The sequence below is a fragment of the Clostridium sp. AF32-12BH genome (assembly GCF_003477935.1).
In the GTDB taxonomy this organism is placed as follows: Bacteria; Bacillota; Clostridia; order Lachnospirales; family Lachnospiraceae; genus Brotaphodocola.
Map to the genome: position 1 here is coordinate 173014 of NZ_QUEH01000004.1, position 115343 is coordinate 288356.

Here is a 115343-nt window from a genome sequence, read left to right on the forward strand (position 1 = left end):
CTGATCGGCGACATTCCGATCTACGTTTCCATGGACAGTGCCGATGCCTGGGCGCATCCGGAACTGTTCCAACTAGATAGCGAAAATGTGCCGGTGGCTGTGGCAGGCTGCCCGCCGGATGGTTTTTCAGCCGATGGACAGCTCTGGGGAAATCCACTTTATCGCTGGGAGTATCATCGGGAGACGGGGTATCAGTGGTGGATCTCCAGACTGGCGCACTGCTTCCGGTTGTATGATGTAGTACGAATCGATCACTTCCGTGGCTTTGATGAATATTATTCGATTCCTTACGGAGAAACTTCTGCGATCCATGGTCACTGGGAAAAGGGACCGGGTATCGATCTCTTCCGTAAGGTGGAGCAGGCACTTGGCTGGAAACAAGTCATTGCGGAGGATCTGGGTTATGTGACTGATTCCGTGCGCAGACTGGTGCAGGAGAGCGGTTTTCCGGGCATGAAGGTGCTGGAGTTTGCATTTGATTCCCGGGATTCCGGCTGCGCCAATGACTATCTGCCGCACAACTATCCGGAAAATTCCGTGGCCTATACCGGAACCCATGACAATGAGACGCTTGCCGGATGGTGGAAGAGCATCACTTCGGCTGAGCAGAAGATGGCGCGGGATTATCTCTGCGACCAGTACACGCCGCAGTCGAAGCTTGGAAAATCGTTCATCAGTCTGATCCTGAGAAGCCGTGCGGCACTCTGCGTGATCCCGATCCAAGACTATATGGGACTCGACAACCGCAGCCGCATCAATAAGCCGTCCACCGTGGGAACGAACTGGAGATGGCGCCTTGGGGAAAATGACCTGACGGAAGACCTAAAGGACGAGATCCGGGGTATGACGCTGCGTTACGGAAGGATGAACTGGGGTTGAAAAAGAACCCAAAAGCCTGTATAATTAGGAACAGTGCAGCCAGAAGACATTTTTATTTGCCAATGCGTAAACAAAAATTTTGAACTGCTGCAGTTCAGGCCGCGATCAGGCGGCTGAAAAATAGAAAGACAGGCGGATCCGTATGGCTGAATATCCGTGAACAGGAACGAATATACAGTATGGCCGCGGACAGGAGAGTAGCGAAATGAGTGAAGCAAAGGACAGACTGCTTGCGCAGATGAAAGATGCAGAGGGAGCCGTTTATGCACTGATATCCGGATTTACCAAAGAACCTTATGTAGAATGTGACAAAGAGACTTACGACGACAAGGTGTTTGTTTACCTGTCAGAGGATGCAGCCAAAGCGAGAGCCGAAGAATTGAAGGCAGACAAAATTGCAGTGGGGGTTGCGAAGATCCTTGCAAATCATATGCTGTTATTCTTTACGAACCTTTATACCATGGGGGTAAATGCCCTGGAAATCTATTATGATGATCAGAAAGAACTGCTCCAGATCGATGAATTTGCAAAGCGCAGGGAGAATCCGCAGCTGGAAGAAGGCAAGAAGTGGATCGAGAATCCGCAGCTTCATCTGACGGCTCTGTATTTTGCACAGGAGATCCGCAGACCGAAAGAGCTTCAGGATCCGAAACGTATGGCACAGCTCCAGGAAGAAATGGCTGCAGATTTCATGAAGAGCGAATTCATTTTTGCACTGCAGCAGGATGGCAAGGGCACCCCGCTTGTGAAGCTGAATACCGGGGACAAATACCAGCTGGTATTTACCGATGCAGTAGAGTTCAGCCGCTTTAACCGCAACAATGCGTTCAAGCCGGTGATCGTCGGCGCTGCCCAGCTTCCGAAGGTATTAGACAAAGAGGCAAAGGGCGTTGTCTTAAATATTATGGGTGTTAACCTTCCGCTTGCAGTGAATCGTCCGGTTCCGGCTCCGGTTGATCCGGCGGCTGCAGCACAGGCAGCTTCGGACCAGGCAATCGCACAGGCAGCTTCCGCAGCGCTTCAGAGACAGGCCGCAGAGAAGAAGAACAATTAACAACTTGTTAAGATTTGTGAAAATTGGAAAAAAGCATAGCGGTTTCTGGAAAAATCTGCTATGCTTCCTTTATAAGAGAAAGGGAGTAGCTGACAGGCTGCCAGCCATGGCAGATGTTTGCAGAACCGTCAGTACGGTTTCGAAGATACGAAACCCGGTTTGTGACTAAGCAGCGAGACTTTCACCGTATAACCAGAACAGGTGCGGTGGGAGCCTCGTTTTTTATATGATAGGAAATTGCGTCCTATCATATAAAAATGCTCCGCGAGGAAGCGCACTCGGCGCAAAGGTAGATGGTTGCTGAAGCAACCGCGCCTCGGCGCGAGAATGTGCCAAGGCACATTCTTTTTTGTTTTCTATTTACAGACCCCACCGGCCGGCAAAAGAGGAGGAACGACTATGAAAATGATCATGGAATTGTTATTGCTTGCAGGTGGATTTTTTATGCTCGTGAGGGGAGCGGACTGGTTTGTGGATGGAAGCTCGGGAATTGCAGACCGTTTCGGGGTACCGCAGCTGGTGATCGGTCTGACGATCGTTGCCATGGGAACCAGCGCGCCGGAAGCGGCGGTCAGCATTACGGCAGCGCTGAAGGGGAATGCGGAGATCACCATTGGAAATATTGTGGGGAGTAATATTTTAAATATTCTGATCATTTTGGGTATTACAGCCACGATCACGACGTTAGCTGTGGCAAGATCAACGGTACGGATTGAAATCCCGTATATGATCTTCATCACGGTGGTGCTGCTTTTGGCTGGCATGAGCGGCAATGTTGTAGGACGTGGGGAAGGAGCCATGCTGTGGGTTTTGTTCCTCATCTATCTGGGTTACCTGTTGTACATGGCCATGAATGGAAGGGAAGAGGCGGTAAAAGAGCAGGAAATGGTGCCGCTTTGGCGGATGTTTCTGGGTGCGCTTATTGGACTTTTTCTGATTGTGGCAGGAAGCGACGTAACGGTGAATGCGGCTACGGAAATTGCAAAACTGATGGGAATGAGTGAGCGCTTTATCGGTCTTACCATTGTTGCACTCGGCACGTCCCTGCCGGAACTGTTTACTTCGGTGTCCGCTGCATTAAAAGGAAAAGCCGATATTGCCATCGGAAACATTGTGGGAAGCAATATTTTTAATATTTTGTTTGTAGTTGGAACGGCAGCGCTCATTACACCGGTAAGTTTTCAGCCGAATTTCCGGATGGATACCGTGGTTGCAATCGGAGCGGCTGTGCTGCTTTTTCTTGGAACGTTCCGGAAACAGAAACTCGGCAGAGGCATTGGCATTTTGATGCTTCTGTGCTACACTGCATATTTTGCGTGGTTAATTTTGTAAATTCAAATAAAATGTAAGAAAACCGTCAGGTGCATTTGCTTGACGGTTTTTCAGACGGCTTCTATAATGGGACATATATCTGTCGGGGCAGTACGTTCCTGCAAGGAAGGGCGCCTGGTGTACGCTGTGCAGCCGGGAAACTGTTTCGGGTGTGTGTTGACTCGTTTAGGAGGATGATTATGAAAATAAGCTGGAAAAGAAATGCAAAGAGTGCTGTGTTTGCGATTGGGGCCGCTCTTTTATGGCCTGTCAGTGCCTATGCAAATGAAACAACCTTTGTATCTGGGACCTCGGTCAACGGTCTGGGCATCAGCAATATGACTGTAGAGCAGGCGACGCAGCGTGTTGCGGATTTTTACGCCAGTGATTATAAACTTACGATCAGGGAAAAAGGCGGAAAGACGGAAGTGATCACGGGACCGGAAATTGGCTTTTCGGTTGGACTGCCGGAAGGATATCTGCAGCAGATCCTGGATGAACAGAATGCATCCGGACGGATTTCCGGACCAGACGCAGACAATAAGCACCGCACTGAGATGACAGGAAGCTTTGACCAGGCAGCGCTTGATGCAAAGATTGGAAGCTTAAATGCCATCAGCGGCAGCAGCATTGTTACAACGGCAGATGCATACGTATCCGGATATCAGGAGGGTCAGCCTTTTACCATCGTCCCGGAAGTACGTGGCAACAACGTGGACCGCGAAAAGACAGCGCAGCTCATCCGCGATGCCGCAGCAAAGGGCGAGACTGAGGTGGACCTGGAAGCAGCAGGCTGCTACTATACACCTTCTGTCACCAAGGATGATGAAGCATTAAAGACGCTCTGTGACACCATGAACCAGTGCCGGGAGATGACGGTCACCTATACCTTTGGAGAGCAGAGCGAAACACTGGATTCCGCCTCAATCTGTTCCTGGATCACGGGAAGTGCAGAGGGGCAGATCCAGCTTGATATGGAAAAAGTCCGTGCGTATGTGAAGACCCTGGCAGATAAATACGATACTGCCGGGACTGCACGGACCTTCCACACCGCGACGGGAAGAGATGTCAGCGTGAGCGGATCTTTTGGATGGAAGATCGATCAGGCAGCAGAAGCAGATGCGCTTGCCGCAGTCATCCGCACGGCCCAGTCCCAGAGCCGGGAGCCGGTCTATGCGTCTCGTGCAGTGGACCGCAGTGCGGCAGAATGGGGAACGACTTATGTGGAGGCCGATCTGACTGCCCAGCATGTCTACATGGTAAAAGAGGGGGCGGTTGTCTGGGATGCACCCTGTGTCACGGGAAATGTCTCCAAGAATTACACAACACCTCCGGGACTTTACAGCCTGACGTATAAGCAGCGGGATCGTGTACTGCGCGGACAAAAGCAGGCGGACGGCAAATATGAATATGAAACACCGGTATCTTACTGGATGCCGTTTAACGGAGGCATTGGCTTCCATGACGCGAACTGGCGCAGTAAATTCGGCGGGACTATTTACCAGACAAGCGGAAGCCATGGATGCGTGAACCTGCCGCCGGAAAAGGCAGCGGCGCTTTATGATCTGGTTTATACGGGAATTCCGGTCATCTGCTACAATTAAATGGCATTGTAAGATCACATGGTGTGAAAACGACCGGTATCATGGGGCAAATATCGCTGCACCCGACAGGATTATCATTATTATATAGAAAGATTAGAATTTGATTTATGGAAACAGAGAATCAGCAGGCGGGCTACGGCCGCAGCCGCGGAAAGTGGAACAGAAAGAAGCAAAAGGAAAGACTGGCTCAGAAGGAAAGCCGGAAACCGGAGAATTTGTCAAAGCAGCAGAGCGCTCTGGGAGGGCCGCAAGGACAGAACCCGGAACAAAAAAACAATGGAAAAACCGTTGCCGTTATAGCGGGTACGGCGATTCTGGCTGTGGTGATTGTAGCCGGAGCCGTTTATGCAGTTTTAGGACAAAAATATAAGCGGGTTTATTTTCCAAATACGACGATCAATGGTCTGGATGTCTCCGGTCTTACTCCGGAGGAAACCAAAGACCGCATCACGGCAGAAACCAGCGGTTATACCCTGACATTACAGGAACGCGGAGAAAAAAACGAGGTCATAAACGGAAGTGATATCGGGTTTCATCCGGAATTCGATGGAACCCTAGAGCAGATCTTGGAAGACCAGAGTGTTCTGGCATGGGGATTTCATATCGGAAGATATGTGGATTACACCATCGATACCATGGCGGTGTTTGATGAAACAAAACTTTTTGAAGTGGTATCCGGACTTGCGTGTCTAAGTCCGGAACAGGTTGTTGAGCCGCAAAATGCCTACATATCGGATTATATCTCTGGAACCGGATATGAGATTGTACCGGAAGAGGAGGGGGCAAGTCCAGATATGGAGCTGCTCTCATCTGCTGTGCATGAGGCGATTCTGAATTTCCAGGAAACACTTTCGCTGGAGGATGCGGGCGTCTATAAAAAACCGCAGATTACGGCGGAAGATGAGGCATTGAATGCGGAGCTTGCAGCCTGGAACAAGTATGTGCAGACCAGCATAACGTACCGGTTTGGCAGCAAGAGCGAGATCTTGGACGGGGAAAAGATCCACACCTGGCTCGTGAGCGATGGACAGGGTGGTGTTTCCCTGGATGAGACAAAGATCGCTGAGTATGTGTCCTGGCTGGCACAGAATTATAATACTGCGTATAAACCGAAAACCTTTCAGACTTCTTACGGTCAGAGTGTGACCATAAGCAAGAGTGTATACGGCTGGAAGATCAATCAGAGCGAGGAAACAGCTGCATTAAAGCAGCTCCTTCTTTCCTGTGAGAGTCAGGAGCGGGAACCAGTTTACAGCCAGACGGCGGCATCCCACGACGGAAACGATTACGGAACAACCTACGCGGAAATCAATCTGACGGCGCAGCATATGTTTTTCTATAAGGAAGGAAAGCTGGTCGTACAGTCTGATTTCGTGTCGGGAAATGAATCCCGTGGATGGAGTACCCCGGCGGGCGTATATCCGCTGACCTATAAGCAGAGAAATGCCACATTAAAAGGGGAAAACTATTCCACTCCGGTATCTTACTGGATGCCGTTCAATGGTGGGATCGGTATGCACGATGCCTACTGGCGTTCCAGCTTCGGAGGAAAAATCTACAAGACAAACGGCTCCCATGGCTGTATCAACCTGCCTCCGGCAGTGGCCAAGACGGTTTATGAAAATATTTCAGCTGGGATGCCGGTGATCTGTTATCACTTAGACGGAACCGGCGATGGAAAGACCAGTACGGCAGCACAGAACGGAACGGAAGGAAGTACCCAGCCGACTACGGCAGCCCAGACTCCGGCAGAAACGAAGCCGCAGCAGACAGAAGGTGGGAAGGCGGCAGAGACAAAACCACAGTCACAAAGTGGAGGAAATGGCCAGTCGTCACCGCATGAGAGCAGCACCCAGCCGACGAGCGCTGCACAGACCCAGCCGGGTACGGCATCGCAGCCACAGTCAACATCTGCAGCAGCCCAGCCGACGACAGCCGCGCAGGCACAGCCGGGAGGAGCCGCGCCGCCGACCACGGCTGCACCGCAGCAGCAGCCGTCAAACAATGCAGCTGGCTCCGGTGGAGCCCAGGCATATCCGGGGCAGAACGGCGCGTCCCAGAACACTCCATCCGGAAATTCCCAGTCCGGACCTGGGAGCAGTTCTGGTGGAACACAGCGTACGCCGGGGGCGTCGGGAAATACTCCGGCAGGACCTGGAAGCACACCGGGGACTGGTACGGGAGCATCTCCGTCTCCGGCACAGATTCCGGGGCCTGGTGGACAGTAACGGAAGTTTTATTGTGACGGAATTATCATGGAAAAAGAAAGCAATTGACAAAGCCACAGGCGGGTTGTATGATAAAAAAAGCAAAAAAATCATAAGATACGCAAAAAAGAAAGCAAAGAAGCCTTCAAACAAGGGATTTCTTTGCTTTCTTGATGCACGAGGAGGAAACATTATGAAAAAAAGTGCAAAAAAATTAATGGCAGCTGCTATGGCAGCCCTGATGGCAGCATCCATGACTGCATGCGGCGGCAGCAAGACCGAGACCACTGCAGCAGCAGACACCGCAGCAGCTGAGAGCAAGGCAGATGCAGCAGAGACCACCGCAGCTGGTGAGACCGAGGCAGCAAAAGACGGCGAGAAAAAAGTATTAAAGGTAGCGATGGAGTGTGCTTACGCACCATACAACTGGACCCAGCCGGATGATTCCAACGGTGCCGTTCCGATCGCAGACAGCAACGAGTACGCTTACGGTTACGATGTCATGATGGCAAAGAAGATCTGTGAAGAATTAGGCTATGATCTTCAGATCGTCCGTCTTGACTGGGATTCCCTGATCCCGGCGATCCAGTCCGGTCAGGTTGACTGTGTGATCGCAGGTCAGTCCATCACTGAGGAGCGTCTGCAGGCCGTTGACTTCTCAGAGCCGTACTACTATGCAACGATCGTTACCCTGGTAAAACAGGATGGCAAGTACGCAAATGCAACCAGCGTGGCAGACTTAGCTGGCGCAACCTGTACTTCCCAGCAGAGCACGATCTGGTATCAGAACTGCCTGCCGCAGATCCCGGACGCCAACATCCTGGCTGCAACCGCAAGTGCACCGGATATGCTTATGTCCTTAAATGCAGACAAGTGTGACCTGGTTGTAACCGACCAGCCGACTGGTAAAGGCGCTTTGGTTGCTTATCCGAACTTCAAGATGCTTGAGTTTGGCGGCGGCGACAACGACTTCCAGGTAAGCGATGAGGATATCAACATCGGTATCTCCATGAAGAAGGGCAACACCGAGTTAAAAGAAGCCATCGACAGCGTCCTCACCAAGATGACCAAAGACGATTTCTCTGCCATGATGGACGAGGCAATTTCCGTTCAGCCGTTAGCTAACTAGGATTGCGCTTCAAATAAAGCGAATCTGGAGAACGAAGTTATATCATTCCTGCAATGATGCAGGGCTGCAGACGCGTCATTTGGCGCGTCTGTGTAGTTACAGTTATTGAATATTCAGAGGAGAAAGTATTATGCCAACAGACTTTTTCGGCCGTGTAATGGTCGTATTCCAGAGATACGGAATGTCTATGCTGCAGGGTGCAGGAGTCAGCATCCGCATTGCGCTGGTGGGTACCCTGGTGGGCTGCATCATTGGTTTCGCAGTGGGTATTGTGCAGACCATTCCGGTTGAAGCAAAAGACAACCCGGTAAAAAAGGTAGTTTTGTGGATCATTAAGCTGATCATGAATGCCTACGTGGAATTCTTCCGCGGAACCCCGATGATGGCGCAGGCCATGTTTATCTATTATGGTATGCTTCCGCTTTTAGGCTTAAACTTAAGCATGTGGCAGGCAGCCTACTTTATCCTGTCCATCAACACCGGTGCGTACATGGCTGAGACCGTCCGCGGCGGTATCCTTTCCATTGACCCGGGCCAGACTGAGGGCGCAAAGGCCATCGGCATGACCCATGTACAGACCATGCTGTATGTCATTCTGCCGCAGGCACTCAGAAACATCATGCCGCAGATCGGCAACAACCTGATCATCAACATCAAGGACAGCTGCGTGCTTTCCGTCATCGGTGTGGCAGAGCTTCTGTACAAGACGAAATCTGCTGCAGGTGCGCTGTACATGAACTTTGAGACCTACACCATCACCATGATCGTGTACTTTATCATGACCTTTACCTGCTCCCGCATCCTGCGGTGGCTGGAGAACCGCATGGACGGTTCCGACAACTACGATCTGGCAACCACGGATACCCTGGCACACACCAGCGGCATGTACCGTTATGAAGAGAAAAAGAAGGAGGAAGACTAACGATGGCAGAGAATCATGTATTGGAAATTCGTCATTTGAGCAAATCCTTCGGCAAGCATGTAGTCCTGCGTGACATTGACTTTACCGTAGACACTGGCGATGTAACCTGTATCATCGGGGCATCCGGTTCCGGTAAATCCACGCTGCTTCGCTGCATCAACATGCTGGAGACTCCGACCACCGGAGAAATCCTCTATCATGAGAAGGACATCACCGACAAGGGTGTGAATGTTCCGGCATACCGCTCCAAGGTAGGCATGGTCTTCCAGAGCTTTAACCTGTTTAACAACCTGACCGTTCTGGAAAACTGCATGATCGGTCAGACCAAGGTGTTAAAGCGTTCGAAGGAAGACGCAAAGGCCATGGCCATGAAATACCTGGAAAAGGTAGGCATGGCACCATACATCAACGCAAAGCCGAAGCAGATTTCCGGCGGACAGAAGCAGCGTGTGGCAATCGCCCGCGCTCTGGCAATGGAGCCGGAGGTGCTGTTGTTCGATGAACCGACGTCCGCACTCGACCCACAGATGGTAGGCGAGGTACTGGCGGTTATGCGTACCCTCGCAAAGGAAGGTATCACCATGATCATCGTAACTCATGAGATGGCCTTCGCACGTGATGTCTCCAACCATGTGGTATTCATGGCGGACGGAGTCATCGAAGAGGAAGGAAAGCCGGCAGATATCTTCGGCAATCCGCAGAAGGCAAAGACACAGGAGTTCTTGAGCCGGTTTATTCAGGGGTAGGAATTTTAGAATAAAACAAGTAAGGTCCGGAAATAAAAGAGACCGTTTTCCTATATTTTCACATATCGTTGTTTGCTTGCTTTCACAACACGTGTTCGCCTGCATCGGATTTCATCCGCTGCATTCGGACGCGTGTGTTCAAGAGGCAAACAACCTGATATGTTGAAAATACCGGAAAACGGTCTCTTTCATTTCCTACTTCTTGTCTCTGTCGCAGCAGGTGTGGTTAGCTACTACATATGCAAATGGCTGGATAGAGATAAATAGGGTAGCAACAGCATAAACGGAATAGTTCACCGCGACGAACAAGAAAAACCCAGAGGGGTCTAATCCTCTGGGTTTTTCGCTTGCCTTATGGAATCTTCTCACTTTCCTTAGCTGTCTACAGCATATTCTATTTTTCTTAAATTGTCAATATGTAATCAAAATCCTGTGAACAGTAACAAATCATCTGTTTTTATAAGAATAACTTCCACAGTGCGATTAGAACGGATGCCACAGCAACGATCCGCTTTAAGAGCTTCTGATTGATGCGGGCGGCGTTGCGGCTTCCGAAAAAGACACCGATGCCATGTGCAATCAGAAGGATTGGAAGCAGCATCCACATTTCTTTATTGCCTGCGGCGTGCATCAGGTAACCGGAGGCAGCTACCAGGGCAATGGCGATCGAGTCAAAGAGTGCCACGCCGACTGCGGTATGCACTGGAAAGCCGATGACAGTTAACAGCGGCATAACCAGAACCGGGCCGCCTGCGCCGGAGGCGGCACAGATTGCGCCGGTCACGATGCCAAGCAGCACGTAGAGCAGATTTTTTTTGAGGTCGGCTTTTGCTAAGCGGCGGCTTTTATCACCGGCTGGCGGATCTTTCCGGAGAAGAATGGAGATTCCGGAGAAGAGTACGACCAGATACAAGAGCACTTTTATGGTGGATTCCGGGATCAGAAGGTTGATCTTCACCCCAAAGATCGCACCGATCAGACTTCCAAGGGAAAGCACCAGGGCCGGGCGGATTTCCAGATTCCCTGCGCGGTAAAAGTTTATGGAGCCGATGATGCCGGATACCAGAAACGCAGAAAAGCTCAAAGCCAGGGCCTCAGAAGAGGGCATGTTTAAAAATCCAGTGTAAAACATGGGAAGCAGGAATCCGGCAATGCCGGTCAGACCCACGCAGGCACCGACAACGATGTTTAACAGGATCATCAGAAACAGGGAAGTCATGATCATAGTGAAATTACCTTTCTTTTAAATATCGCTCTGCGTCATCCAGAATCCGTTCCTCATCCAGTGTCAGAACCTCGCGGTTTTTCATCAGGAGCTGTCCGTCTACAGCCATATCGCAGACATCGGCCGCTGTTACACATTCTAGCAGAGTATTGACCAGATTTCCAGTCGGATAGAGGTGTGGCTGACGAAGGTTGATCGTGATAAAGTCAGCTTTCTTTCCGACTGCGATCACACCGCTGTCTTCCTGCATCAGGCGATAGCCGTCTTTTGTGGCCATGGAGAGAATCTGCTTTGCAGGCATAATGGACGGATTGCCCTGGGCGACACCATGTTTTGCGTTCATAACCGAGCGGAAAATTTTCATCTCATTCCAGAGACTCAGGCCGCCGTGTGCGGCACCGTCGGTGCCGAGGCCAACGCAGATTCCCTGCTCCAGAAGAGCCGGTGTATCCGGGACACCTTTGCCGCAGTTGCTGAACGGACAGTGGCAGACTTTGACATCCCGGTCGCTAAGCAGTGCCTTTTCGTGTTCAGAAAGCATCAGGCTGTGCGCGCCGATAAAACGATCATTTAAGACACCGAGTGAATCCAGATACTCGTATGGGCGCATCTGGACGCGCTGCAAAAAGAAATTGACTTCTCCGGCATATTCGTTCATATGGGCCTGTAAAAGAGCCTGGCGTTCATTCGCATGCTCCGAAGTCTGTTGGATCAGCGGTTCGGAACAGGAGATTAAGGAGCGCAGGGCATAGGCGGGCTTCAGCCGTGGGTCATCTTTGCAGAATTCATAGAAATCATCGGCCAGGCGTACCGCCTCCTCCGCTGTAGTGGCGATAGAAGCGGGAAGTCCTTTCTCATCCATGGTAGACAGGGAAAGGACACCGCGCAGACCGGATGCACGATAGACCTTTACGGCTTCTTTCATATAGTAACTTCCGGCGTCAATGAACGCTGTGGTGCCAGAGCGGATCATCTCCAGGGCGGCAAGCTCAGCGCTTAAGCGCATGGTTTCCGGAGTCAGGGTACTTTCAAAGGGAAGCATGATGCGGGTCCAGATCATGGGGAGCTCATCCAGTACGCGTCCCTTTAAAAGCTGCTGACCGGTGTGCATGTGGCAGTCGGCCAGGCCGGGCATGAGAAGCTTGCCGCGGCCGTTTAGAAGGTTCGCGGGGGTGTCGGAGACCGCCAGGTTTTGAGAACTGCTTGCCTGTCTGGAGCTGGCGGGGCTGTAACCGGCCTGGCCAGAGCCGTTTTCGTTGGTTGCCAGACTTGCAGCAGCACAGGCTGCGCTTTCTGAGAAATCTTTCTCTGCCGGTGCAATGCCGGAAAACCGTCCGTCTGTGACATCCACATTCTGGTCTTTTAAAATGGTTCCGTCCTCTAAAAGAACGGACACATGGGTAATACGCAAATCAGCCATAGACAATGCCTCCTAGATTGCTCCGGTTACAGTCAGTCCGATCTGGGCGATGATCGCGGAGAACACAAAGGTACCAGTCATAACAAAGATACCGATCAGGATCATCTTCCAGCCCTGCTTTATGAAGGTATGGATCTGGTCGCTGATGGAAATACCGGCATAAGCGCCAACCATGGTCAGCGGTGCAGTGAAGTTGATCTTTCCGGCAGAAGCAATGACAAACTCGCGGCACGGCGAGATCGGGGATGCGGCAAGCAGTCCCAGAATTGAAACATAAGCAACGATCGGAAGCTTCAGCGGAACGACTTTGCTGACTGCGACACCAACGATTGCGATGACCAGCAGGACACAGATGCCCGGAAGGGAATCGGTAAAGGCTACATGGAAGCCAACAAAGTTTGCCAGGCCAATGCCAAGGCCGGACAGCAGAAATAAAAATGCCCATTCAATATATCTCATGATCGAATTATCCTCCGTAAAAGAAATTTTCCTTACTGTTTCTTGTGACCCAGGTGACCAAGCACCGGTTCCAGGCGGTCATACAGCCAGTTGCACAGCGGGATGCCGATAAAGATCGCCATGTAGATGCCGTCGATACCGGAAATGGTCTCACTGGCGCTTGCAAGAGCGGAAATCTGGTCAGCCATAGCCGGGTAGATCTCGGTCAGGACAGCGGTGGCGCTTGCCATCATGATACCGGCTCCGACACCGGAGGACATGCCAAGTGCGTAAGGATGGAAAATACCAAGGGATGCGATAATGGAAACCATGAAGCCAAAATAGATGGTACCGATCATGCCGCCAACCACGTAGATGGAAAGGCTGCCGCGGGTTTCCGGTGAATCTGGTCCATACAGATCGGTAATGAGAGCCAGGTTGGTTTCACGGTTAATGGAATGGGTAGCGCCGATCGCTTCACGCTTTAAGCCGAGCATGAGAGCCAGAGGCATTGCTAAAAAGATGGTGCCCAGGTTGCCGAACTCCTGTAAGAGAAGGGCCGGACCTGCAGAAATAACAGTTTCAATACTTGCTCCGGCATTGATGCCAAGCTTTGCGATAAAGGGACAGATAGCGACGATAACCAGCTTTGATGCAGCTTTGACTTCCTTGGATTTGATGATCTTAGCGACCTGCGGGCCGGAAAGGATACCAAGGATCAGGGAATAAAAGATCGGGAAAAGAATAAAAGTGCCGAGACCGAAAGGGATTTTGATCTGGCCGATCTTATCTGCAATGGCGATAAAGAGAAACGCCAGCAGGTAGATCTTGTACTCCGCCTGAATGCGGGCCTTGAGGGAAGGATACATGTACTTGTCCATGGGGATACTCCTTTTTGTAAGTATTGTGTTACCGTGCACGTGTGTGCGAACGGTAACCGGTTTGCAGCTGTGTGAAGAAAACAGCTGTTTTTGTTTCGACAGGAGCATTCTATCGTAAGATGCTTTTTCAAAAAAGGACAAATGGGACTTTTCATGGAAGAAATTTCAAATTATAATAAAAAATACAATTGCAGGGTTCGTGTGAATGGCAGGGCGTGCAAAAACATAGGGACGGGAGCGGAGAGTATGACACTGGAAGAACTGAGAAAAGAAGTACCAGAGCTGGAAAACTATTTGAAATACATGCCAAAAGAACTGGAACACCGTTACTGGATCAAAACCTACGCGCCGGGCGTGATCATCCATCAGAAGGACTATGAGCTGGAATATTTCGGAATTATCGCAAAAGGGGAACACCGGGTCATCAACGAATTCCAGAATGGCAATGTATTCATGATCGAGAAAAACGAGCCGATCGATTTTGTGGGTGAAGTAACGATCCTGGCCGGAATGCCGAAAACCTCCGTGACGATCGAAACTCTGACAGAGACCACCGTCTTCTACATCAGCCGGAAGGACTTTGAAGACTGGATTGCGAAAGATATCCATTTTTTGCGCCTGGTGGCACACAAGATTGCCTACAAACTCTACCGTTCTTCGTACAACCGGGGAGCACGCCTCTTTTATCCGCCCCAGTTTATCTTACTGGACTATGTCCTGCGTGCCGCAGCCATGGAGCAGATTGAGAAAAAAGGTCACATTGTCATCAGGAAGACCCGTCAGCAGCTGTATGAAGAGTGCGGAATCACCGTGAAAACCTTAAACCGCACGATCAAAAAGCTGGAAGAGGACCGCGTCATTTCTGTGGAAAAAGGGAAAATTACCATGAATCTGGAGGAGTATAAGAGAGCCAGGGAGATGGTACATCATTATATCAGCTATTAGAGAAAATTTTCTTTCCTACGCGGCAACATTTTAGATTCTTCATCTGTATATTAGGCAGAACGGCAAAAACAGCCTGAAAAATACCAGAAAGAAGGATATGAATGATGATGAGAAAAGAGCAGAAAAACAGATATGGTCTGATACTGGCAGCAATGATTGCAGCAGCTTCTATGACAGCTTGTGAAGGACAGAACTGGTTTCTGTGGTTGTGTAGTTTATATCTCCTGCATGTAGAAACAGTGACGATGCTTATTTCCGTGCCAGCTTCCCAGATGCGTTATCCACGATCCAGACAAGCACAATGAGTCCCAGGAGAATGGCGCCTGCCCGGCTCCAGTTGTATTTGTTCATGGCGAAGATCAGCGGCGCACCGATCCCGCCTGCGCCGACCAGACCCAGCACAGAGGCTTCCCGGATGTTCACATCAAACCGGTAGAGGATCGCGGAAGCAAATACCGGAGCAATCTGCGGAAGAATGGCATGACGGATTGCTGCAAGCGGTGTGCTTCCCATGGCAAGGAGTGCACGGTATGGACCGAGGTCCAGTGCGTCCAGACATTCCGTGAAGCGTTTGGTAAGTAAACCGATGCTGCACATGGCCAGAGTCAGGACTCCGGTGAAAGCGCCAGGACCGGATACGCGGATAAAAATCAAACCATAGATCAGAAATGGAATCGATCGGATGGCGATCACCAAAACCTGAAAGAACGCGCTTACCGGCACGGTTGCAAAGCGCCGTGTGCCGAAAAATGCGAGCGGCGCTGCAATCAGTGCGCCAATCCCGGTTCCGACAATGGAAATACAGACGGTCTCGATCAAAAGATAGAAGAGACCGTCTTTTTTTGTGGAAAAAAAGAAACTCCAGTCAGGATGAAGGAAACCGGACAGCATATGCTGCAGACTTCCGGGACTGGTGTGGGAAAAATCCGGTGGGTTCTGGGTGAGCAGACAGCAGACAAACAGCACAACGAGCGCAAGCGAAAACAGGCGGAGCAGGTGTTTTCGATGCAGCCCGGACGAGGTCTGCAGCAGGAATTCTCTGCGGATCAGGCCGGAGAGCGCGCGGCTAATGGCTTCGATCACACATACAGCGAGAAAAAGCAGCAGAAGAATGGCTCCGACCTTATGAAATTCTCGCCAGGAAATCTTTTCATTTAAGATCAGACCAATGCCTCCGGCGCCTACATAGCCGAGAATGGAACTGTGCCGCACGTTGGTTTCCAGAAGATACAGGGCATTGGTTAAGTAAGAAGGGAGAATTTCCGGCAGTACTGTGTGAAAAAATGCCGGAAATGCGCTGCATCCCATGGAGCGGAGTGCCAGGTAAGCGCTTAAGTTGGTGCTGTCTGCGTCCTCGTAAGTGAGTTTTGTCATAATGGCAAAGGTGTAGAGCGTGATCGCAGCGGTTCCGGCAAAGGTCCCGAGTCCAAATAAAAAGGTGGCAATCAGTGCCAGTACAAGTGCCGGGAAAGAACGCAGAACCTGGATCACAAAGCGGGTGAAACGGCGGAACAATGCCGGGAAACGCAAGGATACAGCACCGGCCGGAGCTGCAAACAGTGCCAGAACGGATCCGAGAATCGTGCCGGTCACAGACATCTGCAGCGTGTAAAAAAGCGGGACAACAATGTTCGGAAGATAGGAAAGGTCCGGACGGATCATATCGGCAGCCAGATCAGCCAAGTGACTCCGGCGTGCAAAAAAATAAGCCGGATCGCAGCCGGTGAAGGCTGCGGCGGCAAAAAAGACAAAAAGAAAGAGAGACCAGCCCAGAATACGGAAGATGGTTTTTCTTTTGTAATGAAGATTTAGTGTCATGGGTGCTCTCCTCTGAAACGGTTTGTTCTCATGGTTCACGTGGACGTGTCTGGTAACGGTTCGTTTCCCTTTCTATATAGTTTGGCTGTATTTTTCAGTGTTGCATACCGGGAAAACGTCGGCAGGAAATTGCTGATTCTTTCATGTCTCGTTTTTACAGGAATGTTATTCTTGTTCCTGATAGATTTGCTGCAGCATCTCTTTGTCCAGCGCATCGGGCCGGCCGTCGAAAGCAACAGTCCCGTCTTTCAGGCCGATGATGCGACCTGAAAACTCCAGGGAAAATTCCAGGTTGTGGCTGTTCATCAAAACGGTGACACCCTCTGTCTGCTGGATTTCCTTTAAAAGTTCCAGGATCTGTCTGCCGGTGACCGGATCGAGGGAAGCGGCAGGTTCATCGGCAAGAAGTAGCAGCGGGTGGCGCATCAGCGCACGGGCAATGGCAACCCGCTGTTTCTGTCCGCCGGACAGGTTTTTTACAGGTTCTTCTGCTTTTTCTTCAAGACCGACCCGCTTTAAAAGCGAGAGCGCTTCGTTCTGTTGCTCTCTGGAATAAAGTCCGATCACTGCAGAAAGAAGGTTCATGTCAGGAAGACAGGCGGTAAGGACATTCGCCAGACAGGTGGAGTTTTCTACAAGACAGAAATCCTGATAGATGGTGCCAATGGAGCGCCGGATCTGCTTTTGCTCCCGCTTAGTTATGGTGGAAACATCGTTTCCGTCGAACAAAAGAGTTCCGGATGTTACCGTATCCATCCCGTTTAAAATGCGGAAAAGCGTGGTTTTTCCGGCGCCGGAAGCGCCAATGACAGAGACAAATTCACCCTGGAAAACTGTAAAAGTTACATTGTTCAGGGCCGTGGTCCCGTTTGGAAATTGTTTTTCTAAGTGTTTGAGTGCGATTTCCATAAAATACCTGCCTGTGGTTTCGTGCGAAATTATTTTGGGGCAAATGCAAAAATCCGCAGGCAGGGCAGCTGCCTGTGCCGTGCGGACTTTGCATATCGTGAAACATTTAGTTTAAGGATTTCAAGAGGTCCTGTGCAGCGCGTTCGCCGTCGTAGTTTGCATCGTCGCCCCATTCATAACCAACCTGGCTGAATACGCTGATGATGTCCTTGCCTTCGTCGGTGTTTGCAATTTCGATGAAGGAGTCGCCAAGTGCCTTGCGGAAATCTTCATCCTGCATCAGGTCAGAGTTTTTGCTGTAGGCGATCATATCGTTGTAGATGCCCTCGGTAACACCGATCACGCCGGTCTGGTTCACCATGTCATCGGTGCCGCCGAATTTTTCTTTCCAGTCTGCTGCGTATTTGGTACGGATGTGTCCATAGGAAACCATGATATCAGCCTGGCCGGAAGCGAGACGTGACAGGGAGGTGGTGTAGGAGTCAGACTGAACGGCATTGTCAAGATCGGCAATGGTCTTGCCGTAACGCTCCTGCAGCCAAAGTGCCGGATAAATGTAACCGGATGCGGAGGTCGGTCCCATAACAGCCCAGGTTGCGCTGTTTAAATCGTCCCAGGTCAGTTCCTCGCCGTTGTTTACTTTTGCAAGCAGCTCCTGACCTTTTTCGCTTGGTCCGGCCAGAAGAATGGATCGGTAATAGGTGCTCATTTTATCGGTATTTTCCTCAATCGTGCCGTCATTCCAGTCCTTCGGATCTTCGGAATCCTTGTTGATGGCGTAGCGCAGTGCGGTCAGAAGTACATCGCAGTCATCGGAGAACAGCACATAGTTGCCGCCGGAGATGAAACCGATATCGGCACTTCCTGCACTCAATGCTTCGCCGACCGCAGTGTAGCTGGTACCGACAGTCATGTCAATGTTAGCAACATCGTAGCCTTTGGTCAGAAGCGTTTCTTTTAACAGATTCTCCAGCGGCTCGGTGGCAGTGGTGATGGTATCTGCATCGGCATAAGGAGAAAAGGCAATTTTTAAAGAATCTACTGCCTTCGGTTCTGTGGCAGATTCTGTCTCAGAGGAAGCTTCGGCAGAAGAATCGGAAGAAGTTTCAGCAGAGGAATCTGCGGAAGCTGCTGCTTCAGAAGCAGCCGGTGCATCCGTCTTGGAAGAACAACCGGTGATAAGACCCAGGCAGAGCGCCAGGGAAAGAGCTGGTACAACAAATTTTCTCATAATACTACCTCCATGGCCCGTTTCGGGCAGAATAAATTTTCGTGTAGCTGCCGTGAAAAATGTGGTTGCTGTTTGCAGCAGTTACGGGATTCTGCTGAAAGGGTTCGAAAAGGTACAAAAAAAGCATGCCGCAGCATGCCTGAACATGACTTTCAGACAGAATGCTGACAGCCTGTATCTGGGCAGAGTACAAGCTGGGGGACGGTCGATCCTTTCTGGGATCCTCTCAGCCCGGAACACGGACTCCCTCGCAATCTGGTTTTCGTCATCGCAGTAATTTTTCTGATCGTAGTGTCAGGGCGCTCCCCCTCACACTGCATTCCGTTAACCGATTAGGATTGTACCACAGGAAAATGGAAATGGCAAGACAAGGAAAAACAGCCAGAAGAAAAACATATGCTGCGAGTGGCTGCAATAGGATTCCTTCTGACTGTTTTTTGGATTTCAGAAAATTTTATTTACATTAGCAGATTACTGTTCTGGATAATCTTTGCCAAACCAGGTAGCAATGATTCCATACGGTGTTTTTGGAGTAACCAGAGAAACAATCACCATGATGACAGTAGATAAGAAAGTAGCCATCAGGCATGGGTTAAATCCAAGAGAAATCGGAATGATACCAGAGTTGATCAGCAGGTAAAGTGCAATACCACTGATGATTCCTGCGAGTGCACCGTATTCATTTGCCGGCTTCCAGAAGAGTCCAAGAAGAACTGTATGGAAGAACGCAACGGTCATGCCGCCGGTTGCGTAGGTGATCAGGGAAGCAAGCAGTTCCGGTGGATCACATGCAAAGATGAAAATAACAAGGGAAATAACAACGATACCAATGGTGTTCAGTTTTTTGATAGTTTCCGGTTTTACAGATGGATTGATCAGGTTCTTATACAGGTCACTGATCAGGGTTCCGGCCAGAGATACAACCATACCGCCGACAGAAGACTGAACAGCACCGCAGACACCTGCAAGTACCAGACCGGCTGCCCACGGAGGCATAACGGTTACAGCAAGAGTCGGGATACCAAGATCCGGAGTTGCAAGGCTTCCTTCCGGGAATAAGTATTTAACTGTGAAACACAGACCATTCAGACCAATCAGCCAGATTGCTACGACAATGGTACCAATCTTAATTGCGCGATGCAGTGTGTTGGTATCTTTGTAGGTCAGGGTAGTCATGGTAACATGCGGCATGGTAAAGGTTGTAATTCCCCATAAGAATGCGAAGGAAATTACGGTTTTGATACTGGTAGGAACAAACCAATCCGGGTTGGTATCGAGTAGTGCGTGGATGGTTCCGGTATAACTTAAGCCGGTGCTGGTAATGCCCATAAAGAACAGGACGATAACAGAGATTGTCATGACAATACCCTGGATTACGATAGCAGATGCGACACCTTTAATACCGCCGGTGATTGCTGCAATGATTACCAGGACGGTAAAGATTGCAAGACCGATACGATAGTCCTGACCAGTCAGAATCTGGAAGATACGTCCACCGCCAGTAATGGTAGATACGGCAAAAGCTCCAAGGAAAAATAAAACAACGAGACCACAGAGCGCACCGACAAGTTTGTTTTTATTGTAGCGATTCATCAGTAATTCCACGAAAGTCTGAGAGTTTGTACGGCGTGCAACAATACCGACACGCTTGCCGATCAGTCCGAGTACCATGAAGTTGGTACACATGGACCAGAAACAGCAGACCATCCAGATAGCGCCAAAAGTGTAAGTATAACCGGGAACGCCCATGAAAACACCGGCACCGGCAACACCAGCGGATACCATCATCGCAGTCATCAGCACACCGCCGTTACGACCACCAGTATAGAATTTGCTGATATAGTCGCCTTTGCCTTCGTTCATAGCTTTTCTGGTGTATAAACTATACCCTAACAGCAGGATGGTATAAAGAGCAAAAACGAAAATAATGACCATACGAGTTGAACTTGATATCTCCATACTTCTTTCCCCCTATTTTTTCTGACGTGGTTTTAAGCTGCCCCGCGGAGTAACCTCCATATCCCGGTATACAAATGTAACAACCAGGAGTACTGCAATAACCATTCCAATCAGGATACAGATTTCCAGGAATATCCAGAGCGGAAATCCAAGAACATAGGTATAATTTGCAGGGTCAGTATCTCCAACCAGATACAGATTACCAATCATGAGTACCATAAAACCAAGATAAGTTCCAAGCGTTACCCAGAATTCTTTTCTGGTTTGTGTAAAACGCTCGTCTGGCTCAATATCTGAGAAATTGTAATCTCTGCTGTTGGGATCAATCCCTGCTTTTTTCTTATCCTCCATACGAAATCCCCCTCATATGTAAATATAGGTGCAAATTATGTTATGGCTTACATTTTGCTGATATTTTACTTAAGATCCACTGTGCTGTTTAATTCATGAGCCATTTCCTGCCAGTGTTCCATTCTGCGTTTGAGTTCTGCCTTACTTTCTTCATCTTCCCGGAATGCAATGGCAGTCCACGGCATTTCATCGAGTGCTTGAACAACCTCATCGATTTTCTGGAAAGGAATGGAAATCATACGCAGACCGGCCGGATAAGCTTTTCTTCTCTTTAATCCATGGTAAAAACCGGTTGTGATGTGGTTCACTTTTCCTGAAATGACTGGATAAGCATACATCCAGGAACAGCTGATTACCGGAGTGGATTTGGATTCCCAGAAATCACCGGAAATATAGCTGGTAGCACGCATGATGATGTCAGCTTTTTCCACATCTGCGATGCACATAATCAGATCCGGATCAAAATTACAGTCTTTTACAGGAGAAAAGACCACATAATTAACGGTACCGCGAATGATTCGAGGCATTTCCTGATACAGTTTCCGGCATCCGGAAGCTGTGCGGTACATTTCGAAATCCTGACCAGCCTGACCACTGGCAGTAACTGGTGGCGGATCGATCATGCCGAGTGCAAGCTTTCCGTAGCAGGCATCGTTCTCTTTTGAAATATAGAATGTTTTTCCTTTTTGCGCTTCTCGTACATACTCGCAGAATGCAAAATGATCTTTTGACTGCTCAATTCCTTCTGGACGGACTGCCATATACTTTAAAGCAATGGGTTCATAGTCCAATTCAAGTTTAGCGAATAATTCTTTTGCTTTTGCACTTAACATAAAAATCCTCCTTTTGTAAATAATGAATTTTCTTATTGATAATATTTTAGCAATATAATAAACAAAATGATATGGGCTGTTTGCGTGATTTTCTAAGAGCTATTGTTGAAAAAAAGAAAAAAGAGTAGAAAAATGAAAGAAAAAGAAGTAAAAAGGAAGAAAAAGATGAAAAAAGAGAAGAAAAATACGTCTAATAATTAACAAAATATGAACGAATTGAACTAGAATACGCTTTCACAAAAATGGAGCAGCTTTCTGGAAAAGCTACTCCGTTTTTTGAAAAAGACAATGTTAAGCTTCATGAAACAGCTTGATTAGCTTTGTCGTATTATGGACATTGGTCTTTTTGTAAATGTTGCAGACATGTTTTTTGAGTGTAGAAAGGCTGATGAATGCCAGCTGGCAGATTTCCTCATTGCTTTTTCCGGAAACAATATAATGAAGAATTTCGGTTTCTCGTTTCGTAAGGTGAAAATGGTTGGAAAACGCAGTAAGTTGATCCTGAGACTTTTGATAGTCTGTGCAGGAATGCGGATCCGAAGCTAGCATAGCCATCTTTAAGGCGAGATGATTTTTTAAAGAGTCCATGATATAAAGATCACGCTGGCTGTAATCGCCCTCTTCTTTGGAACGCCAGAGTACGAAAGCTCCAAGCGCATTGTCGTTGTAAACCAGAGTAGTATAAAGGCCGTAATATAAGTTCTGTGGTTTTAGGACTTCACGATAGATCAGGGAATTCTCCCATTCGTCTGCAGTACTGATCTCGGAGTAGCGGAATACATTACTCCATGGTGCGGAAAAATAATCTGTCCATTTCGGATTATATTTGCGTTCCAGGTAGAAATCTTCATTCGTAGGCTCATTCAGGATATTCAGCCCTTTGGGACTTTTCAGGACGTTTTTTCCGCTTTCACGGACAGCCTGAAAGGAAATGCCTTTCGAGAAGTGAATAAGTCCTTTCAGATTAGAAAGAACGGTAGTGCTGAATTCATCGTAAGAATTGCATTGATTGATTCGATATATCATTTGAGAAATGAACACCCACTCGCAGTTAAGTAGTGACTGAAACATAACCCCACATCCCCCATCTCATTGTACAGTATTATATACAATTATAACACAATTCTCTGCTTTTGAAAATGCGTCTGGTTCGAGTTTTCCATATCTACGAATAAAACGTTATCAAGAAAATAAAAACAATGGAAATTAAGACATTTGTGTAATGAAAGCGTAAGGAAGTAGTAAGTGTGCCGTTCTTGCGCAAGGGGGCATGTTTTGTATAATGAAATTAGAAGAAAGTAATTGGAAATTGGAAAGGAGGCGGCACGATGAAGCAGACAAAACATATCTGGTGGACATTTTCCGTATGGGAAGCGGATGCGCTCCGGCAGTATCTGGAACAACTGGCGCTGGAAGGATGGTATCCGGAGAGCATTGGCGGGAGCGGCATGAAATGTTACTGTGCAGACCCGGAAAAACGTCGTTATGCCGCGGTTTTGGCACCGAAGACTTCTGTGCTTACCGGTGCAGATTCCTGGGATGCCGGAAAATTCCGGGAGCGCTGCGAAGCTGCCGGATGGAAGTTCCAGTGCAGCGGCATCAACTGGCAGATCTTTTATACCACGGATGAGACATTGGAACGAACCGAAGAGATGAGCGATGCAAATCAGTTTTTGATTCAGAAAACGCTGGCATTTGGCTGGTCGACCCGGATCTTATATCCGCTGATCGTAGTGCTGCAGGGGTGGTTATTGTATCAGGGTCTGCGATATCCCGCAGAAACGATGGCGGATCCTTGGAGCCTGTTTTCCGGTGCAGTGTGCCTGCTGTTGATCCTTTCTTATGGCATTCCCTATCTGCAGCTGATTCGCTGGGTAAGAAGCAGTGAACATGCGTTAAGAGAACGCGGAAAACTTCCGGTCATGGATCTGAAACGCAGGATGAAGTCCAAGAGGCGTATGGCAGCTCTGCTGTTTGGCATAATCCTCCTTTTCCTTATTCTGGCTTTTTCAACTTCAGTCCACTTGCTTGTGACGGTATTAACCTCCAGCCTGATTCTGTGCGGAAGTGCATGTTTGGTATTAAGCTGGATCCGGAAACATGGAAGCGGAGATCAGAGAGAAAACTGGATCGGATATCTGGTCGGAGTGACTGCGCTTTGCATGATCCTGGTCCCGCTGTCCGGAGCCCTGACCGGGCATTTGATCGGGGATGAAGAAGAAAATACAAACGTAAAGCAGACGGTATTTGCCAGCTGGCAGAGCAATACGGTTCAGGCAGACAAAGCCGGAAATCCGGTAGTTGTGAATGTTTATAAAAGCCGGATTCCGTGGATCATACAAAAGACCAGACAGAATTATCCCAAAAATCTGACAAAGTTCTGGGACTGCAGGGAACTGGAGGTGCCAGAGGTATTGAGCACGTTGCCGGATGGGGTGCAGGTTTCCTGGTATCGTTATTATATACGGAATGAGACAGAAAACGGGAATGCGGAAAACCAAAGTGCTGAGAATCAAAATGTCAAGAATCTAGCGGCAGAAAGCGAAGATGCAAGAAGTGCAGACACAAAAAGCGGAGAAGTCATAGCGGCAGATGAGCGGACTGCACAGGAATTACAGAAGGAACAGGACGCAATAAAGACTGAAGAAGCGGCTGCCGCAGAGAATTATATTGCGTTGGATGAAGTCATCCTGAGCGATAAGAACCGCCTGGTAATTTTGGATTATGGCGGTGGAACAGACTCGGCTGGAGTGGAAGAAGCAGTGCAGAGATTTCTGGAGACGACCTTGAAATAGAAACGTAAATAGAAACGTATTAATGTATGTCGTCACCGGCCGGCACACATAAAAAATCCATATTTTCTTTCGTACACTGTCCTGGTGTGATCCGTTTCCCGGTTTTGGGGCAGAAAAGGTCATGGTTTACTTCTAGCGTGATGACATCGCCTGCCTGAAAAGTTCCATCGGTACAGGATTTTGTAACAGAATAGAAAGCACCGGGAGTCAGGGAAAGCTGTTTTATTGTGTTACGCAGCAGCGTTCCTTTTTCAAAAAGCTCCTCCCATGACAGGAATTTGTCACTGTATTTTTCTGAATTTTTATGATTGGTTACAGATGGATCTCGTTTCATGGTCTCTTCCTTCTTCCTGGATTTATCCTACTTTATCATACTTTATACTACTTAGCAATATCGAATCCTCCAACATGCTATAGTCAAAAAAGCTTACAGAATCTGTAAACAATACAAAAGAAGAAGGAGGATAACGGAATGAGGCCGTTAAAGGGAAAAGTCAGTATCACACTGGATAGTGACGTTATTCAGATTATCAGAGATTACGCAGAGGAGGATAACCGGTCGTTTAGTCAGTATATCAATATGGTGTTGAAAGAATATATCAACAGGCAAGGCAGGACTGCATTAACAAAGTCTTGAGCTTGCCTGTTTTTATTATACAACGAAACTATGATATAGCAAGATGAAATAGAAATATTGCCCGATTATAAACAATAACAATTTGATTAACTTTAATAGGGTCGTGTGAGTTGCCTTTCGGCAACTCGCACGACCCTTGTCATATGTTAATATTGTTTATTTGATTTTATCCCCAAGGATTCGCGTCCAGTAGTCGCGTGTCTCAGCGACAACAACACCGCTGAGTGCCAGCAGTGCGATCAGGTTCGGCAGTGCCATCAGCGCATTGAAGATATCGGCGATGGTCCACACGGCTTCTACGGTCATAAACGGTCCGATAAAGATCGCGAGTATGTACAGGAACCGGTAAGCCATGACTGCTTTCTGGCTTCCGTTTGACAAATATTCCAGACAGCGTTCCCCGTAGTAGTTCCATCCGATGATGGTGGTAAATGCGAAGAAGATCAGGCACATCATCAGGAGAAATGCGGAAAACTGCGGCGGGATCGGAAGTCCCTGCTGGAATGCGCGGGTGGTTACGGCAACACCTTCCAGTCCGACGGTGTGGGAACCGGTCAGGACGATGCAAAGACCAGTCATGGTACACACGATAATGGTATCGATGAAGGTTCCGGTCATGGTAACCAGACCCTGACGGGCCGGTTCTTTGGTCTGTGCGGCAGCGGCAGCGATCGGAGCGCTTCCGAGTCCAGCTTCATTGGAAAAGATACCGCGGGCGATTCCCTTTTGCATGGCAACAAGAACTGCACCAAGTGCACCGCCAGCAGCTGCCCGGAGCCCGAATGCACTCTGGATGATCTCGGCAAATGCAGCCGGAATGCGGGAAGCATTCAGAACCAGAATAACGACGCAGGATGCAATGTAGAAGACTGCCATAAACGGTACTACAATAGAAGAAACACTTGCGATACGCTGAATACCGCCAAGCACGACCAGAGCCACGCAGATGGTTAAGAGGATGCCGGTTACGACAACAGCGATGCTGTAATCATGTCCGAAGAGGTTGATCACATGCACATTGTTTTTATCGAAAAAGTCTCCGGCAGCAGCGGTAATGCCGTTTACCTGGGTGAAAGTACCGATTCCGAGGAGACCGACACCGGCACCGAAGAATGCGAAAACCTTACCGAGCCAGCGCCAGTTTTTGCCCATTCCGTTTTCGATATAGTAGAATGGTCCGCCGAGTACATGACTGCTTTCATCAACAACACGGTATTTGATGGCGAGAACACCTTCGGAATATTTGGTTGCCATACCGAATAAGGCTGCGATCCACATCCAGAACAGGGCACCTGCGCCGCCTGCGACCAGGGCAGTTGCGACACCGACGATGTTGCCGGTACCGATGGTGGCGGACAGGGCGGTGCACAGGGCTGCAAAGCTGCTGACCTCACCGTGGCCTTCGCCTTCATTCTGGAACATGTACTTACAGGCCATGCCCAGCTTGTGGAACTGGATGCCGCGCAGGCGGATCGTTAAGAAGATTCCGGTTGTCAGAATCAGGACGATCAGGGGAACGCCCCACACAAAGCCATCCAGCCAGTTCAGAAACGCACTTACATTAGTTAACATAATACTCACTCTTTCTCCCATAGGGGTTTTGTTTGATAGAAGCTCTGGGGGAAGAAAACCGGAAGAAAACCAGTTTTTGGTAAACAAAAAAGGAAGTATTCCAACTGCGTGACTGCAGATGAAAAACTCCCTCTAAAGAGTGTGGAAAGACGGATGCATTGCTGCATCATGTGCTCTGTCCTTTTGCCTGAGAGATTGGCACGTTTCGTGCTGTACACCTTCGGCGCTCCATACATGAGACTCTCCAGAGTTTGCTTCTTGCAAAGAAGCATAGACGATTTGCTTTAGAAATGCAAGTGTATTTTCAAAAAACAGGAAAAGTCTTTGAAAAAATACAATTTTATAAAGTACTGCTTGCAGATACTTATAAGAAATGTGTATAATAGAGGTTCCAGGGCATTTAGGCCCTTACATGAAAGAGGAAAACATATGAACAACGAAAAAGATTTTTTGGGGACAGAGCCCATCGGAAAACTGCTGCGTTCTCTGGCGGTTCCGACCATTACGGCACAGTTGATTAACATGCTGTACAACATTGTAGACCGTATTTACATCGGTCACATTCCAGAATCCGGCGCACTGGCGCTGACCGGAGTCGGAGTCTGCATGCCGCTGATCATGATCGTTTCGGCATTTGCGGCATTGGTGGGAAGCGGAGGCGCTCCGCGTGCTTCCATCCACATGGGAAAGCAGGATTACGATCAGGCAGAGAAGATCCTTGGAAACTGTTTTACGCTGCAGGTGGTAATTTCCGCGATCCTGACCGCCATTCTGTTTTTGTTTAACCGGAAGCTACTTCTGGCTTTTGGTGCCAGCGAAAACACGATTGACTATGCAGTCAGTTACATGAATCTGTATTCCCTTGGAACGATTTTTGTGCAGCTGACACTCGGCATGAATATGTTTATCACGGCCCAGGGATTTGCAAAAACCGGGATGCTTTCCGTGCTCATCGGCGCGGTTACGAACATTGTTCTGGACCCGGTATTTATCTTTGGAATGCACATGGGAGTCCGCGGAGCCGCGCTCGCGACTGTCATTTCCCAGGCAGTTTCTACCATCTGGGTTCTGGCATTTCTGACCGGAAAAAAGACACGATTGAAGATCCGTTTCAGTACAATGGGGCTGAATCCATCCATCATTCTGCCATGTGTGGCTCTGGGTGCAGCGACCTTCGTTATGCAGTCCAGTGAGAGTGTGATCTCGGTCTGCTTCAACTCGTCTTTGTTAAAATACGGCGGCGATATTGCAGTAGGTGCCATGACGATCTTAACCAGTGCCATGCAGTTTGCGATGCTTCCGCTGCAGGGACTTGGTCAGGGTGCCCAGCCGATCATCAGCTACAATTACGGTGCACGGAATGCAGACCGTGTAAAGGGCGCATTTAAGCTTCTGTTAAAGGTAAGCCTGACCTATTCTGTCCTGATCTGGCTGTTTGTGGAGCTGGTTCCGCAGGCTTTTGCAGGGATGTTTACTGCGGATGCAGAGCTTCTTGCTTTTACGTCCCGCGCACTTCGTATTTATATGGGCTGCATCTTTATGTTTGGCATTCAGATCGCCTGCCAGATGACCTTTACCTCCATTGGTTTTGCTAAGGAATCCATCATTGTGGCAGTAACCAGAAAGTTTATTCTCTTACTTCCGCTGATCTACATTCTTCCGCATGTACTGGTAAGCGATCAGACTATGGCGGTTTATACAGCAGAACCAGTGGCAGATTTCCTGGCAGTATCGTTTACGATACTCTTATTCAGACGGCAGTTTAAGAAGGCTTTGAGCACGCTTGAACAGTAACAAGGTGGCATATTTCGTCAAAAACACAGCGGAATATGCCACCTTTGTGGTTCTGGAAAATATTGCGTGTTATAGTGTTTTCAACAGAAAATGGCATAGAGCCAGAGGGGATATTTACTTATGGATCTTGGAACATTTTATGAGAAACACAAGCAGTTTTACTATTGGTTTTTATATCGGAAATTGAAAAATACAGGGCTGCCATATCATGCGGAAGACATCATTCATGATGCAGTTGTAGCCATTATCGCGAATGAAAAACATCTGGAAATCTTTGAAAATCTGACAGAAAAACAGGCAAAACAATATTTTAAAACGTGTCTGGTCAACCGGCTGATCGATACCATACGGCAGGAAAAACGGAGGCAGGAACAGCTGGAAGAACTGGAAAAGACAGAAATGACAGTACTTAACCGGGAAATACATGTATGCCGAATGGAAACTGCGGTCATCGAAAAAATGGATCTGGAGAATTGTGCACCTGCTGTTTTATGTCTTTTTAACAGCCGGGAAATGGAACTGATCCGTCTTGTCTTTTTGCAGGAACTTCCCTATCGGGAAATAGCAAAAAGAGACCGTGTGAAGGAAAGTGCCATTGCCATGCGGGTCGTGAGACTTCGAAAAAAGATTCGGAAAATATGCCTGAAACAGCATGTTTTTGACGAATTTGTGGAAAAGAAAATGGAAATGCTGCGGATCTGTTCATAAGTTCAGGAAAGCAGCAGTTGCTGTATAGAAATTACAAAACTGAAAAATAATTCGATTAAAAAAATATTTTTCTGCCTTGTCAAGCGGAAAAACTTGTGATATTATGATGTCAATTTTCAGAGAAACATTTCTGAAAGAAAACCAAACAAATGGCAGTGAAGGAGACTCTTGCCAGCAGGACTTCGACAGGAAGAGGGCGTCACCGACTGAGAGCGCCGTCAGGTTGGACTCTGGCTCACAGGGAACACTCCGGAGCCGGTATTTCGAAAGACATAGACTGTTAAACGGTTCAAGTTGCCAGTCATGTGCGTAGGGGTATCCGTAGGACACACGTTACGTGTCTTAAAAGAGTGGAGCCGCTTTCGTTCAAAGGGGAAAGAAAGTCAGGTCTCAATGCGGGTGGTACCGCGGAACATAACAAAATCATAGTGTCCCGTCCCGGAATATGTAACAGTATTCCGCGACGGGATTTTTTGTGTTACATATCAGAAATTCACCAACGTGTATTTCCTGATAGTTTCCCCAAATTCCTTCCGGAATACAGAACCACCACATTCAGGTAAGGAGAGAACAGCATGGAATTTTTAACAGGTGTAAAGGAAAAGGAAACCATCGGAATCAGCGAAATCTTAAGCGGAGATTATGTCGGAAAGGTCGTAAAAATGAACGGTGCAGTCCACAACATCCGTGATATGGGTGAGTTTGCATTTGTCATTTTGCGCAAGGCAGAAGGTCTGGTGCAGTGTGTGTATGAGGAAGGAAAAACCGACTTCGATCTAAAAGAACTGAAGGAAGAATCCGCTGTGGAAGTGACCGGTGTGGTTGCTTTGGAAGAGCGTGCCCCACAGGGATTTGAACTCCGTCTTACCGGTATCCGGGTATTGTCCCAGCCGTCCGAGGTTATGCCGATCGCCATCAACAAATGGAAGATGAATACCTCCTTAGAGACACGTTTAAGTCTCCGTCCGGTATCCTTAAGAAATGTCCGCGAACGTGCAAAATTCAAAGTTCAGGAAGGTATTGTGCGCGGTTTCCGTGAGTTTTTGTCCAGTCAGGGATTCACCGAAGTGCATACCCCGAAGATCGTATCCCGCGGTGCGGAAGGCGGCGCAAACGTCTTTAAATTAAACTATTTTAACAAAAAAGCAGAGCTTGGACAGAGCCCGCAGTTCTACAAACAGATGATGGTCGGCGTGTTTGACCGCGTATTTGAGGTGGCTCCGGTGTTCCGTGCCGAGAAGCACAACACCACCCGTCATTTAAACGAATACATCGGACTGGATTTTGAGATGGGTTACATCGACAGCTTTGAAGATGTCATGGCGATGGAGACCGGATTCTTAAAATACACCATGGAGTTGTTGAAAAAAGATTACAAAAAAGAGCTGGATATGCTTGGCGTAGACCTTCCATCCATCACTCAGATCCCTCAGGTACGTTTCGACGAGGCAAAGCAGCTGGTATCGGAAAAGTACAACCGGAAGATCCGCAACCCATTCGACTTAGAGCCAGAGGAGGAAGTGCTGATCGGCCGTTATTTCAAGGAAGAGTTCGACAGCGATTTCGTGTTTGTCACCCATTATCCATCGAAAAAACGTCCGTTTTACGCCATGGATGACCCGGCAGATGAGCGTTTCACCTTAAGCTTTGACCTGTTGTATAAGGGTCTGGAAATCACCACCGGAGGTCAGCGTATCCACGATTACCAGATGATCCTGGAGAAGATGGCAAAGCGCGGAATGGACCCGGAAGACATCAAGGATTACCTGATGATCTTCAAATATGGCATGCCGCCGCACGGTGGTCTTGGCATCGGCTTAGAGCGTCTGACCATGCGTTTGTTAGATGAGCAGAACGTGCGCGAAACCTCACTGTTCCCGCGTGACGTGACCAGACTGGAACCGTAATCAGTTTGGAAAAAGGAAGCGGTGAGACTGCGAAAACACTATGGAAATGGAAGTTTCTGTGACAGTGCCGGTGCAAACGAAAAATGCCATGGCAGTTGGAGGAACAGACAGAGTGCCGGAGCAACCTGGAAACCGGCAGGAAAGGATTGAAAATATGGCAAATATCATCAGCGATGAAACCATCGAATATGTAGGAATTCTGGCAAAACTGGAACTCTCGGACGAAGAAAAAGAGGCTGCAAAACAGGATATGGGCCGGATGTTAGACTATATCGACAAGTTAAACGAACTGGATACGACCGGAGTCGAGCCGATGTCCCATGTATTTCCGGTGACAAATGTGTTCCGGGAAGATGTGGTAACCAATGGAGATGAGCGGGATAAGATCCTGCTGAATGCGCCGGAGCAGAAGGATGGAGCATTTAAGGTTCCGAAGACGGTGGAATAAAGGGAGGAAACGACGTGAGTATCTTAGATTTAACAGCGGTAGAACTTGGAAAAAAGATCAAATCCGGCGAGATCACGGCAGTGGAAGCCACAAAGGCAGCCCTTGCGCAGATCAGGGCACTGGAGCCGGTATTAAATTGTTATGTGACCGTAGATGAGGAAGGTGCGTTAAAGCGTGCCGGAGAAGTGCAGAAGCAGATGGAAGACGGAACATTGACCGGCCCGCTTGCCGGTGTTCCGATTGCTATTAAGGATAATATGTGTACAGAGGGCCTGCTGACAACCTGCAGTTCCAAAATTCTGGATAACTTCAAGCCGACTTACACGGCCGAGGCAGTAAAAAACCTGGAGGCAGCAGGTGCTATCATTCTTGGTAAGACAAACATGGATGAGTTTGCCATGGGAAGCACCACCGAGACTTCTGCTTACGGCGAGACGAAAAACCCGTGGAACCCGGAACATGTGCCGGGCGGTTCCTCCGGTGGTTCCTGTGCGGCAGTGGCAGCAAATGAGTGCTTCTTCGCATTGGGCTCCGATACCGGTGGTTCCATCCGCCAGCCGAGTTCTTTCTGCGGTGTCACCGGCATCAAGCCAACCTACGGAACCGTTTCCCGTTATGGCCTGATTGCCTATGGTTCTTCCCTGGACCAGATCGGACCGGTCGCAAAGGATGTGACGGACTGTGCTACGATCCTGGAAGCAATTTCTTCCTATGATAAGAAGGACAGCACTTCCATGAAAAGAGAGGACTGCGATTTTACCTCTGCCCTGGTGGACGATGTAAAGGGCATGCGCATCGGCATCCCGCGTGATTACTTTGGCGAGGGCCTGGATCCGGAAGTGAAGGATGCCATCTTAAAGGCAGCAAAGGTTCTGGAAGAGAAGGGCGCTATTGTCGAAGAGTTTGACTTAAGCCTGGTAGAATACGCCATTCCGGCTTATTATGTCATCGCTTCCGCAGAGGCAAGTTCCAACTTATCCCGTTTCGATGGTGTAAAATACGGACACCGTGCAAAGGAATACGAGGGTCTTCACAACATGTACAAAAAGAGCCGTTCCGAGGGCTTTGGCCCGGAGGTAAAACGCCGTATCATGCTTGGTTCCTTCGTTTTAAGCAGCGGCTATTACGATGCTTACTATTTAAAGGCACTCCGCACGAAGGCGCTCATCAAGAAAGCCTTTGACCAGGCCTTTGAAAAATACGATGTCATTTTAGGACCGGCGGCACCGACCACCGCACCGAAGTTAGGCGAGTCCTTAAGTGATCCGCTTCAGATGTATCTGGGTGATATCTATACCATTTCCGTAAACCTGGCAGGACTTCCTGGCATGACCGTTCCCTGCGGAAAAGATTCCAAGGGACTGCCGATCGGTCTGCAGCTGATCGGAGACTGCTTCAAGGAAAAGAACATCATCCGCGCCGGTTATGCGTATGAGTGCAGCAGAAGCTACGAAACACCGGAACTGGCGAAAGAGGCAGAAGCAAAGCTGGATGGAGAGCCAGTTATGGCGAAAGCGGCAGAAGCGAAGCTGGACAGAGAGCCGGCCGTATCAAAACAGGCAGAAGCAAAAGCAGCAGAAAAGGAGGCGCAGTAACATGAGCAAACAGTATGAGACCGTCATTGGCCTGGAGGTTCACGTAGAACTGGCGACCAAAACCAAAATTTTCTGCGGCTGTTCCACCGCATTCGGCGGTGCGCCAAACACCCATACCTGCCCGGTCTGCACCGGTATGCCGGGTTCCCTTCCGGTTTTAAACAAGCAGGTTGTAGAGTACGCACTGGCAGTCGGACTGGCTACGAACTGCGGCATCAACCAGTACTGCAAATTCGACCGGAAAAACTATTTCTACCCGGATAACCCGCAGAACTATCAGATCTCCCAGCTGTATCTGCCAATCTGCCATGACGGCTGGGTCGAGATCGATACCGCTGCAGGTAAGAAAAAGATCGGTATCCACGAAATCCACATGGAGGAGGATGCCGGAAAGCTGGTCCATGATGAGTGGGAAGACTGCTCTCTGGTTGATTACAATCGAAGCGGTGTTCCGTTAATTGAGATCGTGTCCGAGCCGGATATGCGCAGCGCTGACGAGGTCATTGCCTATCTGGAAAAACTTCGCCTGATCATCCAGTACCTTGGCGCTTCCGACTGTAAGCTGCAGGAGGGCTCCATGCGTGCGGATGTCAACCTCTCTGTCCGCGAAGTGGGCGCACCGGAGTTCGGTACCAGAACTGAGATGAAAAACTTAAACTCCTTCAAGGCCATTGCCCGTGCAATCGAGGGCGAGCGTACCCGCCAGATCGAGTTGATCGAGGATGGCAAGAAGGTCATTCAGGAAACCCGCCGCTGGGATGACAACAAGGAATCCTCCCATGCGATGCGTTCCAAGGAAGATGCGCAGGATTACCGTTACTTCCCAGACCCGGATCTGGTTCCGGTATGGATTTCGGATGAGTGGATCGAGCGTGTGAAGGCTGCACAGCCGGAGCTTCGCACCGAGAAGCTGGCACGCTACGAGAGTGAGTACGGACTGCCACAGTACGATGCGGAAATCCTGACCGGATCCAAGCATCTGGCCGATGTATTCGAACAGACGGTAGCACTGTGCGGCAAGCCGAAGGAGGTTTCCAACTGGCTGATGACAGAGGCTATGCGCCTGTTAAAAGAGCAGGAGCAGGAGCCGGAAGACATGAAGTTCTCTCCGAAGAATCTGGCAAAGCTCATCAGCCTGATAGAGAAGAACGTTATTAACCGTACGGTTGCGAAGGATGTGTTCGAGGCTGTGTTTAAGGAAGATGTGGATCCGGAGCGCTATGTCGAGGAACACGGCTTAAAGGTGGTAAATGATACCGGTGCATTGACAAAGACCATCGAGGAGCTGTTAGAGAAGAACCCGCAGTCCGTTGCAGATTTTAAGGCAGGAAAAGAGAAAGCCATGGGCTTTATCGTAGGTCAGACCATGCGTGCCATGAAGGGCAAGGCAGACCCGGCTGTGGTGAATCAGCTGGTGCGTGAACGGATGTCCCGGTAAAAAAGACAGTTTTCACTCAGATGTCTTTGCAGGAAAATCAGAGACAGAAATCGAATATATATTCTATTAAATTTGTGAAAAATGCGATTGTAATACCGATATATTTCGTGTAGAATGGAATGCAAACCAAGAACACCGGGTGTCAGCGCCTGGGTGAAGAAAGGGAGTACACAGCTGATGAGGAGGAAAAAGAAGATGCAGCCATATGCAGAGATGAGCACAGAGGAACTGCAGGAGCTCAGAAAGCAGCTTTCTGTCCAGTACAAAGAGTTTCAGGGAAAGGATTTAAGACTGGACATGTCCAGAGGTAAGCCAAGTGTAGAACAGCTGGATCTTTCCATGGGAATGATGGATGTATTAAGCAGCAGCGATGACTTAACCTGTGAAGACGGAACCGACTGCCGTAACTACGGTGGACTGACAGGAATCAAGGAAGCCAAAGAGCTGATCGGAGACATGATGGAGGTAGCTCCGGATTACATCATCATTTACGGCAATTCCAGCTTGAATGTTATGTTCGATACCGTATCCCGCTCCATGACTCACGGCGTAATGGGATGTACTCCGTGGTGCAAATTAGATAAAGTGAAGTTCCTTTGCCCGGTACCGGGTTATGACCGTCATTTTGCCATTACCCAGTATTTCGGCATTGAGATGATCAATGTTCCGATGACTCCGGATGGCCCGGACATGGATATGGTGGAAAAACTTGTGGCAGAGGATGACAGCATTAAGGGTATCTGGTGCGTGCCGAAGTATTCCAATCCGACCGGAACCAGTTATTCTGATGAGACTGTCCGCCGCTTTGCAAGACTGAAACCGGCCGCTCCGGATTTCCGTATTTACTGGGATAATGCTTATGGCGTACATCATTTATACGATCACGATCAGGACCACCTGATTGAGATCCTGGCAGAGTGTAAGCGTGCCGGCAACCCGGATATGGTTTACAAATTCGCTTCCACCTCAAAAATCAGCTTCCCAGGTTCCGGTATTGCAGCCATCGCAACCTCCCGCAACAACCTGGAGGATATTGAGAAGCAGTTGAAATTCCAGACCATCAGCCATGATAAGGTAAACCAGCTGCGTCATGTCCGTTACTTTGGTGATATCCATGGCATGGTAGAGCATATGCGCAAGCATGCGGATATCCTGCGTCCGAAGTTTGAGGCAGTCATTGATACCCTGGAGCGTGAGCTTGGCGGTCTTGGTATCGGAACATGGACCAAGCCCAAGGGAGGCTACTTTATCGCCTTCGATTCCCTGGATGGTTGTGCAAAGGCTATCGTAGCGCGCTGTAAGAAAGCCGGTCTGGTTATGACCGGTGCCGGAGCAACCTATCCATATGGAAAGGATCCTCATGACACCAATATCCGTATTGCACCGTCCTATCCACCGCTGAGTGATCTGATCCTGGCAATGGACCTGTTCGCGCTGTGTACGAAGATCGTAAGTATTGATAAGATCCTGAAAGACCGGGAAGAGGCGCAGAAAGTACCGGAGCAGGCATAACGTGTTCTAAAAAATAGAAAAGAAAAAAGAAAAAATCCATGCCGTTTGCGTGTGAACGCAAGCAGCATGGATTTTTTTTCTGAAATACAGAACTCTGTTGTGCAAACGGATTGTCATTCACAGGAATGAGCACAGCCATGTGCAAAGAATGTCCCAAGGTATCATTGAAAAAAAGAAAGGCAGACGTATAATGGAAGTATAAGAAATGGTCAGTAAGCGCGCAAGAGTCTGTTTCTGAAATAGAGAATAAGGAGCTGGAACATTGAATAGAGACATTATTTATAAGGAACTTGTTCAACTGGATCTGGAAGCAGAAAGTACAGATGAGGTGTTTTCTATCCTGGCAGAGAAGCTGGAAAAAGCTGGATATATTCGTGCAGGATTTTTAGAAGCAATCAAGGAACGGGAAAAAAATTATCCTACGGCATTGCCGATTGAACCTTATCCGGTGGCAATTCCGCATACAGATCCTAAATGTATTGTAAAGCCTTTTGTTGCATGTGTTCGGTTAAAACATCCTATTCCATGGAGAGAAATGGCAGCAAATGAGATTATCCATCAGGTGAAATTTGCATTTATGCTTGGTTTCCAGGAAGCAGATGCAGGAGAAAGCCATATAGAACTTTTACAGATTCTGGTCAATAACCTGCAAAAGGTAGAACTGATGGAAAAACTGGACCATGCAAACACGGTTGAGGAGTATTGGAAACTGATTATATCAATGGATGGATTGGAGGATTCATAATGAAAAAGATTGTAGTAGCATGTGCGAGTGGAGTAGCAACTTCCCAGGCAGTAGCAAGTAAGGTAAACCGTCTTCTGAAAGAAAATCATGTGGATGCAGCAGTGAAAGCAGTAAACATTCGTTCTCTGGATACGGAATTAAGAGACAGTGTGGCATATATTTCCATTACAAAAACGACAAAGGAATATCCGGTTCCGGTAATTAATGGAATTGCATTTTTAACCGGAGTAAAACAGGCAGATGAATTGAATAAACTGATTGAACTTTGCAAATAGCAGGAGGAAATTATGGAGATACTTACTCAGATAGTAAACTTTTTTCTGGGCCTTGGGGCGTCAGTATTTGTTCCGTTTATTATGATCATTGCCGGATTGATCGTGAGAATGAAAGTTAAAGATGCGATTTCATCTGGTATTACATTGGCCGTAGCCTTTACTGGAATGAACCTGATTATCAGCTTCATGAAGGATTCCCTGAATCCGGCGGCACAGGCAATTATGTCAGCAACGGGCATGTCATTTCCGGTTGTTGACGGTGGATGGACTACTATGGCAACTATTTCCTGGTCCTGGCCGTACGCATTTTTAATGTTTCCGCTGCTGATCGGAATCAATGTGTTAATGATCCTGTTAAATAAAACGAATACGATCAATGCAGATCTGTGGAATGTATGGCTGAAAATCTTCACAGCAGTTGCAGTGGCATCCATTACAAAGAGTGTTATTCTGGCATTTGTGGTGGCAGCAGTGCAGGTTGTGGTAGAATTGAAATCGGCAGATGCCAACCAGCATAGAATCGAAAAATTAACAGGAATCCCGGGAGTGACCTGTACGCATACAACATTAACCTTTTGTGCAGTTATGTATCCGATTGCCTGTCTGCTGAAGAAAATTCCGGGTATGGATCGCAAGTTCGATACGGAAACTCTGAGAAACAAGTTTGGTATTTTTGCTGAGAATCATGTGCTGGGATTTATTTTAGGATGTTTATTTGGTGCGGTGGCAAGATATGCTTTTGCTGATGTGCTGATCCTGGGTGTAAAGTCGGCGACTGCCATGACACTTTTCCCGGTAGTAGCTAAGTATTTTATGCAGGCATTATCACCTATTTCTGAGGCAATGAGCGAATTTATGAATAAGAAATTCGAAGGAAAAGAGCTCAACGTTGGTCTTGACTGGCCGATTATGGGAGGATGCAACGAAATCTGGCTTACGATTCTCTGGAGCATTCCATTTATGCTGTTGTTTTCCGCGATTTTACCTGGAAACGGAATTCTTCCGTTTGCCGGCCTGATGGGCTCATCCCTGGCAGTTCCAGCATTTCTTGTAACACAGGGAAATCTGATTCAGATGTTTATTCTTGCGGCAATCAGCTGTCCCATCTTTTTATGGGTGGGAACTGCATTTGCTCCGTTTATGACAGAGCTTGCAACGGTTACCGGAAGTGTATCACTCAATGCAGGAGAACTGATCAGTAACAGCCTGATCAATGGACCGGTATTTACATATTCTATTTCACACGTGTTCCAGTTCCTGCAGGGCAATTTTATTCCGCTGATCATTTTAGTGGTTTGGTTTGTATGCTTTATTTCTTATTATAAAGCACTGAGAAAGGAAGAAGCCGAAGATCTGGCCCGGGAAGGGGAAAATTAGTTCTGAAAGGAGAGATTGAAGGTGTACCTGGATCAAAGGGGAGTTAAGATATTAAAGATGATCGTGAATGATCCGTCAGTTTCAGGAAAAGAACTGGAACAGTCCTTGGGGCTGAGCAGGAAACAGATCAGCTACAGTCTTGGAAAAATTAACGATCACCTGAAAAAGAATGGTTTCGAGGAAATCAAATGGCTGAAAACGGGGAGATTTCTGGTTTCACTTGCGGTAATCAGGGAGTATCAGTCAGAAGATTCGAAAACAGCCGAGTACACCTATGTTCTCTCAGATGAAGAACGATACAGCTGGCTGACCTTACGTCTGTTATGTCACACAGAAGAATTGTCTACATATCATTTTACAGATGAATTGAAAATCAGTAAAAATACGTTGATGAGTGATCTGAAACGGGTTCAGGAGATTATGAAATCTTATGGCCTGGAGCTGAATTACGACAGAAAGCGTGGATATGTGGTTTATGGAGAGGAATATGACAAGCGTGGATTGATTATCCAGGCATTAAGGGAGAATTTGAATATTCCTGGAGGCGAGGAACGTCTCGCTGTGGTTTACCACATAAAACAGACAGAGCTGGAACAGCTGAGATCAGATATAAAAGAAATAGAAGAGAAGCTGTCTGTCTGTTATGCAGATGAACGGATGAAAGAATTTCCATATATTCTGGCATTCCTTTTACGGCAGATTCGGAACGGATGCCTGCTGCAGAACTTGCCGGAATCCTGCAGGCATGTAACCGGCACCAAAGAATATATGGTTATGTCCTCTTTTAGCATAAAACATGGAATTGACAGTGAAAAAGAAAAAATCTTTTTTACAATGCAGCTCCAGATTTCCAAGTATTCCAGCCGGAATGAAGCAGGGGAAAATCAGGCACAGCTGAAAGCAGCAGCACAGGATGCGATCAAGTGCTTTGAACGGATCAGTTGTGTACAGATTTCTGATAAGGAAGGTCTTTTGGAGGCATTGTTACAGCATTTACAGCCGGCGGTATACCGGATCCGGTATCATTATCATGTGCAGCCTGATATCTCAGATATGATTCTTCCGAAATATCAGTATTTGCACGAAATTGTAAAGCTGTCTGTATTTCCATTGGAAACGCTGCTTGGAGAAACAATGCCGGATCGTGAAACGATTTATATAACCGCATTGATTGGAGCATGGCTGCGAAAGGAAGGTCTTCTAGGAACCATGCAGCCAAGAAAAAAAGCAGTTGTTGTATGCAGCAATGGAATTACAGTGTCGCATTTTTTACACATTACATTGGAAGAAATGTTTCCGGAAATTGAATTTACAGCTTGCCTTTCCATCCGTGGATTCGAAGAATATCAGAAAGATTTCCAGATTGTTTTTACAACGACAAGATTAAACACAGACAAGATTCAGTTTGTGGTAACCCCTTCATTTAATGAGTACACAGGAAAGATTTTTCGTCAAAAAGTACTTCGGGAGCTGGAGGGAGTCAGCTATGAAAATGTAACGACAGAAGGGATTATGGCTTTGATAGAGCGTTACGCAGTCGTTCAGGAACGGGATAAACTGGAAAAAAGCCTGCACCAGTATTTGTCATCATTTTCCGGGAAAGCATATCCGGAATTGCGGAATGAAGGACTTTGCCTGCGGGATCTGCTGAAGCCGGAAAATATAGAATTTGCGGCGGAGGTTTATCCATGGGATGAGGCAATTCGAAATGCGTCCAATGTTTTATGGGAAAACGGAAGCATTGAGCTGCGCTATATTAATAAGATGATCCGGCTGATTCAGGAAAATCAGCCATATATCATGCTGGCGGATGGTGTGATTGTTGCGCATGCAGGTGTAGATGACGGAGTAGCCAGGCCCGCAATGTCACTTTACCGAATGCCAGAGAGAATATCAATAAATGGATATATGGACGCAGATATCATTATGGTTTTGGCTACTCCGGATAAAACGATCCATTTAACAGCGTTGTATCAGCTGATTCATCTTCTGGAAAATGAAGTTAACTTAAATAAGATCCGGATGGCTGAAAACCCAGAAAAACTGGTACAGCTGATTGAATGGGAAAGCAGTCTGAAAATATAGGATGGAGGAATTGTGGATATGTCAGATGCATTACAAAAAGCAAAAGAGGAAGTCTTATGGGGCTGCCGTCTGATGGTGGAAAGAGGTTATCTGTTAGGAACAGTGGGAAATCTGAGTGCCAGAGCGGATGGGACAGATCTGGTCGTTATCACACCGACAAGTCTGCCATATGATACGATGACAGAAGATGATCTGGTTGTGGTAAATCTGAATGGAGAGATAGTCTCAGGAAAGCACCAGCCATCTATTGAGTGTTCCATGCATTTGGGGGTATATTGGGCACGTCCGGAACTTCGGGCCCTGGTACATACCCATTCAAAATATGCAACGACGGTTAGTTTGATTAAGGGACTGGATATCATGCCGGCAATTGACACCGAACAGTCTCTGTATCTGGGTGGAGATATTAATATTGTTCCGTTTGCATTTCCCGGATCCAAAGAACTGGCTGAATATGTAAAGGATGGAATTGGAACCACTGCCGGGCTTCTGATGGCAAATCATGGAGCGTTAGGAGTAGGGATTTCCATGAAAGATGCAGTAATTGCATCCGATATTATTGAACGCAACAGCGAGATGTATCTGCTGTTAAAAGCGGGAGGATTCGATTATAAACCAATGACAGAGGATTATAAGGTGTTTGTAAAAGAAAAATCAAAAAAGAAGCGTCAGGTTATTAGTGCTTAACAGAGAGAGTTGAAAAGGGGCTGCCACAAAATCATCCATATGAGATGATTTTGTGACAGCCCCTTTGATTTCTTAGTGCAAATCTACCGTACTATTGAGTTCTTGTGCCATTTCCTGCCAATGGTCCATTCTGCGCTTTAATTCAGCCTTACTTTCTTCATCCTCACGGAATGCAATCGCAGTCCATGGCATCTCATCTAATGCCTGTACAACCCTTTTGCGCGTTGGCTTAACATATTACATGAACTCCTTCCTATGTTAATGGGTTACGAAATAAATGGATTACTGACAGGTGTAAACGTTAACTGCCTCATCCAGTGCTTTCTGGGAAAGCTCCTGTCCGATACCAGGACGATCTGGAACCTCGTAAGCACCATTAACCGGTTTGATATCTTCGTACATACCAAGGTCACGCATATCTTTCTTGATTGCACCCTCGTGAACTTCATGGATTAAGAAGTTCGGGATAACAGCTTCAACCTGCAGGCTGGCAGCAGTAGCAATCGGGCCACCGCAGATATGGAGCTGTACGGCTGCATCATAAATGTTGGCCATATCACAGATCTTTTTTGTTTCGGAGATACCGCCGCAGATGGTAAGGTCAGGCTGGATAACCTGAAGGACATGTTTCTCAAGAAACTGACGGAAGCCCCATCTGGTGTAGATACGCTCGCCGCTGGCAAGAGCAATACGCGGAAGTGCTTTGTGGATTTCCAGCATATTATCAACGTTTAATGGGTTACATGGTTCCTCGTAGTAGTAGATGCCAAGAGGTTCAAGTCGCTCACCTAACTGGATGCCGGTGTTCATATCCGGGTAGGAGTGAGTTTCGATGATAATATCAAGATCCTTGCCGCCAACTTTTCTCATGGCTTCGGTACGCTTGTAGCAGGTGTCTAACATCTTCTCACTGAGTTTACCGCGCATCTTCCAGTTCGGGTTCATAGCTTCACGAGCCCATTTACCATCAGAAGTAACACCCATTGGATCCACCTTGATTGCATCGTAGCCATCTGCCAGAGCATCCTCGGTCGCTTTTGCATAATCATCCGGATCAGTTAAAAATAAATGTTCCGGCCCCCAGCCGAACTGCAGCTGGCTAGCGTAAGCGCGGATTTTGGAAGTGGTCTTGCCACCTAACAGCTGATATACAGGCATGTTGTATGCTTTGCCGGTAATATCCCACAGAGCGGTATCAATGGCACTCATACCAGCATTGATTACGGTACCACCGCCCATGCCCCAGAAGGTGGAACGGAAGATGGTCTCCCAGATCAGCTCCGGTTTTAACGGATCCATACCGATAATAAGCTGCCCATAGTCGCGTGCGATTCCGACTGCTGCATAATGAGCGACACCGTAGGATAATCCAACTTCACCATATCCGTAAATCTCGGTGTCTGTGTTGATTCTTACGCAGACAACTTTTCCCATTACATTTGGTTTACATTCAATGACATTAACACTGGTAATTTTCATACAAATACACTCCTGATTTAGATAATTTTAACAGGTATGACAGAAGTATAAGATGTATTACAAGTTACTTATTATACAGGCATGCTAACACGAAGAAGATGAAAAGTCAAGCGTGAATCGAAAAATATTATGATTCCAGGGTTGGATAATAGTGGATGGAACGGCTGCGTGATGCCATGATTGCTTTGGTAAATCGATCCATATCATTGGCACGGATACTTTCTAAGAGCTCCCGGTGATGTTCCAGAACCAGAGAATATCCGCCCGCATGTTTTACGGATAACTCTACGTTGTGCTGTATGGTGTCGTCAATCAATGATTCAACAGCATCGTAGATCATAAACAGAAGATGGTTGTCACCCAATCCGCAGATAGCACGGTGAAATTGGATGTCTGCCTCATGAAATGCATTCTGATCGTTGGCATTTGCAGCGCTTTCCATAGTCTGGTCCAGCTGCTCCAGTTCCTGTATCTTTTCTGGAGTAACGTTTGATGCAAAAGCGAGGCGCGCGCTTCCTAACTGGAGAATGGCACATAAGTCATTAATTTCATTTGGCTGCTGACCAAGCAGTTTCATTCTATATAATTCAGAAAAATAAGAGCGCAGGCTGAAGTTGCGGACAAAGGTACCTTCTCCGGTGCGGGTTTCCGTGAGACCCATAGCACAGCAGCGCTGGATTGCACTGCGCAGAGACATACGGCTGACTTCCAGGGATGCAGCAAGTTCGGTTTCAGAAGGAAGCTTTTCGCCTGGTTTCCAGGTTCCATGGATGATTTCGCCCTGAATGTAATCAAAAATCTGATCCACAAGGCTGGATTTAACAAATTTTTTCATGATATTCTCCTCAAGTCTAGCTGTTATACAAGTATATTTATGAACAGCATAACAGGATTGACTGAGGAAAGCAAGTAAAATTTATTTACCGCAGTTGATTTACGAAGCAATATTCATGCCAATTAGAAAAAGAAAATCATGTAGGATATTGAAAACATTGCATGAAATATTTCAAAAAACGTCAAAAATGCTTGACAAGTAGAAGTGGTGTTTTGATAATAGGCAGCATCTTATAACCTATTAAACTAGTATGCGAATGTGTTAAATAAAATGAAATTCACTATTGCAAAATAAAAAGAAGTATGATAGTATACCTGTATAACAGGATGACAGAAATACAAGAAAAACTAGAGGAAAGGTACAGACTATGAGATTTCAATTAGTCGGAAGTCATATGTGCCCCAATACGCTTTATGCAATCATAAAGTGTAAGGAAGCTGGTGTGACATTTTCGTTTATGGATATTTCATCCAGTCTTGCAGATTTAAAACGCTTTCTGGCATTACACGAACATGATGAAGTTTATGAAAGTCTTCGAGAAATATCTGGAAAAGAAGATTACATGGAAAGTGGTCGCGTTGGATTGCCATGTTTCATTTTTGAAGACGGATTCAAAACATTGGATCTGGAAACAGCATTGAACAAAGCAAAAACAATATAAAAAGGGAGAGTACAAAATGAGAAAGAACATGATGAAAAAAGCGGTTGCATTCGGGTTATCTGTAGCGGTAGCAGGTTCTCTTGCGGCATGTGGAGGAAGCAAGACTGCAGACACAAAAGCAGCGGATACACAGGCTGCAGATGCGAAGACCGGGGAAAACAAGGGCGATGCACCGGCAGATTCCAGTGATGACAAGCCAGTAACGTTAAGACTGGCATCCAGCGTTTCGGCAAAAGAACTGGAAGATCGCAACACAGGTATGTCTGCAGGCTTGATGACCTGGGTAGATACCGTGGAAAAAGAATCTGGCGGAAGCATTACCGTAGATGTTTTCCCGGATGGACAGCTTGCCTCCGGAACCGACGCAATTGTAAATGGTATCCAGACTGGCGCATTTGAAGTATCCCATTTCAATACCGGAAGCTGGGCAGAGTATAGCAATGCATTTGCAGAGCTGAATGTTCCTTATTTATTCTCAAGTTACGATGATGCACATAAGATTCTGGAAGGCGAGATTGGTCAGAAGATGAAAGACCAGCTGGAGCAGGATGTACCTGGTGTAAAACCGCTTGCTTATATTTCTATCGGTTTCCGTCAGATGACAGCTTCCAAACCAATTCACACGGTAGCAGATATGAAAGGCTTAAAAATCCGTACTATGAACGATACCCTGCAGATTGCAGCACTCGAAGCTATGGGATGTGCAGTAACTTCCGTGCCGATCAGTGAACTGTACAGCGCACTGCAGACCAAGATGGTAGATGCTCAGGAAAACCCGTTATCTACAATCTATTCCCAGAAGTTTTATGAGGTTAACCCATATGCATGCCTGACTTCCCATTCCTATACTTCTACGTTTGTATTCATGAATGCGGATAAGTACAACAGCCTTTCTGATAACCAGAAAGCAGCGATCGACAAAGCAAATGAGGCAGCTGTAAAAGCATCCAAGGAAGCAGCGATTAAGGCAGACGATGAATACAAGAAACTTCTTGAGGATGAAGGCATGACCATTTATCAGCCGACGGATGAAGAACTTCAGGGCTTCAAAGATGCAGCAAGCACTACATGGGAGAAAGCAAAAGAAGTTATGGGCGAAGAGCGTTACAATGCCCTGATGGAAGCAGTAGGTGTTTAATTTCCGGTAAAACCTGAATACGAAGGAAAATAAAAGACTGCCGGAGACATTGTGCTCTGGCAGTCTTTCAAAACAGAAAGGAACAGATATGGACAAGAAAAAGTTCGACTTAAAGAATTTCATTGTAAATATCGATCAGTATATTAGTGCAGTGTTATTTATTGTGATTATGTGTCTGCTGTTTTTGCAGGTAGTAAGCCGCTATGTGTTTCATCATTCCTTCACCTGGACTGAGGAACTTTCCATCATTCTTTTTGTATGGATGACTTATCTTGGCGTTTCCAGTGCGATTACTTACCGTAAGAATCTGCGAATCGATGCATTGCTGAACGTACTTCCGTTCAAAGTGAAAAAAGCATTGCTGATTTTAGGAGATGTGATCTTCATTGTGTTTAACATTTATCTGATTTTCCCATTTATGGAACTGATTCAGAGCATTGGTTCTTCCAAAACCCCCATTCTTGGAATTCCGAAAGCAATCAGTTACTGGCTGATTCCGTTTATTCTGGTTGTAAGTGTAGTGAAACTGCTTGGAGATATCGTAAAACTTTTACACGAAGACGAAAAACGCCTTGGTGCATCCAAGCCGTCTCTGGATCTGGATTCCTGTGAGCGTGAGTATCAGGAAAGAATTGCGAACAAAGGAGGAAGAGCATAAGTATGGATTTGTTAATTTTATTTGGCAGTATGGTTGTGTTCTTTGCAATCGGTGTTCCGATCGGAATTTGTCTGATCTTTCCGTGCTTCATTTTACTGTTTTTTAACCAGGTAACTTCTGCATCATTCCTGGCACAGAGCTTTTACACGGGTGTTGCAAGTTCTTCGATGATTGCACTTCCGTTCTTTATGATTTGCGGTAACATCATGGATAAGGGCGGTATTTCCAAACGCCTTGTAAATGCAGCAAATAACTGTATTGGCGGTATTACCGGTTCCCTGGGTATGGTTACGATTCTGGCCTGCATGCTGTTTGGTGCAGTATCCGGTTCTGCGGTTGCTACGGTAGCGGCAATTGGTGCGATCATGCTTCCAGAGATGGTAAGAAACGGATATGACAAATACTATGCAACCGGTCTGGTTGCGGTAGCAGGCGGTCTTGGAATCATCGTTCCGCCGAGTTATCCGATGGTTATTTATGGTGTAACCAACAATGAATCCATTGGTGATCTGTTTATTGCAGGAATTGTTCCGGCACTGCTGGTTGGCGGTCTTTTAATGATTGTAAACTATATCTACTGCAGAAAACATGGAATCAAAGGCGAAAACCATTTCGAACTTAAGGTAGCATTGAAAGGTTTCTGGGATGCAAAGTGGGCATTGTTCATGCCGGTCATTATCCTGGGCGGTATCTATGCCGGTATCTTCACGGCAACAGAGGCATCAGTTGTAGCAACGGTTTACGGCATTATCATTGGCTGCTTTGTATATAAAGAGGTTACCTTTAAGGAACTTTGGGGACAGTTCAAATCTACCGCAACATTCTCTGGCGGTATGATGTGGACGGTTGCACCGGCTACTGCGATTGGTTTGATTTTTGCGTATATGGGAATCAATAAAGCAATTGCTGCATTCTTCCTGGGTATTACCACCAATACATATGTTGTAATGCTGCTCGTGACGGTAATTCTGTTCTTTATTGGTATGTTCATGCAGACGACTCCGGCTATCGTTATTTTCAGCCCGGTTCTTTTAAATGTTGCCAAGGCTGTTGGCGTAAGCTCTCTGCAGTTTGGTATCGTTATGACACTTGCTCTTGCAATTGGCTTCTGTACACCGCCTGTGTGTGCAAATGTCTTTGTTGCACAGAGTATGACGGGTATGCCGATGGATAAGATTGTTAAACCGGCAATCCCATTTATTGCGGTATTGATTCTTGCCCTGATTCTGGTAGCATTTATTCCAGGATTATCAACAGGACTGCTTGGAATCTTAAATTCTTTTAAATAAGGTAAGAAACGGCATATAAAATAAATGCTTTACAGCAGGAGGAAAAAAGGATGTTGAGTCAGAAAGCGAAAGAAATGTTCGCAAAACTGGAATTGGAATATGAACCGGTTGCGCTTCACTATTTACCGACGAAACCGGAGGGAGTACCGCATTTTGAGGGCGACAAAAAATATGCATTCTGCGAATATGTGCGCGAAGTCCAGAAAACCGGCAAGACGTTTTATATTACAAAAGAAGATGATGCATGTTATGGAAAAATGGCTCTTGGCATGATTCCAAAACCGCCGGTTACAGCCAGTGGTCAGGCTGGCGCAGATTTTGAGATGTACCGCAGCCCTGCCGGGTGCAGAAAATTGTATCAGGAGCTTCCGGTTATTGAACCAGGTACAGTAAATTACGTCGTATTTTCACCGGTCAAAGACTGTCAGTTTGACCCGGATATGATCATGTGCATTGCTGATGTGGAAAAAGCGGATATTCTGATGCGGGCGACCAGTTACATTTCCGGAGATTTCTGGGAATCCAAATCCTCCCCGGTAATCAGCTGTTCCTGGATGTATGCATATCCGGTTATAACAGGAAAAGTAAACCACATTACCACCGGTTTTTATCATGGTTTGAAACGCCGCAAAGCATATCCTGCAGGTTTACGCATGATTTCCATCCCGTTCCAGAAGATCGATGAGGTTGTGCAGGCATTGGATGAAATGCCGTGGACGGCCATCGCATTCCGGGAAGATGAGGAAAGCAAAGCAGAATTAAAGCGCAGAATGGATCATTGGCAGGAAATGGCGAAAGAACTGAATAGTACGGTTGATTTAAAGTAATAATAGAGTGAACGTAATAGGACCGTGGAAGCTGCCTTCGGCAACTTCCACGGTCCGTCGTTTTTGGCTGAAATTGTTATTTCAGCTTCTCCCCAGTCAGCATCTCATAACTCTGGAGATATTTCTCAATGGTTTTCTGAACAACATCTTCCGGCAGAGTCCAGTCATTTCCCGGATTTGCCTTGAGCCAGTCGCGTGCAAACTGCTTGTCGAAGGACGGTTGGCTGTGACCAACTTCGTAGCCTTCTACCGGCCAGAAACGGGAACTGTCCGGAGTCAGCATCTCGTCGCCGATGACGATGTTGCCGTTTTCGTCCAGACCAAACTCAAACTTGGTATCTGCGATGATGATGCCGTGGCTGTATGCGTAGTCAGCGCATTTCTTGTAGAGTGCGATGGTGCAGTCACGCAGTTTTTCAGCATACTCGGCACCTTTGCCCGGGAAGTATTTCTCGAGGTGATCGATGCTCTGCTCATAGGTGATGTTTTCGTCGTGATCACCGATCTCTGCCTTGGTGGAAGGGGTGTAGATCGGCTCAGGCAGTTTCTGGCATTCCTGTAAGCCTTCCGGCAGCTTTACGCCGCATGCGGTTCCGTTTTCTTTATAGCTTGCCCAGCCGCTTCCAGTGATATAGCCGCGGACAATGCACTCTAACGGGAGCATGGTGAGCTTCCGGCACATCATGGTCTTACCTTCAAATTCCGGAGTCTGGAAAAACTCCGGCATTTCTTTTACGTCGGTGGTGATCATGTGGTTTGGCAGAATGTCTTTGGTTAAATCAAACCAGAATTTGGACATCTGGGTCAGAACTTTACCTTTGTTTGTCACCGTATTGTGGAGGATCACATCAAAACAGCTGATGCGGTCAGTGGCTACCATGATCAGGCTGTCACCGTTGTCATAGATTTCGCGTACCTTTCCTTCTTTAACTGGTTTCATCTTCATACCTCGCTGAGTGTTTTTTATGGTTTGCGGCTGTGTAATACAGGCAGCTGCAAAAACTGTAAAGTTACGATTGTAGGGGGAGCTGCCACGAAAGAAAGCAGCTTCTGCTAATAGGATATACGCAAAACGAATAAATAGCAAGTCTTTTATTAAAAAAACTTATAAAATTTTTCGGACTGGGGAGGGAGCGCTTTACAATTCAGGCTCTGTGCCATATAATGGGGCATATGTAATAATCGCTGACACGCTGTACCGGAAAGGTGCGGAGGATGGCAAAGATGCCAGGTGTAAAGCAGTGAAAATTGGAGAATATGATGATAACTAAATTATGGAAGAAACTCGTAAACCGGGAGACCATTTCCTACCTGATTTTCGGGGTACTGACGACCCTGGTGGACTGGATCAGCTACTGGTACATGCGCCATATTGGAATCGATTATCGGGTTGCTACGGCGGGATCCTGGGCGGCGGCAGTGATGTTTGCTTTTGTGACGAATAAACTGTTTGTGTTTTGTAGTTTTGACCTTCATCCGAAAAAAGTCTGGTCAGAATTTGTCCCGTTTGTGGCGTGCCGGGCAGCAACCGGCGCATTTACCATGGTGGCAATGATCGTTATGGTGAGTGGACTTGGAATCAAACAGGATTTTATCTGTAAGATTGTGGTATCAGCCATTTCCCTGGTCCTGAACTACGTCTTCAGCAAGTGGTTTATTTTTATTTCATAGGAAAGTGCATCCTATGAAATGAAAAACGCTCCGCGAGGATCGCACTGCGGCAGAAAGGAATCATGTCGCCATTGCGATCCGCCGCAGGCGAAGAATCCTGCAAAGCAGGATTCTTTCTTGAAAACAAGGAATCATAATCATCGTAAGTAGGGAGATGCAGCATGCAAAGCGAAAAAATCGCCTGTGTTACGAGAGAACTAGAGGATTTACTTATGGTTGAAGAAAAAAGAGGCACACTTCGGGAAAACAAGGGAAGTGTGGCGGATCTGCTGGCAGAGATGGAACGTGCGGTCGCCAGTGTGGAAGCCAAAAGCAGTCAGACTGAGCAGTTCGTGGAGAAGACTCCGGAAACATCTGAGAATGCAGGAATGCCAAAACGTGAAAAGACATCGGAGAAAACACAAATGCCGAAAAATCCAGAAACATTGGAGAAAACACAAATGCCGAAAAATCCAGAAACACCGGTGAATGCACGAATGTCGGAATCAGCAGAAAGATCGGAAAGTGCAAAAATACCGGAACGAGAAGGTGCATCATCGGTGCAGGTCGGAAACGACCCACCCAGGCATCTCACCCGTCAGGAAAAACGTGCGAAAAAGCGTCTGCGCAGGCAGGCTATGGAAGAGGAAGGTCTGATCCGCTCCGGCGATGCCCTGATCGCAGCATTTTTGATTCCGGTGGTGATCATGCTGATCATTTTTGTGCAGCGGGGGATTTTTCCATTTGGGGAGGAAACCTTCCTGCGAACTGACATGTACCATCAGTATGCGCCGTTCTTTTCGGAATTTCAGTCTAAACTGAAAAACGGCGGCAGCCTGCTTTACAGCTGGGACGTCGGCATGGGCGTGAATTTTTCAGCACTGTATGCCTACTATCTGGCAAGCCCGTTCAACTGGCTTTTGATCCTTTGCCCAAAGGGGCTGGTCATCGAGTTTATGACGTACCAGATTGTGCTGAAAACGGGTCTGTGCGGTCTGACGATGGCGTATTATTTAAGGAAGCATTGCAGAACCAATGATTTTGGTGTGGCGTTTTTCGGTATTTTTTATGCCTTATCGGGATATATGGCGGCTTACAGCTGGAATATCATGTGGCTGGACTGCATTATCCTGTTTCCACTGATCGTTTTGGGACTGGAACGGCTTGTGAAAGACGGAAAAGGAATGCTCTACTGCCTGACGCTTGGCATGTCCATTCTTTCCAATTATTATATCTCCATCATGACCTGCATTTTTATGGTGCTGTATTTTATCGCCTTGCTGGTTTTGGATGAGGACATGCACTGGGAAAAATTTATTGGGCGCGGATTCCAGTTTGCAGTGTATTCCCTGCTGGCGGGTGGTCTGTCGGCGATAGTTCTGCTTCCGGAGGTCTTTGCCCTGCAGATGACTGCTTCCGGAGATGTGAGCTTTCCAAAGACATTTTCCCAGTATTTTCCGATTTTCGATATGATCGCGCGTCATATCGGCAACGTGGAGACGGAAATCGGACTGGATCACTGGCCGAATGTTTATTGCGGAGTAGCGGTGCTGATGTTTTTCATTCTTTACCTGCTCTGCAAAAAGATATCTGCAAAGGAAAAGGCGGTATACTGTATCATGCTGCTGTTCTTCTTTGCAAGCTTTTCGTTTAATGTCCTGAACTTTATCTGGCATGGCTTCCATTACCCAAACAGTCTGCCGTGCAGACAGTCCTATATTTATATTTTCCTTGTGCTGTTTGCGTGCTACCGGGCTTATATGTATCTGAGGGAAACACCGTGGAAGCATGTGACGGCAGCGTTTGCCGGATCGGTGGTCTTTGTGCTGATGGCACAGAAGCTGGTTACGGAAGATCACTTCCATTTTATTGTATATTATGTGGCGATTTTGTTCCTGGCGCTGTATCTGGGGGCGATTGCGCTATACCAGAAGGGCAGGCGTTATTATTTCCCGGCATTGTTTTATGCACTGGCAGTGGTTTCAATTGAAGCCGCGGTGAATACGGCAGTAACCAGTGTGACGACAACCAGCCGGACGGCCTACACGGACGATAATGCGGCTGTGGAGCAGCTGGTGGATTCTATCCAGCCGAACGATACATTTTTCCGCATGGAAAAAGTAACACGGAAAACCAAAAATGATGGAGCCTGGATGCATTTCCCATCGGTTTCCCTGTTTTCTTCTACTGCGAATGCAGATCTTTCTGCATTGTTTAAGAAGCTGGGCTGCGAAAGTTCGACGAATGCTTACAGCATTACCGGAAGTACACCGCTTATCGATGCGCTGTTTTCCGTGAAGTATGGAATTTATTCGGAAAAGCCGGAAGACACTTCCCTTCGCACGGTGATCGGGGAGCAGGATGGTGTCTGGCTGTATCAGAATAACTACACGCTTCCGGTTGGTTTTTATGTGGAACCGGACTTTGAATCCAAATGGAACCGGGAAACAGGAAATCCGGCGGATGTCCAGAACAGCCTGGCTGATGCGCTTGGGGCTGAGCAGATCATGAATCTGGTCCTGGATACAAGTACAGAGGGCAGTGACCTGATCTTTTATCCGGAAACAAGCGGGGAGTATTACGCTTATGTCGGAAATAAAAAGATTGAAAAAGTGACAGCCACGACCTGGAAGGGTACGAAAACCTTTACCAATGTAGACCGCGGCTATCTTCTGGAACTTGGCTATTGCGTTGCCGGGGAAGCAGTTACCCTGACAGCCGTGGACAGCAAGGAAGAAATGTGGGCCGATGTATACCGCTTCTCGGAAAACGGACTCGGCTCTGTCGCAGCGAAGCTTTCTGCCCATCCATGGACGCTGACGAGCTGGACCGACACCTCATTAAAAGGAACGATCAGCTGCGACCAGGATGGCTGGATGTTCACGTCGATTCCTTACGATGAAGGCTGGAACGTTCTGGTCGATGGAAAAGAACAGAAGCCGGAAAAGATTCTGGATGCATTTGTGGGAATCTGGCTGAGTGCCGGAACCCATACCGTGACGATGGAATACACACCGAAGGGACTGATTTCGGGAGCAATCATCTCAGGAGTCAGTGTGGTGCTGCTGGCATTGATTGCACTTGGCGGATATTTCCTTCGCCGGTACCGGGAAGAGCAGGAGTATGAACAGTGATCATGATAAAAAATACGAAAAAGAGGAGACGAATATTATGAAATTATGGGGTGGACGCTTCACCAAGGAAGAAAACCAGCTGGTACACAACTTTAATGAATCCTTATCCTTTGACCAGAAGTTCTATCATCAGGACATTCAGGGCAGCATTGCGCATGTCACCATGCTGGCAAAGCAGGGCATTGTATCGGAGAAAGATCGCAAGGCAATCATCGACGGATTAAACAGCATTCTCACCGATATTGAGTCCGGCAAGCTGGTATTTACCAAAGAACATGAGGATATCCACTCTTTTGTAGAGGCAAATCTGATCGAACGCATTGGCGACGCCGGCAAGCGTCTTCATACCGGACGAAGCAGAAATGACCAGGTCGCACTCGACATGAAGCTTTACTGCCGCGATGAGATCGATGAGATCGATGTGCTGGTTAAGAATCTGCTGGAAGAACTGTTAAAGATTATGGAAGAAAATCTGGATACCTATATGCCGGGCTTCACGCATTTACAGAAAGCACAGCCGGTTACTCTGGCTCATCATATGGGCGCTTATTTTGAGATGTTCTCCCGTGACAGAAGCCGTCTGCATGATATCCGTAAGCGCATGAACTACTGCCCGCTGGGCTCCGGCGCGCTGGCAGGAACCACTTATCCGCTGGATCGTGCGTATACGGCAGAGCTTCTTGGCTTTGACGGACCGACCTTAAACAGCATGGACTCCGTATCTGACCGCGATTATGTGATCGAGCTGTTATCGGCCCTGTCCACGATTGCCATGCATTTAAGCCGCTTCTCTGAGGAAATCATCATCTGGAACAGCAACGAGTACCGCTTTGTGGAGATCGACGATGCGTACAGCACCGGCAGCAGCATTATGCCGCAGAAGAAAAACCCGGATATTGCGGAGCTGGTACGCGGCAAGACCGGTCGTGTGTATGGCGCACTGATGTCGATTCTGACTACGATGAAAGGCATTCCGTTAGCATACGATAAGGACATGCAGGAAGACAAAGAGCTGACTTTCGATGCCATTGATACCGTAAAAGGATGTCTGGCACTGTTTACCGGCATGATCTCTACCATGACCTTTAACAAAGAAGTCATGGAAGCAAGCGCAAAGAATGGTTTCACCAATGCAACCGATGCGGCTGACTATCTGGTAAATCACGGTGTTCCGTTCCGCGATGCGCACGGGATTGTAGGCCAGCTGGTGCTGTTCTGCATCGATAAGGGCATTGCACTGGATGACATGACGTTAGAGGAATTCAAGGCGATCAGCCCGGTATTTGAGGAAGATGTTTACGAAGCAATCAGCATGAAGACCTGTGTCGAGAAGAGAACCACCATCGGTGCTCCTGGACAGGAAGCCATGAAGAATGTGATTGCAATTTATAAAGAGCAGTTAAAATAATGGAATAGTCCTATAACGGAAAACCCCGGAACATGTATCATTGCGAAAAGCCAGATTTCAAATTTGGCGATCGGCAACGTTACATCTTCCGGGGTTTGTTTATTACAGTCCGATTTTAGTGTATTCTTTTAATTTTTGCCGCAGCACGCTGTCTGCAGGATCCAGAAACTGACGCTGGTTTTCATAAAGCACATCTCCTGGCTTTAAGGCTGCGCGGTATTCGGCAGGCGTGCGAAGCAACGTGGAACGGAAGCGTGCCGTCAGCGTTTTTAAATCTGGAAATCCATTTCTTAATGCAATGTCGGTAAGATTATCTTTGGTGTAGGTCAGGTCATTTAGTGCATGCTGGAATCGGACACGCGTGAGATATTCATGAAAATTAATTCCCACCATCTGTTTAAATAAAGTAGAAATGTAAGTGCGGTTATACTGGGCATAGTCTGCCAGATCCTCCAGTGCCATTTTTTCTGCATAATGTTCTTCCACATAAGTCAGCAGAAGGCGCATGGTAGAACGGCGCTTGTCATCTTCCGAGATGAGGTTAAGCTGCTGCGGGTCGAACCTGGTGAAAAGGCTGATCAGCAGCAGTTCCAGATTGGCTTTTGCGCTTAACTGTGCATAAGCACCACCCTGCTCGACGGCATTCCAGATCTGGGCTGCGTAAAAACGAAGCTGGCAAAATCTGGGTTCGTAACGGTTCCCTTCGTTGGAAAGACAGGATGGAAACTGGTAGATGTACCCCTTCTTGTTCAGAAACTTCAATGCATTTGCCGGAAAATGGAGAACGAGTGCCCGGGTATCCGGCTGCTGGCGCGTAGACGCATGGCCATTGCCCGGGGCAGTGAGAATCAGATCATCTTCGAGAAGCGTGTGCGTATCGGTGCCGCGGCAGTACTGTTGGTTTCCCTGAAGAACAATGCTCAGCTCATATTCGTCTGTATGCCAGTGATAGCGGTAATTCATAATGTTGTGTGCAAAACAGCGCAGATGGATATTTTCCCGGGGAAGATCCAGCTCATAGTTGGTCTGATCCATTTTTTCTCTCCTTAAAAATCCAAATATTTTCCCTGTCATAAAATTCGGAAATGAAACATGGAATCTGATTAAATTGCTTTTAGGATACCTGACAAAACCAGAAAAGTCAATTATTGTTTCGGAATTTGTACAAGCCCGGAAAAGGAAGAACTGGCAAAACGCACAAAGAAAAAATGCAGAAAACGACAGATTGCACAGGGAAAATATTTGGATTTCGTATTGTCAGATATGCCTGCATAAAAAGAAAATGAGGTTAAAGGAAAAGAAAAGCGTAACGGAAACCTGCGAATATTTGCAGCGACAAACGAGTTTTCCTCTGTTAGGATAAGCACAACGACAACAAGCCTGTGCCCGGGCAGCCAAGTGCTTATGGAGTTTCGAAAAATGATGTTATAATGGAAGGGGAAACTATGAATACTCAAATGATGATCTGCATGGTAATCTTTGCGGCAACGCTGGTTAGTTACATGCTGAACAAGATTCCAATGTGGCTTACGGCAATGATCTCTCTGACAGCGTTATATTTTACCGGCTGTATTGATGCGGCAGGTGCTTTGTCTGGTTTTTCAAATGTAAATACGCTTTTGATGGCAACCATGTTTATTGTGGCAGCAGGATTTCGGCGCACATCTTTGGTAGACGGTATGTGCGGAGCAATCATGAAGCTCACAAGAGGCAGTTTTGTAACCGCATATTTTGGTTATATTCTGCTGGCAGTGCTTCTGACAAACTTTATTGCGAGCCCGATGGTAGTTTATGCGATCGTAAGCCCGCTTCTGGCAGCACTCTGTGACAATACGAACCATAGCCGTTCCCAGTATATGTTCCCGGTTATGGTCGTGTGTGTGGCATGCTGCGGGATTCTGCCGCTTTCAACTGCGATCCAGCAGGCCGGACAGTTTACCGGATTTATGGAAACCTATGGATTTACCGGTATGAGCATCCGTGCGATTGACTTTACCATTGGTACCTGGCCGATTTTGATCATTGTTCCGCTTTGGGCACTGTTTATCGGACCGAAATTTACACCAAAGGCTCCGATTGTCCCGATTGAAGCACTGGAAAACCGCAATTCTGGAAAGCAGGCACAGAAACTCAGCCCGGTTGTAGATAAGATTGGAATTGCCGTATTTTTTGGAACCATTTTATGCCTGATCTTTTCCAGCCAGCTTCATCTTACCACCTGGTCTGTGGCATTGACCGGAAGCCTTCTGATGGTTTTATTTGGTGTGGTAGATCAGAAATCTGCACTGCGTGATATCCCGTGGGATATGTTAATGCTGTTTGTAGGTGCACTGGCACTTGGAACCGCCCTGACGAACACCGGAGCAGGCGATATGATTGGAAATGCTTTGGCAACAGCCGTTGGTGGTACTCACAATAACTATGTGCTTGGTGCGTTATTCTTCCTGATCCCGTTTGCACTGACTCAGTTTATGCTGAACCGTTCTGTATCTGCGGTGTTTGTTCCGATTTGTCTGCTGACCTGTTCCGCACTGGGTGCAAATCCGACAGGACTGGTTCTGTTAGTCAATGCAGGTTCCCTGACGGCATTCCTCACTCCGATGGCGACACCGGCGGTTCCGATGTGCATGGCTGATGGCGGTTATGATTTGAAGGCCATCTTTAAGAGCGGCGCACTGATTACATTGATTTTGCCATTTATCTATATCGTTTATACCATGACAGTATTCCCTGCATTTTAAAAGAAAGGGAGTGACGTGGATATGACACAGGAAGAAAAAATTGCTATTGCAGAGACTGTGCGGCACAGAGATCGTTTTGGTCCTGTGAGTCAGGAAGAGTTAGCGGCACTGCCGGGAAAAGAAACAGAACTTTGGATTCAGACAAAAAACGGTTATTGTGTGCATGTCTTTGAAGAACGGCCGGAAGCTTTGCCGGATCGGGCCCCAATTTTATTAAACTTTCATGGTGGTGGATTTTTAAAAGGACGCACGGATCGTGACCGCAGATATTGCTGTGCAGTCATGGAAGCAACGAATGCTCTGGTATGGGATGTTGATTATAGTCTTGCACCGGAAAAACCGTTCCCTTATGCTGCAGAAGAAAGCTATGGAATCATACAGTATGTGTTTGAACATGCAGAAGAACTGTGTATCGATCCGGAAAAAATCATGCTTGCCGGACATAGTGCCGGAGGCAATCTTGTGGCATCGGCTCTGGTGAAAAATGCGGAAACGAAAGCATTTCATCCATGTTGCGCCTTGATGGAGTATTTCCCAACAGACAATACCGCGAATCCGGTAGAAAGGCTGTCAGAGGAATTAAAACAGGATCCATTCTGGGTGAAACGCGCGGAAACGGAGAAACTGTATACAGATTTTTATGTGGGAGATGCAGATGCATCTGATCCATGCTGTTCCCCTGCTTTTGCAACGGAGCAGGTCCTGGCTGCATTTCCGGACTGTTTGATTTTATCTGCAGGAGAAGACAGCCTGAGAGATGATACGGAAAACTTTGGAATGCGATTGGTAAAGGCGGGAGTTTGTGTAACCATGCAGAGGATTCCAGAAGCTATGCACGGATTTACAAGCAACCGGACACCTGGATGGGAACGAGCATTAGAACTGCATGATCGTTTCTTTTTGGAACATATAAACCGATAAAATGAAAGAATGTAGAACATTAAAGGAGTGAAACTATGAAGATTACAGACGTAAAGCTGCGCTTTGCCAAACATTATCTCTTCGTACAGGTTTACACCGATGCCGGCATTACCGGTCTTGGAGAAGCCGGAAACTGGGGATATCTGCAGGCAACGGCAGCAGCCATTGAAAAGTTTGCGGATTACTTAATTGGAAAAGATCCGTTCCGTATTGAAGATTTTAACCAGAACTTTCTGCGATCCGTGTATTTCCGCGGTTCTGTCATTATGAGTGCGATTTCCGCTATTGACATTGCGCTTTGGGACATTAAAGGAAAGGCACTCGGCGTTCCGGTTTATGAATTATTGGGCGGAAAAACCCGCGATAAGGTGCGCGTTTACGCTTCCGTCATGCATATAACCGATGATAAGGAAGAACTCGCAAAGCAGTATCAGGAACTACAGCAGATGGGCTTCACCGCTGCCAAGATTTTCTGCAACGGACCGAAGAGCAGCGCGGATGGAAAGGGAGAGTTCTTCGCCAGTCGTATAGAGCGGGAAGTAGAAAAAGTCCGTGTCTGCCGGGAAGCAGTCGGAAATGATTTTGATTTCGTTTTGGAAGTGCATCGCGGCATGACCTTGCCAGAGGCTGTCGCATTTGGCCGTGCGGTAGAGCCATACCGCCCGATGATCCTGGAAGATCCGGTTCCGCCGGACAATGTGGATACGATGGCAGAGGTGGCATCCAAGATCGGGGTTCCGATCGCAACCGGTGAGAGAGCCATCGATCTGCGCGAATTTGAAGTGCTGATGGCACGCCATGCATGCCAGTATATCCGTCCGGATGTCTGCGCAGTTGGCGGCATTACCACCAGCAAGAAGATCTGTGCGCTTGCAGAAGCACACGATGTACTGGTGATTCCGCATAACCCGCTTGGACCGGTATCCACGGCAGCCTGCCTGCAGATCTGCGCATCCATTCCGAACCTTGGGATCCAGGAACTCCCGGGCTTCTGCTTAAATGGAGCGGAAGACAAGATGGTGAAAGAACCATTCCATTTTGAGAATGGCTGTATGATGATTCCGGAAGCACCGGGAATCGGAATCGAACTTGCCGACGATGCAGAAGAACTGTATCCGGCAAAAGAGCGCGGCAGCAATGCAGCGCACCGGGCATTCGATGGATCTGTAAAAGACTGGTGATGTAAATAACAATATAAGTATATGACAAGGGCCGTGTGAGTTGCCGAAAGGCAACTCACACGGCCCTATTAAAGTGAATCAAATGGTTATTTTACCCCAGCACCAGGAACACTTCCTGCGTCTGCTTTCCGTGCTGCCGTGTCTGGGCGTGGGTGTCGAAGAAGATGTCCACATGATTTCCTTTGACACCGCCTCCGCGGTCTTCTGCGGTGTAGACAACTCCGCCGATCATGACCTTACTTCCATAAGGAATAACGCGCGGGTCTACGGCAATGGTGTGGCTGGACTTTGCGATGGAACCGGTACAGGTGCGGCGTCCCCAGCCTTCGGAACACTGTTTGCACGGGCAATAGCCGGTGGTGTGGAAGAAACCAAGGGATTTCAGCCCGGTTGAGGCATGTTCGTGGCTATCGTCAGAGGTATTGTTTTCTTCATTATTCTTAGCAGCCTCTCCCTTGGTATAGGTTTTCGGGTTGGAGAGTGCTTTGCCATCTACGTTTCCTTCGATTGTATAAGTTCCGTCCGGGAGCGTGTCCCAGTTCATGGTAATACGGAAACCGTGATAACCGTTTCCGACTCCGTTTTCTTTCAGGTCTAAGCGATAGGTTGCTGCAGTCTGGTGAATACTTTTTACCTGTTCGCCGGTTTCTTTATTGGTGATGGTAACCGTAACTGGAACCGCGGTATTTGGCTGTGTGGAGTCCCAGCCCCAGCCGACAATGGTATTTCCTTCAAACTCATCGAAAGAACCATCCAAGTCGGATGCCAGAGAGGTGAAAGCGCCTCCGATGAGAAACAGTGCGGTGGTCAGCAGAGTTACAAAAAATTTTCGGTTCTTTGACATAAAATCCATCCTTCCTTTTTCCAAATTTGCTGCATGTGAAGCCATACGTAAAAAAGAAATATTTGGTTCACACAAAATAAATATATGTAACAAATTTGTAATATATGAACGATAAGTCCCTATTTTACATGATTTTTTTGATTTGTCAAGGAAAAAACGAAAAGACCTCCATGAAAGACGTTTGCCGGATCCTGTGATGCGGCATTTGGAACACCAGAAAAAAGTAGTGAAACAGAGCATGGAAACTGGAAAAAAATCACAGAAAAAACACAGATTTTTTTAGCAAACCTCTTGACAAACTACATGGGGTAAAGTATATTAATCACAGAATGTTAGCACTCCTTAGTGACGAGTGCTAACAGAGAGAAGAAGGAGGCGGCAGAATGGAACTGGATGATCGTAAAGTCACGATATTAAAAGCCATCATCAAAACTTATCTGGAAACAGGTGAGCCGGTAGGTTCCAGAACCATTTCCAAATACACGGATTTGAAATTAAGTTCCGCAACCATCCGGAACGAGATGTCGGACCTGGAGGAGATGGGGTACATTCAGCAGCCGCACACCTCGGCAGGGCGTATTCCTTCCGACAAAGGCTACCGCTTCTATGTAGACCAGATCATGCAGGAGAAAGAGCAGGAGGTCACCGAGGTCAAGAGTCTGATGATCAAGCGGGTTGACCGGGTGGAACTGGTATTAAAGAAGCTGGCACAGCTTCTTGCCAACAACACCAACTACGCTGCCATGATCAGCGGACCGCAGTACCATCAGAACAAACTGAAATTCATCCAGCTTTCCCAGATGGAAGAAAACAAGCTGCTGGTGGTCATCGTGGTGGAAGGAAACCTCATCAAGAACGCCATGGTGAACATTCCGGAGCCGGTCAGCCAGGAAGAGATCCTGAACTTAAACATTTTACTGAACAGCGCATTGAATGGTCTCACCATTGAGCAGATCAATTTAGATGTGATCACGAAGCTCAAACAGCAGGCCGGTGCCCATAGCCAGATCATTGATCTGGTGCTGAATGAAGTGGCGGGAGCCATCCGGGCCGACGAGGAAGACCTTCAGATCTACACCAGCGGCGCGACCAACATCTTCAAGTATCCGGAACTGAGCGACGGCGAGAAAGCAAGCCAGCTGATCAGTACCCTGGAACAGAAAGATAAGCTTCAGGAGCTGATCACAGATGTAAATGAATCCGAAGACAACAACGGAATCCAGGTTTACATCGGTGACGAGACACCGCTCCAGACCATGAAGGACTGCAGCGTGGTCACCGCCAATTATGAACTGGGCGAAGGAATCCGTGGTACCATCGGTATCATCGGACCGAAGCGGATGGATTACGAAAAGGTACTCAGCACGCTGAAACATCTGATGAAGCAGCTGGATGCCACATTTAAAAATGAAGAAAGTTAGAGTTGCCAGGACGGCAGCGGATGATCATAAAGAAAGGTGAATCACCATGAGTCAGACAGAGAAAGAAATGAAGCAGGGCGCGGCAGAGGCAGAGAACGAAAATCTCGAAGCTGAGCACGCCGAGGCAAATAACGGCGAAGCTTCCGCAGGAGCAGAGGAAAACAAAGCTGCAGAAAAGGAAGCAGAGAGCAAAGAAAACAACGACGCAAAAGAAGATGAGAAAGATGCCAAAGCAGCAAGGAAGGATCCGAAGGATGCCCAGATCGAGGATCTGCAGGACCGCTTAAAACGGCAGATGGCTGAATTCGATAACTTCCGCAAGCGTACGGAAAAAGAAAAGGCAGCCATGTATGAGATCGGAGCGAAGGACATTATCGAGAAGATCCTTCCGGTGCTCGACAACTTCGAACGAGGCCTGGCAGCCGTGCCGGAGGATGAGAAGGGTTCTTCCTTCGCCGAAGGCATTGAAAAGATCTACAAGCAGTTCGTAAAAACCCTGGAAGATGCCGGAGTGGAAACGATCGAGGCAGTAGGTCAGCAGTTCGATCCGAACTTACACAACGCAGTGATGCATGTGGAGGACGAGAAGTATGGCGAGAATGAGATCGCCATGGAACTGCAGAAAGGTTACAAGTACCGCGGAAGCGTGGTACGTCACAGCATGGTTCAGGTAGCAAACTAAACCGGCTGTGTGTAACAAGAACAAAGCGTATTAACAAAATTTTGTTTCAGTATAGAGTAGGAGGAAATCACTATGAGTAAGATTATTGGTATTGACTTAGGAACCACAAACAGCTGTGTAGCAGTTATGGAGGGTGGTAAACCGGTAGTTATCCCGAACCAGGAAGGTTCCAGAACCACACCGTCTGTTGTAGCATTCACCAAGACCGGTGAGCGTCTGGTCGGTGAGCCGGCAAAGCGTCAGGCTGTTACCAATGCAGACAGAACCATCGCTTCCATCAAGAGACATATGGGTACTGACTATAAAGTAACCATCGACGGCAAGAGCTATACTCCTCAGGAGATCTCCGCTATGATCCTGCAGAAGTTAAAAGCAGATGCAGAGGCTTATCTGGGTGAGAGCGTAACCGAGGCAGTTATCACCGTTCCGGCATATTTCAACGATGCACAGCGTCAGGCAACCAAGGATGCTGGTAAGATCGCAGGTCTGGATGTAAAGCGTATCATCAACGAGCCGACCGCAGCTGCACTGGCATATGGTCTGGACAACGAGAATGAGCAGAAGATCATGGTATACGACTTAGGCGGCGGTACCTTCGATGTATCCCTCATCGAGATCGGTGACGGCGTTATCGAAGTCCTTTCCACCAACGGCGATACCCACTTAGGCGGCGATGATTTCGATAATCGTATTACCCAGTGGCTGGTTGACGAGTTCAAGAAGGCTGAGGGTGTAGACCTGTCTGGTGATAAGATGGCGATGCAGAGACTGAAAGAGGCTGCTGAGAAAGCAAAGAAAGAGCTTTCTACCGCAACCACCACCAACATCAACCTGCCGTTCATCACTGCAACCGCAGAGGGTCCGAAGCATCTGGATATGAACTTAACCAGAGCAAAATTCGACGAGCTGACCCACGACCTCATTGAGAGAACCGCAATCCCGGTACAGAATGCATTAAAGGATGGCGGCGTAACCACCGCTGAGCTTGGCAAGGTTCTGTTAGTCGGCGGTTCCACCCGTATGCTGGCAGCTCAGGAGAAAGTAAAACAGATGACCGGCAAAGAGCCGAATAAATCCCTTAACCCGGATGAGTGCGTAGCAATCGGTGCTGCGATCCAGGGTGGTAAGCTTGCAGGCGATGCAGGCGCAGGTGATATCCTTCTTCTGGATGTAACCCCGCTGTCTCTGTCTATCGAGACCATGGGCGGTATCGCTACCAGACTGATCGAGAGAAACACCACGATCCCGACCAAGAAGAGCCAGATCTTCTCTACCGCAGCTGATAACCAGGAAGCAGTAGATATCCACGTTGTACAGGGTGAGCGTGAGTTCGCACGTGACAACAAGACTCTGGGTCAGTTCCGTCTGGACGGCATCCTTCCGGCAAGAAGAGGTGTTCCGCAGATCGAGGTTACTTTCGATATCGATGCAAACGGTATCGTAAATGTATCCGCGAAGGATCTTGGTACCGGCAAAGAGCAGCACATCACCATTACTTCCGGTTCCAACATGTCTGAGGCTGATATCGATAAGGCAGTCAAAGAGGCTGCTGAGTTCGAGGCTCAGGATAAGAAGAGAAAAGAAGCAATCGATGCAAGAAACGACGCAGATGCTATGGTATTCCAGACCGAGAAGGCATTAAGCGAAGTTGGCGATAAGATCGACGCAAACGACAAGGCTGCTGTAGAGGCTGACTTAAACGCTCTGAAAGAAGCGATCAACCGTGCTCCGATCGACAACATGACCGATGCCCAGGTTGAGGACATCAAGGCTGGCAAGGAGAAACTGATGAACAGCGCACAGGCATTGTTCAGTAAGGTTTACGAGGCAGCTCAGGGTGCTGCAAACGCACAGGGCGCAGCAGGTGCACAGGGTGCAGCTGGCGCAGCAGGCGGTAATGCAGGCGCTGGAAATAACGATGATGTCATCGATGGTGACTTCAAAGAGGTATAATCCATATAGTTAGGCATAACGGACCAACGGGGAGACCGCAAGGTCTCTCCGCCAATCCGGAGTACTGCCGGGAGAGGCTGGCGCTTTTTCCGAAAATCTCAGGAGCGTTTGCTCCGGGACTTTCGCAAGAGGCGACAGCCATTTCGGTGTCTGAACGTCATTCCTGTTAAGGCATGCAGAAACAGTGGTTTGCATCGTGTGTGCAGGAATCCGAAAGCTGGACGACAGCATAAAGAGCTTAGAAAAAAGAGGGGCGCGGATGCGTCTTAAGTGAAGAGGAAGGAAAAGCATCATGGCAGAGACTAAGAGAGATTATTACGAGGTCCTGGGAGTTCCGAAGAACGCCGATGAGGCTGCATTAAAGAAAGCATATCGTGTCCTTGCAAAAAAGTATCATCCGGACGCTAACCCGGGCGATGCCGAGGCCGAGCGTAAGTTCAAGGAGGCATCTGAGGCATACAGCGTGTTAAGTGACCCGGAGAAGAGAAGAAAGTATGACCAGTTTGGTCACGCTGCATTCGAGGGCGGCGCTGGCGGTGGTGCCGGCGGATTTGGCGGTTTCGATTTCAACGGCGCTGACATGGGAGACATCTTCGGAGATATTTTCGGGGATATCTTCGGCGGCGGAAGAAGCCGCGGCGGCAGCCAGTACAACGGTCCGATGCGCGGTGCCAATGTCAGAACCGCAATCCGTATTACCTTTGAGGAAGCAGTATTTGGCTGTGAAAAAGAAATTGAGATCAACTATAAAGAAGAGTGTGCAACCTGTCACGGTACCGGCGCAAAGCCTGGTACTTCACCGGAAACCTGTAAGAAGTGCGGCGGTAAAGGTAAAATCATCTACACCCAGCAGTCCTTCTTCGGTCAGGTGCAGAATGTCCAGACCTGTCCGGACTGCGGCGGCAAGGGCAAAGTCATCAAAGAGAAATGCTCTGACTGCTATGGCACTGGTTATATCACCAAAAAGAAGAAATTCAAGGTTACCATTCCGGCCGGTATCGACAACGGACAGAGTGTACGCTGCGCAGGTGGCGGTGAGCCTGGCGTAAACGGCGGCGAGAGAGGAGACCTCTTAGTTGAGGCTGTAGTATCCCAGCATCCGGTATTCAAGCGTCAGGATGTCAATATCTTCTCTACCGTACCGATCTCCTTCGCAACAGCAGCTCTGGGCGGTCCGATCCGCATCAAGACGGTAGACGGCGAGGTAGAGTATGAGGTCAAGGCAGGAACCCAGACTGATACCCGTGTCCGCTTAAAAGGCAAGGGTGTACCGTCCTTACGTAACCGCAACCTTCGCGGTGACCATTATGTTACCCTGGTGGTACAGGTACCGGAGCGCTTAAACGAAGCGCAGAGAGAGGCATTGAAGAACTTCGATGCCGTGATGCATGGGGAAGCTCCGGCTGAGACAAAACACAAGAAAAAAGGACTTTTCAAATAAATAAGATAAAAATCCGCATGGTGTGTGCGGAAAAAGCGGCTATTTTGCAGAGATAGAGGATTCTTTGTAAAATAGCCGCTTTTGTTTTTTGAGAGCCTGCCGTTGTACATTTTTAAACAGGTTAAAAAAACAGTTTCATTAATTCATTTTTTGTGTTGAGTACAAAGCGGGACAGCTCCAGAATCCGCTGATCGTCCATACGACCGACCGGTGCCGAGATGCTGAACGCATAGCGGGCGGTTCCTGTATGATCCGGGAGCGCGGCGGCAATACAGCGAACCCCAAGTTCATTTTCTTCGTTATCCAGTGCGTAACCGTGCGTATGGACGTCATGAAGACAGTGACAGAATTCCTCATAATTGGTGATGGTGTAGGGGGTGACGGCAACAATCTGGCTGTTCTGCCATAAACGCAGCACTTCTTCTTCCGGAAGGCAGGCTGCAATGGCTTTTCCCACGCCGGACCGGTAAAGTGGAATCCGGTTGCCAATGCGGGAAACCATCTGCACAGAGTTTGCGTAGGATTCTACTTTATCGATATAGACAGCATCCGTGTTGTCGCGTTCCACAAAATGAACGGTCTCTCCGGTAGCCTCCATAAGTTTGCGCAGATAGGGGCGAACCAGCGTCACAATATCTACTTTTTCCATCATCTGGTTGGCAAGACCAACAATTTTAAAACTTAATTCATAGCGGTTATCTGCCGGGTTCTGCCGGGCATATCCCATATAGATCAAAGAATTTAAAATGCGGTGTACAGTACTTTTGTTCAGAGAGAGCTGAAGGCTGATTTCCATAAGTCCCATGGGACCATTGGCTGCGAGAAGTTCCAAAGTCTGGAACAGCCGGTCTGCAACCTGAATGGGATTTTTACTTTCCTGTGAATTCGTCATGTTGTCACAACCTCTTTCCATAGATTATTTGAAAACACAATTCCACGATATGAAACTAATTTTACCATAGGAGAAAACACGCTGCAACTGTGGATTGTGCACAATAAAAGTGCAGAAAATTGACCAGATATCACGATTGACATTTCCAACACAGTTTGTATAATCAAAACATAAGGTATCACAATATGAAATACAGTTTCATAATACGGAATAAAAGGAGAGGGAACTATGAATGAAGTATTAGAACAGATCCGGAAAATCGGCATTGTACCAGTAGTCGTTTTAGACGATGCAAAGGACGCAGCACCTCTTGCGGAGGCGCTTCGTCAGGGTGGTCTTCCATGTGCGGAGGTAACCTTCCGCACCGATGCAGCAGAAGAATCCATCCGTATCATGACGGAGAAATATCCGGATATGTTAGTTGGTGCAGGTACGGTCCTCACCACAGAGCAGGTGGACAGAGCGGTTGCTGCAGGTGCAAAATTTATCGTCAGCCCGGGACTGAACCCGAAGGTTGTGAAATATTGTGTGGAAAAAGGCATTATCATCACACCAGGCTGCGCGAATCCGAGCGATGTAGAGCAGGCGATTGAGAATGGACTTGAGGTTGTAAAGTTTTTCCCGGCTGAGCAGGCTGGTGGCCTGAACTATATCAAGGCAATCGCGGCACCTTATGTTTGCATGAAGTTCATGCCGACCGGTGGTATCAATGCAAAGAATGTAAGGGAGTATCTGGCGTGTGACAAGATTTTCGCCTGTGGCGGCAGCTGGATGGTAAAAGGGGATCTGGTAAAAACCGGACAGTTCGATAAGATTCAGGAATTAGTAAAAGAAGCAGTAGAGATCGTAAAAGAAATCAGGGGGAATTAAGAAATGGCGAAGAAGGTAATTACATTTGGGGAGATCATGCTGAGACTGGCTCCGGAGGGCTATTATCGTTTTGTACAGGCAGACACATTCGGGGCAACCTATGGTGGCGGTGAGGCGAATGTAGCAGTATCACTGGCAAATTATGGATTCGATGCAAAGTTTGTTACAAAGCTTCCGGCTCATGAGATTGGACAGGCAGCCGTGAATGCACTCCGGAAATATGGGGTAGATACCTCTTACATTGCCCGTGGCGGTGAGCGCGTGGGCATTTATTTCCTGGAAAAGGGGGCATCACAGCGCCCTTCCAAGGTGATTTATGACCGTGCAGGTTCCTCCATTGCCACAGCATCACCGGAAGACTTTGACTGGAATGAAATTTTCGCAGGAGCAGAGTGGTTCCATTTTACAGGTATCACACCGGCGCTGAACGATGAAGTTGCAGCGATCTGCCTGGAAGCCTGCAAAGCAGCAAAGGCAGCAGGCGTGAAGATTTCCTGTGACCTGAACTATAGGAAGAAGCTGTGGTCCAGGGAAAAAGCCGGAGAGGTTATGGCTCAGCTGTGCAAATATGTAGATGTATGTATTGCAAATGAGGAGGATGCTGCAGATGTATTTGGCATCAAGGCGGCGGATACAGATGTCAGCAGAGGCGCAGTAAATCACGAGAGCTATAAAGATGTTGCAAAACAGCTTGCAGAGCGCTTCGGCTTTGAAAAGGTTGCGATCACACTGAGAGAGTCCCTTTCTGCAAATGATAATAACTGGTCTGCTATGTTATATGATGGCACAGACTATTTCTTCAGTAAGAAATATAAAATGCATATCGTTGACCGCGTAGGCGGAGGCGACAGCTTTGGCGGCGGCCTGATCTGCGCATTATTAAATGGTTACGATTCCCAGGGCGCGATTGAATTTGCAGTTGCAGCATCCTGTCTGAAGCATTCCATCGAAGGAGACTTCAATATGGTTTCCATGGAGGAAGTACAGAAGCTTGCAGGAGGAGACGGTTCAGGACGCGTCCAGAGATAGTACGCTTTCAAAGGGACTGATAGCGAAGGAGACGGAACGATGGAAAAGGAATTTGATTTATTATCTCTTGGGGAAGTGCTACTGCGTTTATCACCGCCCAGCAATGAGCGGCTGATGCGTGGGGAAATCTTTCAAAAGCAGGTTGGTGGTGCTGAACTAAATGTAGTATCGGGAGTTGCTCTTTTAGGACTGCGCACGGGTATCATTTCCAAGCTTCCGGATAATGATATCGGGGCATATGCCAAGAACCGGATACGGTTTTGCGGAGTCAGCGATGATTACCTGGTTTATGATGACACGAATGATGCAAGACTCGGTGTGTATTATTATGAAAACGGTGCCCAGCCGAGAAAACCGAGAATTGTGTATGACAGAATGCACACTTCTATGAATAAGATAAAAACCGGAGATTTCGATCAGTTTCTCTATCAGTCTGCTAAGTGTTTTCATACCAGCGGAATCACACTGGCTCTGGGAGAACAGTGCTGCAGGACTGCCATAGAAATGATGAAGCGTTTCAAAGAGCAGGGAGCAAAGATTTCTTTTGATGTGAATTTCCGGGTGAATCTTTGGAGCGGTGCCCAGGCCGGGGCATGTATTGAAAAGATTCTGCCATATGTAGACTGGTTTTTTTGCTCGGAAGATACTGCGCGCTTGACGTTCGGCAAGACCGGAGATGTGAGAAACATGATGAAGAGCTTTAAGGAGGAATACCCGGTTTCCGTGGTGGCTTCCACGCAGCGGATTGTGCATAGTCCGAAGGTCCATACCTTTGGCTCTGTGATCTATAGCAGGGATACTGACCGTTATTATGAAGAAGAGCCATATCGCAATATAGAGGTGGTAGACCGTATTGGCAGCGGGGATGCGTATATTTCAGGTGTGCTGTATGGGCTTCTCTCAGAACCTGGAAACTATCAGAGGGCTCTTGAATACGGAAATGCTGCAAGTGCGGTGAAGAATACCATACCGGGAGATTTGCCTTCTTCGAATCTGGACGAGATAGAATCGATCATTCTGGCACACAAATCGACAGGACCACAGTTGGAAATGAAACGTTAAATTTGTATTTCCTATAAAAGAAAGCGCCTCACCGGTGGACAAAACACCGGTGGGGCGCTTCCTTTTTGCCTGGCATACAAAAAACGCGCCAGTGACGCGTTTTTCGTTGGTTGCAACCCTAATTTTTAAGGTTTTTTGAAAATTGCCATGTCCGGGAAAAGAAAACGCAGCGGGTGTGATAGAGTGTAATGCATCAAAGGATTTCGTAAATAGTTTGATTTGTGATTGGTTTTGCCTTGTTTTCTTTTACAGAACAGGACTCTTTTCATCCGTTCATAAGGTTAATGCAGAAGATCGTTGTTTTATTGCATGGTCAGGAAAAAAGTTTGAAAGTTTTTGCGGAAACTTTGCAAAAGAAAAAGCGACTGCCAAAGGATGGAAAGGACTGTGAAAAATCTGGAAAGCATGATAGATCATAATGTCTGGGCTGTAGTAGAAATAAGTTTATACTTATAAGTCATGCGAATAACAATTATAAGTAAAAACTATAAGTACTCATAAGCGAAAAAAACACATCATTTTTCGATAAAAAATTAACAATCGAAAATGCGGATAATTTCGGACAAAATCCCACGAAATTCCGGCAAAATCCCAATTTCAAACGGCATGAGAAACATGTCGAAACTTTCATGTTTTTTTACAAAAACAAGCGGCGGTTTCACTCTGCTAACATCGTTCGCGAATTAACAAAAATTTCGGTCAAAAACTGTGAATCTGACATGTTTTCAAAGAAAAAAACGATTGTTACATTGTATACAATATGTAATTTTTGATTGTCGTAAACCGCGAATTATGTTATACTGACCATGATGGCAAAACGAGAGATTTTGTCGATAGCAAGTTGAAAATGTATAGAAAGAGGGTAAAGGAAAATGGGATTGGCTACATTTAAAGGCGGCGTTCATCCTTACGAGGGTAAAGAACTGTCCGAGAGCAAGCCGGTACAGGTCCTGATGCCGAAGGGAGATCTGGTATTCCCGATGTCCCAGGGAATCGGCGCACCGGCGAACCCGCTGGTAAAGAAGGGCGACAGAGTCCTGGCTGGTCAGATCATCGGTGAAGCAGGCGGATTCATTTCTGCAAATGTCATCTGCTCCGTATCCGGTACTGTTAAGGCTGTAGAGCCGAGACGTGTTGCCAGCGGCGGCATGGTAAATTCCGTTGTAGTGGAAAATGATGGACTGTATGAGGCAGTAGAAGGCATGGGCGCAGACCGTGACCCGTCCACCCTGTCCAAGCAGGAAATCCGCGATATCGTAAAAGCAGCTGGTATCGTAGGTATGGGCGGCGCTGGTTTCCCGACCAACGTAAAGCTGTCTCCGAAGAACGAAGATGCAATCGAGTACATTCTCATCAATGGTGCAGAGTGTGAGCCGTATCTGACTTCTGACTATCGCTGCATGATGGAGGATCCGGAAAAGATCATCGGCGGTCTGAAAGTTATCCTTCAGCTGTTTGACAAGGCAAAGGGCGTGATCGGCATTGAGAACAACAAGCCGGAAGCAATCAAAAAGCTGAAAGAGTTAGTAAAAGACGAGCCGCGTATCGAGGTATGCGAGCTTCTGACCAAGTACCCGCAGGGTGGTGAGCGTTCCTTAATCTACGCAATCACCGGCAGAAAAGTAAACTCCTCCATGCTTCCTGCAGATGCAGGCTGCATCGTGGACAACATTGCTACTGTGATCGCTATTTACGATGCAGTATGCAAGACTACTCCTCTGATCGAGCGTGTATTCACCGTAACCGGCGATGCGATCGCAGATCCGAGAAACTTCCGTATTAAGATCGGAACCAACACCCAGGAACTGATCGAGGCAGCAGGCGGATTCAAGACTGAGCCGGAGAAAGTCATTTCCGGTGGTCCTATGATGGGCTTTGCTATGTTCGACTTAGACGTTCCGGTCATCAAGACCAACGGTTCTGTCCTGTGCATGACCAAGGACCAGGTGGCAGCAAACGTGGAGACTCCGTGTATCCGCTGCGGTAAGTGCGTAAGCGCATGCCCGAGCCATATTGTTCCGGTTATGATGATGAAAGCAGCATTAAAGGGCGACTGCGATACCTTTGAGAAACTCAACGGTATGGAGTGTATGGAGTGCGGAAGCTGTACCTTCGTATGTCCGGCAAAACGTCCTCTGACCCAGGCTTTCAAGGAAATGAGAAAAACGGTTGCAGCCAACCGCAGAAAAAAAGCACAGGGGGGAAAGTAAACCATGGCTAAATTATTTAACGTATCCTCATCCCCGCATGTGCGGAGCGAGGAAACTACCCGCAGCATCATGATGGACGTGGCAATCGCCATGCTGCCGGCCACCGCTTTCGGTGTCTTCCAGTTCGGCCTGCATGCCCTGCTCGTGATCATTGCGACTGTATTTGCATGCGTACTGAGTGAGTACGTATTTGAAAAAGTAACCAAGAGACCAGTAACCATCAGTGATTTCAGTGCCGTTGTAACCGGTATGATCCTTGCACTGAACTGCCCGTCTGAGATTCCGTTATGGATCCCGATGCTCGGCGGTGTATTTGCGATCGTGATCGTGAAGCAGATTTACGGTGGTCTGGGTCAGAACTTCATGAACCCGGCACTGGCAGCAAGATGCTTCCTGCTTATTTCCTTCGCAGGCAAGATGTCTTCCTTCACCCTGGATGGCGTAACCACCGCTACTCCTCTGAACGTGATGAAGACTGCATGGAAGGCTGGCGAGTCTAACCTTGGCGTAGACCTTATGGCTATGTTCATCGGTAAGATCCCGGGAACCATCGGTGAGGTTTCTGTAGTAGCCCTGTTAATCGGTGCTGCTTACCTGGTATTTAAGAAAGTAATTTCCCTGCGCATTCCGTTAACCTATATCGCAACGGTTGCAGTATTCGTATTCATCTTCGGCAGACAGGATCTGAACTTTGTTCTGGCTCACATCTGCGGCGGCGGACTGATCTTTGGTGCATTCTTCATGGCAACCGACTATGTAACCAGCCCGATCACCCCGAAGGGACAGATCGTATTCGGTATTCTGCTTGGCGTGCTGACCGGAACATTCCGTCTGTTTGGTGGTTCTGCAGAGGGTGTTTCCTATGCAATCATCATCAGCAACCTGCTGGTTCCGCTGATTGAGCGCTATACCCTTCCGGTAGCATTTGGAAAGGAGGGCAAAAAGGCATGAGTAAAGGTGGATTTATGAAAGATGCCTTCGTTCTGTGCGGCATTACCCTGGTAGCCGGCGCATTACTGGGCGGCGTTTATGAAATGACAAAAGCTCCGATCGATGCAGCAAACCTGGCAGCAAAAGAGGCAGCTTACCGTACCGTATTCCCGGACGCAGCAAGCTTCGACGCAGGTGACCTGGCAGACAAGATTCCGGCAGCAAACGAGGAGATCGCAGGACTTGGCTACGGCAAAGTTATGGTAGATGAAGCTGTAGCAGCAAGCGATGCTTCCGGCGCAGCAGCAGGCTACGTTGTAACCGCTACTTCCAACGACGGTTTCGGCGGTGCGATCACCGTTTCCGTAGGTATTCAGTCTGACGGTACCGTAAATGGTATCGAGTTCTTAACCCTGGCTGAGACCGCAGGTCTTGGTATGAATGCGGACAAGCCTGAGTGGAAAGGTCAGTTTGCAGGCAAGAAGGCAGAAGTGTTCTCCGTAACCAAAGACGGCGCAACTTCTGACGATCAGATCAACGCAATCAGTGGCGCTACCATTACATCAAGAGCAGTCACGAATGCGGTGAATGCGGCAGTTTATTTTGTAGATAACTGCCTGGCACAGTAGGAGGTAGGAAGTCATGAATAAATGTATCGAACGTTTATACAACGGTATTATTAAAGAGAACCCGACCTTCGTCCTGATGCTTGGTATGTGTCCGACCCTGGCAGTAACCACCACCGCGATCAACGGTATCGGTATGGGACTGTCCACCACGGCGGTTCTGGTTTTCTCTAACCTTATTATTTCCGCACTGCGGAAGATTATTCCGGATCGTGTACGTATTCCGGCATACATCGTAATCGTAGCATCCCTGGTTACCATCGTTCAGCTGCTTTTACAGGCATATGTACCGAGCCTGTACAGTGCACTGGGTATCTACATCCCGCTGATCGTTGTTAACTGTATCATCCTGGGCCGTGCAGAGGCATATGCAGCAAAGAACGGTCCGATCGAGTCCGCATTCGATGGTATCGGTATGGGTCTTGGTTTCACCGTAGGCTTAACCTGTATCGCAATCGTGCGTGAGCTTATTGGCGGTGGTTCCTTCTTCGGCATGGAGATTATTCCGGAGGACTTCCACGTAACCATCATCGGCCTGGCACCGGGTGCATTCTTCGTACTGGCTTGCCTGACCGCACTGCAGAACAAGTTCAAAGCTCCGAGTGCAACCAACGGTTCCGTACCGCAGTCCACACTGGCATGCGGCGGCAACTGCGCATCCTGCAGCGGTTCTGCATGTTCCTCTAACCACTCTGTCCTGGAAGAGAAAAAGGCAGAAGAGCTGAAGAAAGCAGAAGAGGCCAAGAAGGCAGCAGCTGCAGCAGCTCTCGCTAAGAAGCAGGCAGCAGAGGCAGCTAAGGCAGCAGCCGAGGCTGAAAAGAAAGACGAATAAGGAGGGACAGGTAAATGAAAGAGTTAATTTTAATTATTGTCGGATCTGCTCTGGTTAACAACATCATCCTGAGCCAGTTCCAGGGCCTGTGTCCGTTCCTTGGTGTTTCCAAGAAGGTTGACACCTCCATTGGTATGGGTGCAGCCGTTATCTTCGTAATTACGCTGGCAAGCATTGCAACAAACCTGGTTTACTCTCTGGTGCTGGTTCCGCTGCACTTAGAGTACTTACAGACGATTGCCTTCATTCTGGTAATTGCAGCACTGGTACAGTTCGTTGAGATGTTCTTAAAGAAGAGCATGCCGTCCCTGTACTCCGCGCTGGGTGTATTCCTTCCGCTGATTACGACCAACTGTGCAGTTCTGGGTTCTGCCCTGACCAACGTACAGAAGGGTTATAACTTCATTTTCAGTGTAGCAAACGGATTCGGTACTGCGGTTGGTTTTACCGTCGCAATTGTACTGCTGGCAAGCATTCGTGAGAGTATTGAAGACAATGATATCCCATACAATTTCCAGGGTTCTCCGATCGTTCTGATTACCTCTGGTCTGATGGCGATTGCCTTCATGGGCTTCTCCGGACTGATTTAATGGGAGGTAGTAGAATATGACAGGTTTGCTTTTAGCGGCAGTTGTCATCGGTGCCATCGGTATCATCATCGGTGTGCTCCTGGGCATTGCCAGTGAGAAGTTTAAAGTTGAGGTTGACGAAAAAGAAGTTCTGGTCCGTGCAGAACTTCCGGGCAACAACTGTGGTGGTTGTGGTTTCCCGGGATGTGACGGTCTGGCTGCAGCAATCGCTGCAGGCACCGCTCCGGTTAACGGATGTCCGGTCGGCGGAGCTCCGGTAGCAGACAAGATCGCTGCAATCATGGGCGTTGAGAGCGGCAGCTCTGAGAAGAAGGTCGCTTTCGTAAAATGTAAAGGTACCTGCGACAAGACCAACGTGAAGTACAATTACTATGGAATTACCGATTGTTCCATGGTAACCGTAGCACCGGGTTCCGGCGAGAAGGCTTGTGCTTACGGCTGTATGGGCTATGGCTCCTGTGTGAAGGCATGTCAGTTTGACGCAATCCACGTAGTAGACGGTGTTGCAGTCGTTGACAAAGAGAAGTGCGTAGCCTGCGGCAAGTGCGTAGCTACCTGCCCGAAGGGCCTGATCGAGCTCGTTCCTTACAAGGCAGAGCATCTTGTACAGTGCTCTTCCCACGACAAGGGACCGGCTGTCAAGAAAGTCTGCACCGCTGGCTGTATCGGATGTACCCTGTGCACCAAGCAGTGTGAGTTCGATGCGATCCATATGGAGAATAATGTGGCAGTCATCGATTACGAGAAGTGCACCAACTGCGGCAAGTGCGCAGCAAAGTGCCCGGCTAAGGTTATTATCTAATCTTATCTGATCAAAATAAAAAGTTCCATGTTCAACCAGTCTTTGAAGACTGAGAGAACATGGAACTTTTTTGTTTGCATTGTAAGACCTGGTTAGATGGAACTTCCATATCGAAGTTATCTAAAATCCTGTTGATCTGATCGCCGCGGGAGATGAATTCGGCAGGCTTTTGACCGAATGTCAGCGTAAAAGGATTAGCTGTTTTCATGATTTGCTCCTTATTTATTTATATTTATTTGTATTTAATTTAAAATGAAATATTTATTTATATTTATTAGTATTTATATATAGCTATTATAGCAAAACGATAAGAATATATGCAAGTAAAGTCTTATCAGAAAAACATCAAAATGTGTAGCAATTTATAAGGATAGATGATAAAATAGAGATAGCGTTAGAAAACTGCAACAAGTTGTTCTTACTAAAAGGAGGGTCTTATGAATCTGGAAAAGCTATTCCATCTCAAAGAAAACCATACCGATGTAAAGACTGAGGTCATGGCAGGTATTACCACGTTTATGACCATGGCCTACATCCTGGCAGTCAATCCCAGTGTATTAAGTGCATCTGGCATGGACAGCGGTGCCGTGTTTACAGCAACGGCACTTGCCTCGGCAATTGCAACACTGCTTATGGCAGCATTTTCCAATTATCCGTTCGTGCTGGCACCGGGTATGGGTCTGAATGCTTATTTTGCTTATACGGTTGTCCTTTCTATGGGTTACACCTGGGAAATGGCACTCGCAGCAGTATTTGTAGAAGGTATCATCTTCCTGGCATTATCCTTAACCAATGTGCGTGAACAGATCTTCAACTCCATTCCGATGAACTTAAAATATGCAGTATCCGCAGGCATCGGTCTGTTTATTGCATTCATCGGTTTGCAGAATGCCAAGATTGTTGTGGACAGCGCAACCCTGGTTGGCATGTATTCCTTTAAAGCTTCGGTAGCAAATGGACTGTTTCACAGTGAGGGCATCACTGTGCTCCTGGCTTTGATCGGTGTGCTGATTACCGGAGTCCTTCTGGTAAAAGGTGTGAAGGGCAACATTCTCTGGGGAATCCTGATCACCTGGGCACTCGGCATTGTATGTCAGCTGACTGGTATTTATCAGGTCAACCCGGATGCCGGATGCTACAGCCTGCTCCCGGATTTTTCCAACGGAATTGCAGTTCCGAGTCTGGCACCGACCTTTATGAAAATGGATTTCAGCCGTGTGGCTTCTCTGGATTTTGTAGTTGTAATGTTTGCTTTTCTGTTTGTAGATATGTTTGATACCCTGGGAACGCTCATTGGTGTGGCATCCAAGGCAAATATGCTGGATGAGCAGGGACGCCTGCCGCGCATCCGCGGCGCACTCCTTTCCGATTCTATCGGTACTGCAGTTGGTGCAGTACTTGGTACTTCTACCACAACCACTTTCGTAGAGAGTGCATCTGGCGTGGCAGAGGGCGGAAGAACCGGTCTGACCGCAGTGGTATCTGCGATTCTGTTTGCATTATCCCTGTTCCTGTCCCCGATCTTTTTGGCTATTCCGTCCTTTGCAACGGCACCGGCTTTGATCGTAGTAGGATTTTTGATGCTGACCTCTATTCTGAAAGTCAATTTTGAGGATTACACGGAGGCCATTCCGGCTTACATTGCAGTCATTGCAATGCCGTTTATGTACAGCATTTCCGAAGGAATCGCTATGGGGGTTATCTCCTATGTGGCCATCAATCTGGTAACCGGAAAGGCAAAAGAGAAGCACATCACACCATTGATGTATGTGCTGGCCGTGCTGTTTGTATTGAAGTATATTTTACTGTAACACATAACAATTTAAGTATATGATAAGGGCCGTGTGAGTTGTCGAAAGGCAACTCACACGGCCCTATTAAAGTGAATCAAATTGTTATTTTAGATTTCGTTCACTTTCCTCTTCACATATGTGGTGTGCAGCAAATGATGTGCCTTCTCACTTCCTGGTTCGCCGAGGAACGTTGCGTACAGCTCCTGGATGGCCGGATTCTCGTGGGATTTGCGGATCGGGTTGTTTTTATCGGAGTCGTAGAGGACTTTTGCACGCAGGCCGCGAATATCGACGGTGTTGCGTACATAGCCCGGCTGCTGCGGCTGGCCGCCGCCGTTGATACATCCGCCCGGGCAGCCCATGATCTCGATGAAGTGGTAGGCTGCTTCGCCGGATTTGACTTTCTCGAGCAGCTTCTTTGCGTTGCCGAGGCCGGAGGCGATGGCGACTTTGACTTCCAGTCCGGCTACCGGGTAGGTGGCTTCCTTGATGCCTTCCATGCCGCGGACATCGGTGAAGTCCAGATTCTTTAATTCTTCGCCGGTGAGGGTCTCGACTGCAGTACGCAGTGCAGCCTCCATAACACCGCCGGTTGCGCCGAAGATGACAGCAGCACCGGTTCCAAGACCGAGCGGTGCGTCGTATTCTTCGTCCGGAAGTGTGTTGAATTTCAGGCCGACTTTGCGGATCATGCGGGCAAGCTCTCTGGTGGTCAGGGAGTAGTCAACATCCGGGACGCCGTTTGCGGCTTCATCCGGCCGCTGAATCTCGAATTTCTTTGCGGTACACGGCATGATGGAAACAGACACGATGTCCTTCGGATCCAGTCCCATCTTTTCTGCGTAGTAGGATTTGGCGATGGCACCGAACATTTGCTGTGGGGATTTGCAGCTGGAGAGGTTCTCGGTCATATCCGGGAAGTAGTGTTCGCAGTATTTGATCCAGCCCGGGGAGCAGGAGGTGATGAGCGGAAGCACGCCGCCGTTCTGCACGCGGTCTAAGAATTCATGCGCTTCTTCCATGATGGTTAAGTCAGCGCTGAAGTTGGTGTCGAATACCTTGTCAAAGCCGATGCGGCGCAGCGCAGCTGCCATCTTGCCCTGTACGTTGGTGCCGATCGGATAACCGAATTCTTCGCCTAAAGCTGCGCGGACAGCCGGGGCGGTCTGCACGATGACATGTTTCTTCGGATCTGCGATCGCTGCCAGAACTTCGTCCACCTGGGATTTTTCCTGCAGGGCACCGGTCGGGCAGACTGCGATACACTGGCCGCAGGAGACGCAGGAGGTCTCGCCCAGGCCCATGTCGAAAGCAGAGCCGATAAAGGTAGCAAAGCCACGCATGTTGGCACCGATGACGCCAATGCCCTGTACCTTTTCGCAGACTGCAGAGCAGCGGCGGCACAGGATACATTTGCTGTTGTCGCGGATCATGTGAACGGCACTGTCGTCAATCCTGGACGGGGTGCGCTCACCATCGTAATAGCCTTCGTCGGTCACGCCGAGTTCTTTACAGAGCTGCTGCAGCTCGCAGTTTCCGCTGCGGACGCAGGATAAGCACTTGCGGTCGTGGTTGGAAAGTAAAAGCTGCAGGGTTTTTCTGCGGGATTCCAGTACCTTCGGGGTATTGGTCCATACTTCCATGCCTTCATTGATCGGATAGACGCAGGAAACTACCAGGCTTCTTGCGCCTTTTACTTCTACCACGCAGATACGGCATGCGCCGATCTCGTTGATGTCTTTTAAAAAGCAGAGTGTCGGAATTTCAATGTGCGCCAGTCTTGCTGCCTCCAGAATGGTGGAGCCTTTTGGAGCACTGACTTCTATGCCGTTAATTTTGATCGTAATATTCTCCATATCCATCCTCCATTACTGTTTGTAGATTGCGCCGAACTTACATTTCTCCATGCAGGCACCGCACTTGACGCACTTGTCGGTGTCGATGATGTGCGGATTCTTGACTGTGCCGATGATGGCGCCAACCGGGCAGTTTCTTGCACACAGGGTACAGCCCTTACATTTGTCTGCGTCGATGTGGTAGGAGAGCAGGGCCTTGCAGACGCCTGCAGGACAGCGTTTCTCTTTGATATGTGCCTCGTACTCATCGCGGAAGTAGCGGAGGGTGGAAAGCACCGGGTTTGGAGCCGTCTGGCCAAGACCGCAGGCGGAGTTTTCCTTGACGTAGTAGCAGAGCTCTTCGAGCTTGTCTAAGTCTTCCATGGTTGCGGTGCCCTTGGTGATCTTGGTGAGGATCTCCAGCATGCGCTTGGTGCCGATACGGCACGGTGTACATTTGCCGCAGGATTCTTCCACGGTGAACTCCAGGAAGAATTTTGCGATGTCTACCATACAGTCGGTCTCGTCCATAACGATGAGGCCGCCGGAGCCCATCATGGAACCGATGGAAATGAGGTTATCGTAGTCAATCGGGATATCGAAATGCTTCGCCGGGATACATCCGCCGGACGGACCGCCGGTCTGTGCCGCTTTGAACTTCTTGCCGTTCGGAATACCGCCGCCGATCTCCTCGATGACTTCGCGCAGGGTGGTACCCATCGGAATCTCGACCAGACCGGTGTTGTGGATTTTGCCGCCCAGGGCGAAGACCTTGGTGCCCTTGGATTTTTCGGTGCCCATGGAAGCGAACCATTCCGGACCGTTTAAGATGATCTGCGGGATGTTCGCAAAGGTTTCTACGTTATTTAAGATGGTTGGTTTGCCGAACAGGCCTTTCTGTGCCGGGAACGGAGGACGCGGTCTTGGTTCACCGCGGTTGCCTTCGATGGAGGTCATGAGGGCGGTTTCCTCGCCGCAGACGAATGCTCCGGCACCGAGACGCAGGTCAATGTCGAAATCGAAGCCGCTGCCAAAGATGTCTTTTCCTAAGAGTTCCATCTCGCGAGCCTGTTTGATTGCAATTTTCAGTCGCTCAACGGCGATCGGGTACTCTGCACGCACGTAGATGTAGCCCTGGCTTGCGCCAATCGCATAACCGGCAATCGCCATAGCCTCCAGTACGGCATGCGGGTCGCCCTCTAAGACGGAGCGGTCCATGAATGCGCCCGGGTCACCCTCGTCGGCGTTACAGCAGACGTACTTCTGGTCGGCATCGTTCTGCTTTGCCAGCTTCCATTTGAGGCCGGTCGGGAATCCGCCGCCGCCGCGTCCGCGCAGGCCGGAATCTAACAGGCACTGGATGACGTCGTCCGGAGTCATCTCGGTGAGAACCTTACCGAGGGCAGCGTAGCCGCCGGTTCCGATGTACTCTTCAATGACTTCCGGGTTGATGATACCGCAGTTACGAAGTGCGATGCGGTGCTGCTTCTTGTAGAAGTTGGTGTCGATAAGAGCCTTGACGCCGGCCGGGGTAACGGTCTCCTGGTAAAGAAGACGGGTAACGACACGTCCTTTTAATAAGTGCTCCTGAACGATCTCAGGAATATCTTCTACCTTGACCATAGAGTAGAAGCTTGCGTCCGGGTAGACGATCATGATCGGACCCAGGGCGCAGAGACCATGGCATCCGGTCTGGACAACGGAGACTTCCTGTTCCAGTCCGGCTTTTTTGATCTCTTCTTTTAAGGTTTCCATAATCTGCTGGCTTCCGGAGGAGGTACAGCCTGTTCCGCCGCAAACCAATACATGTGAACGATACATCCGCTTTCCTCCTTATTTCAGATCTGCTGAATTTAATGTGTATTCTTCTACGATATGTCCGCCGATGAGGTGGCGTTCTACAACCTCGGCTGCCTTGTCTGCATTCATCTTAATGTAGGTGATCTTCGGTTTGCCAGGTTCCATGACCTCTACGATCGGCTCATACTGGCAAAGACCGATGCATCCGGTCTGGGTAACGGAAACTTTATCGGTCAGACCTTTTTCCTGAACGAGTGTGGAAAGGGTGTTAAGGACCGGTCTTGCGCCGCTGGCAATGCCGCAGGTAGCCATGCCGACCACAACGCGGGTGTGGGTGTGGTCTTCCGCACGCATGCTGACCTGACTTTGCATTCTCTCGCGGATCGCTCTTAATTCTTCAAGACTTTTCATGCTAATGATTCCTCCTGTTCTGACGGGGGCTTTTTTGAAAACAGGTCTGTGCACCGCTCGCAATGAGTGTGCCATTCCGACCTGCAATCCAAATTTAATAAACAGCTCCTCCGTCGGTTTCGAGTTTGTTTTCTGTCAGATAATCCCTGATATAATTGGAAATTTCAGGTGCGTCAAAAGGAATGCCGCCCAGGATTTCTCGCATCTCGCGGGTGTCGAGCGTGAATTCATTTTGACGATAACGGTAACGGTAGAGAAAATCGGTATCCGGGTGCCCGAGAATCAGGGTGTGGATGGTGGCAGTCATGTCGCCAAGCGGCATCCGGTCGATGTGACCGAGTGCAAAGACCGCGGTGACCGTGGTTCCTTTCCCGGGTTCCGACTCCATCCGGAAGCTTCCGCCGGTGCTTTCCGCAGCGAGCTTGAAAAAAGGAACACCGAGCCCCACTTTTCTGGTTGTGCGGCTGGTGTAGAATGGGTCCGTGACCCGCTCTAACTGTTCGCTTGTCATGCCGCAGCCGTCGTCGGTAATGATGACGGTCAGCCTGTCCGTTTCCGGCTGGATATCTACCGTGATCCGGATGAAAGATGCGCCTGCCCGGGTGGAATTTTCTGCTACATCAAGAATGTTCAAAGAAATTTCCGGCATCATAGGCTACTGGTATTTGGCAAGGATGCCAGGAATATCGTCCGGGGTAAGCCGTCCGTAAACTTCGTCGTTGAACATCATGACCGGAGCCAGTCCGCAGGCGCCGACACAGCGGCAGGAATCCAGGGAAAAACGTCCGTCCGGGGTGCACTCCCCGTTGGTGATGCCGAGCAGTTCTTCCAGTTTGGAAAAGATCGCACCGGAGCCTTTGACGTAGCAGGCTGTGCCTAAGCATACGGAAATCTGATATTTGCCCTTTGGCTGCAGGGCAAACTGGGAATAGAATGTGGAAACGCCGTAGATTTTTTCTAACGGGATTCCGGTTTCGTCGGAAATCATAGTCTGGACTTCGATCGGCAGATAGCCGTAAATTTCCTGCGCCTGCTGCATGATCGGCATCAGTGCGCCTTTGGTGTCTTTCAATTCAGCAATCACCTTTTTCAGAGCCGCTTCCTGCTCGGGGGTTCCGCTGAAAGGAACACATTCTTTTTTACAAGCCATGGTAACCCTCCTCCTTATTGCTATTGTAAAATGTTTATAATATCTTAACATGAAGATGAAAAAAAATCTACAAATTTTCTGTGTTAATTTAAAAACGCAATTCATCTTTTTGTTGATTATTAACAGAAAAGATGATATTCTTACCTTGGAAATATGTTTAGTATGACAAAAATGTGACGAAATAAAACCTGAAAAAATGACGGAAAATGGCTAAATCAATATGGCCGGTTATAGCCATCTGCGATCATTTACAGGTATCCTATGACAGGGGGAATCTGCTTATGACAGCAAGAGATGTTCAGAAAATCCTCGGGGCGAGAGTCCTTACGGGAGAAGAATTTCTGGACCGTGAGATCACAAGCGCCTGCGCATCCGATATGATGAGCGATGTGCTGGCTTTTTCCAAAGATCATTCGGTCCTCATTACAGGACTGTGCAATCCGCAGGTGATCCGGACTGCAGAGATGTTAGACATTGTGTGTGTGATCTTTGTCCGCGGAAAAAAACCAGATGAGACGATTCTCTCCATGGCAAAAGAACGTGAACTTATTGTCATGGAAACGGGGCATCGTATGTATTCCACCTGCGGTATGCTCTACCAGGCGGGATTAGGCGGAGGTGCAGTCTAATGGAAAATGCGATCGTATTACAGTATCATATCTCGGCAGATGACTTTACCCGGGCGGGAGAGGCCAGCAGTGATGTGAAAGGGAAATTGAAGCAGCTTGGCATCAGCCCGGCGACCGTACGCAAGGTTGCCATTGCCATGTATGAGGGCGAGATCAATATGGTGATTCATGCAAAGGGCGGTGAGATCACGGTAGAAATCACGCCGCAGAAGGTCCGGATGATCTTAGATGATGTAGGTCCTGGCATTCCGGATATTGAGCGTGCCATGCAGGAGGGCTATTCCACGGCGCCGGATGAGGTACGAAATCTTGGTTTTGGAGCAGGAATGGGACTTCCGAATATGAAAAAGTATACCGATGATATGAAAATAGAGACAGAGATTGGCGTCGGAACCAAGATTACGATGGAAGTATTACTTGGGTGAGCATGTGCCGGGTGGGACTGGAAAAATCCCGCTGCTGCTGTACAGCATGCGAACGGCAACAAAATGATAGTTGGAGGTGAGAACGGATGGATAAGTTTTACCATTCCGTACGTCTGGATGAGGACTTGTGCAAAGGCTGCATCAATTGCATCAAGCGCTGCCCCACCCAGGCCATCCGCGTGCAGGATGGAAAAGCCCGGATCAACAAAAAGTTCTGCATCGACTGCGGAGCCTGTATCCGAGTATGTCCGCATCATGCAAAGCATGCGGTTTATGATCCGCTTGAGGAAATGAATCGTTTTCAATATACGGTGGCGCTTCCGGCTCCTTCTTTATACAGTCAGTTTAACAATCTGGATGATATCAACATTGTGCTGCACGCCCTTTTGCGGATGGGATTTGATGATGTATTTGAAGTGGGCGCTGCAGCGGAGCTGGTCAGCGAAGCAACCCGCTCTTACATAACCGAACACGAAGAACAGCTGCCTCTGATCAGTACGGCCTGTCCGAGTGTGGTACGGCTGATCCGGGTGCGGTTTCCGAATCTGATTCCGCATCTTTTGCCGTTAAATCCGCCGGTGGAAGTGGCAGCGGGACTTGCAGTGAAGCGGGCTATGGAAAAAACAGGACTTCCAAGGGAAAAAATCGGAATCTGTTTTCTTTCCCCGTGTGCGTCCAAGGTGACTTATGCGAGATCTCCGATTGGGACAAAAAAGAGCGAGATCGACTGTGTGTTTGCGATCAAGGATGTATATCCGCAGCTTTTAAAATATATGAAGCAGGTGGAGGAAGATCCGGAAAATATCAGCATTTCCGGTAAGATCGGCATCAGCTGGGGGCATAGCGGCGGAGAGGCCGGAGGTCTGTTTACGGAGAGTTATCTGGCGGCAGATGGAATAGAAAATGTCATCCGGGTGCTGGAGGATATGGAAGACCAGAAATTTACCGATTTAAAATTTGTTGAGCTGGATGCCTGCAGCGGCGGCTGCGTGGGAGGAGTCCTGACGGTAGAAAATCCGTACGTTGCAGAAGTAAAACTCAAGCATTTGCGCAAGTATATGCCGGTTGCAAGAAGCCATATGGATGCAGAAACCGAGACAGAAGCAGAAAATTTGCTTTCGTGGACAGAAACCGTTGAATATGAGCCGGTCTACAATTTAGGCGAAAGTATGATGGAGAGTTTTGCCCGTTTAAGCCGAATTGAGGCTTTGAGCAAACAGCTTCCGGGACTTGACTGCGGTGCCTGCGGGGCGCCATCCTGCAGGGCACTTGCGGAGGATATTGCAAAAGGCGAGGCGAGGGAAGAGGACTGTGTTTATGTGCTGAAAGAGCGGATGCAGAAGCTTCTGGAGGAACAAAACCGTGAGAAAAACGAAAACATGGGTGAAAACACGGACCCAAACACAGAGAAAGGAAATGTCTGAGTGACAGAATGTGCAGAAAAGACTGCCATCAGAACAGGCAATAAGGAGGAAATATGAACGTCAAACATCTTCTTGAGAGTGGAAAATTTCAGGTGATCCATGCGGGCGATGAGCCGGAACGGGAAATTACGACTCCGTTTTGCTGCGATCTTTTGAGTGTGGCTATGGGAAAGGCCCAGGCGGGCTGTGCCTGGGTCACGGTTATGGGAAACATGAACACGCTGGCGGTGGCAACGCTGGCAGATGCAGCCTGTATTGTTTTGGCAGAAGGAGCAACGTTGGATGAAACGGCAAAAAAGAAAGCAGAGCAGCAGGACATTACAGTGCTGGCTACGGAACTTCCGGTGTTTGATGCGGCACTCTGGATCTGGCAGCAGATGCAGGGTGGGGAGCAGAAGTCATGAACCGGGATGCGCATGCGGTGCAGGAACAGAAAAATCTGTCAGAACGATGTTCAGATTGCGTAACATTGAGTTATGACCTGCACATCCACTCCTGCCTTTCTCCCTGTGGGGACGATGACATGACGCCGGGCAATATTGTGGGAATGACAGCGATCAAAGGGCTGGATGTGATCGCAGTGACAGACCACAATTCCTGCAGAAACTGTCCGGCGGTCATGAAGCTGGCGGAACAGTATGGAATTCTGGTCATTCCGGGCATGGAACTGACCACGGCAGAGGAAGTTCATGCAGTCTGCCTTTTCCCGGAGCTTTCCGCTGCGCTGGAGTTTGACCGGTTTGTCTATGAAAAACTGATAAAATTTCCAAACCGGGAAGACATCTTTGGAAAGCAGCAGATCATGAATGAGGAAGACATCTGCATCGGTACAGAGCCGAATTTGCTCATCAACAGTACAACGCTTTCCTTTGATGAACTCTGGGATATTGTGGCTGGGCAGTACGGTGGCGTCATGATCCCGGCGCATATCGATAAAAATGCCAACAGCCTGCTCTCAAACCTGGGCTTTGTGCCGCCGGAAAGCCAGTTTCGAACGGTTGAGCTGCATGACATGACAAAACTTTCCAAACTGCAGCAGAACAATCCGTATCTTTTTCAGTGCCGCACAATCTGCGATTCCGATGCGCATTATCTGGAGCATATCCATGAGGCAGAGTATACCATGGCGGTGAAGGAACGCAGTGCGGCTGGGGTGATCGCGTATCTGAGGGGAGAATTGTAATCGTAATAATATGTAAAATTTTCATGTGCATAAAATGAATTTATAATAAAATAAAATCTATAAATTTGATTTTAAACAGGCGGATTCCTATAATGTAGCTAAAAGTAAAAACACCATAGATAAATTTATGGGGAACAGGAGAAGAGTCATGAATCAATTATTAGGAATCTGCCTTGTCATTTGTCTTTTGACAATCCTGGGTTATGTCTGGGGGAAAATGACACTTGGCACAGTTGCGGCGTGCAGTATGCTTTTGTTTCTGCTGACAGGCTGCATTTCAGCGAAGGATGCATTGGGCAATATTGGAAACAGCAATGTCATTATGGTGCTCAGTATGTTTGTAGTATCCGCTGGATTTAACAAGACACAGTTTGTTAAGATGATCGGACGAAGTGTAAACGTACTGTCTAAGGGAAGCATTACAAAAGTTATGTTTGGCTTTATCTTTGCATCCGTCCTTGCGGCGACTTTAACCGGAAGTGCGGCAGCAGCGTTTTGTATTATGGCTCCGATTGTGGCAGCGAGTTGTGAGGAATTACATATTAGTCCAAGCAAAGTTACGTTCTGTGTTGGTCTTACCTGCATCGCAGCTTGTGGAATTATTCCGGTAGGCGGATCACTTGCGATGTTTGCAGAATTAAATGGATATATTACAGCAAATGACTACGCAGAGTATCAGCTGGCTGTCACAGATCTTTTTAAAGGACGCTGGATGAGCCTTGTGGTACTGGTTATTTATTGTGTATTCCTTGGCTATCGTTTTTCACCGGAACAACCTGTGATTCAGATGGAAAATGGAGCAGATCTGGCCGCAAAGAATAAGAAAGCAGAAGCGTTATCTCCTGCTAAAGAAAAATGTGGATATCTGGTATTCTTTTTGGTAAGTCTGGCATTGATCTTCAACACGCAGTTGAATGCAGGTTTACAGGCGGTGGGTCTGGCACCGTTGGCTTCCTGGGAAATTGTACTTGCAGGTGCTGTGATCATGGTTTTGACTGGCGTTCTTTCCAGTAAAGAAGCATTTGCGTCTGTTCCGTGGGATCTCGGTTTTTTGATTGCAGGAAGCCTTTGCATGGGATCTGCCCTGGCGAATACTGGTGGTGGAGATCTGATTGGTGGAGCCATTGCTTCGGTTGCAGGAAAGCTGGGGAATCCGTATCTCGTAGGTGCTGTATTTTATCTGGTTCCGTTTTTCCTCACCCAGATCATGCAGAACCGTACGGTTATGGCAACGTTCCAGCCGATCGCGATTCTTGCATGTAAGGGTATGGGGGTAAGCTGTGTTGGACCGGTGCTTCTGATTGCATCAGCCTGCTGTACCGCATTTATGACGCCAATGGCAACTGCGTGTGTTCCGATGATTATGGATATCGGTGGATACGATGTGAAGTCTCAGTTGAAGCAGTCCGTGTTTCCGGCGATTCTTTTATCGTTGGTAAATATTTTCTGGATCATGACGGTATATCCGTTCTAAGCAGAACAGCGATTACAAAATATAATATGGAGGCAAAGAAATATGGAAGCAAAAACATTTCCTTCCTGCATGGCAGATCTTGAGGTAGATCTGATGCATCCAAACCGGACGCTGGTCCATGGTTTATTTGAAGAGCATACGCTGGTTCATGGCACACCGCGCAGATTTCTCACGTATATTCCGGAAAATCTGGAATACTGTCAGCCATGTCTGGTAACCGCAATTCCTTCCGGGGTGCATCCGGAAGCATATCTGGAAACTTCTGGTTTAAAAGATTTTGCAGAGGAAAAACATCTGTTTCTGCATGTGGCTTATCCGGAGGATCATTGGAATCCGGACGGAAGTGATGCAGATTATCTGAATGCGATTTATGTGACGATCCAGGCGAGAGACTTTTACATTACTATGCAGGATAATATTTATCTTTGTGGAATCGGGGATGCTTCGTTTGCAGCGCATCAGGCAGCAAAACGCATGGCCAGTGAGTGGAGCGGACTGATGACGTTCGGCGAGCTGAATGGAAATCTTACTCAGGATGCACCGATATTGCATGGGGAGGAAAGCCAGGGCGAAGTAGAACTGAAAATCATGGGAACGAGGGCGCAGCTTCCGGTCTGGATGCGGATATCAGAACGAAACAGCCGGGAGAATTGTTCTGCGATCGCATACTGGAAAGAGCAAAATCACGTGACCGGAATCGCATTGTCCGGAGGTGGGGCAGATGAAATCTGGGCTCCGACTCCGGTCAGGGTCCGCAGTGAGGTGAATGAAGAGTATATTGCGCAGGTCCGGGTTGCAGTTGGAACAGAAGATTTTTCCGTGAAGCACATAGAACAGGCATGGGAGTATATTGGCCTGGCACGTCGTCACAGAGGACAGGGCAGAAAGTGTCTGCGTTATTTCAAAGACCCGATTGCCTGCGGGGCAGTGAAATGGGAAAAGAAGGTGGACGGCATCATGCGTACCTGGTATGAATATGTGCCGTCCAGCTGCACACCGGATAAAACATGGCCGCTTGTTTTTGTATTTCATGGACGCGGAGGTACCGCAGAAACCTTCTTTGACCTGAGTGGAATTTCCGCTCTTGCAGAAGAACGACAGTTTATTGCCGTAATCCCACAGGCTGGAATTTACCAGCAAAAAGAGCATGGATTAAGAAATGTGCTGGTTTGGTGCGGGGAATATCAGGGAAAGTCGATCGACGATGTGAAATTTATCCGGGAGATTTATGCAGATATCCAGACCCGCTATGGCATCGACCAGAGTCGTGTCTATGCCATGGGACAGTCCAGCGGCGGGATGATGAGCGATGTGCTTGGCTATGCAGCCGGAGATATTTTTACTGCAGTGGCGCCATGGTCTGCTTTGCGTTCAAACGATATCATGAAAACGAATTATCAGCCGGGCAGCCGGACCGTTCCGACAATGTGGATTTACGGAGACCAGGATTTTTTATGTGCTTCGCATCAGGAAGATCCGGAATTGCCGTTTTCACCGGCACCAAGTATGCGCATTGCATTCATGGAAAAGATTAAGAGCAGGCATCTGGATATTTCCAGAGTGGAAAGTTGGTCGGATTGCCCCATCACCTGGTATTCTTTCCCAAATGAGCAGGGCATTCCGATGCTGGTGGCTGGTGTGGTGTCAAATATGGTCCATGCCAATTATCCAGAGGAAAGCTGGATCTCCTATGACCAGTTTTTGTGCCAGTTTACGAAAGATGAAGAAGGAAATACGTATTATCGCGGGAAAAAAGTGATCTTACAATCGTGAATTTTTGTAATATTCCTGGAACAGCGCAATAAAAGCCTTCTGCGCATTGGAAAGATAGTTTTTTCCCGGAGTTACAATATCAAAGACACGGGATGCAAGCGGAGAATCAATTTTGTAGTACACCATTTCCGGGTGTTTTCCAATAACCATCCAGTCGCTGATGAGGGTAGCTCCGATTCCGGACTGCGCCAGGTGGTAAGCGGTGACCAGCTGGGAAACCTGCATGGCAACCGGAGGTATAACGCCTGCTTCCTGAAAAAGAATCTGGGAGCGGCTGTACAGGTTGTTTCCGGGAGAGAGTAAAATAAATGGGGTATCAGCAAATGCTTCCATCGTGACAGCCGGACAATTTTCTTCCAGATAACGGTGGGAAAGAATATCGCCGGTGGTAAGCGCAGCCTTTCTTAAGTGGTCGTTGACTGGAAAACGGGTAGAGACAGCCAGGAGAATCGTGTCTTTGAAACCTGGAACCCGGCGTAATTTATCATGAGGATCTGGTGTACAGTTAAAGGTCAGGTCGATCAGATCTTCTTTCAGCATATCCAAAAGTTCATTGGACCCGGCTTCGGTCAGCTGCAGATCGATGCCGGGCCATTTTTTTTTGAAATCTGCAATGACCGGAGGCAGAATATAAGAATTAAAATAATGGGATCCTCCGACACGCAGATTGCCGGTTTTAAGAGACGTCAGGTCTCCAAGCTGTTGGGCCAATTCGTTTTCCAGGTGCATGATCTGACGGATTTTTTCAATATAAAGTTTTCCAGCCTCTGTTAATTCCAGAGGCTTTTTGTCGCGGTTAAATAAAGGCATGCCGATCTCAGTTTCTACTTTCTGGATGGAAATACTGAGGGCGGGCTGGGTCATGTAAAGGGATTCAGCGGCTTTGGAGAAGCTGCCTTTCTGATATACGGTATAGATATATTTCATTTCCTGCTGCATAAGATACCTCGCATAAAATTGATTTATAATAAAATAAAAACGATAAATTTGATTTAATTATAGCGCGAACTTATAATAAGGACAACAGAAAAAATAAAAACCTGACACAAAACGATGATGGTATCAGGGGCAAAAAGATTGGAAATCCGTTGGAAGCTTGTGCACAAGACAATTTTTGAACCCAGCATCATATTGTGTCAAAACCGGATAATTCGGAGAATAGGAGTCGAGATGAAGATTGATGCAATTATGCTGGATCCCAAAGACAACGTAGTGACCTGCGTGCGGGATGTTGCGGTTGGCGAAACGGTTTGCTACCGAAATGGAGATGCGTTCCTGAATGTGGATGCGAAAGAAAATATCCCATTCGGACATAAGATCGCACTGGAGGAAGTTGCGAAGGAGACAGAAATTTATAAATATGGAGAGCTGATCGGAAAAGCAATGTCTCCGATCGGAAAAGGCTGCCTGGTAGATCACAAAAATATTTACAGTGTTCCGCGTGATTATGAAAGTGAGTATGTGCCGGAGGCATAAAAATTAGGAGGAAAGTTATGAAATTTATGGGTTATCGTCGTTCAGATGGACGTGTAGGAATTCGAAATCATGTATTAATTTTACCGGCTTGTGCCTGCGGAAGTGAATCCAGCCGCATTGTGGCTAGTCAGGTAAGAGGAGCCGTTAACATTGTGTTTAACACGGGCTGCTCCGATGTTGCTGCAAACACGGCAATGTCGCAGAAAGTTCTGACCGGTTTTGCCTGCAACCCGAACGTATACGGAGTTGTGATCATCGGACTGGGCTGTGAGACTGTTCCGCATAAAGAATTGAGAGAAAAAATTCAGGCCATGACCGACAAACCGGTGGTATCGTTTGGTATCCAGGAAGAGGGCGGCACCTTAAAGACCATTGAAAAAGCAGTGCGTGCTGCAAGAGATATGGCTGCACAGGCAGCGCTTGTCCAGAAAGAGGAGTGTGACATTTCCGAACTGCTTATGGGAATCGAGTGCGGCGGTTCTGATGCAACCTCCGGAATCGCTTCCAACCCTGCAGTAGGAGAACTGAGCGACCTTCTGGTAGATCTTGGTGCTTCCACCATCATGAGTGAGTCGATTGAGTGGATCGGCGGTGAGCATCTGCTGGCAAAGCGTGCGGCAACTCCGGAAATCCATAACCAGATCATCAAAGTATGCGAAGATTATGAAAAACATTTGAAGGCAGCAGGTCAGGATTGCCGTGCCGGACAGCCGACACCAGGCAATAAGGCTGGCGGTCTTTCCACTCTGGATGAGAAGAGCCTGGGCTGTATCCGCAAGGGCGGTACCAGACCGATCGTAGAAGTGCTTGAGCAGGCAGAAGGCCCAACGAAGCACGGCGCTATCGTTATGGATACGGCAGGTTATGATATTTCTTCCGTAACATCCATGGTAGCAGCAGGATGTGCCTGCGTTGTCTTCACGACCGGACGCGGAACCCCAACCGGAAATGCGATTGCTCCGGTATTGAAGGTGACCGCAAACAAACGGACCTATCAGATGATGGAAGACAATATGGATGTCGACTTAAGCGGCATTATGGATGGAACCGCTACGATTCAGGAGAGCGGAAAAATGCTGTTAGAAGAGATCAATCAGGTTTGCAATGGAAAAATGACAAAAGCAGAGGCATATGGTTTTTCTGATATCGCAGTAGACCATGTATGCCGGTTTGTCTAGGAATGCGGAGAAAATGCGATGAATCCGATTAAGATGTGGAACAAATTAAGTCTTTTTACAAAAATCATGATTGGTTTTGTATTGGGAATCGCAGCAGGTGTCATTTTGGGCGAATCCGCAACGAAACTTGCATTTCTGGGAACCATCCTGACAAGACTTCTGACTATGGTAGTTGCGCCGCTGGTTCTGGGACTTCTGATCTGTGCAGCAGCCGATGTGAAAGATTTCAAGACACTTGGTAAGATTGGCGGAAAGACGCTGGCAATTTTCCTTGGCGGTACTGCTGTAGCGGTAGCCATTGGCCTGGTACTTTGCAACGTGATGCAGATCGGTGCGGGATTTGTCATGGAAACGCAGGCAGCTTATGATGCAAAGGAAATCCCGAGCATTGCAGACACGCTGATGAACATCATTCCGACCAACCCATTCAATTCCTTAAGTGAGCAGAACCTGCTGCAGATCATTTTCTTTGCTCTTCTGCTGGGATTCTCCCTCATCAAACTGGGAGACAAGGGGGCTCCGGTACTGGATTTCTTCCGCGCATGGACCGAAGCATGGAAAGAAATCACCAACATTGTTATTCTTCAGCACCATGAAAGAAGCAATTCTGTTCGTATTCTCAACCTGCTCCAGTGTAGCAACCATTCCTCTGAACTTAAAATGTACCAAGGCACTTGGTGTCGATGATAAGATCGCAGACTTCGTCATTCCCTTCGGCGCAGTCATGAACATGAATGGTACGGCAATTTACGAGGCAGTTGCAGTTATTTTCGCATCCCAGGTATTCGGCATCGAACTCACTGTGACCCAGCAGATCATGGTTATGGTGACTGCAGTCCTGGCATCTGTCGGTACAGCAGGAATCCCGGGATCCGGTCTCGTCATGATGACAATCGTTCTGAATGCGGTAAACCTTCCGTTAGAGACGATTGGTCTGTTAGCCGGAATCGATCGTATTCTGAATATGGCCCGTGTTATTCCGAATATTGTCGGTGACGCAGCGGCAGCAGTTGTGGTAGCAAAGAGTGAAGGTGCTTTGCATCCGCAGAAATAATCTAATAGTGAAATCCTATTTTTGCCAGGGGCATTCCGTGAAATTGCGGAATGCCCTGTTTTTTGCAAAGTCTTAATAATTCATTACAAAGCAGGTGAAATGGTTGCCTCAGTAGTGAATTTCGATTAAGATAGAACTCAGATAAGACAGCAGTGATGCAGCTGAATCATTATGATACAAGAAGATAGGGGAGGAATGGGAAAATGAAACTCAAAAAATGGATCACACTGGGGGCGGCCCTCAGCTTTTTACTTGCAGCGCAGCCTGCATATGCAGCGCCGGTGGTTACTGCAGGCGTAAATCAGAGTGTGCAGACTCCGGAGGAGGCAGCACAGGAGGCAGTTCAGTCATCCGGCGTTGTTGCGGGAGAAGCGCCGACTGGTGCAGGGCAGTCATCTGCACCGGCACCGGCAAATGCATCCAGTCAGGCGCCATCGGCAGCAGAAACGGCTCCGCAGTCAGATGGAACCAGCATTCAGCAGTCCCCGACCATCGTATCCGGACAAAACCAGATCGCAGCGCCGGCAACAGCAGACAATGGTGCATCTTCTGCGCCGGTTTCTGCTGGCGAGGTAACCGGTATCCCGGAGGGACCTGGCGGCATTAAGAGTGACCCGGTGACACCGGTTCTGCCGGAGGAGCAGGCAGCACAGGAAGCAGCCCAGGCGACAGACGCCGGACAGGCTGCAGCACAGCAGGCAGGAAGCGTAGACCCGTCCAGACCGATGGTGGCCCTGACCTTTGATGATGGTCCGCAGCCATCGGTCGGCAACCGCATTATGGACTGTCTGGCACAGTACGGCGGCAAGGCAACCTTCTTTATGGTAGGGGAGCGTGTCGGTTCTTATAAAACAGAGGTGCAGCGTATGGTGGCAGAGGGGCACGAGGTGGCAAACCATACCATGAACCACAAATATCTGCAGAAGCTGGGAGCTGCCCAGATCCAGGCACAGGTCAACCAGGGAAATGATGCGATTCAGGCAGCCTGCGGCGTCCGCCCGACCCTGCTTCGTCTCCCAGGCGGAAACCACAACGCTACGGTTATGGCGAATGCCGGAATGCCGATGATCCAGTGGAATATTGATACACTGGACTGGAAAACCAGAAATGCAGATAAGACGGTAGCAGCAGTGCTGAATCATGTGAAAGATGGAGATATCATCCTGATGCACGAGCTCTACGGTGCGACTGGCGATGCGGTTTTGCGGATTGTGCCGGAGCTTCATAAGCGTGGCTTCCAGATGGTGACTGTAAGCCAGATGGCAGCGGCGAAGGGAAAGACGCTGGAGGCTGGAAAGATGTATTCCAGTTTCAACTAATAACCATTTGATTCACTTTAATAGGGCCGTGTGAGTTGCCTTTCGGCAACTCACACGGCCCTTGTCATATACTTATATTGTTATTTTACATCTGCTCTGCGATTTCATACAGCAGACGCTCGGAATCTTCCCAGCCAAGACATGGGTCTGTGATGGATTTTCCGTAGCAGTGTTCGCCGATCTTCTGGTTGCCCGGTTCAATGTAGCTTTCGATCATAACCCCTTTTACCAGCTTGTTTAAGTCAGCAGAATGTCTGCGGCTGTGCAGGATCTCTTTGACAATACGGATCTGCTCCATATACTGCTTGTTGGAGTTGGAGTGGTTCGCATCTACGATGCAGGCCGGATTGACCAGATCGCGTTTGGCATACAGCTCGTGGAGCAGCATAAGATCCTCGTAGTGGTAGTTCGGCAGGCACTGACCATGCTTGCTGACTGCGCCGCGCAGGATGGTGTGGGTGTACGGGTTTCCGTCCGTTTTTACTTCCCAGTCACGCATGATGAATTCGTGGCTGTGCTGACCAGCCTGGACGGAGTTCATCATAACGGATAAGTCTCCACTGGTTGGGTTTTTCATGCCGACCGGAACATGGCAGCCGCTGGATACCAGACGGTGCTGCTGGTTTTCTACGGAACGGGCGCCGACTGCGATATAGGACATGATATCGTCTAAGTAGCTGACGTTATCCGGGTAGAGCATTTCATCTGCTGTGGAAAAACCGGTTTCTTTTAAGACACGCATATGCAGATGACGGATTGCATGAAGACCCTCTGCCATGCTCGGACGTTTCTCCGGATCCGGCTGGTGAAGCATCCCCTTGTAGCCGTCACCGGTGGTACGCGGTTTGTTCGTATAGACACGCGGTACGATCACCAGGCGGTCTTTGGTCTTTTCCTGAACATCGATCAGGCGGCTGGTGTAATCTAAGACTGCATCCTCGTTATCTGCGGAGCATGGTCCGATGAGAACCAGGAATTTATCGCTTTCTCCGCTGATGATTTTTTTAACTTCCTCGTCGCGCTGGGCTTTGCGTAATGCGAGATCCGCCGCAAGCGGGAACTGTTCTTTGATCTCTGCCGGGGTCGGCAGCTTGTTTATGAATTCGAATGCCATAATGTTCTCCTCATTTTGTAAATAATAGGTACAGGAAAATAAAAATTCCTGCATGTCAGGTTCCAATCACACGAATAAATTCGCACGTTGACGCGTTAAAGCGATTATAGTATACATGAATAAAAAATGCAAGATATATTTGACAGAAGCGTGCCAAAAAAGTTACTCAAAAAAGATACCATAGCAGAATGATAACATTTTTATCTAAAGAATACAACGCTGATCTTCGTATTCTGTCTGTGCTTTACCGTTTCTTGTGTTATAATCGGATTAAACACTTTGCAATGTAACAGTCAGGTTTCCCGTGCAGGGAAAGTACACTGTGAAAAAGAAAAGGGGGATTTATATGAAAATCACATGGCTTGGACATTCCTGTTTTAAACTGGAATCACAGGGGTACACCATAATTCTCGATCCATATGAGGATGGTTATGTACCGGGACTTGCTCCGGTAAGAGAAACTGCAGATGCGGTCTTCTGCAGTCATGAACATAACGATCATAATGCAAGAACCGTGGTAACTTTAAAAAACAGTGACGTGCCGTCACCATTTGCCATTACGGAAATCCATACCTGGCATGATGAAGTGCAGGGCGCAAAGCGGGGCGCAAACGGTATCCGTATTTTTGATGATGGAACATACCGTGTGGCGCATCTGGGAGACCTTGGATGTGAACTGGAGCCGGAACAGTTGGAGCAGTTAAAAAATCTGGATGCTGTTATGATTCCGGTGGGAGGTTTCTTTACCATCGATGCTGCTCAGGCAAAAAAACTGGTGGATCAGATTCAGCCGCGCGTTACGATCCCAATGCATTATCGGAGTGAAAATTTTGGATATGATGTGCTGGGAACCCTGGAAGATTTCACAGCGCTTTGCGATTGCGTGGTAGAATACCCGGGAAATTCCATTGAACTGAATGAAGAAATGCTGCAGCAGACAGCTGTGCTGAAAATAAGATAGAAGAGTCCATGCAAACGCCTCAGAAAACTGGATACAGAATTCTGAGGCGTTTGTTTGATACTGCAGATTATTTTTCATCCACCACCTGGAAAATGTAGAACTTCAGATAGTAGGATGCCTGCTCACCACCGGTCCAAAGAATCGGATGGTCGGCTGCCTGGGTGCGGTATTCGACCTGGCGGAGGCGTTTGTGTACGTTTCCTGCAGCTTCGCGGATGGTCTTGGTGAACAGTTCCGGATCCATGAAATGAGAGCAGGAGCAGGTCGCAAGATAGCCACCGTCCTTCACCAGCTTCATGCCGCGCAGGTTGATCTCGCGGTAACCCTTGACAGCGTTTTTGATGGAACTGCGGGATTTCGTGAAAGCAGGCGGGTCCAGAATGACAACATCGAATTTTTCACCTTTTTCTTCCAATTCTGGAAGCAGATCGAACACATCGGCACACTGGAAGGTGACGCGGTCGGAAAGACCGTTTAACTCTGCATTCTCGCGGGCCTGTGCGACACCTAACTCAGAGGCATCGACACCCAGGACGGAAGCGGCTCCGGCAATGCCTGCGTTTAAGGCAAAGGAACCAGTGTGGGTAAAGCAGTCCAGAACCTTTTTGCCTTTGCACAGCTTCTGGATCGCAAGGCGGTTGTACTTCTGGTCGAGGAAGAAGCCGGTTTTCTGGCCGTCCTGCACGTCGACGATGTAGCGAACACCGTTTTCCACGATCTCTACTTTGGTGTCGAATGGCTCGCCGATAAAGCCTTTTACGCGCTCCATGCCTTCCTGAAGACGTACCTTTGCATCGCTGCGCTCGTAAATACCGCGGATGGAGATACCGTCTTCTGCCAGAACCTTTTTCAGCTTATCCAGAATCACCGGTTTCCAGCGGTCGATGCCCAGTGCGAGAGACTCAACTACAAGGACATCGGAAAATTTGTCGATGACGATACCAGGCAGGAAATCTGCCTCACCGAAGATCAGGCGGCAGCTGGAGGTATCTACGGTAGATTTGCGGTACTCCCAGGCATTGCGGACACGCATCTCGATGAACGCGTCATCTACAACGGTATCTTTTTTGCGGGTCATCATGCGGACGGTGATCTTGGAACGGGTGTTGATAAAGCCCTGTCCCATAGGATAGCCGTCGAAGTCGGAGACGGTGACCATATCGCCGTTTTCGAAATTTCCTTCGATTTTATCGATCTCGTTGTCGTAGATCCAGGCGCCGCCGGATTTTAAGGTGCGGCCTTCGCCTTTCTTTAAAATAACATTTGCAGACATAATAGATATGCTCCTTTATGATTTTTTTGTTTCTCTCTTCGCCTCTAAGTTGGAAACAACCATGGTGCAGGCTGCGTCACCGGTGATGTTGACGGTGGTACGACCCATATCGAAGATACGGTCCACACCGGCTACCAGGGCGATGCCATCGACCGGAAGTCCGACAGAGGTCAGTACCATAGCCAGCATGATCATACCGGCACCTGGGACACCGGCGATTCCGATGGAAGCTGCGAACATAATGGCCGGAAGCATTCCCTTGAAGAAGGTTACATTTAAGATCATCTCCATGTATTTCATGAAAATCTCGTTTAAGTCATTGAAAGCATTGGTGCGGGAAAGCCCGATTGGCTGCTGATGCAGTAAAAAAGGAGACACTGCACCTGAACACGCAATGTCCCCGTTGACATTACTTTTATCTTAGCATATCCTTAACGGATGCGCAACCGCTATTGAAGGTGCAAAAAAAGCATGATAGAATAGAAATAATCATGAAAAAACAACAGAACCCCTCTTATATAGGAAGGAAAAAACGTATCTATATGAAAGAAAGCAGAACGGAAGAAACAAGAACGGCGGAAGTGAGAATGACGGAAACGAGAGCAGCAGAAACGGGAACGGAAGAAGCGAGAATGACGGAAGCGAGCAAAAGAAGAACGAATAAAACGGGATCAGCAGAAACTGCAATGGTACCGGCTCTGCAAAAGCACGACCGGACGAAATATAAGCTGGCGGCTTCCATCAAGGAATGTATGAAGACCACGCCGGTCGACCGCATCACTGTAAAGGATATCGTGGAGGGCAGCGGACTCACCCGTCAGACTTTCTACCGCAATTTCAAGGACAAGTATGACCTCATCAACTGGTATTTCGATAAGCTGGTGCTGCAGTCGTTTGAGCAGATCGGTATGGGAAATACGGTGGGCGAGAGCCTGACCCAGAAATTTGAGTTCATTTTAAATGAGAAAGCATTTTTTACCGAGGCATTCCGCTCCGATGACTATAACTCGGTTAAGGAGCATGACTTTGAGCTGATCCTGCAGTTTTACAAGGATCTGATCGCTCGAAAGACCAGCCGTCCGCTGGGAGAGGAACTTGAGTTTTTACTGGAGATGTACTGCCGCGGCTCGGTATACATGACAGAAAAATGGGTGCTTGGCGGCATGAAGGATTCCCCGCGCCGGATGTCTGATAAGCTGGTTGAGGCGATGCCGCCGAAGCTGGAAAAAGTCTTTTCAGAACTGGAACTCTTATAAAATGTTACAAATTAAACAAAATAAATTGTGAGGAATCCACAAAAATGAGAAGAAAGTGACAGAAGTGATACTTTGTCACTTTCTTTTTCTCATTATACTTGTTAAAATAATATCAGTTCGTGAGAGGAAAAATGCCAAACGATTTCGTGCTGGCAAAGTGTCACGAAGAAATTCAGCAAAACAAGAAATCAAATGAGCACAGACTCAAGGAGGATTTTATCATGGCAAACAGAATCGTTTTAAATGAAACTTCTTATCATGGCGCAGGCGCTATCAAAGAGATCGCAAATGAGGTAAAGACCAGAGGCTTTGCAAAAGCTTTCGTATGTTCTGACCCGGATCTGATCAAATTTGGCGTAACCAAGAAAGTAACCGACGTATTAGACGAGGCTGGTCTTGCTTATGAGATCTACTCCAACATCAAACCGAACCCAACCATCGAGAACGTGCAGACTGGTGTTGCAGCATTCAAGGCATCTGGCGCTGACTACCTGATCGCAATCGGCGGTGGTTCCTCTATGGATACTGCAAAAGCAATCGGTATCATCATCAACAACCCGGAGTTCGAGGATGTCAGAAGCCTTGAGGGTGTAGCACCGACCAAGAAACCGTGCGTACCGATCATCGCAGTTCCGACCACTGCAGGTACCGCAGCAGAGGTTACCATCAACTACGTAATCACCGATGTTGAGAAAAAACGTAAATTCGTTTGTGTAGATACCCACGATATCCCGGTTGTTGCAGTGATCGACCCGGATATGATGTCCAGCATGCCGAAGGGCCTGACCGCTTCCACTGGTATGGACGCATTAACCCACGCAATCGAGGGTTACATCACCAAGGGTGCATGGGAGATGACCGATATGTTCCACTTAAAAGCAATCGAGATCATTTCCAAATCCCTGCGCGGCGCAGTAGCAAACACCCCAGAGGGCAGAGAAGGCATGGCACTTGGTCAGTATGTAGCAGGTATGGGCTTCTCTAACGTAGGTCTTGGTATTGTTCATTCCATGGCACACTCCCTGGGTGCTGTTTATGATACCCCGCACGGTGTAGCAAACGCAATCCTTCTGCCGACGATCATGGAGTACAACGCTCCGTGCACCGGTGACAAGTACAAATACATCGCAAAGGCAATGGGCGTTGAAGGTGTCGATTCCATGAGCCAGGAAGAGTACCGCAAGGCAGCAGTCGATGCCGTGAAGAAACTGTCCGCAGATGTAGGTATCCCGGCAGACTTAAAGGCAATCGTAAAAGAAGAGGATCTGGACTTCCTGTCCGAGTCCGCATACGCAGATGCATGCCGTCCGGGCAACCCGAGAGACACCTCTGTAGAAGAGATCAAAGAGCTGTATAAGTCTCTGATGTAATAGCAATTTCAGTATATGACAAGGGCCGTGTGAGTTGCCGAAAGGCAACTCACACGGCCCTATTAAAGTTAATCAAGTTATTATATTGTTTCTTCTCCGCTCCGGTGCGCAGCCGGTGTCTGTCCGGTATATTTCTTGAATAACACGTAATAATATTTCACATTGGAGAATCCCACATTCCGCGCGATGCTGTCTATGGATTCCTGACTGTTTCGCAGGAGTGTTTTGCTTTCCTCCAGGCGGCAGGTGTTGATGCAGTCGTTGATGGAGTGACCGTAGGCGCTGCGGAACATGCGCCCTAAGTAGGCGTTGTTTAATTGCAGGCGGTCGGCAATGCTCTGGGCATTCAGTTCCGGATCGTGGTATTCCTGCTCTACGATTTCCTTTACCTTTTGCGCCAGATTGGAGTATTTCTGTGCTTTTTTCTCACTGTAATTTTCGCAGATCACAGCAAAAGCTTTTTCGAAAGTCCGGTCAATCTCGGAAAAATCGGAGATCTGCTCTACATGTTCCGGCAGCAGGCGTTCTTCCTCTGTAAGAAGATCGGAATGCAGGTCTTTTAAGATCCGGCAGATCGTGTCTTCCGTACGGTTCAGGATATACTGGAACGAATCGTAGCGGTAGGTATAAAGCCGGTCCCGGATTTCCTGCCACTTGGCGAGGCTGGATTCCAGCTTGCCGGCTTTTAAGCGTGCAGTCAGTTCTGTAAAATCTTTGGTGGAAACCGAGTTTTCCGCAGTCTTCTTTTCCAATTCAGTTTCCATAACAACGGTTTGTGCCGCATCCAGTACCAGCGCCAGGCGGTGCAGCTCCCGCAGATTGCCAAAGTGAGAGGTCAGTTCCTGAAAATCAGAAAAGAGTGTGCCGACAAATACCCGGCATTCCAGCGTATCCGCAAGCTGTTTTGCGAATGCGTTCTGTGCATCCGGAAAAGCGTAAGAGGCAATGCAGGCATAAATATTGTCGGATTTTGTGATCAGGATTTCCGGGTGCTCCTGCAGGGCGGCACGGTAAATATCACTGCGGTGATGTGCCTGAATGAGCATCAGTCCATAGGGCGGGACAGCTGTCTTGAAAAGGCGGTCTGCATCTGCCGGGCGTTTTTCCAGCAGCATATCATAAAGAATCTGCTCCAGACTGGTGCGCTCGGATTTGGAAACGACATTCTCAAGCTGTTTTTTTAGCGGAAGTGTTTCTTCATTTGCTGTTGCTTTGAGTGCAGAATCTGTTTCTGGCTCACCAGTCAGACAGGAGTCAATCTGCCGGATGGCATCTTTCATTCGGAGCATAGGCAGAAAACTGTAAAACAGAAGTGCCAGAAGCAAAGCACCGAACAGAAAGCTTAAGCCGATGATGATGCGGGTCGTGATCTGGCGGAACCGGTAAAAACGGGGAACCAGTTCCCGGATGGAGGTGATCCGCAGATAAATATGTCCGCTATCCGGTGACTCATAGTAGAGACAGATTTCATTCCGGTTTTTTCCGAGAATGTAGCCGGATGGCGGATTCTCGGTATCTTCATGGATCTGCTTGTAGTAAGGCTGGCTGGAGGCGCAGAGGGCTTCATCTGCGTAGAGCAGAGGGTTACCGGCAAGGTCCAGAACGATAAAGTCGGAGGAAGGATTGGCTAACAGAAGAAAGTTCTGGTACCAGTCATCGTGAATGGTGACAACCAGTGCGTTTGGCTTCGGTGTGCGGTCCGGGTAGAGCTCATAGAAGATAAAGGCATAGTAATTGTGGTCGCTGTGTTCCTCGTCCCCGTCTTCGTGGCAGTAGACTGCATGGAAGCGCTGGTCTACAGAACGGTCAGAGAGGAGATCGCGGATGGGAATTGCATTGACATCCTCCAGCTTGCGGGCAAAGAACGGACCGGTAGAGTAAACCGTATCCGTGTAACCGTTGTAAACGTAGATGGCTTCCGTGAAATCTGCCGCATTCAGGGAACTGTTCAAGTCCTTCATGATGTAAGATTTTTCTGCCTCGGTAAAGCCGTCTTTCCGGAACAGCGTGGAAATCGTATTAGAATAGAAAAGCTGCCGCTCGAAATTTACCATGGAAGAATTCAGGGTTTCCGTCATGGCATTCACGGAAACGGCAAAGTCGCGGTTGGAATCGGAAATGGCATCGTAGGTGATCTGCTCAAAAAAGCGGGTCATGGAAAATAAAAGGGATACTGCGAGCGCCAGAGTAAGAACACCGGCCAGGATATAGCGGAACTGCCGCTTTAAGGTTCCGGTCAGTTTTCTGTCAGAAACAGGAAAAGGTAGGAAACGGTCTGTTGTTTTATCCATAAAAAACTACCTCCAGGTTCAAAAATTGTACATAGTTCAATTTCCGTATATTTTGTACTTTACACATATTACCACAAAATATACAATGAACTCAACAACAAACGACAAAGAAACATACAAAACGCATAAAAGATGTTGAATTGTCGTTAAGATTCAAGTTGAAAAAAGAAACTTTATATTAAGGAGGGTTATGAAATGAGAAAATGGAGAAAAGCAGCAGCAATGTGTATGGCAGCCGTTATGATGTGTTCCATGACAGCGTGCGGATCTGGTAATAAGGAAAGCGCAGGCACAAGTGCAGCACCGGCAGAGACCAAAGCAGAAGCAAAGAGTGAAGAAAGTGAAGCAGTTTCTGGCGAGAGTTCTGCATCTGCCTGGACCCCGGAAGAAAATGTGACCATGATCGTAGCGTATAAAGCAGGTTCCGGTACCGATAATACCGCACGTGTTCTTTCCCAGTATGCAACCAAATATGTAGGAAAGACCATTGTCATCGATAACCAGGAAGGTGGTTCCGGTTCCATTGGCTGGACTGCTCTGGCAAACGCAAAGCCGGATGGTTATACACTGGGGTTTGTAAATCTGCCGACTCTTTGTTCTAATATTGTAGACGGACTTGCTAATTATACAATGGAAGACTACGTTCCGATCTGCAACCATGTAAATGAGACGGCACTGGTTCTGGTGGCAGCAAACAGCCAGTTTAATACGCTGGATGATCTGGTTGCTTATGCAAAAGAGCATCCGGGTGAATTAAAGGCATCCACCAACGGCAACAAGGCATCCAACCACATTGGCGCACAGCTTCTTGCAAACAGTGCAGACTTTGAATACACCGACATCCCTTATGGCGGTACCGCAGACCAGCTGCTGGCATTAAGACAAGGCGAGGTTGATTTCTCTGTAGCAAAAGAGGCAGATATTGCATCCATGACTTCGGAAGTAAAAGTTCTTGGTGTATTCAGCCCGGAGCGTATGGAGTCCATGCCGGATGTTCCGACACTTGGCGAGCTCGGCTATTATGACCAGTGGTATGGCAGTGCCCGTGCCATCGTAGCACCGAAGGGAACTCCGCAGGAGATCATCGACTTCTATGCAGATGCATTCAAGCAGGCTATGGAAGATCCGGAATATGTGGAAGCAGCAGAAAAAGCAGGCGTAACCACCGCTTATATGGATCCGGTCGAAACTCAGAAGCTGCTGGATGACCAGTACACCTTCTGTACGGATGTTACCTCCAAACTCTGGAACGATTAATCTTGGACAGCATGAGTCAGATTGTTTCTGATTTTCCATGAGACAGGAATCGGACTGTTTCATCTTGCATATGGGGACTGCGAACAATGGGAACAGTCCCCATATGCGCTAAGAATGGATGCATGTCTGTAAAACAGGCACAAAGGAAATCTGAGTATACATTTCGGCGGAAAGGAATGAGAGCATGAAAAAAACAGACATTGGTGTTGTAGGATTTATGTATGCAGTCGCGCTGTTATTTTTATCCATGACCTTAAAGCTTCCGAAACCAGCGCAGGCATATCCGCTTTTTATCATTGTGCTTTTGCTGGGACTGACCACACTTTATGTGGTGCAGATGATCATTGGGGCGAAAAAGAAGGGCGTTGAGAGCGGTCTGGAGGATTTTAAAGGATTTCTTCCAAAACAGTTTTTTCCAATTCTGGTCATGATCGTGGTGTATCTGGTTCTGATGTATTTTGTGGGATTTTACATTTCCACGGCACTGTTCATGGTAGTATCCCTGTTATTTCTCAAAGTGAAAAAATGGCAGATCCTGCTGTCGACAGCAGTCATCCTGCTTTTGGTATACTGCGCATTTACCCTGTTCCTTGGCGTGAAGCTGCCGATGGGAATTGTGTTCGCATAGAGAGGAGGTCTGGCATATGTTAGGTACATTAAGCTTAATGGGCGGCGGTTTCATCAGTGCGCTGAATCCCATCAATATTCTGGCGATCATAGCCGGAACCACCATTGGTATCGTCATCGGATGTCTTCCGGGACTTTCTGCAGCCATGGGTGTTGCATTACTGTTACCGATGACCTTCTCCATGGGAGCATCCACCGGTTTGATCATTCTGGGGGCGATCTACTGTGGCGCGATTTTTGGCGGATCTATTTCCGCGATTCTGATCCATACACCGGGTACACCGGCATCTGCAGCGACTGCCATCGAGGGATATCAGATGACGCTGCAGGGCAAAGCAGGAAAGGCACTTGGAACGGCATGTATCGCTTCCTTCTTCGGTGGACTGCTTTCCTGCATCTCCCTTTATTTTTTTGCGCCAATTTTGGCCCAGTTAGCTATGAAATTCGGTTCACCTGAATATTTCTGGCTCTCCATTTTCGGTCTGACCATCATTGCAGGCGTCTCCTCCAAGTCTATGGTCAAGGGTCTGATCTCCGGTGCACTGGGGCTGCTTCTTTCCACCATCGGCATGGATCCGATGGAGGGTGTGCAGCGTTTCATGTTCGGCCAGTCTTCCTTATATGAAGGTATCAATGTGACCTGTGCCCTCATTGGTCTCTTCTCCATGAGCCAGGCTCTTATTCTGGCAGAAAAAGAAATACGTGCGCGTGGAACCGCAAAGAAATTCAAAGACCGGATGTTATTAAATAAAGAAGAAATAAAACAGATTGCACCTACCGTGGGACGTTCCTGGATCATTGGAAACCTGATCGGAATCCTGCCGGGCGCCGGAGCTTCCATTGCCTGCTTTTTAGGCTACAACACATCCCGCCAGTTCTCCAAACACAAAGAAGAATTTGGACACGGCAGCATTGAGGGTGTAGCGGGTTCTGAGGCAGCGAACAATGCTGTAACCGGCGGCTCCCTGATCCCGATGCTGACCCTTGGTATTCCGGGGGAGAGCGTTACGGCAGTGCTGATGGGTGGCCTGATCATTCAGGGGCTGACTCCCGGACCGGATCTGTTTGTGGGTGAGACCGCAAAGATGACCTACACCTTCTTTGCAGGCTTTGTACTGACCCAGTTTGCAATGCTCGGCATCGGCCTGTTAGGCTGCCGGATTTTCGCACAGATTTCCAGACTGTCCGACGCGATCCTGATTCCGGCAGTATCCGTACTCTGTGTGGTTGGCTCCTATGCGATCCACAAAAACTTCCTGGACGTTGTCATCATGATGATCTTCGGCGTATTAGGTTACCTGCTCCGCAAGTTTGACTTAAACAATGCGGCAGTCGTACTCGCCCTGATTCTTGGACCGATCGGTGAAAAAGGTCTGCGTCGTTCCCTGGCACTGTCCAAAGGCAGTCCGACCATCCTGTTCTCCACTCCGGTATGCTGGGTGCTGATTGTCCTTTGCATCTTCGGTATTCTGTCCCCGATCTTCATGAACCGGATGGAAAAAATGTCCATGGAAAAGGCGGAAGAACAATGACAGGCCTCTGGCGCAGTCTGATGGATGCAGCATCAGGCTGGAATACTCTGGCAATTTTTCTGCGGCTGGTGCTGGCGATGCTGAGCGGCATGGCCGTCGGTATCGACCGCGGACTCAAACGGCGCGGCGCAGGCGTCAAGACCCATGTGCTGGTCTGCCTGGGCTCTGCCCTGGTCATGATGACCAGTGAATACATGGTGTATGCATTCCCGGGGGAAAAACTGGACCTGGCGAGACTTGGAGCCCAGGTCATAAGCGGTATCGGTTTTCTGGGAGTTGGAACCATTTTGGTGACAGGAAAAAACCAGATACGGGGTCTCACCACCGCAGCGGGACTGTGGACCAGCGCCTGTGTGGGACTGGCCATCGGCATCGGCTTTGCGGAGGGGGCCATCTTCACCCTGATCTTCATGATGCTCACATTAAAGGTGCTGACCCGGGTCGATGTCCTGCTCCACCGTTATGCCAAAGTCTTTGACCTCTATATCGAGTTTGATTCCAGCAAAAATGTCAGCCAGTTCCTGCAGCGCATGCAGGAACTGGAAGTCAAGGTCAACACGCTGGAACTGACAAAAGGAAAAGGCCTGGATAAAGTGCCAAGCGCTGTCATCAGCATAGAAATGCAGAAAAAAAGAATGCGGGTGAATTTGCTGGATGAGATCCGGACGTTGGAATTTGTGAGGTATGTGGAGGAGTTGTGAGGGTTGGGGGGAGAGATATTGCTCCCTGAAATTGGTGAAAATGAGAAAATGGCTGTCCCGGCTTGCGCAAGTGCGTGCGGGACAGCTGTTTTTATTTGTTATCGGTTCATTCGATTTCTGCGCTTTCGGCAAGCGGCAGATGAAAATATGGATGCGATTTATGTCAATTATGGTCGAGAAGAATTTCTTGCTTAACAAAATGTAATATGCTATGCTTAAGATAAGCAAGGTTTCTATGATGTATCTGATATTCTATTCATTCTAATTAGCCGTAATGGCGTCAGAAAACTCTTTGCTTAAGAATTATTTCCTTAAACATGACCAGTAAAAATGGCACTCCGGAATTGATTAGTTTGTTACAATATATGAAAGACACAAGAAGCGATAATCCCAATATTTTGTGTTGGGATAACCGCCTTACCCAGATTGATGAAGTTGTAAAAGAGGTAAAGCAGTCAGAAGAATGGGAGGCTGTGCAGATGAGCATTTTATCGATAGGCATGGAGCGGGGACAGAAAATAGGAGAGGCTTTAGGATAACAAGCGGGAATCCTCGGTTATTCAATTGCCGAGATGAAAGCGTCTGAAACGCAAGTAAAATCGAAAGTTTGTTCGATTTTGCTTGCGTTTCCTTCTGTATGATAGTATACTATGTGTATGAAAGAAAAATTAATACATTCAAGAACTTGTGTATACAATATCAACTACCATGTGGTGTGGTCTGTGAAATATCGCAGGAAGATTTTATCGGCAGAGATTGAGACTTATCTAAAAGAACTGGTTCAGAAAATAGCATCCGATAAAGGGTTTACGGTTCATCTGTTTGAAGTTGGTGTAGGTGATCATATCCATTGCTTTGTGTCTGCACCGCCGAAAATGTCAGTGACTGATATTGTAAAGTATTTAAAAGGAATTACAGGAAGAAAACTCTTTGAAAAATATCCGGCGATTCGCCAGAAACTTTGGAAAGGTCAACTTTGGAATCACTCATATTATGTAGAAACAATCGGCTCGGTATCGGAAGAAAATATCCGACGCTATATCGAGCATCAGAGCAAATCTTACTAGAAGGAGGGAAAATATGCTGTTAACACATGAAACAACCATTGTATGAAACAAAAATGATGCAAATATTGTAGGACACATGTGTTATGCGGCTTACAAGCTTTGGAATGTTTGCAATTATGAGAGAAACAACTACAAAAATCTGGGATTGGAGAAATATCCTGACTGGTATTATCAGAAATCAAAACATAAAGATGATCTGTGGTTCAAATCACTTCCGTCACAGACTGCACAGGAAATCTGTAAGCTTTTGGACAAGTCATGGAAATCCTTTTACCGGTTAAAAGAAAGTGGCGGTATCGAGAATCCGGGATCACCAAGATATAAGAAAGATAAAATGCCGATCACCTATATGCAAAATGGCATTCAACATGAAACAGGCTCTTTCAAAGTAAGACTTTCTTTACCGAAAAAGCTGAAGGAGTATATGGTTCATACCTATGATATTCGTGCTGCATACCTTTATTTGAAAAATCCTGTTTTTTCAAACATGGATATCATAAAACAGATCAAAATATATCCACCGGCAAATGACGGAACCAGCAGGATCCTTGTTATTTATGAGGTGGAAGATGTTTTGCCTGAAGAGGACAATGGACATTATCTGTCGATTGATCTGGGCTTGCATAATCTTATGACTTGTTATGATAATGCAGGAAAAACTTTCATTATTGGGAGAGAATATCTTTCACTTTCTTATTTTTATAACAGGGAAATCGCGCGAGTCCAGTCGCAATGGGATCGGATCCAGGCTGTACGGAAAATGGAGTATCTGAAAACATCTAAGCATCTGCAGAAGCTTTATCGAAAGAAAAATAACTGTATCAAAGATTATATTCATAAGATGACACGGTATATCACGAACTATTCTGTAAAGAATGATATTCATACGGTTGTAATTGGAGATATCAAGGGGATTCGTAAAGAGAAAAATCTGGGAAGGAAAACCAACCAGAAACTTCACAGTCTGCCATATGCCCGTATCTATATGCAGTTAGAGTATAAGCTTAAAATGAAAGGGATTCGCCTGATAAGACAGGAAGAAAGTTATTCCAGTCAATGCCCGCCACAGTCAGAAGAAGTATCGTGCATTTATGCGGAGAAAAGGAATCGAAAAAAGCGTGGCATCTACATTGTAGAGAACGTGATCTACAATGCAGATGCAGTAGGAGCTTATAATATTTTGAGAAAGTATCATGCCGTATCCGGCAAAGAAATTGATATGCCCGTAACCGGGCTGAGCAGTACAAAAACAATAAAAGTAGCTGTGTAACCCACCTGGGTAGCAGTAAGGGTGTCATGGACGCACCCCTGAAACTACGGAGCTATGCTTCGTAATCAGATGCTCGGTAATTCAATTGCCGATGTAGTTCACATATTTTTATGGAGGTTTCCCATGCTTCATCTACTGATACAGACTATTTCGGCTGCGATCGCCACAGTCGGTTTTTCCCTGCTGTTTGGCGTCCCGGCGCGCTATTATCCCAGCTGTGCTTTGATCGGCGGAATCAGCTGGCTGGCATATCTTGTGCTTGTTCCTTACAGTTCCGTCACCATTGCAACCTTCGCCGCTACCGTGATCGTCATTCTCATGTCACGCTGGTTTGCAGTACGGGAACGGTGTCCGGTCACAATTTTTCTGATTTCCGGCATCATCCCACTGGTTCCGGGCGCCGGAATTTACCGCGCGGCTTATTATACCGTGACCGACCAGCTTTATCTGGCGGTACAGACCGGTTTTGATGCTTTAAAAATGGCTGTTGCCATTGTCCTTGGAATTGTATTTGTCTTTGAAATCCCGCAGGCTGCATTTCAGATTGGAAATCATAAACGGCGCCGCTGACGCCGCCCTGATATGCCATGCGATAAAAATTAGTAGGAGGACTTATTATGCTGTTACTTCACAACGGACGGGTTATCGACCCGAAATCCGGACTTGACCAGGTTATGGACCTGGTGACCGACAACGGAAAAATTCTAGAACTTGGAACACACTTAATCGAAAAATACCCGAATGCAGAAACCATCGACGCTTCCGGTCTTGTCGTTGCTCCGGGTCTCATCGATGTACACGTACACTTCCGCGATCCAGGTCTCACTTATAAGGAAGATATTCATACCGGCGCAGCCGCTGCTGCAGCTGGCGGTTTTACCACGGTAGTCTGCATGGCCAACACCAAGCCGCCGGTTGATAACGTGGAAACACTGGAATATGTCCTCGCCGAAGGCCAAAAAACTCCGATCAATGTCTTAAGCGCCGCCAATATCACCATCGGCATGAAAGGCGAAGTGCTCACGGACATGGAAGCATTAAAAGCCCATGGCGCAGCTGGTTTCACCGATGACGGCATCCCGTTAAAAGATACTGCCCTGGTTAAAAAAGCCATGGAAGAGGCAGTCCGTTTAAACGTGCCGTTAAGCTTCCATGAAGAAGATCCGGCCCTCATCACGAACAACGGCATCAACCGCGGCGCTGTTTCCGAGCATTTCGGTATCGGCGGTTCCCCGGCTGCAGCAGAGGATGTTCTGGTTGCACGCGACTGCATGCTGGCCCTGCACACCGGCGCGCTCATCGATATCCAGCACATCAGCTCCGGACATTCTGTCCGCATGGTAGAACTGGCAAAACAGCTGGGCGCCCATGTCATGGCAGAGGTAACCCCGCACCATTTCAGTCTGGATGAATCTGCTGTCTTAAAGCACGGCACGCTGGCAAAAATGAACCCGCCACTGCGCACGCTGGAAGATAAAGAAGAAATCCTGCGCGGCTTAAAAGAAGGTGTCATCGACATCATTGCCACCGACCATGCACCGCACAGCGCAGAAGAAAAAGCAAAGCCGCTGACCGAGGCGCCGAGCGGCATCATCGGTCTGGAAACCGCGCTGGCACTGGGTATCACCAATCTGGTTCGGGAGAATGTCCTGACTCTGCCGCAGCTCATGGAAAAAATGAGCTTAAACCCGGCTATCCTTTATCATCTTGAAAAGAGCAAAGGGCATTTAAGCACCGGTGCAGATGCAGATCTGATCGTCTTTGACCCGGAAGAAAAATGGACGGTAAAAGGGTTTAAATCCAAGGCTGCGAACTCTCCGTTCATCGGAGAAGAGCTTTACGGCAAGGTGAAATACACCATCTGTGGCGGAAAGATTGCGTACAGGGAGTAAACACATACCCAGCCAATCCAATCAGCGGATGCGCCACTGGCGCTTCTTCGATATGCAGCACTACCAGAAAAAGGGACTGTGCCCACTGGCACCGCCCCTTTTCTCTGTTTTTACTGTTTTTCTCTGTTTTTTACTGTTTCTGCCCTTTTGTTCTTTTCTTTCACCAGCACATCTTTCCCGGAAAACGCAAAGCCAACCTTATAAATGTGCTCTGCCGGAATTCCTGCTGCCAGCAGATCTTTTTCGTATGCCCGGTCCTCAATCTGTTTTAAAGCATTGTCTGCAGTCTCTTCCAGATCGTTCTCCACTTTTTCATTCCGGACCTTGAACTCCAGGATAAACGCATCCAGATTCTCTCTGCGCGGGTACATGGCAATATCATAGCGTCCCCGCCCGCTCTCCCGGTTGGATAAGATGCGGTACTCTTCCCTCAGACACACGATCAGACCGAGCACCAGTCCATGATAAAAGTTCTCCGGCACACGTTCCACCGGACCGCGCCCCGTGTCAAAATAGCTCATCGAATCATAGGATATATCCAGCAAAATGTCATTCAGATCTTCTATTTTGTGATTTACAAGCGCCTGGGCAAATTCATTGCAGATGGACATGCCATTATGGAACATTCCCATGATCTCTGTCTGGAACATCCCCATGACTTCCTCATTGGTCACCGATACGTCGCACACTGTGATATCCCGGTCTTTTACCACATGGTCCGCCTTGATATATCCTACGGACAAAAGCAGAGACCAGAGACTGTTCTCATCTCCATCCAGATACTGGAATGTGATATTCTCATTGATCCGCTTATGGACCGGCTCCCCACGCATCAGCTCCTCAATCTCATGCTTGCTCCGCAGCGGATGCCGCCGGATCATTTCACCGATCAGCTTGTTGCTGCTGGTATTGACCCAGTAAGACTGCAACTGACGCTGCCGCATATAATTGCAGATGGACCATGGGTTGTAGATATCTTTCCGGTTTCCAATAATAAAACCATCGTACATGGCCTTCACATCCTGCATAGCATCGATGTTCTGGCATTTCAGCGCATCCATGACCTCCTGCTCGGTAAAGCCAAAACAGTCACTGTAATCATCGCTGGTAACCGTACAGGTTTTCAGATTATTCACATCGGAAAACAACGAGTTCCTGGATATTTTCGTGACACCGGTGATAATCGCGCGGTTTAAAAAAGGATTCTCTTTAAAGGTACAGTGGAACAGTTGACGGCAGGTCGCGATCATCTCGTCCCAGTAGCCATCTGTGTATGCCTCCAAAAGCGGCGTGTCGTATTCGTCCAGAAGAATGATTGGTTTTGTGTGATGATGACGGTACAACAGATCACAAAGAACCTGGATGGAAATGCCTGCTTCTTCTGTATTTCCTGACTGGAAAGCAAGGCGCATGCGCTGATATTCTGCCTTATCTTCTGCACGCAGTTCCATACTCTCTTCCAGATACCGGTGTTCTTCATACATATTTCTCAGATTCACTGCCATTCCCTGCATGGCCTGCTTGTAATTCATCCCCTTACAGCTTCCAAAGCTCACGGAAATGACCGGAATCTTTCCAAATAATGCCCGGCTCTTTTCATCCTTCCAGACGCGAAGCTTTTTAAAATTTTCCGGCTGATCGGCAAATCTTGGATCAAAGAAGTGTTCCACCGTACTGAGAAGCATGGTCTTTCCAAATCTTCTGGGACGATTGATCAGAGTCACCGCGGTATTGCTTCTCAGCCATTCAGAAATGAAATGAGTCTTATCCACATAAAATTGTTTTCCGCAGGCGTAATCCCCAAAATTCTGAAACCCTATCCCCACACTTGCGTCCAGATACGGGTTGCGGCTTAAGATTCCCTGAAGTTTCTGCATATATGCGATCAGGTGCTTTTTCTCCTCCTGCAGCTTCGTCCGCTCCGCAAACTCCAGAAGGACCTGCTCCCGCTCATCCAGCTTTACGTAGGTACTGGTCACTTTTCCATCCACACTTTTCTGAACGTAGGGCTGTTTCTTTCCGTTGATAGTCTTGTAAGTCAGGGTACCCTTTGGCAATTCTTTTAAACGTGCGTCAATGTCTTCGATTCTATCTTTTGGATTGATTGTCATAAAAACACCTCCTCGCCAAGCCGAATTTATACTGATCTATTGTTGCAACCTATTTGACAATCAGCACACGATGACTTATAATACACTTAACAAGAGAGTCGAAAGCTAGATATATCTAGCCGCCGGCAGGATGATTCGCAAAAATAGCGCCTTATCTTACCAGGACGAGGGCGCTATTTTTTGTGCGTAAAATATAAAACAAGTGTGATCACGGCACAAAGCATCATTACAAACTGAAACAGATCAGAATATGTAACCATGGCACCAGCCTCCTTCCGCGCAAACGTCCGGCGGCTGGACATACCGCCCCTTCGACTCCCTGGGTAAATGTATGATATGTTTATATAATTCCTAACCATTGCAATGTATTTGACAAGATGTGGAAACTGATTTATAATACGTTTAACAAGAGAGTCGAAAGCTAGATATACCTAGCTGCCGGCAGAATTTGTAGCTAAAAATAGCGCCTTATCTTGCGAGGACGAGGGCGCTATTTTTTGTGCGTAAAATATAAAACAAGTGTGATCACGGCACAAAGCATCATTACAAACTGAAACAGATCAGAATATGTAACCATGGCACCAGCCTCCTTCCGCGCAAACGTCCGGCAGCTGACATATCGCCCCTTCGACTCCCTGGGTAAATGTATGATACGTTTATATAATTCCTAACAATATAATTCCTAACCATTGCAATGTATTTGACAAGATGTGGAAACTGATTTATAATACGTTTAACGAGAGAGTCGAAAGCTAGATATATCTAGCCGCCGGCAGATTTAAGTACAAAAATAGCGCCTTATCTTAGCAGGACGAGGGCGCTATTTTTTGTGCGTAAAATATAAAACGAGTGTGATCACGGCACAAAGCATCATTACAAACTGAAACAGATCAGAATATGTAACCATGGCACCAGCCTCCTTCCACGCAAACGTCCGGCGGCTGACATATCGCCCCTTCGACTCCCCTGGTAAATGTATGATACGATCAAGATACTGCTTTGCAAAAAATGGTTATGAAAGGTTATATTTAGTTTATAACCTTTCATAACCATTGTCAACAAGAAAAAGCCGAACACATGTCGGCTTTTTCTTGTCCATATTCACATTTATAGCATCATTTCAGATGGCACTTCAGGAATTTTCCTGTATGCTCTTTTCCATAAAATTTTCCATCCTCTACAAGGATTTCTCCACGACGGATCGTATAAATCGGCCAGCCCTTGGATTCCATATCTTTATAAATATCATAATCCAAAGAACCATCCTCGGTATAATGCATATTCTTCTGTGTCAGAGAAACTACTTTATCTGGATCTACAATAATAATATCTGCATCACTTCCAACCGCAAGACATCCTTTTTCCGGATAGCAGCCAAATACTTTCGCAGGGTTAGTACTTCCAACTTCTACCAGTTTATTAAGCGAGATTTTTCCCTCGTTAACACCTCTCATCAATAAACCAAAACGTTCTTCCAATCCCGGAATTCCATTAACCGGAACTGCAAAATTCGGAATTTTCTCCCCGGTTTCCGGATCTGTTTCCAAATCCTTTTCTTTGATCTTACGTGTAAAGATTTCATTATCAGATGTAACAAGGCTCAGGGTTCCATCCTGAATACCTTCCCATAATGCATCCTGATCTTCCTGACTTCTAAGTGGCGGGCTCATGAGATAATTAATGCCATCTTTTCCCTTATTCTGATCTTCCGTAAACACAAGATAATGTCCGCAGGTCTCAGCCTGAACCTTCACGCCGCGTTTCTTCGCCTGGCGTACCAGTTCTACTGCCTCTTTGGTGGATAAGTGATAGAAGTAAACCGGTGCATCCAGAAGTTCCGCAAAGGAAAGGATGCGGTTTACAGCCTCTGCCTCACAGACATTCGGCTTTGCCTCGTTGAAGTATTCCCAGTCTGTCTTTCCTTCGCTTAACAGTTTGTTCTTTAAGAACTGTGCGATATCATTGCTCTCTGCATGGAATCCACACAGAGCGCCTTCTTCTTTCGCAATCTCCATGATCTTTAAGATATCTTCGTCCGGAATCATAACGCCCGGATAGATGGTAAACATCTTAAAGGTCGGGGTTCCGTCTGCCACGAGCTTTTTGATGTCAGCTCTTAAGTCATCCGTAGCCTTGATAAATTTCGGATGCACG

At 47.9% G+C, this 115343-nt stretch carries 104 protein-coding genes, 1 pseudogene and 1 riboswitch (2 of these 106 only partly in view); of the genes and pseudogenes, 73 read left to right on the forward strand and 32 right to left on the reverse strand.

The window, feature by feature from the left end:
* The 8 genes from malQ to DWZ40_RS05500 form a co-directional block, all read left to right on the forward strand.
* Positions 1-879, forward strand: partial view of a 4-alpha-glucanotransferase gene (malQ, locus tag DWZ40_RS05465; protein WP_118541500.1) — the 3' portion only. It extends 624 nt beyond the left edge of the window; only the last 879 of its 1503 coding nucleotides appear in the window; its start codon lies off the left edge, out of view; its stop codon occupies positions 877-879.
* A gap of 205 nt (positions 880-1084) precedes the next feature.
* Positions 1085-1933 carry an SseB family protein gene (locus DWZ40_RS05470; protein ID WP_118541502.1) on the forward strand — a complete coding sequence of 283 codons (849 nt, stop codon included), beginning with the start codon at positions 1085-1087 and terminating at the stop codon, positions 1931-1933.
* 399 nt (positions 1934-2332) lie between these two features.
* Positions 2333-3265, forward strand: a complete 933-nt coding sequence (locus DWZ40_RS05475; RefSeq protein ID WP_118541504.1) for a calcium/sodium antiporter — start codon at positions 2333-2335, stop codon at positions 3263-3265.
* A 179-nt stretch (positions 3266-3444) separates the two neighbouring features.
* Positions 3445-4848, forward strand: coding sequence for a L,D-transpeptidase family protein (locus tag DWZ40_RS05480; protein ID WP_243035213.1), 1404 nt, complete (start codon positions 3445-3447; stop codon positions 4846-4848).
* Positions 4849-4955: 107 nt separating this feature from the next.
* On the forward strand, positions 4956-7076 hold the full coding sequence (locus tag DWZ40_RS05485; RefSeq protein WP_118541508.1) for a L,D-transpeptidase/peptidoglycan binding protein: 2121 nt from the start codon (positions 4956-4958) through the stop codon (positions 7074-7076).
* A 172-nt stretch (positions 7077-7248) separates the two neighbouring features.
* Positions 7249-8184 carry a transporter substrate-binding domain-containing protein gene (locus tag DWZ40_RS05490; RefSeq protein ID WP_118541721.1) on the forward strand — a complete coding sequence of 312 codons (936 nt, stop codon included), beginning with the start codon at positions 7249-7251 and terminating at the stop codon, positions 8182-8184.
* 130 nt (positions 8185-8314) lie between these two features.
* Positions 8315-9106 (forward strand): amino acid ABC transporter permease, encoded by a 792-nt coding sequence (locus DWZ40_RS05495; RefSeq protein WP_118541510.1) that lies wholly within the window; start codon positions 8315-8317, stop codon positions 9104-9106.
* Between the two features lie 2 nt (positions 9107-9108).
* Positions 9109-9852 carry an amino acid ABC transporter ATP-binding protein gene (locus DWZ40_RS05500; protein ID WP_118541512.1) on the forward strand — a complete coding sequence of 248 codons (744 nt, stop codon included), beginning with the start codon at positions 9109-9111 and terminating at the stop codon, positions 9850-9852.
* 457 nt (positions 9853-10309) lie between these two features.
* Here the strand turns inward: DWZ40_RS05500 and DWZ40_RS05505 are convergent, their stop codons facing one another.
* The 4 genes from DWZ40_RS05505 to DWZ40_RS05520 are packed head-to-tail and all read right to left on the reverse strand — an operon-like array spanning position 10310 to position 13816.
* Complete coding sequence (locus DWZ40_RS05505; RefSeq protein WP_243035215.1) at positions 10310-11077, reverse strand: sulfite exporter TauE/SafE family protein; 768 nt, start codon at positions 11075-11077, stop codon at positions 10310-10312.
* Between the two features lie 7 nt (positions 11078-11084).
* Positions 11085-12497: an amidohydrolase family protein gene (locus DWZ40_RS05510; RefSeq protein ID WP_118541514.1), complete on the reverse strand. Its 1413-nt coding sequence runs from the start codon at positions 12495-12497 to the stop codon at positions 11085-11087.
* A gap of 12 nt (positions 12498-12509) precedes the next feature.
* Entirely contained in the window at positions 12510-12956 is a 447-nt protein-coding gene (locus tag DWZ40_RS05515) for a hypothetical protein (RefSeq protein WP_118541516.1), read from the reverse strand.
* Between the two features lie 32 nt (positions 12957-12988).
* Positions 12989-13816 (reverse strand): DUF3100 domain-containing protein, encoded by an 828-nt coding sequence (locus DWZ40_RS05520; RefSeq protein WP_118541518.1) that lies wholly within the window; start codon positions 13814-13816, stop codon positions 12989-12991.
* A gap of 246 nt (positions 13817-14062) precedes the next feature.
* Between DWZ40_RS05520 and DWZ40_RS05525 the strand changes: the two genes are divergently transcribed.
* A complete protein-coding gene (locus tag DWZ40_RS05525) occupies positions 14063-14761 on the forward strand; it encodes a Crp/Fnr family transcriptional regulator (RefSeq protein ID WP_118541520.1) in 699 nt (232 codons plus the stop codon).
* A 249-nt stretch (positions 14762-15010) separates the two neighbouring features.
* Here DWZ40_RS05525 and phnE read toward each other — a convergent pair whose 3' ends face one another.
* The 7 genes from phnE to DWZ40_RS05560 all read right to left on the reverse strand — a co-directional run bounded on the left by phnE (position 15011) and on the right by DWZ40_RS05560 (position 22888).
* Positions 15011-16579 carry a phosphonate ABC transporter, permease protein PhnE gene (gene phnE, locus DWZ40_RS05530; protein ID WP_118541522.1) on the reverse strand — a complete coding sequence of 523 codons (1569 nt, stop codon included), beginning with the start codon at positions 16577-16579 and terminating at the stop codon, positions 15011-15013.
* Between the two features lie 165 nt (positions 16580-16744).
* Positions 16745-17488 (reverse strand): phosphonate ABC transporter ATP-binding protein, encoded by a 744-nt coding sequence (gene phnC, locus DWZ40_RS05535; protein ID WP_118541524.1) that lies wholly within the window; start codon positions 17486-17488, stop codon positions 16745-16747.
* A gap of 106 nt (positions 17489-17594) precedes the next feature.
* A complete protein-coding gene (locus tag DWZ40_RS05540) occupies positions 17595-18719 on the reverse strand; it encodes a PhnD/SsuA/transferrin family substrate-binding protein (RefSeq protein WP_118541526.1) in 1125 nt (374 codons plus the stop codon).
* Between the two features lie 471 nt (positions 18720-19190).
* The gene (locus DWZ40_RS05545) at positions 19191-20678 is read right to left on the reverse strand and encodes a hypothetical protein (RefSeq protein WP_118541528.1); all 1488 of its coding nucleotides are present in this window, start codon (positions 20676-20678) and stop codon (positions 19191-19193) included.
* Between the two features lie 12 nt (positions 20679-20690).
* Positions 20691-21029: a YhdT family protein gene (locus tag DWZ40_RS05550; protein ID WP_118541530.1), complete on the reverse strand. Its 339-nt coding sequence runs from the start codon at positions 21027-21029 to the stop codon at positions 20691-20693.
* Between the two features lie 65 nt (positions 21030-21094).
* Positions 21095-21862, reverse strand: coding sequence for a DUF169 domain-containing protein (locus tag DWZ40_RS05555; RefSeq protein WP_118541532.1), 768 nt, complete (start codon positions 21860-21862; stop codon positions 21095-21097).
* A 291-nt stretch (positions 21863-22153) separates the two neighbouring features.
* Positions 22154-22888, reverse strand: coding sequence for a LuxR C-terminal-related transcriptional regulator (locus DWZ40_RS05560; RefSeq protein ID WP_182431628.1), 735 nt, complete (start codon positions 22886-22888; stop codon positions 22154-22156).
* Positions 22889-23190: 302 nt separating this feature from the next.
* Here DWZ40_RS05560 and DWZ40_RS05565 point away from each other — a divergent pair, with 302 nt between their 5' ends.
* Positions 23191-24657, forward strand: a complete 1467-nt coding sequence (locus DWZ40_RS05565) for a DUF2812 domain-containing protein (RefSeq protein WP_118541536.1) — start codon at positions 23191-23193, stop codon at positions 24655-24657.
* Positions 24658-24676: 19 nt separating this feature from the next.
* Here the strand turns inward: DWZ40_RS05565 and DWZ40_RS05570 are convergent, their stop codons facing one another.
* The gene (locus tag DWZ40_RS05570; protein ID WP_118541538.1) at positions 24677-24991 is read right to left on the reverse strand and encodes a hypothetical protein; all 315 of its coding nucleotides are present in this window, start codon (positions 24989-24991) and stop codon (positions 24677-24679) included.
* A 138-nt stretch (positions 24992-25129) separates the two neighbouring features.
* On the opposite strand from DWZ40_RS05570, the gene DWZ40_RS05575 reads away from it, so the two are divergent.
* Positions 25130-25294, forward strand: a complete 165-nt coding sequence (locus DWZ40_RS05575) for a toxin-antitoxin system protein (RefSeq protein ID WP_118541540.1) — start codon at positions 25130-25132, stop codon at positions 25292-25294.
* 156 nt (positions 25295-25450) lie between these two features.
* Here DWZ40_RS05575 and DWZ40_RS05580 read toward each other — a convergent pair whose 3' ends face one another.
* Positions 25451-26866 carry a sodium:alanine symporter family protein gene (locus tag DWZ40_RS05580; protein WP_118541542.1) on the reverse strand — a complete coding sequence of 472 codons (1416 nt, stop codon included), beginning with the start codon at positions 26864-26866 and terminating at the stop codon, positions 25451-25453.
* Positions 26867-27031: 165 nt separating this feature from the next.
* Positions 27032-27124: riboswitch (glycine riboswitch) on the reverse strand.
* A gap of 171 nt (positions 27125-27295) precedes the next feature.
* On the opposite strand from DWZ40_RS05580, the gene DWZ40_RS05585 reads away from it, so the two are divergent.
* The 12 genes from DWZ40_RS05585 to DWZ40_RS05640 all read left to right on the forward strand — a co-directional run bounded on the left by DWZ40_RS05585 (position 27296) and on the right by DWZ40_RS05640 (position 41437).
* Positions 27296-28660: an MATE family efflux transporter gene (locus tag DWZ40_RS05585; protein WP_118541544.1), complete on the forward strand. Its 1365-nt coding sequence runs from the start codon at positions 27296-27298 to the stop codon at positions 28658-28660.
* 120 nt (positions 28661-28780) lie between these two features.
* Positions 28781-29368: a sigma-70 family RNA polymerase sigma factor gene (locus tag DWZ40_RS05590; RefSeq protein ID WP_118541546.1), complete on the forward strand. Its 588-nt coding sequence runs from the start codon at positions 28781-28783 to the stop codon at positions 29366-29368.
* A gap of 575 nt (positions 29369-29943) precedes the next feature.
* Positions 29944-31275, forward strand: a complete 1332-nt coding sequence (aspS, locus tag DWZ40_RS05595) for an aspartate--tRNA(Asn) ligase (protein ID WP_118541548.1) — start codon at positions 29944-29946, stop codon at positions 31273-31275.
* A gap of 154 nt (positions 31276-31429) precedes the next feature.
* Positions 31430-31723 (forward strand): Asp-tRNA(Asn)/Glu-tRNA(Gln) amidotransferase subunit GatC, encoded by a 294-nt coding sequence (gene gatC / locus DWZ40_RS05600; RefSeq protein ID WP_118541725.1) that lies wholly within the window; start codon positions 31430-31432, stop codon positions 31721-31723.
* 14 nt (positions 31724-31737) lie between these two features.
* The gene (gene gatA / locus DWZ40_RS05605; protein ID WP_118541550.1) at positions 31738-33318 is read left to right on the forward strand and encodes an Asp-tRNA(Asn)/Glu-tRNA(Gln) amidotransferase subunit GatA; all 1581 of its coding nucleotides are present in this window, start codon (positions 31738-31740) and stop codon (positions 33316-33318) included.
* A gap of 1 nt (position 33319) precedes the next feature.
* Entirely contained in the window at positions 33320-34756 is a 1437-nt protein-coding gene (gatB, locus tag DWZ40_RS05610; protein ID WP_118541552.1) for an Asp-tRNA(Asn)/Glu-tRNA(Gln) amidotransferase subunit GatB, read from the forward strand.
* A gap of 195 nt (positions 34757-34951) precedes the next feature.
* The gene (locus tag DWZ40_RS05615) at positions 34952-36268 is read left to right on the forward strand and encodes an aminotransferase class I/II-fold pyridoxal phosphate-dependent enzyme (RefSeq protein WP_118541554.1); all 1317 of its coding nucleotides are present in this window, start codon (positions 34952-34954) and stop codon (positions 36266-36268) included.
* A 262-nt stretch (positions 36269-36530) separates the two neighbouring features.
* On the forward strand, positions 36531-37013 hold the full coding sequence (locus tag DWZ40_RS05620; RefSeq protein ID WP_118541556.1) for a PTS sugar transporter subunit IIA: 483 nt from the start codon (positions 36531-36533) through the stop codon (positions 37011-37013).
* Positions 37013-37288, forward strand: a complete 276-nt coding sequence (locus DWZ40_RS05625) for a PTS sugar transporter subunit IIB (RefSeq protein WP_118541558.1) — start codon at positions 37013-37015, stop codon at positions 37286-37288. The genes DWZ40_RS05620 and DWZ40_RS05625 overlap by 1 nt, the downstream gene beginning before the upstream one ends.
* Before the next feature lie 12 nt (positions 37289-37300).
* On the forward strand, positions 37301-38665 hold the full coding sequence (locus DWZ40_RS05630; RefSeq protein ID WP_118541560.1) for a PTS transporter subunit IIC: 1365 nt from the start codon (positions 37301-37303) through the stop codon (positions 38663-38665).
* A 21-nt stretch (positions 38666-38686) separates the two neighbouring features.
* The gene (locus tag DWZ40_RS05635; RefSeq protein WP_118541562.1) at positions 38687-40750 is read left to right on the forward strand and encodes a BglG family transcription antiterminator; all 2064 of its coding nucleotides are present in this window, start codon (positions 38687-38689) and stop codon (positions 40748-40750) included.
* Positions 40751-40768: 18 nt separating this feature from the next.
* Positions 40769-41437 carry a class II aldolase/adducin family protein gene (locus DWZ40_RS05640; protein ID WP_118541564.1) on the forward strand — a complete coding sequence of 223 codons (669 nt, stop codon included), beginning with the start codon at positions 40769-40771 and terminating at the stop codon, positions 41435-41437.
* Between the two features lie 282 nt (positions 41438-41719).
* On the opposite strand, the gene DWZ40_RS05645 is transcribed toward DWZ40_RS05640, so the two are convergent.
* Positions 41720-42916: a mandelate racemase/muconate lactonizing enzyme family protein gene (locus tag DWZ40_RS05645; protein WP_118541566.1), complete on the reverse strand. Its 1197-nt coding sequence runs from the start codon at positions 42914-42916 to the stop codon at positions 41720-41722.
* Positions 42917-43043: 127 nt separating this feature from the next.
* The gene (locus tag DWZ40_RS05650) at positions 43044-43751 is read right to left on the reverse strand and encodes an FCD domain-containing protein (protein WP_118541568.1); all 708 of its coding nucleotides are present in this window, start codon (positions 43749-43751) and stop codon (positions 43044-43046) included.
* 457 nt (positions 43752-44208) lie between these two features.
* Here DWZ40_RS05650 and DWZ40_RS05655 point away from each other — a divergent pair, with 457 nt between their 5' ends.
* The 5 genes from DWZ40_RS05655 (at position 44209) to DWZ40_RS05675 (ending at position 48324) form a co-directional block, all read left to right on the forward strand.
* Positions 44209-44412 (forward strand): hypothetical protein, encoded by a 204-nt coding sequence (locus DWZ40_RS05655; protein ID WP_118707763.1) that lies wholly within the window; start codon positions 44209-44211, stop codon positions 44410-44412.
* Between the two features lie 16 nt (positions 44413-44428).
* Entirely contained in the window at positions 44429-45550 is a 1122-nt protein-coding gene (locus DWZ40_RS05660) for a TRAP transporter substrate-binding protein (protein WP_118541572.1), read from the forward strand.
* 88 nt (positions 45551-45638) lie between these two features.
* The gene (locus DWZ40_RS05665; RefSeq protein WP_118541574.1) at positions 45639-46208 is read left to right on the forward strand and encodes a TRAP transporter small permease; all 570 of its coding nucleotides are present in this window, start codon (positions 45639-45641) and stop codon (positions 46206-46208) included.
* 2 nt (positions 46209-46210) lie between these two features.
* Positions 46211-47497, forward strand: a complete 1287-nt coding sequence (locus DWZ40_RS05670; protein ID WP_118541576.1) for a TRAP transporter large permease — start codon at positions 46211-46213, stop codon at positions 47495-47497.
* Positions 47498-47547: 50 nt separating this feature from the next.
* A complete protein-coding gene (locus DWZ40_RS05675; protein WP_118541578.1) occupies positions 47548-48324 on the forward strand; it encodes a DUF169 domain-containing protein in 777 nt (258 codons plus the stop codon).
* Between the two features lie 76 nt (positions 48325-48400).
* On the opposite strand, the gene DWZ40_RS05680 is transcribed toward DWZ40_RS05675, so the two are convergent.
* Positions 48401-49270 carry a phosphoribosylaminoimidazolesuccinocarboxamide synthase gene (locus tag DWZ40_RS05680; RefSeq protein WP_118541580.1) on the reverse strand — a complete coding sequence of 290 codons (870 nt, stop codon included), beginning with the start codon at positions 49268-49270 and terminating at the stop codon, positions 48401-48403.
* A 311-nt stretch (positions 49271-49581) separates the two neighbouring features.
* On the opposite strand from DWZ40_RS05680, the gene DWZ40_RS05685 reads away from it, so the two are divergent.
* The 3 genes from DWZ40_RS05685 (at position 49582) to argH (ending at position 54516) form a co-directional block, all read left to right on the forward strand.
* On the forward strand, positions 49582-49995 hold the full coding sequence (locus DWZ40_RS05685; protein WP_347560051.1) for a GtrA family protein: 414 nt from the start codon (positions 49582-49584) through the stop codon (positions 49993-49995).
* Between the two features lie 212 nt (positions 49996-50207).
* On the forward strand, positions 50208-53108 hold the full coding sequence (locus DWZ40_RS05690) for a YfhO family protein (protein ID WP_243035217.1): 2901 nt from the start codon (positions 50208-50210) through the stop codon (positions 53106-53108).
* Positions 53109-53145: 37 nt separating this feature from the next.
* On the forward strand, positions 53146-54516 hold the full coding sequence (argH, locus tag DWZ40_RS05695) for an argininosuccinate lyase (RefSeq protein ID WP_118541727.1): 1371 nt from the start codon (positions 53146-53148) through the stop codon (positions 54514-54516).
* A 102-nt stretch (positions 54517-54618) separates the two neighbouring features.
* Here the strand turns inward: argH and DWZ40_RS05700 are convergent, their stop codons facing one another.
* A complete protein-coding gene (locus DWZ40_RS05700; protein ID WP_118541584.1) occupies positions 54619-55551 on the reverse strand; it encodes an AraC family transcriptional regulator in 933 nt (310 codons plus the stop codon).
* Between the two features lie 410 nt (positions 55552-55961).
* Between DWZ40_RS05700 and DWZ40_RS05705 the strand changes: the two genes are divergently transcribed.
* From DWZ40_RS05705 to DWZ40_RS05715, 3 genes are read left to right on the forward strand one after another with little or no spacing between them, the layout of a single operon-like run.
* Positions 55962-57257, forward strand: coding sequence for an SLC13 family permease (locus DWZ40_RS05705; protein ID WP_243025687.1), 1296 nt, complete (start codon positions 55962-55964; stop codon positions 57255-57257).
* 21 nt (positions 57258-57278) lie between these two features.
* Positions 57279-58178 carry an alpha/beta hydrolase gene (locus tag DWZ40_RS05710; protein ID WP_118541586.1) on the forward strand — a complete coding sequence of 300 codons (900 nt, stop codon included), beginning with the start codon at positions 57279-57281 and terminating at the stop codon, positions 58176-58178.
* Between the two features lie 35 nt (positions 58179-58213).
* The gene (locus tag DWZ40_RS05715) at positions 58214-59359 is read left to right on the forward strand and encodes a mandelate racemase/muconate lactonizing enzyme family protein (protein ID WP_118541588.1); all 1146 of its coding nucleotides are present in this window, start codon (positions 58214-58216) and stop codon (positions 59357-59359) included.
* Positions 59360-59450: 91 nt separating this feature from the next.
* Here DWZ40_RS05715 and DWZ40_RS05720 read toward each other — a convergent pair whose 3' ends face one another.
* The gene (locus tag DWZ40_RS05720) at positions 59451-60203 is read right to left on the reverse strand and encodes a 3D domain-containing protein (protein ID WP_243035219.1); all 753 of its coding nucleotides are present in this window, start codon (positions 60201-60203) and stop codon (positions 59451-59453) included.
* A gap of 383 nt (positions 60204-60586) precedes the next feature.
* Between DWZ40_RS05720 and hrcA the strand changes: the two genes are divergently transcribed.
* The 4 genes from hrcA (at position 60587) to dnaJ (ending at position 65700) form a co-directional block, all read left to right on the forward strand.
* Complete coding sequence (hrcA, locus tag DWZ40_RS05725) at positions 60587-61624, forward strand: heat-inducible transcriptional repressor HrcA (protein WP_118541592.1); 1038 nt, start codon at positions 60587-60589, stop codon at positions 61622-61624.
* Positions 61625-61670: 46 nt separating this feature from the next.
* Positions 61671-62306: a nucleotide exchange factor GrpE gene (gene grpE / locus DWZ40_RS05730; RefSeq protein ID WP_347560052.1), complete on the forward strand. Its 636-nt coding sequence runs from the start codon at positions 61671-61673 to the stop codon at positions 62304-62306.
* Positions 62307-62378: 72 nt separating this feature from the next.
* Entirely contained in the window at positions 62379-64259 is a 1881-nt protein-coding gene (gene dnaK, locus DWZ40_RS05735) for a molecular chaperone DnaK (RefSeq protein WP_118541594.1), read from the forward strand.
* A 292-nt stretch (positions 64260-64551) separates the two neighbouring features.
* Positions 64552-65700 (forward strand): molecular chaperone DnaJ, encoded by a 1149-nt coding sequence (gene dnaJ / locus DWZ40_RS05740; RefSeq protein WP_118541596.1) that lies wholly within the window; start codon positions 64552-64554, stop codon positions 65698-65700.
* Between the two features lie 121 nt (positions 65701-65821).
* On the opposite strand, the gene DWZ40_RS05745 is transcribed toward dnaJ, so the two are convergent.
* Positions 65822-66592 (reverse strand): IclR family transcriptional regulator, encoded by a 771-nt coding sequence (locus DWZ40_RS05745; protein ID WP_243035220.1) that lies wholly within the window; start codon positions 66590-66592, stop codon positions 65822-65824.
* Between the two features lie 228 nt (positions 66593-66820).
* Here DWZ40_RS05745 and DWZ40_RS05750 point away from each other — a divergent pair, with 228 nt between their 5' ends.
* From DWZ40_RS05750 to DWZ40_RS05790, 9 genes are all read left to right on the forward strand, one after another.
* The gene (locus DWZ40_RS05750; protein WP_118541600.1) at positions 66821-67462 is read left to right on the forward strand and encodes a bifunctional 4-hydroxy-2-oxoglutarate aldolase/2-dehydro-3-deoxy-phosphogluconate aldolase; all 642 of its coding nucleotides are present in this window, start codon (positions 66821-66823) and stop codon (positions 67460-67462) included.
* A gap of 3 nt (positions 67463-67465) precedes the next feature.
* Positions 67466-68491 (forward strand): sugar kinase, encoded by a 1026-nt coding sequence (locus DWZ40_RS05755; protein ID WP_118541602.1) that lies wholly within the window; start codon positions 67466-67468, stop codon positions 68489-68491.
* 39 nt (positions 68492-68530) lie between these two features.
* A complete protein-coding gene (locus tag DWZ40_RS05760; RefSeq protein WP_118541604.1) occupies positions 68531-69553 on the forward strand; it encodes a sugar kinase in 1023 nt (340 codons plus the stop codon).
* A gap of 872 nt (positions 69554-70425) precedes the next feature.
* Complete coding sequence (rsxC, locus tag DWZ40_RS05765; protein ID WP_118541606.1) at positions 70426-71763, forward strand: electron transport complex subunit RsxC; 1338 nt, start codon at positions 70426-70428, stop codon at positions 71761-71763.
* A 3-nt stretch (positions 71764-71766) separates the two neighbouring features.
* A complete protein-coding gene (locus DWZ40_RS05770) occupies positions 71767-72714 on the forward strand; it encodes an RnfABCDGE type electron transport complex subunit D (RefSeq protein ID WP_118541608.1) in 948 nt (315 codons plus the stop codon).
* The gene (locus DWZ40_RS05775; protein ID WP_118541610.1) at positions 72711-73322 is read left to right on the forward strand and encodes an RnfABCDGE type electron transport complex subunit G; all 612 of its coding nucleotides are present in this window, start codon (positions 72711-72713) and stop codon (positions 73320-73322) included. The genes DWZ40_RS05770 and DWZ40_RS05775 overlap by 4 nt, the downstream gene beginning before the upstream one ends.
* Positions 73323-73335: 13 nt before the next feature.
* The gene (locus tag DWZ40_RS05780; protein ID WP_118541612.1) at positions 73336-74151 is read left to right on the forward strand and encodes an electron transport complex subunit E; all 816 of its coding nucleotides are present in this window, start codon (positions 73336-73338) and stop codon (positions 74149-74151) included.
* Positions 74152-74165: 14 nt separating this feature from the next.
* Positions 74166-74741, forward strand: a complete 576-nt coding sequence (gene rsxA / locus DWZ40_RS05785; RefSeq protein WP_118541614.1) for an electron transport complex subunit RsxA — start codon at positions 74166-74168, stop codon at positions 74739-74741.
* 16 nt (positions 74742-74757) lie between these two features.
* On the forward strand, positions 74758-75543 hold the full coding sequence (locus DWZ40_RS05790; RefSeq protein WP_118541616.1) for an RnfABCDGE type electron transport complex subunit B: 786 nt from the start codon (positions 74758-74760) through the stop codon (positions 75541-75543).
* Positions 75544-75574: 31 nt separating this feature from the next.
* Here the strand turns inward: DWZ40_RS05790 and DWZ40_RS05795 are convergent, their stop codons facing one another.
* A complete protein-coding gene (locus tag DWZ40_RS05795) occupies positions 75575-75751 on the reverse strand; it encodes a hypothetical protein (protein WP_243035221.1) in 177 nt (58 codons plus the stop codon).
* Between the two features lie 229 nt (positions 75752-75980).
* Between DWZ40_RS05795 and DWZ40_RS05800 the strand changes: the two genes are divergently transcribed.
* Positions 75981-77354 carry an NCS2 family permease gene (locus DWZ40_RS05800; protein ID WP_118541618.1) on the forward strand — a complete coding sequence of 458 codons (1374 nt, stop codon included), beginning with the start codon at positions 75981-75983 and terminating at the stop codon, positions 77352-77354.
* A gap of 89 nt (positions 77355-77443) precedes the next feature.
* Here DWZ40_RS05800 and DWZ40_RS05805 read toward each other — a convergent pair whose 3' ends face one another.
* The 5 genes from DWZ40_RS05805 to DWZ40_RS05825 all read right to left on the reverse strand — a co-directional run bounded on the left by DWZ40_RS05805 (position 77444) and on the right by DWZ40_RS05825 (position 82532).
* Positions 77444-79192 carry an NADH-dependent [FeFe] hydrogenase, group A6 gene (locus tag DWZ40_RS05805; protein WP_118541620.1) on the reverse strand — a complete coding sequence of 583 codons (1749 nt, stop codon included), beginning with the start codon at positions 79190-79192 and terminating at the stop codon, positions 77444-77446.
* 12 nt (positions 79193-79204) lie between these two features.
* Positions 79205-80992: an NADH-quinone oxidoreductase subunit NuoF gene (nuoF, locus tag DWZ40_RS05810; RefSeq protein WP_118541622.1), complete on the reverse strand. Its 1788-nt coding sequence runs from the start codon at positions 80990-80992 to the stop codon at positions 79205-79207.
* Positions 80993-81004: 12 nt separating this feature from the next.
* Positions 81005-81382, reverse strand: coding sequence for a (2Fe-2S) ferredoxin domain-containing protein (locus DWZ40_RS05815; RefSeq protein WP_118541624.1), 378 nt, complete (start codon positions 81380-81382; stop codon positions 81005-81007).
* Between the two features lie 94 nt (positions 81383-81476).
* Positions 81477-82034, reverse strand: coding sequence for a sensor histidine kinase (locus DWZ40_RS05820; RefSeq protein WP_118541626.1), 558 nt, complete (start codon positions 82032-82034; stop codon positions 81477-81479).
* A 3-nt stretch (positions 82035-82037) separates the two neighbouring features.
* Positions 82038-82532, reverse strand: a complete 495-nt coding sequence (locus tag DWZ40_RS05825) for an NAD(P)H-dependent oxidoreductase subunit E (protein ID WP_118541628.1) — start codon at positions 82530-82532, stop codon at positions 82038-82040.
* A gap of 281 nt (positions 82533-82813) precedes the next feature.
* Here DWZ40_RS05825 and DWZ40_RS05830 point away from each other — a divergent pair, with 281 nt between their 5' ends.
* From DWZ40_RS05830 to DWZ40_RS05860, 7 genes are all read left to right on the forward strand, one after another.
* Positions 82814-83161, forward strand: coding sequence for a DRTGG domain-containing protein (locus DWZ40_RS05830; RefSeq protein ID WP_118541630.1), 348 nt, complete (start codon positions 82814-82816; stop codon positions 83159-83161).
* Complete coding sequence (locus DWZ40_RS05835; RefSeq protein WP_118541632.1) at positions 83161-83586, forward strand: ATP-binding protein; 426 nt, start codon at positions 83161-83163, stop codon at positions 83584-83586. The genes DWZ40_RS05830 and DWZ40_RS05835 overlap by 1 nt, the downstream gene beginning before the upstream one ends.
* Before the next feature lie 86 nt (positions 83587-83672).
* Positions 83673-85010, forward strand: coding sequence for a [Fe-Fe] hydrogenase large subunit C-terminal domain-containing protein (locus DWZ40_RS05840; RefSeq protein WP_118541634.1), 1338 nt, complete (start codon positions 83673-83675; stop codon positions 85008-85010).
* Between the two features lie 53 nt (positions 85011-85063).
* Complete coding sequence (locus DWZ40_RS05845; protein WP_118541636.1) at positions 85064-85414, forward strand: hypothetical protein; 351 nt, start codon at positions 85064-85066, stop codon at positions 85412-85414.
* Positions 85411-86193 carry a PHP domain-containing protein gene (locus DWZ40_RS05850; RefSeq protein ID WP_118541638.1) on the forward strand — a complete coding sequence of 261 codons (783 nt, stop codon included), beginning with the start codon at positions 85411-85413 and terminating at the stop codon, positions 86191-86193. The genes DWZ40_RS05845 and DWZ40_RS05850 overlap by 4 nt, the downstream gene beginning before the upstream one ends.
* Positions 86194-86341: 148 nt before the next feature.
* Positions 86342-87667 (forward strand): SLC13 family permease, encoded by a 1326-nt coding sequence (locus tag DWZ40_RS05855; RefSeq protein WP_118541640.1) that lies wholly within the window; start codon positions 86342-86344, stop codon positions 87665-87667.
* A 42-nt stretch (positions 87668-87709) separates the two neighbouring features.
* Positions 87710-89440 carry a PHB depolymerase family esterase gene (locus DWZ40_RS05860; RefSeq protein WP_118541642.1) on the forward strand — a complete coding sequence of 577 codons (1731 nt, stop codon included), beginning with the start codon at positions 87710-87712 and terminating at the stop codon, positions 89438-89440.
* On the opposite strand, the gene DWZ40_RS05865 is transcribed toward DWZ40_RS05860, so the two are convergent.
* Entirely contained in the window at positions 89429-90379 is a 951-nt protein-coding gene (locus DWZ40_RS05865; protein WP_118541644.1) for a LysR family transcriptional regulator, read from the reverse strand. The two genes, DWZ40_RS05860 and DWZ40_RS05865, sit on opposite strands and share 12 nt — an antisense overlap.
* A gap of 231 nt (positions 90380-90610) precedes the next feature.
* On the opposite strand from DWZ40_RS05865, the gene DWZ40_RS05870 reads away from it, so the two are divergent.
* The 5 genes from DWZ40_RS05870 to DWZ40_RS05885 all read left to right on the forward strand — a co-directional run bounded on the left by DWZ40_RS05870 (position 90611) and on the right by DWZ40_RS05885 (position 94467).
* Positions 90611-90916 carry a UxaA family hydrolase gene (locus DWZ40_RS05870; protein ID WP_118541646.1) on the forward strand — a complete coding sequence of 102 codons (306 nt, stop codon included), beginning with the start codon at positions 90611-90613 and terminating at the stop codon, positions 90914-90916.
* Between the two features lie 17 nt (positions 90917-90933).
* Entirely contained in the window at positions 90934-92094 is a 1161-nt protein-coding gene (locus DWZ40_RS05875; RefSeq protein ID WP_118541648.1) for a UxaA family hydrolase, read from the forward strand.
* Between the two features lie 18 nt (positions 92095-92112).
* Entirely contained in the window at positions 92113-92781 is a 669-nt protein-coding gene (locus DWZ40_RS19980) for a cation:dicarboxylase symporter family transporter (protein WP_243035222.1), read from the forward strand.
* Positions 92687-93148, forward strand: coding sequence for a cation:dicarboxylase symporter family transporter (locus DWZ40_RS19985; RefSeq protein ID WP_243035225.1), 462 nt, complete (start codon positions 92687-92689; stop codon positions 93146-93148). Before DWZ40_RS19980 ends, DWZ40_RS19985 begins: the two co-directional genes overlap by 95 nt.
* Positions 93149-93351: 203 nt before the next feature.
* Positions 93352-94467: a polysaccharide deacetylase family protein gene (locus DWZ40_RS05885; RefSeq protein ID WP_118541650.1), complete on the forward strand. Its 1116-nt coding sequence runs from the start codon at positions 93352-93354 to the stop codon at positions 94465-94467.
* A gap of 85 nt (positions 94468-94552) precedes the next feature.
* Here the strand turns inward: DWZ40_RS05885 and DWZ40_RS05890 are convergent, their stop codons facing one another.
* Complete coding sequence (locus DWZ40_RS05890; protein WP_118541735.1) at positions 94553-95581, reverse strand: 3-deoxy-7-phosphoheptulonate synthase; 1029 nt, start codon at positions 95579-95581, stop codon at positions 94553-94555.
* A gap of 346 nt (positions 95582-95927) precedes the next feature.
* Here DWZ40_RS05890 and DWZ40_RS05895 point away from each other — a divergent pair, with 346 nt between their 5' ends.
* The gene (locus DWZ40_RS05895; protein WP_118541652.1) at positions 95928-96542 is read left to right on the forward strand and encodes an MBL fold metallo-hydrolase; all 615 of its coding nucleotides are present in this window, start codon (positions 95928-95930) and stop codon (positions 96540-96542) included.
* A gap of 67 nt (positions 96543-96609) precedes the next feature.
* Here DWZ40_RS05895 and DWZ40_RS05900 read toward each other — a convergent pair whose 3' ends face one another.
* Together DWZ40_RS05900 and DWZ40_RS05905 are read right to left on the reverse strand one after the other, a co-directional pair.
* Positions 96610-97815 (reverse strand): class I SAM-dependent rRNA methyltransferase, encoded by a 1206-nt coding sequence (locus DWZ40_RS05900; protein ID WP_118541654.1) that lies wholly within the window; start codon positions 97813-97815, stop codon positions 96610-96612.
* A gap of 15 nt (positions 97816-97830) precedes the next feature.
* A pseudogene (locus tag DWZ40_RS05905) lies at positions 97831-98058 on the reverse strand (cation:dicarboxylase symporter family transporter); the annotation flags it as partial.
* A 299-nt stretch (positions 98059-98357) separates the two neighbouring features.
* Between DWZ40_RS05905 and DWZ40_RS05910 the strand changes: the two are divergent.
* Together DWZ40_RS05910 and fucO are read left to right on the forward strand one after the other, a co-directional pair.
* Positions 98358-99071 carry a TetR/AcrR family transcriptional regulator C-terminal domain-containing protein gene (locus tag DWZ40_RS05910; RefSeq protein ID WP_347560053.1) on the forward strand — a complete coding sequence of 238 codons (714 nt, stop codon included), beginning with the start codon at positions 98358-98360 and terminating at the stop codon, positions 99069-99071.
* A 221-nt stretch (positions 99072-99292) separates the two neighbouring features.
* Positions 99293-100441, forward strand: a complete 1149-nt coding sequence (gene fucO, locus DWZ40_RS05915; protein WP_118541656.1) for a lactaldehyde reductase — start codon at positions 99293-99295, stop codon at positions 100439-100441.
* 80 nt (positions 100442-100521) lie between these two features.
* Here fucO and DWZ40_RS05920 read toward each other — a convergent pair whose 3' ends face one another.
* The gene (locus tag DWZ40_RS05920; RefSeq protein ID WP_118541658.1) at positions 100522-102732 is read right to left on the reverse strand and encodes a helix-turn-helix transcriptional regulator; all 2211 of its coding nucleotides are present in this window, start codon (positions 102730-102732) and stop codon (positions 100522-100524) included.
* Between the two features lie 195 nt (positions 102733-102927).
* Here DWZ40_RS05920 and DWZ40_RS05925 point away from each other — a divergent pair, with 195 nt between their 5' ends.
* The 10 genes from DWZ40_RS05925 (at position 102928) to DWZ40_RS05970 (ending at position 111078) form a co-directional block, all read left to right on the forward strand.
* Positions 102928-103989, forward strand: a complete 1062-nt coding sequence (locus DWZ40_RS05925; protein WP_118541660.1) for a tripartite tricarboxylate transporter substrate binding protein — start codon at positions 102928-102930, stop codon at positions 103987-103989.
* Positions 103990-104173: 184 nt separating this feature from the next.
* Positions 104174-104617 (forward strand): tripartite tricarboxylate transporter TctB family protein, encoded by a 444-nt coding sequence (locus tag DWZ40_RS05930; protein ID WP_118541662.1) that lies wholly within the window; start codon positions 104174-104176, stop codon positions 104615-104617.
* 16 nt (positions 104618-104633) lie between these two features.
* Positions 104634-106148 (forward strand): tripartite tricarboxylate transporter permease, encoded by a 1515-nt coding sequence (locus DWZ40_RS05935; RefSeq protein WP_118541664.1) that lies wholly within the window; start codon positions 104634-104636, stop codon positions 106146-106148.
* Positions 106145-106849 carry an MgtC/SapB family protein gene (locus DWZ40_RS05940; RefSeq protein ID WP_118541665.1) on the forward strand — a complete coding sequence of 235 codons (705 nt, stop codon included), beginning with the start codon at positions 106145-106147 and terminating at the stop codon, positions 106847-106849. Before DWZ40_RS05935 ends, DWZ40_RS05940 begins: the two co-directional genes overlap by 4 nt.
* 3 nt (positions 106850-106852) lie before the next feature.
* Complete coding sequence (locus tag DWZ40_RS05945; RefSeq protein ID WP_147354139.1) at positions 106853-107044, forward strand: hypothetical protein; 192 nt, start codon at positions 106853-106855, stop codon at positions 107042-107044.
* A 170-nt stretch (positions 107045-107214) separates the two neighbouring features.
* Complete coding sequence (locus tag DWZ40_RS05950; RefSeq protein WP_243035227.1) at positions 107215-107388, forward strand: hypothetical protein; 174 nt, start codon at positions 107215-107217, stop codon at positions 107386-107388.
* 111 nt (positions 107389-107499) lie between these two features.
* Positions 107500-107916, forward strand: a complete 417-nt coding sequence (gene tnpA / locus DWZ40_RS05955; protein WP_118541671.1) for an IS200/IS605 family transposase — start codon at positions 107500-107502, stop codon at positions 107914-107916.
* A 76-nt stretch (positions 107917-107992) separates the two neighbouring features.
* On the forward strand, positions 107993-109186 hold the full coding sequence (locus DWZ40_RS05960) for an RNA-guided endonuclease TnpB family protein (RefSeq protein ID WP_118541673.1): 1194 nt from the start codon (positions 107993-107995) through the stop codon (positions 109184-109186).
* 123 nt (positions 109187-109309) lie between these two features.
* Entirely contained in the window at positions 109310-109756 is a 447-nt protein-coding gene (locus tag DWZ40_RS05965; RefSeq protein WP_118541675.1) for a threonine/serine exporter family protein, read from the forward strand.
* Between the two features lie 47 nt (positions 109757-109803).
* On the forward strand, positions 109804-111078 hold the full coding sequence (locus DWZ40_RS05970) for a dihydroorotase (protein ID WP_182431629.1): 1275 nt from the start codon (positions 109804-109806) through the stop codon (positions 111076-111078).
* Between the two features lie 110 nt (positions 111079-111188).
* On the opposite strand, the gene DWZ40_RS05975 is transcribed toward DWZ40_RS05970, so the two are convergent.
* Both DWZ40_RS05975 and hydA read right to left on the reverse strand, forming a co-directional pair.
* Positions 111189-113189 (reverse strand): AAA family ATPase, encoded by a 2001-nt coding sequence (locus DWZ40_RS05975; protein ID WP_243035228.1) that lies wholly within the window; start codon positions 113187-113189, stop codon positions 111189-111191.
* Positions 113190-114304: 1115 nt separating this feature from the next.
* On the reverse strand, positions 114305-115343 hold the 3' portion of the coding sequence (hydA, locus tag DWZ40_RS05980; protein WP_118541677.1) for a dihydropyrimidinase. 371 nt of this gene lie beyond the right edge of the window; 1039 of the gene's 1410 nt are visible here — the last part of the coding sequence; its start codon lies off the right edge, out of view; its stop codon occupies positions 114305-114307.

Excerpts from the sequence above, each read along its gene's own strand:
- DWZ40_RS05470 (WP_118541502.1), top strand. The coding sequence starts at position 1,085 with ATGAGTGAAGCAAAGGACAGACTGCTTGCGCAGATGAAAGATGCAGAG.
- DWZ40_RS05475 (WP_118541504.1), top strand. The coding sequence starts at position 2,333 with ATGAAAATGATCATGGAATTGTTATTGCTTGCAGGTGGATTTTTTATG.
- DWZ40_RS05480 (WP_243035213.1), top strand. The coding sequence starts at position 3,445 with ATGAAAATAAGCTGGAAAAGAAATGCAAAGAGTGCTGTGTTTGCGATT.
- DWZ40_RS05485 (WP_118541508.1), top strand. The coding sequence starts at position 4,956 with ATGGAAACAGAGAATCAGCAGGCGGGCTACGGCCGCAGCCGCGGAAAG.
- DWZ40_RS05490 (WP_118541721.1), top strand. The coding sequence starts at position 7,249 with ATGAAAAAAAGTGCAAAAAAATTAATGGCAGCTGCTATGGCAGCCCTG.
- DWZ40_RS05495 (WP_118541510.1), top strand. The coding sequence starts at position 8,315 with ATGCCAACAGACTTTTTCGGCCGTGTAATGGTCGTATTCCAGAGATAC.
- DWZ40_RS05500 (WP_118541512.1), top strand. The coding sequence starts at position 9,109 with ATGGCAGAGAATCATGTATTGGAAATTCGTCATTTGAGCAAATCCTTC.
- DWZ40_RS05505 (WP_243035215.1), bottom strand. The coding sequence starts at position 11,077 with ATGATCATGACTTCCCTGTTTCTGATGATCCTGTTAAACATCGTTGTC.
- DWZ40_RS05510 (WP_118541514.1), bottom strand. The coding sequence starts at position 12,497 with ATGGCTGATTTGCGTATTACCCATGTGTCCGTTCTTTTAGAGGACGGA.
- DWZ40_RS05515 (WP_118541516.1), bottom strand. The coding sequence starts at position 12,956 with ATGAGATATATTGAATGGGCATTTTTATTTCTGCTGTCCGGCCTTGGC.
- DWZ40_RS05520 (WP_118541518.1), bottom strand. The coding sequence starts at position 13,816 with ATGGACAAGTACATGTATCCTTCCCTCAAGGCCCGCATTCAGGCGGAG.
- DWZ40_RS05525 (WP_118541520.1), top strand. The coding sequence starts at position 14,063 with ATGACACTGGAAGAACTGAGAAAAGAAGTACCAGAGCTGGAAAACTAT.
- phnE (WP_118541522.1), bottom strand. The coding sequence starts at position 16,579 with ATGACACTAAATCTTCATTACAAAAGAAAAACCATCTTCCGTATTCTG.
- phnC (WP_118541524.1), bottom strand. The coding sequence starts at position 17,488 with ATGGAAATCGCACTCAAACACTTAGAAAAACAATTTCCAAACGGGACC.
- DWZ40_RS05540 (WP_118541526.1), bottom strand. The coding sequence starts at position 18,719 with ATGAGAAAATTTGTTGTACCAGCTCTTTCCCTGGCGCTCTGCCTGGGT.
- DWZ40_RS05545 (WP_118541528.1), bottom strand. The coding sequence starts at position 20,678 with ATGGAGATATCAAGTTCAACTCGTATGGTCATTATTTTCGTTTTTGCT.
- DWZ40_RS05550 (WP_118541530.1), bottom strand. The coding sequence starts at position 21,029 with ATGGAGGATAAGAAAAAAGCAGGGATTGATCCCAACAGCAGAGATTAC.
- DWZ40_RS05555 (WP_118541532.1), bottom strand. The coding sequence starts at position 21,862 with ATGTTAAGTGCAAAAGCAAAAGAATTATTCGCTAAACTTGAATTGGAC.
- DWZ40_RS05560 (WP_182431628.1), bottom strand. The coding sequence starts at position 22,888 with ATGATATATCGAATCAATCAATGCAATTCTTACGATGAATTCAGCACT.
- DWZ40_RS05565 (WP_118541536.1), top strand. The coding sequence starts at position 23,191 with ATGAAGCAGACAAAACATATCTGGTGGACATTTTCCGTATGGGAAGCG.
- DWZ40_RS05570 (WP_118541538.1), bottom strand. The coding sequence starts at position 24,991 with ATGAAACGAGATCCATCTGTAACCAATCATAAAAATTCAGAAAAATAC.
- DWZ40_RS05575 (WP_118541540.1), top strand. The coding sequence starts at position 25,130 with ATGAGGCCGTTAAAGGGAAAAGTCAGTATCACACTGGATAGTGACGTT.
- DWZ40_RS05580 (WP_118541542.1), bottom strand. The coding sequence starts at position 26,866 with ATGTTAACTAATGTAAGTGCGTTTCTGAACTGGCTGGATGGCTTTGTG.
- DWZ40_RS05585 (WP_118541544.1), top strand. The coding sequence starts at position 27,296 with ATGAACAACGAAAAAGATTTTTTGGGGACAGAGCCCATCGGAAAACTG.
- DWZ40_RS05590 (WP_118541546.1), top strand. The coding sequence starts at position 28,781 with ATGGATCTTGGAACATTTTATGAGAAACACAAGCAGTTTTACTATTGG.
- aspS (WP_118541548.1), top strand. The coding sequence starts at position 29,944 with ATGGAATTTTTAACAGGTGTAAAGGAAAAGGAAACCATCGGAATCAGC.
- gatC (WP_118541725.1), top strand. The coding sequence starts at position 31,430 with ATGGCAAATATCATCAGCGATGAAACCATCGAATATGTAGGAATTCTG.
- gatB (WP_118541552.1), top strand. The coding sequence starts at position 33,320 with ATGAGCAAACAGTATGAGACCGTCATTGGCCTGGAGGTTCACGTAGAA.
- DWZ40_RS05615 (WP_118541554.1), top strand. The coding sequence starts at position 34,952 with ATGCAGCCATATGCAGAGATGAGCACAGAGGAACTGCAGGAGCTCAGA.
- DWZ40_RS05625 (WP_118541558.1), top strand. The coding sequence starts at position 37,013 with ATGAAAAAGATTGTAGTAGCATGTGCGAGTGGAGTAGCAACTTCCCAG.
- DWZ40_RS05630 (WP_118541560.1), top strand. The coding sequence starts at position 37,301 with ATGGAGATACTTACTCAGATAGTAAACTTTTTTCTGGGCCTTGGGGCG.
- DWZ40_RS05640 (WP_118541564.1), top strand. The coding sequence starts at position 40,769 with ATGTCAGATGCATTACAAAAAGCAAAAGAGGAAGTCTTATGGGGCTGC.
- DWZ40_RS05645 (WP_118541566.1), bottom strand. The coding sequence starts at position 42,916 with ATGAAAATTACCAGTGTTAATGTCATTGAATGTAAACCAAATGTAATG.
- DWZ40_RS05650 (WP_118541568.1), bottom strand. The coding sequence starts at position 43,751 with ATGAAAAAATTTGTTAAATCCAGCCTTGTGGATCAGATTTTTGATTAC.
- DWZ40_RS05655 (WP_118707763.1), top strand. The coding sequence starts at position 44,209 with ATGGATATTTCATCCAGTCTTGCAGATTTAAAACGCTTTCTGGCATTA.
- DWZ40_RS05660 (WP_118541572.1), top strand. The coding sequence starts at position 44,429 with ATGAGAAAGAACATGATGAAAAAAGCGGTTGCATTCGGGTTATCTGTA.
- DWZ40_RS05665 (WP_118541574.1), top strand. The coding sequence starts at position 45,639 with ATGGACAAGAAAAAGTTCGACTTAAAGAATTTCATTGTAAATATCGAT.
- DWZ40_RS05670 (WP_118541576.1), top strand. The coding sequence starts at position 46,211 with ATGGATTTGTTAATTTTATTTGGCAGTATGGTTGTGTTCTTTGCAATC.
- DWZ40_RS05675 (WP_118541578.1), top strand. The coding sequence starts at position 47,548 with ATGTTGAGTCAGAAAGCGAAAGAAATGTTCGCAAAACTGGAATTGGAA.
- DWZ40_RS05680 (WP_118541580.1), bottom strand. The coding sequence starts at position 49,270 with ATGAAGATGAAACCAGTTAAAGAAGGAAAGGTACGCGAAATCTATGAC.
- DWZ40_RS05685 (WP_347560051.1), top strand. The coding sequence starts at position 49,582 with ATGATGATAACTAAATTATGGAAGAAACTCGTAAACCGGGAGACCATT.
- DWZ40_RS05690 (WP_243035217.1), top strand. The coding sequence starts at position 50,208 with ATGGTTGAAGAAAAAAGAGGCACACTTCGGGAAAACAAGGGAAGTGTG.
- argH (WP_118541727.1), top strand. The coding sequence starts at position 53,146 with ATGAAATTATGGGGTGGACGCTTCACCAAGGAAGAAAACCAGCTGGTA.
- DWZ40_RS05700 (WP_118541584.1), bottom strand. The coding sequence starts at position 55,551 with ATGGATCAGACCAACTATGAGCTGGATCTTCCCCGGGAAAATATCCAT.
- DWZ40_RS05705 (WP_243025687.1), top strand. The coding sequence starts at position 55,962 with ATGAATACTCAAATGATGATCTGCATGGTAATCTTTGCGGCAACGCTG.
- DWZ40_RS05710 (WP_118541586.1), top strand. The coding sequence starts at position 57,279 with ATGACACAGGAAGAAAAAATTGCTATTGCAGAGACTGTGCGGCACAGA.
- DWZ40_RS05715 (WP_118541588.1), top strand. The coding sequence starts at position 58,214 with ATGAAGATTACAGACGTAAAGCTGCGCTTTGCCAAACATTATCTCTTC.
- DWZ40_RS05720 (WP_243035219.1), bottom strand. The coding sequence starts at position 60,203 with ATGTCAAAGAACCGAAAATTTTTTGTAACTCTGCTGACCACCGCACTG.
- hrcA (WP_118541592.1), top strand. The coding sequence starts at position 60,587 with ATGGAACTGGATGATCGTAAAGTCACGATATTAAAAGCCATCATCAAA.
- grpE (WP_347560052.1), top strand. The coding sequence starts at position 61,671 with ATGAGTCAGACAGAGAAAGAAATGAAGCAGGGCGCGGCAGAGGCAGAG.
- dnaK (WP_118541594.1), top strand. The coding sequence starts at position 62,379 with ATGAGTAAGATTATTGGTATTGACTTAGGAACCACAAACAGCTGTGTA.
- dnaJ (WP_118541596.1), top strand. The coding sequence starts at position 64,552 with ATGGCAGAGACTAAGAGAGATTATTACGAGGTCCTGGGAGTTCCGAAG.
- DWZ40_RS05745 (WP_243035220.1), bottom strand. The coding sequence starts at position 66,592 with ATGACGAATTCACAGGAAAGTAAAAATCCCATTCAGGTTGCAGACCGG.
- DWZ40_RS05750 (WP_118541600.1), top strand. The coding sequence starts at position 66,821 with ATGAATGAAGTATTAGAACAGATCCGGAAAATCGGCATTGTACCAGTA.
- DWZ40_RS05755 (WP_118541602.1), top strand. The coding sequence starts at position 67,466 with ATGGCGAAGAAGGTAATTACATTTGGGGAGATCATGCTGAGACTGGCT.
- DWZ40_RS05760 (WP_118541604.1), top strand. The coding sequence starts at position 68,531 with ATGGAAAAGGAATTTGATTTATTATCTCTTGGGGAAGTGCTACTGCGT.
- rsxC (WP_118541606.1), top strand. The coding sequence starts at position 70,426 with ATGGGATTGGCTACATTTAAAGGCGGCGTTCATCCTTACGAGGGTAAA.
- DWZ40_RS05770 (WP_118541608.1), top strand. The coding sequence starts at position 71,767 with ATGGCTAAATTATTTAACGTATCCTCATCCCCGCATGTGCGGAGCGAG.
- DWZ40_RS05775 (WP_118541610.1), top strand. The coding sequence starts at position 72,711 with ATGAGTAAAGGTGGATTTATGAAAGATGCCTTCGTTCTGTGCGGCATT.
- DWZ40_RS05780 (WP_118541612.1), top strand. The coding sequence starts at position 73,336 with ATGAATAAATGTATCGAACGTTTATACAACGGTATTATTAAAGAGAAC.
- rsxA (WP_118541614.1), top strand. The coding sequence starts at position 74,166 with ATGAAAGAGTTAATTTTAATTATTGTCGGATCTGCTCTGGTTAACAAC.
- DWZ40_RS05790 (WP_118541616.1), top strand. The coding sequence starts at position 74,758 with ATGACAGGTTTGCTTTTAGCGGCAGTTGTCATCGGTGCCATCGGTATC.
- DWZ40_RS05795 (WP_243035221.1), bottom strand. The coding sequence starts at position 75,751 with ATGAAAACAGCTAATCCTTTTACGCTGACATTCGGTCAAAAGCCTGCC.
- DWZ40_RS05800 (WP_118541618.1), top strand. The coding sequence starts at position 75,981 with ATGAATCTGGAAAAGCTATTCCATCTCAAAGAAAACCATACCGATGTA.
- DWZ40_RS05805 (WP_118541620.1), bottom strand. The coding sequence starts at position 79,192 with ATGGAGAATATTACGATCAAAATTAACGGCATAGAAGTCAGTGCTCCA.
- nuoF (WP_118541622.1), bottom strand. The coding sequence starts at position 80,992 with ATGTATCGTTCACATGTATTGGTTTGCGGCGGAACAGGCTGTACCTCC.
- DWZ40_RS05815 (WP_118541624.1), bottom strand. The coding sequence starts at position 81,382 with ATGAAAAGTCTTGAAGAATTAAGAGCGATCCGCGAGAGAATGCAAAGT.
- DWZ40_RS05820 (WP_118541626.1), bottom strand. The coding sequence starts at position 82,034 with ATGATGCCGGAAATTTCTTTGAACATTCTTGATGTAGCAGAAAATTCC.
- DWZ40_RS05825 (WP_118541628.1), bottom strand. The coding sequence starts at position 82,532 with ATGGCTTGTAAAAAAGAATGTGTTCCTTTCAGCGGAACCCCCGAGCAG.
- DWZ40_RS05830 (WP_118541630.1), top strand. The coding sequence starts at position 82,814 with ATGACAGCAAGAGATGTTCAGAAAATCCTCGGGGCGAGAGTCCTTACG.
- DWZ40_RS05835 (WP_118541632.1), top strand. The coding sequence starts at position 83,161 with ATGGAAAATGCGATCGTATTACAGTATCATATCTCGGCAGATGACTTT.
- DWZ40_RS05840 (WP_118541634.1), top strand. The coding sequence starts at position 83,673 with ATGGATAAGTTTTACCATTCCGTACGTCTGGATGAGGACTTGTGCAAA.
- DWZ40_RS05845 (WP_118541636.1), top strand. The coding sequence starts at position 85,064 with ATGAACGTCAAACATCTTCTTGAGAGTGGAAAATTTCAGGTGATCCAT.
- DWZ40_RS05850 (WP_118541638.1), top strand. The coding sequence starts at position 85,411 with ATGAACCGGGATGCGCATGCGGTGCAGGAACAGAAAAATCTGTCAGAA.
- DWZ40_RS05855 (WP_118541640.1), top strand. The coding sequence starts at position 86,342 with ATGAATCAATTATTAGGAATCTGCCTTGTCATTTGTCTTTTGACAATC.
- DWZ40_RS05860 (WP_118541642.1), top strand. The coding sequence starts at position 87,710 with ATGGAAGCAAAAACATTTCCTTCCTGCATGGCAGATCTTGAGGTAGAT.
- DWZ40_RS05865 (WP_118541644.1), bottom strand. The coding sequence starts at position 90,379 with ATGCAGCAGGAAATGAAATATATCTATACCGTATATCAGAAAGGCAGC.
- DWZ40_RS05870 (WP_118541646.1), top strand. The coding sequence starts at position 90,611 with ATGAAGATTGATGCAATTATGCTGGATCCCAAAGACAACGTAGTGACC.
- DWZ40_RS05875 (WP_118541648.1), top strand. The coding sequence starts at position 90,934 with ATGAAATTTATGGGTTATCGTCGTTCAGATGGACGTGTAGGAATTCGA.
- DWZ40_RS19980 (WP_243035222.1), top strand. The coding sequence starts at position 92,113 with ATGAATCCGATTAAGATGTGGAACAAATTAAGTCTTTTTACAAAAATC.
- DWZ40_RS19985 (WP_243035225.1), top strand. The coding sequence starts at position 92,687 with ATGAAAGAAGCAATTCTGTTCGTATTCTCAACCTGCTCCAGTGTAGCA.
- DWZ40_RS05885 (WP_118541650.1), top strand. The coding sequence starts at position 93,352 with ATGAAACTCAAAAAATGGATCACACTGGGGGCGGCCCTCAGCTTTTTA.
- DWZ40_RS05890 (WP_118541735.1), bottom strand. The coding sequence starts at position 95,581 with ATGGCATTCGAATTCATAAACAAGCTGCCGACCCCGGCAGAGATCAAA.
- DWZ40_RS05895 (WP_118541652.1), top strand. The coding sequence starts at position 95,928 with ATGAAAATCACATGGCTTGGACATTCCTGTTTTAAACTGGAATCACAG.
- DWZ40_RS05900 (WP_118541654.1), bottom strand. The coding sequence starts at position 97,815 with ATGTCTGCAAATGTTATTTTAAAGAAAGGCGAAGGCCGCACCTTAAAA.
- DWZ40_RS05910 (WP_347560053.1), top strand. The coding sequence starts at position 98,358 with ATGAAAGAAAGCAGAACGGAAGAAACAAGAACGGCGGAAGTGAGAATG.
- fucO (WP_118541656.1), top strand. The coding sequence starts at position 99,293 with ATGGCAAACAGAATCGTTTTAAATGAAACTTCTTATCATGGCGCAGGC.
- DWZ40_RS05920 (WP_118541658.1), bottom strand. The coding sequence starts at position 102,732 with ATGGATAAAACAACAGACCGTTTCCTACCTTTTCCTGTTTCTGACAGA.
- DWZ40_RS05925 (WP_118541660.1), top strand. The coding sequence starts at position 102,928 with ATGAGAAAATGGAGAAAAGCAGCAGCAATGTGTATGGCAGCCGTTATG.
- DWZ40_RS05930 (WP_118541662.1), top strand. The coding sequence starts at position 104,174 with ATGAAAAAAACAGACATTGGTGTTGTAGGATTTATGTATGCAGTCGCG.
- DWZ40_RS05935 (WP_118541664.1), top strand. The coding sequence starts at position 104,634 with ATGTTAGGTACATTAAGCTTAATGGGCGGCGGTTTCATCAGTGCGCTG.
- DWZ40_RS05940 (WP_118541665.1), top strand. The coding sequence starts at position 106,145 with ATGACAGGCCTCTGGCGCAGTCTGATGGATGCAGCATCAGGCTGGAAT.
- DWZ40_RS05950 (WP_243035227.1), top strand. The coding sequence starts at position 107,215 with ATGAAAGACACAAGAAGCGATAATCCCAATATTTTGTGTTGGGATAAC.
- tnpA (WP_118541671.1), top strand. The coding sequence starts at position 107,500 with ATGTGTATGAAAGAAAAATTAATACATTCAAGAACTTGTGTATACAAT.
- DWZ40_RS05960 (WP_118541673.1), top strand. The coding sequence starts at position 107,993 with ATGTGTTATGCGGCTTACAAGCTTTGGAATGTTTGCAATTATGAGAGA.
- DWZ40_RS05965 (WP_118541675.1), top strand. The coding sequence starts at position 109,310 with ATGCTTCATCTACTGATACAGACTATTTCGGCTGCGATCGCCACAGTC.
- DWZ40_RS05970 (WP_182431629.1), top strand. The coding sequence starts at position 109,804 with ATGCTGTTACTTCACAACGGACGGGTTATCGACCCGAAATCCGGACTT.
- DWZ40_RS05975 (WP_243035228.1), bottom strand. The coding sequence starts at position 113,189 with ATGACAATCAATCCAAAAGATAGAATCGAAGACATTGACGCACGTTTA.